At 70.7% G+C, this 115343-nt stretch carries 99 protein-coding genes and 4 pseudogenes (2 of these 103 cut by a window edge); 58 read left to right on the plus strand and 45 right to left on the minus strand.

Features of this window, described 5'->3' with window-relative positions:
• Positions 1-246: the 3' portion of a cytochrome P450 gene (locus WBG99_RS06940; protein WP_338895475.1), read on the plus strand. Its footprint begins 1002 nt before the window's first position; the window shows 246 of its 1248 coding nt (coding positions 1003-1248); its start codon lies off the left edge, out of view; the stop codon is at positions 244-246.
• 47 nt (positions 247-293) lie between these two features.
• Here the strand turns inward: WBG99_RS06940 and WBG99_RS06945 are convergent, their stop codons facing one another.
• From WBG99_RS06945 to WBG99_RS06965, 5 genes and pseudogenes are all read right to left on the minus strand, one after another.
• On the minus strand, positions 294-1604 hold the full coding sequence (locus WBG99_RS06945) for a cytochrome P450 (protein ID WP_338900247.1): 1311 nt from the start codon (positions 1602-1604) through the stop codon (positions 294-296).
• A gap of 38 nt (positions 1605-1642) precedes the next feature.
• Positions 1643-2245: an ATP/GTP-binding protein gene (locus WBG99_RS06950; RefSeq protein WP_338900248.1), complete on the minus strand. Its 603-nt coding sequence runs from the start codon at positions 2243-2245 to the stop codon at positions 1643-1645.
• A 129-nt stretch (positions 2246-2374) separates the two neighbouring features.
• Positions 2375-2617 (minus strand): annotated as a pseudogene (locus WBG99_RS06955) (DUF742 domain-containing protein); the annotation flags it as partial.
• The gene (locus tag WBG99_RS06960) at positions 2614-3027 is read right to left on the minus strand and encodes a roadblock/LC7 domain-containing protein (protein WP_338895476.1); all 414 of its coding nucleotides are present in this window, start codon (positions 3025-3027) and stop codon (positions 2614-2616) included. The pseudogene WBG99_RS06955 and the gene WBG99_RS06960, both read right to left, overlap by 4 nt.
• Positions 3024-4379: an ATP-binding protein gene (locus WBG99_RS06965; protein ID WP_338895477.1), complete on the minus strand. Its 1356-nt coding sequence runs from the start codon at positions 4377-4379 to the stop codon at positions 3024-3026. The genes WBG99_RS06960 and WBG99_RS06965 overlap by 4 nt, the downstream gene beginning before the upstream one ends.
• A gap of 361 nt (positions 4380-4740) precedes the next feature.
• Between WBG99_RS06965 and WBG99_RS06970 the strand changes: the two genes are divergently transcribed.
• From WBG99_RS06970 to WBG99_RS06995, 6 genes are all read left to right on the plus strand, one after another.
• Entirely contained in the window at positions 4741-5697 is a 957-nt protein-coding gene (locus tag WBG99_RS06970) for a helix-turn-helix domain-containing protein (RefSeq protein ID WP_338895478.1), read from the plus strand.
• 619 nt (positions 5698-6316) lie between these two features.
• Positions 6317-8137, plus strand: a complete 1821-nt coding sequence (locus WBG99_RS06975; RefSeq protein WP_338895479.1) for an ATP-binding protein — start codon at positions 6317-6319, stop codon at positions 8135-8137.
• On the plus strand, positions 8124-8561 hold the full coding sequence (locus WBG99_RS06980; protein ID WP_338895480.1) for a roadblock/LC7 domain-containing protein: 438 nt from the start codon (positions 8124-8126) through the stop codon (positions 8559-8561). The genes WBG99_RS06975 and WBG99_RS06980 overlap by 14 nt, the downstream gene beginning before the upstream one ends.
• A 4-nt stretch (positions 8562-8565) precedes the next feature.
• Positions 8566-8934: a DUF742 domain-containing protein gene (locus tag WBG99_RS06985; RefSeq protein WP_338895481.1), complete on the plus strand. Its 369-nt coding sequence runs from the start codon at positions 8566-8568 to the stop codon at positions 8932-8934.
• On the plus strand, positions 8912-9514 hold the full coding sequence (locus tag WBG99_RS06990; protein WP_338895482.1) for an ATP/GTP-binding protein: 603 nt from the start codon (positions 8912-8914) through the stop codon (positions 9512-9514). Before WBG99_RS06985 ends, WBG99_RS06990 begins: the two co-directional genes overlap by 23 nt.
• Positions 9515-9551: 37 nt before the next feature.
• The gene (locus tag WBG99_RS06995; RefSeq protein ID WP_338895483.1) at positions 9552-10136 is read left to right on the plus strand and encodes a GAF domain-containing protein; all 585 of its coding nucleotides are present in this window, start codon (positions 9552-9554) and stop codon (positions 10134-10136) included.
• 144 nt (positions 10137-10280) lie between these two features.
• Here the strand turns inward: WBG99_RS06995 and WBG99_RS07000 are convergent, their stop codons facing one another.
• Positions 10281-11516, minus strand: coding sequence for an acyl-CoA dehydrogenase family protein (locus WBG99_RS07000; RefSeq protein ID WP_338895484.1), 1236 nt, complete (start codon positions 11514-11516; stop codon positions 10281-10283).
• Between the two features lie 783 nt (positions 11517-12299).
• Here WBG99_RS07000 and WBG99_RS07005 point away from each other — a divergent pair.
• From WBG99_RS07005 to WBG99_RS07015, 3 genes are all read left to right on the plus strand, one after another.
• Positions 12300-12569 (plus strand): hypothetical protein, encoded by a 270-nt coding sequence (locus WBG99_RS07005; RefSeq protein WP_338895485.1) that lies wholly within the window; start codon positions 12300-12302, stop codon positions 12567-12569.
• 73 nt (positions 12570-12642) lie between these two features.
• The gene (locus WBG99_RS07010; RefSeq protein ID WP_338895486.1) at positions 12643-13071 is read left to right on the plus strand and encodes a roadblock/LC7 domain-containing protein; all 429 of its coding nucleotides are present in this window, start codon (positions 12643-12645) and stop codon (positions 13069-13071) included.
• A gap of 44 nt (positions 13072-13115) precedes the next feature.
• Positions 13116-13718: an ATP/GTP-binding protein gene (locus WBG99_RS07015; protein ID WP_338895487.1), complete on the plus strand. Its 603-nt coding sequence runs from the start codon at positions 13116-13118 to the stop codon at positions 13716-13718.
• A 97-nt stretch (positions 13719-13815) separates the two neighbouring features.
• On the opposite strand, the gene WBG99_RS07020 is transcribed toward WBG99_RS07015, so the two are convergent.
• A complete protein-coding gene (locus WBG99_RS07020) occupies positions 13816-14283 on the minus strand; it encodes an ATP-binding protein (RefSeq protein ID WP_338895488.1) in 468 nt (155 codons plus the stop codon).
• Positions 14284-14761: 478 nt separating this feature from the next.
• On the opposite strand from WBG99_RS07020, the gene WBG99_RS07025 reads away from it, so the two are divergent.
• From WBG99_RS07025 to WBG99_RS07035, 3 genes are all read left to right on the plus strand, one after another.
• Positions 14762-15637, plus strand: a complete 876-nt coding sequence (locus WBG99_RS07025; RefSeq protein ID WP_338895489.1) for a helix-turn-helix transcriptional regulator — start codon at positions 14762-14764, stop codon at positions 15635-15637.
• 25 nt (positions 15638-15662) lie between these two features.
• Positions 15663-15875 (plus strand): DUF397 domain-containing protein, encoded by a 213-nt coding sequence (locus WBG99_RS07030; protein ID WP_338900249.1) that lies wholly within the window; start codon positions 15663-15665, stop codon positions 15873-15875.
• 137 nt (positions 15876-16012) lie between these two features.
• Entirely contained in the window at positions 16013-16828 is an 816-nt protein-coding gene (locus WBG99_RS07035; RefSeq protein WP_338895490.1) for an SAM-dependent methyltransferase, read from the plus strand.
• A 169-nt stretch (positions 16829-16997) separates the two neighbouring features.
• Here WBG99_RS07035 and WBG99_RS07040 read toward each other — a convergent pair whose 3' ends face one another.
• From WBG99_RS07040 to WBG99_RS07055, 4 genes are all read right to left on the minus strand, one after another.
• A complete protein-coding gene (locus tag WBG99_RS07040) occupies positions 16998-18119 on the minus strand; it encodes a LacI family DNA-binding transcriptional regulator (protein WP_338895491.1) in 1122 nt (373 codons plus the stop codon).
• A 265-nt stretch (positions 18120-18384) separates the two neighbouring features.
• Positions 18385-18585 carry a hypothetical protein gene (locus tag WBG99_RS07045; RefSeq protein ID WP_338895492.1) on the minus strand — a complete coding sequence of 67 codons (201 nt, stop codon included), beginning with the start codon at positions 18583-18585 and terminating at the stop codon, positions 18385-18387.
• A 116-nt stretch (positions 18586-18701) separates the two neighbouring features.
• The gene (locus WBG99_RS07050; protein WP_338895493.1) at positions 18702-20477 is read right to left on the minus strand and encodes a beta-galactosidase family protein; all 1776 of its coding nucleotides are present in this window, start codon (positions 20475-20477) and stop codon (positions 18702-18704) included.
• Between the two features lie 152 nt (positions 20478-20629).
• Positions 20630-21832, minus strand: a complete 1203-nt coding sequence (locus tag WBG99_RS07055) for an MFS transporter (protein WP_338895494.1) — start codon at positions 21830-21832, stop codon at positions 20630-20632.
• Positions 21833-21967: 135 nt separating this feature from the next.
• Here WBG99_RS07055 and WBG99_RS07060 point away from each other — a divergent pair, with 135 nt between their 5' ends.
• Complete coding sequence (locus tag WBG99_RS07060) at positions 21968-22507, plus strand: GNAT family N-acetyltransferase (protein ID WP_338895495.1); 540 nt, start codon at positions 21968-21970, stop codon at positions 22505-22507.
• Positions 22508-22598: 91 nt separating this feature from the next.
• Here the strand turns inward: WBG99_RS07060 and WBG99_RS07065 are convergent, their stop codons facing one another.
• A complete protein-coding gene (locus WBG99_RS07065; RefSeq protein ID WP_338895496.1) occupies positions 22599-23924 on the minus strand; it encodes a hypothetical protein in 1326 nt (441 codons plus the stop codon).
• 221 nt (positions 23925-24145) lie between these two features.
• On the minus strand, positions 24146-25555 hold the full coding sequence (locus WBG99_RS07070) for a monooxygenase (protein WP_338900250.1): 1410 nt from the start codon (positions 25553-25555) through the stop codon (positions 24146-24148).
• Between the two features lie 390 nt (positions 25556-25945).
• Here WBG99_RS07070 and WBG99_RS07075 point away from each other — a divergent pair, with 390 nt between their 5' ends.
• Positions 25946-26476, plus strand: coding sequence for a hypothetical protein (locus WBG99_RS07075; RefSeq protein WP_338895497.1), 531 nt, complete (start codon positions 25946-25948; stop codon positions 26474-26476).
• A gap of 11 nt (positions 26477-26487) precedes the next feature.
• Here WBG99_RS07075 and WBG99_RS07080 read toward each other — a convergent pair whose 3' ends face one another.
• From WBG99_RS07080 to WBG99_RS07105, 6 genes are all read right to left on the minus strand, one after another.
• Positions 26488-27717 (minus strand): MAB_1171c family putative transporter, encoded by a 1230-nt coding sequence (locus tag WBG99_RS07080; RefSeq protein ID WP_338895498.1) that lies wholly within the window; start codon positions 27715-27717, stop codon positions 26488-26490.
• The gene (locus tag WBG99_RS07085) at positions 27714-27923 is read right to left on the minus strand and encodes a hypothetical protein (RefSeq protein WP_338895499.1); all 210 of its coding nucleotides are present in this window, start codon (positions 27921-27923) and stop codon (positions 27714-27716) included. The genes WBG99_RS07080 and WBG99_RS07085 overlap by 4 nt, the downstream gene beginning before the upstream one ends.
• Before the next feature lie 111 nt (positions 27924-28034).
• On the minus strand, positions 28035-28442 hold the full coding sequence (gene msrB, locus WBG99_RS07090) for a peptide-methionine (R)-S-oxide reductase MsrB (protein ID WP_338895500.1): 408 nt from the start codon (positions 28440-28442) through the stop codon (positions 28035-28037).
• 13 nt (positions 28443-28455) lie between these two features.
• The gene (gene murC / locus WBG99_RS07095; RefSeq protein WP_338895501.1) at positions 28456-29841 is read right to left on the minus strand and encodes a UDP-N-acetylmuramate--L-alanine ligase; all 1386 of its coding nucleotides are present in this window, start codon (positions 29839-29841) and stop codon (positions 28456-28458) included.
• 83 nt (positions 29842-29924) lie between these two features.
• Positions 29925-30380, minus strand: coding sequence for an indole-3-glycerol phosphate synthase (locus WBG99_RS07100; RefSeq protein WP_338900251.1), 456 nt, complete (start codon positions 30378-30380; stop codon positions 29925-29927).
• A 121-nt stretch (positions 30381-30501) separates the two neighbouring features.
• Complete coding sequence (locus tag WBG99_RS07105) at positions 30502-31362, minus strand: pyrimidine reductase family protein (protein ID WP_338895502.1); 861 nt, start codon at positions 31360-31362, stop codon at positions 30502-30504.
• Between WBG99_RS07105 and zapE the strand changes: the two genes are divergently transcribed.
• The 8 genes from zapE to WBG99_RS07145 all read left to right on the plus strand — a co-directional run bounded on the left by zapE (position 31361) and on the right by WBG99_RS07145 (position 39237).
• Entirely contained in the window at positions 31361-32506 is a 1146-nt protein-coding gene (gene zapE, locus WBG99_RS07110) for a cell division protein ZapE (RefSeq protein ID WP_338895503.1), read from the plus strand. The two genes, WBG99_RS07105 and zapE, sit on opposite strands and share 2 nt — an antisense overlap.
• Positions 32507-32742: 236 nt before the next feature.
• Positions 32743-33141, plus strand: coding sequence for a hypothetical protein (locus WBG99_RS07115; RefSeq protein ID WP_338895504.1), 399 nt, complete (start codon positions 32743-32745; stop codon positions 33139-33141).
• Positions 33142-33227: 86 nt separating this feature from the next.
• A complete protein-coding gene (locus WBG99_RS07120) occupies positions 33228-33806 on the plus strand; it encodes a carbonic anhydrase (RefSeq protein ID WP_338895505.1) in 579 nt (192 codons plus the stop codon).
• A 20-nt stretch (positions 33807-33826) separates the two neighbouring features.
• Complete coding sequence (locus WBG99_RS07125) at positions 33827-35332, plus strand: SulP family inorganic anion transporter (RefSeq protein ID WP_338895506.1); 1506 nt, start codon at positions 33827-33829, stop codon at positions 35330-35332.
• A gap of 175 nt (positions 35333-35507) precedes the next feature.
• On the plus strand, positions 35508-36314 hold the full coding sequence (locus WBG99_RS07130) for a slipin family protein (protein ID WP_338895507.1): 807 nt from the start codon (positions 35508-35510) through the stop codon (positions 36312-36314).
• Between the two features lie 115 nt (positions 36315-36429).
• Positions 36430-37818, plus strand: coding sequence for an alkaline phosphatase PhoX (locus WBG99_RS07135; protein ID WP_338900252.1), 1389 nt, complete (start codon positions 36430-36432; stop codon positions 37816-37818).
• A gap of 268 nt (positions 37819-38086) precedes the next feature.
• Positions 38087-38977: a polysaccharide deacetylase family protein gene (locus WBG99_RS07140; protein ID WP_338895508.1), complete on the plus strand. Its 891-nt coding sequence runs from the start codon at positions 38087-38089 to the stop codon at positions 38975-38977.
• Positions 38974-39237 (plus strand): hypothetical protein, encoded by a 264-nt coding sequence (locus tag WBG99_RS07145; RefSeq protein WP_338900253.1) that lies wholly within the window; start codon positions 38974-38976, stop codon positions 39235-39237. Before WBG99_RS07140 ends, WBG99_RS07145 begins: the two co-directional genes overlap by 4 nt.
• Here WBG99_RS07145 and WBG99_RS07150 read toward each other — a convergent pair.
• Together WBG99_RS07150 and WBG99_RS07155 are read right to left on the minus strand one after the other, a co-directional pair.
• Positions 39229-39900 carry an ABC transporter gene (locus WBG99_RS07150; RefSeq protein WP_338895509.1) on the minus strand — a complete coding sequence of 224 codons (672 nt, stop codon included), beginning with the start codon at positions 39898-39900 and terminating at the stop codon, positions 39229-39231. The genes WBG99_RS07145 and WBG99_RS07150 overlap by 9 nt on opposite strands.
• Positions 39900-40832, minus strand: coding sequence for an ATP-binding cassette domain-containing protein (locus WBG99_RS07155; protein WP_338895510.1), 933 nt, complete (start codon positions 40830-40832; stop codon positions 39900-39902). Before WBG99_RS07155 ends, WBG99_RS07150 begins: the two co-directional genes overlap by 1 nt.
• 70 nt (positions 40833-40902) lie before the next feature.
• On the opposite strand from WBG99_RS07155, the gene WBG99_RS07160 reads away from it, so the two are divergent.
• From WBG99_RS07160 to WBG99_RS07170, 3 genes are all read left to right on the plus strand, one after another.
• On the plus strand, positions 40903-41673 hold the full coding sequence (locus WBG99_RS07160) for an aminoacyl-tRNA hydrolase (RefSeq protein ID WP_338895511.1): 771 nt from the start codon (positions 40903-40905) through the stop codon (positions 41671-41673).
• Positions 41674-41986: 313 nt separating this feature from the next.
• Entirely contained in the window at positions 41987-43309 is a 1323-nt protein-coding gene (locus WBG99_RS07165; RefSeq protein ID WP_338895512.1) for a DUF692 domain-containing protein, read from the plus strand.
• 129 nt (positions 43310-43438) lie between these two features.
• Complete coding sequence (locus WBG99_RS07170) at positions 43439-45070, plus strand: alpha/beta hydrolase (protein WP_338895513.1); 1632 nt, start codon at positions 43439-43441, stop codon at positions 45068-45070.
• Positions 45071-45092: 22 nt separating this feature from the next.
• Here the strand turns inward: WBG99_RS07170 and hemQ are convergent, their stop codons facing one another.
• Together hemQ and hemG are read right to left on the minus strand one after the other, a co-directional pair.
• Complete coding sequence (gene hemQ, locus WBG99_RS07175; protein WP_338895514.1) at positions 45093-45824, minus strand: hydrogen peroxide-dependent heme synthase; 732 nt, start codon at positions 45822-45824, stop codon at positions 45093-45095.
• Between the two features lie 5 nt (positions 45825-45829).
• Positions 45830-47302 (minus strand): protoporphyrinogen oxidase, encoded by a 1473-nt coding sequence (gene hemG, locus WBG99_RS07180; protein WP_338895515.1) that lies wholly within the window; start codon positions 47300-47302, stop codon positions 45830-45832.
• A 195-nt stretch (positions 47303-47497) separates the two neighbouring features.
• Here hemG and WBG99_RS07185 point away from each other — a divergent pair, with 195 nt between their 5' ends.
• Both WBG99_RS07185 and WBG99_RS07190 read left to right on the plus strand, forming a co-directional pair.
• Positions 47498-48463 carry a DUF4349 domain-containing protein gene (locus tag WBG99_RS07185; RefSeq protein ID WP_338895516.1) on the plus strand — a complete coding sequence of 322 codons (966 nt, stop codon included), beginning with the start codon at positions 47498-47500 and terminating at the stop codon, positions 48461-48463.
• A 103-nt stretch (positions 48464-48566) separates the two neighbouring features.
• On the plus strand, positions 48567-49991 hold the full coding sequence (locus WBG99_RS07190) for an FAD-dependent oxidoreductase (RefSeq protein ID WP_338895517.1): 1425 nt from the start codon (positions 48567-48569) through the stop codon (positions 49989-49991).
• A 94-nt stretch (positions 49992-50085) separates the two neighbouring features.
• On the opposite strand, the gene WBG99_RS07195 is transcribed toward WBG99_RS07190, so the two are convergent.
• Positions 50086-50424, minus strand: a complete 339-nt coding sequence (locus WBG99_RS07195) for a hypothetical protein (RefSeq protein WP_338895518.1) — start codon at positions 50422-50424, stop codon at positions 50086-50088.
• A gap of 734 nt (positions 50425-51158) precedes the next feature.
• Between WBG99_RS07195 and WBG99_RS07200 the strand changes: the two genes are divergently transcribed.
• From WBG99_RS07200 to WBG99_RS07215, 4 genes are all read left to right on the plus strand, one after another.
• The gene (locus WBG99_RS07200; protein ID WP_338895519.1) at positions 51159-51527 is read left to right on the plus strand and encodes a BlaI/MecI/CopY family transcriptional regulator; all 369 of its coding nucleotides are present in this window, start codon (positions 51159-51161) and stop codon (positions 51525-51527) included.
• A complete protein-coding gene (locus WBG99_RS07205; RefSeq protein ID WP_338895520.1) occupies positions 51524-52435 on the plus strand; it encodes a M56 family metallopeptidase in 912 nt (303 codons plus the stop codon). Before WBG99_RS07200 ends, WBG99_RS07205 begins: the two co-directional genes overlap by 4 nt.
• Before the next feature lie 160 nt (positions 52436-52595).
• Entirely contained in the window at positions 52596-53621 is a 1026-nt protein-coding gene (locus tag WBG99_RS07210; RefSeq protein ID WP_338895521.1) for an NlpC/P60 family protein, read from the plus strand.
• 31 nt (positions 53622-53652) lie between these two features.
• Entirely contained in the window at positions 53653-54522 is an 870-nt protein-coding gene (locus tag WBG99_RS07215; RefSeq protein ID WP_338895523.1) for a F510_1955 family glycosylhydrolase, read from the plus strand.
• A gap of 310 nt (positions 54523-54832) precedes the next feature.
• Here WBG99_RS07215 and WBG99_RS07220 read toward each other — a convergent pair whose 3' ends face one another.
• Together WBG99_RS07220 and WBG99_RS07225 are read right to left on the minus strand one after the other, a co-directional pair.
• Positions 54833-56461, minus strand: a complete 1629-nt coding sequence (locus tag WBG99_RS07220; protein ID WP_338895524.1) for a multicopper oxidase family protein — start codon at positions 56459-56461, stop codon at positions 54833-54835.
• Positions 56462-56537: 76 nt separating this feature from the next.
• Positions 56538-56969, minus strand: coding sequence for a DUF6153 family protein (locus WBG99_RS07225; protein ID WP_338895525.1), 432 nt, complete (start codon positions 56967-56969; stop codon positions 56538-56540).
• 903 nt (positions 56970-57872) lie between these two features.
• Here WBG99_RS07225 and WBG99_RS07230 point away from each other — a divergent pair.
• Positions 57873-58166 (plus strand): heavy-metal-associated domain-containing protein, encoded by a 294-nt coding sequence (locus WBG99_RS07230; RefSeq protein WP_338895526.1) that lies wholly within the window; start codon positions 57873-57875, stop codon positions 58164-58166.
• Positions 58167-58279: 113 nt separating this feature from the next.
• On the plus strand, positions 58280-60562 hold the full coding sequence (locus tag WBG99_RS07235; protein ID WP_338895527.1) for a heavy metal translocating P-type ATPase: 2283 nt from the start codon (positions 58280-58282) through the stop codon (positions 60560-60562).
• A 77-nt stretch (positions 60563-60639) separates the two neighbouring features.
• On the opposite strand, the pseudogene WBG99_RS07240 reads toward WBG99_RS07235, so the two are convergent.
• Positions 60640-60756, minus strand: a pseudogene (locus WBG99_RS07240) (transcriptional regulator); the annotation flags it as partial.
• Between the two features lie 259 nt (positions 60757-61015).
• Here WBG99_RS07240 and WBG99_RS07245 point away from each other — a divergent pair.
• Entirely contained in the window at positions 61016-61312 is a 297-nt protein-coding gene (locus tag WBG99_RS07245; RefSeq protein WP_338900254.1) for an NADH-quinone oxidoreductase subunit A, read from the plus strand.
• Between the two features lie 362 nt (positions 61313-61674).
• Here the strand turns inward: WBG99_RS07245 and WBG99_RS07250 are convergent, their stop codons facing one another.
• Complete coding sequence (locus WBG99_RS07250) at positions 61675-61926, minus strand: hypothetical protein (protein WP_338895528.1); 252 nt, start codon at positions 61924-61926, stop codon at positions 61675-61677.
• Between the two features lie 39 nt (positions 61927-61965).
• Here WBG99_RS07250 and WBG99_RS07255 point away from each other — a divergent pair, with 39 nt between their 5' ends.
• Genes WBG99_RS07255 through WBG99_RS07285 form a run of 7 tightly spaced genes read left to right on the plus strand, consistent with a single transcriptional unit; the run spans position 61966 to position 69326 of the window.
• Positions 61966-62739 carry a hypothetical protein gene (locus WBG99_RS07255; protein ID WP_338895529.1) on the plus strand — a complete coding sequence of 258 codons (774 nt, stop codon included), beginning with the start codon at positions 61966-61968 and terminating at the stop codon, positions 62737-62739.
• Positions 62732-63676, plus strand: a complete 945-nt coding sequence (locus tag WBG99_RS07260) for an NADH-quinone oxidoreductase subunit H (protein ID WP_338895530.1) — start codon at positions 62732-62734, stop codon at positions 63674-63676. The genes WBG99_RS07255 and WBG99_RS07260 overlap by 8 nt, the downstream gene beginning before the upstream one ends.
• 32 nt (positions 63677-63708) lie before the next feature.
• Entirely contained in the window at positions 63709-64269 is a 561-nt protein-coding gene (locus WBG99_RS07265) for an NADH-quinone oxidoreductase subunit J (RefSeq protein WP_338895531.1), read from the plus strand.
• On the plus strand, positions 64266-64571 hold the full coding sequence (locus WBG99_RS07270; protein WP_338895532.1) for an NADH-quinone oxidoreductase subunit K: 306 nt from the start codon (positions 64266-64268) through the stop codon (positions 64569-64571). The genes WBG99_RS07265 and WBG99_RS07270 overlap by 4 nt, the downstream gene beginning before the upstream one ends.
• Positions 64568-66415, plus strand: a complete 1848-nt coding sequence (locus tag WBG99_RS07275) for a proton-conducting transporter membrane subunit (RefSeq protein WP_338895533.1) — start codon at positions 64568-64570, stop codon at positions 66413-66415. The genes WBG99_RS07270 and WBG99_RS07275 overlap by 4 nt, the downstream gene beginning before the upstream one ends.
• A gap of 5 nt (positions 66416-66420) precedes the next feature.
• Positions 66421-67926, plus strand: coding sequence for an NADH-quinone oxidoreductase subunit M (locus WBG99_RS07280; RefSeq protein WP_338900255.1), 1506 nt, complete (start codon positions 66421-66423; stop codon positions 67924-67926).
• Entirely contained in the window at positions 67923-69326 is a 1404-nt protein-coding gene (locus WBG99_RS07285) for an NADH-quinone oxidoreductase subunit N (protein ID WP_338895534.1), read from the plus strand. The genes WBG99_RS07280 and WBG99_RS07285 overlap by 4 nt, the downstream gene beginning before the upstream one ends.
• Before the next feature lie 151 nt (positions 69327-69477).
• Here the strand turns inward: WBG99_RS07285 and hemE are convergent, their stop codons facing one another.
• Positions 69478-70545 carry a uroporphyrinogen decarboxylase gene (hemE, locus tag WBG99_RS07290; protein WP_338895535.1) on the minus strand — a complete coding sequence of 356 codons (1068 nt, stop codon included), beginning with the start codon at positions 70543-70545 and terminating at the stop codon, positions 69478-69480.
• A 186-nt stretch (positions 70546-70731) separates the two neighbouring features.
• On the opposite strand from hemE, the gene WBG99_RS07295 reads away from it, so the two are divergent.
• From WBG99_RS07295 to WBG99_RS07305, 3 genes are all read left to right on the plus strand, one after another.
• Entirely contained in the window at positions 70732-71403 is a 672-nt protein-coding gene (locus WBG99_RS07295; RefSeq protein ID WP_338895536.1) for a DUF3000 domain-containing protein, read from the plus strand.
• Between the two features lie 341 nt (positions 71404-71744).
• On the plus strand, positions 71745-72404 hold the full coding sequence (locus tag WBG99_RS07300) for a response regulator transcription factor (protein ID WP_338895537.1): 660 nt from the start codon (positions 71745-71747) through the stop codon (positions 72402-72404).
• Between the two features lie 176 nt (positions 72405-72580).
• A complete protein-coding gene (locus WBG99_RS07305) occupies positions 72581-73891 on the plus strand; it encodes an HRDC domain-containing protein (RefSeq protein WP_338895538.1) in 1311 nt (436 codons plus the stop codon).
• 102 nt (positions 73892-73993) lie between these two features.
• Here the strand turns inward: WBG99_RS07305 and WBG99_RS07310 are convergent, their stop codons facing one another.
• The 3 genes from WBG99_RS07310 to WBG99_RS07320 are packed head-to-tail and all read right to left on the minus strand — an operon-like array spanning position 73994 to position 77135.
• Positions 73994-74851, minus strand: coding sequence for a carbohydrate ABC transporter permease (locus tag WBG99_RS07310; RefSeq protein ID WP_338895539.1), 858 nt, complete (start codon positions 74849-74851; stop codon positions 73994-73996).
• A complete protein-coding gene (locus WBG99_RS07315; protein WP_338895540.1) occupies positions 74848-75819 on the minus strand; it encodes a sugar ABC transporter permease in 972 nt (323 codons plus the stop codon). Before WBG99_RS07315 ends, WBG99_RS07310 begins: the two co-directional genes overlap by 4 nt.
• The gene (locus WBG99_RS07320) at positions 75819-77135 is read right to left on the minus strand and encodes an extracellular solute-binding protein (RefSeq protein WP_338895541.1); all 1317 of its coding nucleotides are present in this window, start codon (positions 77133-77135) and stop codon (positions 75819-75821) included. The genes WBG99_RS07315 and WBG99_RS07320 overlap by 1 nt, the downstream gene beginning before the upstream one ends.
• 162 nt (positions 77136-77297) lie before the next feature.
• On the opposite strand from WBG99_RS07320, the gene WBG99_RS07325 reads away from it, so the two are divergent.
• The 5 genes from WBG99_RS07325 to WBG99_RS07345 all read left to right on the plus strand — a co-directional run bounded on the left by WBG99_RS07325 (position 77298) and on the right by WBG99_RS07345 (position 85178).
• Positions 77298-79676 (plus strand): glycoside hydrolase family 2 protein, encoded by a 2379-nt coding sequence (locus WBG99_RS07325; protein WP_338895542.1) that lies wholly within the window; start codon positions 77298-77300, stop codon positions 79674-79676.
• Entirely contained in the window at positions 79673-80704 is a 1032-nt protein-coding gene (locus WBG99_RS07330) for a LacI family DNA-binding transcriptional regulator (RefSeq protein ID WP_338895543.1), read from the plus strand. The genes WBG99_RS07325 and WBG99_RS07330 overlap by 4 nt, the downstream gene beginning before the upstream one ends.
• 225 nt (positions 80705-80929) lie before the next feature.
• On the plus strand, positions 80930-82180 hold the full coding sequence (locus WBG99_RS07335; RefSeq protein ID WP_338895544.1) for an acetyl-CoA C-acyltransferase: 1251 nt from the start codon (positions 80930-80932) through the stop codon (positions 82178-82180).
• On the plus strand, positions 82177-84306 hold the full coding sequence (locus WBG99_RS07340; protein WP_338895545.1) for a 3-hydroxyacyl-CoA dehydrogenase NAD-binding domain-containing protein: 2130 nt from the start codon (positions 82177-82179) through the stop codon (positions 84304-84306). Before WBG99_RS07335 ends, WBG99_RS07340 begins: the two co-directional genes overlap by 4 nt.
• Positions 84307-84803: 497 nt before the next feature.
• Positions 84804-85178, plus strand: coding sequence for an NTP pyrophosphohydrolase (locus WBG99_RS07345; RefSeq protein WP_338895546.1), 375 nt, complete (start codon positions 84804-84806; stop codon positions 85176-85178).
• A gap of 268 nt (positions 85179-85446) precedes the next feature.
• On the opposite strand, the gene dxs is transcribed toward WBG99_RS07345, so the two are convergent.
• The 10 genes and pseudogenes from dxs to acnA all read right to left on the minus strand — a co-directional run bounded on the left by dxs (position 85447) and on the right by acnA (position 101121).
• Entirely contained in the window at positions 85447-87366 is a 1920-nt protein-coding gene (gene dxs, locus WBG99_RS07350) for a 1-deoxy-D-xylulose-5-phosphate synthase (RefSeq protein ID WP_338895547.1), read from the minus strand.
• Between the two features lie 319 nt (positions 87367-87685).
• Positions 87686-89041, minus strand: coding sequence for a sugar ABC transporter permease (locus WBG99_RS07355; protein WP_338895548.1), 1356 nt, complete (start codon positions 89039-89041; stop codon positions 87686-87688).
• Positions 89038-89829: an ATP-binding cassette domain-containing protein gene (locus tag WBG99_RS07360; RefSeq protein ID WP_338895549.1), complete on the minus strand. Its 792-nt coding sequence runs from the start codon at positions 89827-89829 to the stop codon at positions 89038-89040. Before WBG99_RS07360 ends, WBG99_RS07355 begins: the two co-directional genes overlap by 4 nt.
• Before the next feature lie 208 nt (positions 89830-90037).
• The gene (locus WBG99_RS07365) at positions 90038-91126 is read right to left on the minus strand and encodes a substrate-binding domain-containing protein (RefSeq protein ID WP_338900256.1); all 1089 of its coding nucleotides are present in this window, start codon (positions 91124-91126) and stop codon (positions 90038-90040) included.
• A gap of 136 nt (positions 91127-91262) precedes the next feature.
• Positions 91263-92462: an ROK family transcriptional regulator gene (locus WBG99_RS07370; RefSeq protein WP_338895550.1), complete on the minus strand. Its 1200-nt coding sequence runs from the start codon at positions 92460-92462 to the stop codon at positions 91263-91265.
• Positions 92463-92645: 183 nt separating this feature from the next.
• Positions 92646-93572, minus strand: a complete 927-nt coding sequence (locus WBG99_RS07375; RefSeq protein ID WP_338895551.1) for a carbohydrate ABC transporter permease — start codon at positions 93570-93572, stop codon at positions 92646-92648.
• Between the two features lie 4 nt (positions 93573-93576).
• Positions 93577-94503 carry a sugar ABC transporter permease gene (locus WBG99_RS07380; RefSeq protein ID WP_338895552.1) on the minus strand — a complete coding sequence of 309 codons (927 nt, stop codon included), beginning with the start codon at positions 94501-94503 and terminating at the stop codon, positions 93577-93579.
• An 85-nt stretch (positions 94504-94588) separates the two neighbouring features.
• On the minus strand, positions 94589-96070 hold the full coding sequence (gene ngcE, locus WBG99_RS07385) for an N-acetylglucosamine/diacetylchitobiose ABC transporter substrate-binding protein (RefSeq protein ID WP_338895553.1): 1482 nt from the start codon (positions 96068-96070) through the stop codon (positions 94589-94591).
• Between the two features lie 800 nt (positions 96071-96870).
• Entirely contained in the window at positions 96871-97920 is a 1050-nt protein-coding gene (locus tag WBG99_RS07390) for a lytic polysaccharide monooxygenase (protein ID WP_338895555.1), read from the minus strand.
• 484 nt (positions 97921-98404) lie between these two features.
• Positions 98405-101121 (minus strand): annotated as a pseudogene (gene acnA, locus WBG99_RS07395) (aconitate hydratase AcnA).
• 901 nt (positions 101122-102022) lie between these two features.
• On the opposite strand from acnA, the gene WBG99_RS07400 reads away from it, so the two are divergent.
• From WBG99_RS07400 to WBG99_RS07410, 3 genes are all read left to right on the plus strand, one after another.
• Positions 102023-102220, plus strand: a complete 198-nt coding sequence (locus WBG99_RS07400) for a DUF4236 domain-containing protein (RefSeq protein WP_338895556.1) — start codon at positions 102023-102025, stop codon at positions 102218-102220.
• Positions 102221-102343: 123 nt separating this feature from the next.
• A complete protein-coding gene (locus WBG99_RS07405; RefSeq protein ID WP_338895557.1) occupies positions 102344-103873 on the plus strand; it encodes a UDP-N-acetylglucosamine 1-carboxyvinyltransferase in 1530 nt (509 codons plus the stop codon).
• A gap of 615 nt (positions 103874-104488) precedes the next feature.
• Positions 104489-105445 carry a TAXI family TRAP transporter solute-binding subunit gene (locus tag WBG99_RS07410; RefSeq protein ID WP_338895558.1) on the plus strand — a complete coding sequence of 319 codons (957 nt, stop codon included), beginning with the start codon at positions 104489-104491 and terminating at the stop codon, positions 105443-105445.
• 29 nt (positions 105446-105474) lie between these two features.
• Here WBG99_RS07410 and WBG99_RS07415 read toward each other — a convergent pair whose 3' ends face one another.
• Positions 105475-106974 (minus strand): HAMP domain-containing sensor histidine kinase, encoded by a 1500-nt coding sequence (locus tag WBG99_RS07415; protein ID WP_338895559.1) that lies wholly within the window; start codon positions 106972-106974, stop codon positions 105475-105477.
• 198 nt (positions 106975-107172) lie between these two features.
• A pseudogene (locus WBG99_RS07420) lies at positions 107173-107829 on the minus strand (response regulator transcription factor); the annotation flags it as partial.
• Positions 107830-108047: 218 nt separating this feature from the next.
• Between WBG99_RS07420 and WBG99_RS07425 the strand changes: the two are divergent.
• From WBG99_RS07425 to WBG99_RS07445, 5 genes are all read left to right on the plus strand, one after another.
• Positions 108048-110162, plus strand: coding sequence for a TRAP transporter fused permease subunit (locus tag WBG99_RS07425; RefSeq protein WP_338895560.1), 2115 nt, complete (start codon positions 108048-108050; stop codon positions 110160-110162).
• A complete protein-coding gene (locus WBG99_RS07430; RefSeq protein WP_338895561.1) occupies positions 110159-110530 on the plus strand; it encodes a TAXI family TRAP transporter solute-binding subunit in 372 nt (123 codons plus the stop codon). The genes WBG99_RS07425 and WBG99_RS07430 overlap by 4 nt, the downstream gene beginning before the upstream one ends.
• Positions 110518-111159, plus strand: a complete 642-nt coding sequence (locus tag WBG99_RS07435; protein WP_338895562.1) for a TAXI family TRAP transporter solute-binding subunit — start codon at positions 110518-110520, stop codon at positions 111157-111159. The genes WBG99_RS07430 and WBG99_RS07435 overlap by 13 nt, the downstream gene beginning before the upstream one ends.
• A gap of 105 nt (positions 111160-111264) precedes the next feature.
• The gene (locus tag WBG99_RS07440) at positions 111265-112404 is read left to right on the plus strand and encodes a DUF475 domain-containing protein (protein WP_338895563.1); all 1140 of its coding nucleotides are present in this window, start codon (positions 111265-111267) and stop codon (positions 112402-112404) included.
• Positions 112405-112574: 170 nt separating this feature from the next.
• Positions 112575-114458 (plus strand): long-chain fatty acid--CoA ligase, encoded by a 1884-nt coding sequence (locus tag WBG99_RS07445; RefSeq protein ID WP_338895564.1) that lies wholly within the window; start codon positions 112575-112577, stop codon positions 114456-114458.
• Between the two features lie 541 nt (positions 114459-114999).
• On the opposite strand, the gene WBG99_RS07450 is transcribed toward WBG99_RS07445, so the two are convergent.
• Positions 115000-115343, minus strand: partial view of a DM13 domain-containing protein gene (locus WBG99_RS07450; protein WP_338895565.1) — the 3' portion only. The gene runs 271 nt beyond the window's last position; 344 of the gene's 615 nt are visible here — the last part of the coding sequence; the start codon falls outside the window, past its right edge; it ends in the stop codon at positions 115000-115002.

Here is a 115343-nt window from a genome sequence, read left to right on the forward strand (position 1 = left end):
GAGCGGCACGGGAAGGACGCCGACCGGTTCGACGTCACCCGTGCCGACAAGGAGCACCTCGCCTTCGGGCACGGGGTCCACTTCTGCCTGGGCGCCCCGCTCGGCCGCATGGAGGCCCGCATCGCGCTCCCGGCGCTCTTCGACCGGTTCCCCTCGCTGCGGCCGGCCGCCACGGGCGAGGAGTTGGGGTACGTGGAGTCGTTCATCTCCAACGGCCACCGCCGCCTCCCCGTCCGCGACGCCTGACGGACACCCCGCGTCCGCGCGCCCGCCGGGCGTTTTCGACGGGGCGGCTACCCGCCGCGCCACCAGGCCGGCAACCGGGCCCAGCCGCTCTTCGGGCGGGTGGGCTCCGCCGGCACCCGGGCCCCGGAACCACGGCCGTGCGGCCTGTCCGGGCGGCCCGCGGGAGACGCGGGCGCCCGGACCGCCGTGCCGACCACGGGCGCCGGCGGGAACGTCACCGGCAGCGCGGCGAGCGCCCGGTGGAAGGGCCCCGGACGCCACTCCAGCGCCTCCGCCGGCACGGCGAGTTCGACGTCCGGCAGCCGGTCGAGGAGCTTCTCCACGGCCACCGACGCGATGAGCCGCGCCTCGCTCTGCGCGGGACAGCCGTGCGGGCCGGCGCTCCATGCCAAGTGGGCCCTGTTGCCCACGCGCTGATCGCTCGTCAGGGCCGGGTCGGTGTTGGCGGCGGCCAGCGAGATGACGAGCGGGTCGCCGGCCTTCAGGAGCACACCCTCGTACAGCACGTCCCGCTTCGGGTAGTGCACGGCGTAGTTGGCCATCGGCGGGTCGGTCCACAGCACCTCGTCGAGGGCGTCCTCGACGGGCAGGCTGCCGCCGGACAGGTCACCCGCGAAGCGGTCGTCGCACAGCAGCAGGCGCAGAGCGCCTGCGATGAGGTTCTGCTGCGGCTCGGTGCCCGCGCCCATGAGGACGACGAGCGTGTGGATCATCTCCTCGTCCGTGAGCCGCGCCGGATGCAGGGTGAGCCACGACGTCACATCGGCCGCGGGCTGCTTCCGCTTCAGCGCGACCAGCTGCAAGAGCGTGCTGGTGAGCAGTTCGTTGGCCCGCTCGGCGTCCACCCCGTCGAAGATGCCGGACATGCCCTCGACCAGCCTCAGCCCGAGCTCGGCCGGGCAGCCGAAGAGGTGGTTGAAGACGAGCAGGGGCAGCACCTGGGCGTACTCGCCGAGGAGGTCCCCCTTGCCGGTGGGCGCGAGCCGGTCGATGAGGGTGTCGGCGCTGCGCTCGACATAGCCGCGCAGGGTGCTGGGCTCGACCCGGGCCAGGCTGTCGGTGATGGCGCCGCGCAGCCGCCGGTGCTCCTCGCCGTCGGAGAACAGCGCGTTGGGCCGGTACATCATCATCGGCACGACGGGACTGTCCGGGGGGACCGTGCCGTCGTTCAGGTCGTTCCAGCGGCGCGCGTCCTTGGCGAACGTCTCGGTGCTGCGCAGCACGTGCAGGGCGGCCTCGTACGAGGTGACGAGGGTGGCCCGCACGCCGGGCGCCAGCTCCACGGGTGTGGTCGGGCCGCTCGCGCGCGCCCGACGGTAGAACTCGGCCGGGTCGGCGGCGAACTCCGGCCCGTACATGGGCCGGTGGGCCGGGCAGCCCGGCGGCGGTACCGCACTCACGCGGGCTCCGGTTCGGTCTCGCGGCTCAGCAGGTACTCGACGAGGGAGATCAGCGCCCGGGTGGAGGACTCCGGGTCGCGGGCGTCGCAGCGCACCAGCGGCGTCTCGTCCAGCAGGTCGAGGGCCTCGCGCACCTCGTCCAGGCCGTGCACGGGGGCGCCGTCGAAGTCGTTGACGGCGACGGCGTACGGCAGCTCCAGCTCCTCCAGGACGCCCATGACGTCGAAGGAGTGGGACAGGCGCCGCGTGTCGGCGAGGACCAGCGCGCCGAGGGCGCCGCGGGTCATGTCCTGCCAGAGCCTGGTGAAGCGCTGCTGTCCGGGGGCACCGAACAGGTACAGCACCAGGGAGTCGTTGAGGGTGAGCCGGCCGAAGTCCATGGCGACCGTGGTGGTGGTCTTGTCGCGGGTGCCGGCGAGGTCGTCGACCAGCGCGCCGGCCTGCGTCATGACCTCCTCGGTGCGCAGCGGCCGGATCTCGGAGAGCGTGCCGACATAGGTGGTCTTGCCGACCGCGAAGTGGCCGACGACGAGCAGCTTGACCGCCGTCTTCACGGTCGGCCGCAGGTAGACGTCGTCAGAGGCGGGCGCGGAGCCCATCGAGGACCTCCTGGAGGATTCTGGCGTCGAACGGCCGGACGGCCGACTGGAGTCCCCCGCGTGAGTCCGTTCGAACGTGGGGGACGGTGCGCGGGTGACGATGTGGCCGCTGTCCATGAGGTCGGCGACCAGCACCTTGGTCACGCTGACCGGCAGCCGCAGATGGCCGGCGACCTCGGCGAGGGAGAGCGCGCCGGGCCGGCAGAGCTCCATCACGCGGCGCGTCTCCGGGTTCAGGCCGGTCAGCGGCAGGTCGGTGGTGGCGATCAGCAGCGTGACCAGGTCCAGGGTGTTGCGGGTGGGGTGGGCCCGGCCGCCGGTGACGACGTACGACCGCACCAGGCGCCCCTCGGGCCTGCGGCGGGGTGTCATGTCCTGCTGCCCGTGTCCAGCCGCGCGGGGCTGGAGAGCTCCTTGCCGAGCCGGTCGACGAGCTTGTGCATGCGGTACGTCACCGCCTCCATGTCGACCTCGTCGCCGGTGGACACCGCGAGATGGGCGCCCTCGCCGGCCGCTACCAGGAAGACGAAGCCGTGCCCGAACTCGATCAGGGTCTGCCGCCACGGGCTGTCCTCCGAGCCGCAGAACTCGGCGGTGCTGCGGCTGATCGACTGCAGTCCGGAGAGCCCGGCCGCGAGGCGCTCGGCGTCGTCGCGGTCGATGCCGGCGGAGTGGGCGCGGAGCATGCCGTCGGCGGAGAGCAGGATGGCGTGCCGCGCCTCGGGCACCTTCAGCACGTCGTCGAGCATCCAGCCCAGCTCGTTGGTCGTGGGCTCGATCATGCGTGGGGGGTCCCTTCGTTGTTGTGGGGGGTGGGCCCTGTGGGGTCGGCGGCGGGGTCGGGGACGTACTCGTCCTCGTCGAGGATGCGTCCGGCCGCCCGGCCGAAGCGGGTGCCGCGGGCGAAGGCGCCCATGATGCGGGCGTTCTCCTCGGGCGAGCGGCCGGGGGCCTCCTCGGTCCGCGCGGGCTCCGGCTCGGGGGCGGTCGTCCGCCTGGGGGTGCGCCGGCGGCGCTTGGGCAGCCCGCCCCCGGTGGTGCTCGCGGGTGTGTCCTCGGCGGTGGCCGGGCGGTGCGGGGCGGAGTCGGTGTCCGGTACGGGTGTCGGGTCGGTCTGTGGCTCCGGGACGGCGGGCTCCGGGTGGGTGAGCACCGCGGTGGGCAGGAACGCGACCGCGCGGACGCCGCCGTACGGCGAGCGGGTGTCGACGGAGACGGTGAACCCGTAGCGGCGGGCGAGCAACCCGATGACGGCGAAGCCGAACTGGGGCGGGTCGTCGAGGCGGGTGACGTCCACCTCGCTGCGTCCACTGAGCAGATGGGTGGCGCGGTGCACGGCCTGGCCGTCCATGCCGACGCCGGCGTCGTCGATGACGACGCAGGCGCCGTTGTGCACGGACTGGACGTTGACCTCGACCGTGGTGTTGGGCTGCGAGTGCCGGGCGGCGTTGTCGAGCAGTTCGGCGACCGCGAGGACGACGGGCTCGACGGCACGGCTCACCACCGCGATGTCGACCTGGCCGTGGACGCGGATGCGGCGGTAGTCGCGGATGCGCGAGGTGGCGCCCCGGACGACCTCGACGAGCGGGGAGGTGGCGCGCTGCCGGCCCGGCCAGGAGCCGCACAGGACGGCGATGGCCTGGGCGCGGCGGCCGAACTGGGCGTTGGTGTGGTCGACTTCGAGAAGGTCGCGCAGCACGTCGGGGTCGTCGTGCCGGTCCTGCATCTCGGCGATGGACACCTGCTGTTCGTTGGCGAGGGCCTGGATCGAGCGCATCGACGCCTTGAGGGCGGCCTTGGCGGACTGGTCGGCGCGGGCCTGCGCGTGCTCGACGGCGCCGGTGAAGCGGGCCAGCACTTCGCCGAGGCCCTTGCCGAACTCCGTGTCGGCGATCCGTCCGTCGAGCGGGCCGACGCAGGGGACGCCCTGGCCTGGGTGGTCCGCGAGGGCCGGCAGCCGAACCGTGACCAGATGGCGCAGCTCCTCCTCCCGGACCCGCACGTCGTCGGCCAGAGCGGCGTTGCGCCGGCGCTGCCGCCTGGTGATCCCGTGCTGGCGCAGCAGGAGTACGGCGGTGACGCACAAGGCCGCTGCCAGGACCCAGATCACCGCCTGCGGTATCGGTTCGGTCATGAAGTCCACAAGTCCTTACGTCCTCAAGTCCCCAGGCGTCCGCGGGTCCAGGACGTCGGGCGTGAGTTGACGGAGCGCCCGACGCTAGCGGTGCGACCGCTCGGGTGCTTTCCGTGACGCGCAGGGAAGTTGCCACAGGGCGCACGAGTGGCGCAAGGGGCGCGAGGCGGACACACGGTTTCCCCTGCATATTCGACCACCGGCCGGGAGGCGTGGCAACCGCTTGCCACGCTAGGGTGCCCTCCGGGTGTGACCGGATGGTAACTATCTTAGTTCGAAAAGAAGTTGAAGCTTTTTCCGTCCGGGCCCGTAAGAGACCACAAGGACGCCGTCGGAGGCCCGGCACAAGGGAGGAGCAGCGTTGCCCGCGGGAAGCTACAGCGTCGAGGCGCTGACCACCGAGGAGTTGGCGCCGCGCCGGCGCGCCGACTTCTGGACCGAGCAGATCGGCACGTACCAGTCCCGCATGGGCTTCCGGTACGCCCACTCGGACTCCTTCCGCGGCGAGGCCGTCCGGCAGCGCACCGACACGTACCAGTTGGTGAAGTACCTGTCGGACGAGATCGAGTACACGCGCACACCCCGCCAGGTGCGCCAGGACCCGGACGAGGACTACCGGCTGCTGCTGCCGGTGCGCGGCGAGGTCGTGCTGCGCCAGGACGGCGAGGAGGCCCGGCTGACCCCGGGCACCGGCGCACTGGTCACGTTCGCGTCCCCCTTCCAGTGCTTTCAGGGCGACGCCCTCGACGCGTTCATCCTCACCATCCCGGCCCGTGAGGTGGACGGCCGGCTCAACAGCAGGTCACCGATCGCCTGCGGTCTGGACCTTTCCGCAGGCCTCGGCCGGATCGTCGGCTCGATGCTGACCGGCCTGCACGAGGAGCGGGAGCACCTCACCGAGCCGGATTTCAACGCCGTCGCCGACCGTGTCGTCGAGCTGGTCTGCATGCTCACCGTCGGCGACGACCGCCCCGACGCCCCGGGCCAGTTGGGCGAGGTGGAGTCGATGGTCCGCCGCTATGTCCGCGACCACGTGGCCGATCCGAACCTCACGGGTACGACGGTGGCGCGCGCCCTCGGCTGGTCGCTGCGCCAGATCCAGCTCGCGCTGCAGAAGGCCGGGACCACACCCCGCGAGCTGATCCGTGAGGAGCGGCTGCGCCTGGTCCGGGACCGCTTGTTGTGCGCGGAGTGCGAGCACATGACGATCACGGACCTCGCCCACTCCGTCGGCTTCTCCTCCGCGAGCGCCCTCAGCACCACCTTCCGGCGGCGCTACGGAGTCAGCCCACGGGAGATGCGCCAGAACACCCGTTGACTCGACTCCAGGCGGAACCAGCGGAGTTCCCGCAGGTCCGCAGCGCGACGGCACCCGGTGAACAGGCTCTCACACCTCCGCCCTCCCCAGGCTCATTGAAGTCTAAAGCTTGGTCAAAGCATAACCGGAGCCGACCAGGCCGCCCCGCCCCCGCCGAGGTGAGCACCCCCTCCGCGAGCAGGCACACGCGGACTTTCCGACTCCCCGGTGTGAATGTTGCCGGGATTCGTCGTGCCCACTGTGTGTGACCGCGTTTACCCCGCGGCCGACGGTGCACGCGGTAACCCGGGTCGGCGGTGCGCCGGAAAGCGGCCGAGTGGCGCGAAACCTACGGCCGGCGCTTCGCCGGCCCGGACCCGGCCGTGGGCCGCCGTGACAGAACCCGCAGGTGGCCCACCGCTTGGCCGCCCCTCTTTCACACGTGGCACGGCGCCATGACCGAGGTGTGAAGAACTGTTGCGGCACCACGTCGCGAAGAGACGGTACAAAGGCCTCTCAAGCCCTTGCCGCACTGACGGCACTTCAGGTGACAGACCTCCCCTGGGCGTCTAGGACTGCTGGTCAGGTAGTTGACGTTCTTCGCTACTCTGTCGCGTACTGGCTGATCGAGAGGACTCCGATGCCTGAACCCCCACCCTTCGCAACGACCCCGGATCACGGTCGGCCGGACACGACGACTCCCCCTCCTCGCGCCCGGCACGGAAAGTCCGGTACCGCGGATGCCGCGGATGCCTCGGCGGGCCGGCCCCGGCTGACGCGGCTCGCCGTGCTCCCCGCGGCGTTCATGGCCGGAATATCCACCGCCGTCACGGGCACGGTCCTGCGACTGCAGGAAGGTACGGCCGACGCCGCCACCTGGGGTGTGCTGGCCGGCGGCGCGGTCCTCGGCTGCGGCTGCCTGGCCGGGGCCGTGATGGCGGCCAGGTCCCGGGCCAAGGCGGACGCCAAGCGCGCCGAGTCGCTGCGGCGGGCCATCACGACCGGCAACTGGGCGCTCGACGAGGACCTGACCAGGCTCAAGCGGGGCGAGCAGCTGCTCTCACGCGGGTTCGCCTACCAGGCGCCGCGCACCGAAGACCCGTACCAGAAACTGGGGTACGAGGTCACGCAGGCCCAGCACCGGGCCCGCGAGGCGCTCGTCTGGGCGGCGAGTCACTTCCAGGCCACCTCCGACGACAACAGCGACAAGGTCGAGGTCTTCGTCAACCTGGCTCGCCGGCTGCAGTCGCTCGTCCACCGCACCATCCGTGAGCTGGACGATCTGGAGAACCAGGTCGAGGACCCGGACCTGCTCCGGCGCATCTTCGGCATCGACCATCTGGCCACCCGTATCCGGCGGCACGCGGAGAACCTCGCCGTGCTCGGCGGCGCGGTCTCCCGCCGCCAGTGGACCAATCCCGTGACGCTGACCGAGGTGCTGCGGTCCTCGATCGCCGAGGTCGAGCAGTATTCCCGCGTCAAGCTGGTGCCGCCGATCGAGGGCACGCTGCGCGGCCACGCGGTCGCCGACGTCATCCACCTGCTGGCCGAGCTCGTCGAGAACGCCACCATGTTCTCCCACCCGGACACCCAGATCCTGCTGCGCTCCCGGCGGGTGACCGCCGGCATCGCCATCGAGGTCGAGGACCGCGGCCTGGGCATACCGCAGGAGGACCAGGACCGGATCAACACACTGCTCGCCGACCCGGCCCGCATCGACGTCGCCAAGCTGCTCGCGGACGGCCGGATCGGTCTGTTCGTGGTCTCGTCCCTGGCCCGCCGGCACGGCATCGCGGTCGAACTGCGGGGCAACATCTACGGCGGTGTCCAGGCGATCCTGGTGCTGCCGCAGGGGCTGCTGGGCGACGAGGAGGGACAGGCGCCGGTCCAGGCACGGCTGGCCGCGCCCCAGCCGGCGCAGGTGCCCCCGCCCCAGCCCGCACAGGTGCCCCCGCCCCAGCCGGCGCAGGTGCCCGCGCCCCACCGCGCGCAGGGCTCCGTGCCCGCCTGGGAAGCCGCACCACGGTCCGCGCCGCCGGTTCCCCTGCCGTCCCAGGCGCACGCCGGCCATCCGGCGGGCGTACCGCAACGGCCGGCGCCCGCGCCCGCCCCGGTGGCCGCCCGGCACGAGCGGGCGCAGCCGGTCTCGGAGGTCAGGTCCGAGTACCGCCCCTCGGGCTACGAACGTCCCACGGCCGCCCCGCACGGCTCCGGGCCCTCCGGCCGGCCGGTCCTGCCGAAGCGCCGCGCGATGGAGCACCTGGCACCCGAGCTCCGCAACGGGCCCGCCCCCCGTGCCGAGACCACTGAGCAGGACCTGAACTTCAGCCCCGGCCTCCTGGCCGGTATCAATCGAGGCTTCGGTCTCGCCGGCGCGACCTCCGACGCGATCCCCGTCGACGACACGCGCTGGGCCCCGCCCCGAACGCAAGGAGAAGAACCCCACCATGGTGAGCGATAGCCACCCCACCGGGCAGAACATCGACTGGCTGCTGGAAAACCTCAAGAAGACCGTCCCCGGCACCCGGCAGGTGCTGCTGCTCTCCTCCGACGGGCTGAGCAAGGCACATGTGGACCTGGGCGGCGACGACGCCGACCGGCTGTCCGCCATCGCCTCCGGGCTCAACTCCCTGGGCCGCTCCTTCGGCCACGACCGGGTGCTGGGCAACGGCGGCACCGTCCGTCAGGTCATCGTGGAACTGCACAACGGCATCCTCATCGTGGCCTCGGCCGGCCATGGCGCCGTGCTGGCGGTCACCGCGGACGCGTCGACGCACACCGAGACGCTCGGCTACGAGATGGGCATGCTGATCCGGGCCGTGCAGCCGTTCCTCGCCACACCGGCCCGCCGCCCGACCACCGCACCGTCCAGCGCGGGGATGTGACGCGATGACGGACGAGATGTTCCTGGACGAGGAGGCCGGACGCTTAGTCAGGCCGTTCACCGTCAGCAACGGGCGCACTCGGCCCTCGACGCCGTTCGACCTGCTCACCCTGGTGATGGCCACCGGCGTCCAGCCGATCACCGACCTCGGCCCCGACCACGACATGGTGCTCGGCCTGTGCGTCAGGCCGGTGCCGGTGGTCGAGGTGTCCGCCCGGATGAACCTGCCGGTCGCCGTCACCAAAGTCCTGTTGTCCGACCTAGTGCAGCACGAGGCGCTCACCGCACGGGCGCCCCGTGCCGTCGAGGCGGCCTCCGCCGCCAACCGAGAAGTTCTGGAGGCGGTGCTTGATGGCCTACGCGCACGGCTCTGACCCTTTCCCGACCGCCCTGAAGATCCTCGTAGCGGGAGGGTTCGGGGTGGGCAAGACGACCTTCGTGGGGGCGGTCAGCGAGATCGCGCCACTGAGCACCGAGGAAGTCATCACCACGGCCAGTGTCCGTACCGACAGCCTCGACGGGGTGGAGGAGAAGTCCACCACCACCGTGGCCATGGACTTCGGCCGCATCACCCTCGACTCGGACCATGTCCTGTACCTGTTCGGCACACCCGGACAGGAACGGTTCTGGTTCATGTGGGACGAACTGTCCGACGGGGCGCTGGGCGCGGTCGTACTCGCCGACACCCGTCGGCTCGACGCGTGCTTCCCCGCGGTGGACTTCTTCGAGGTGCGCGGAATCCCGTTCGTCGTCGGGGTGAACGAGTTCGACGGGGCGTACCAGTACTCCACCGAAGAGGTCCGCGACGCGATCGGTCTGAAGTCCAACGCGCCGATCGTGTTCTGCGACGCCCGGCACTGCAGCTCCGGTACGGGGGTGCTCGTCGAACTCGTGCAGCATCTGCTCGGCATGACACCCGGTGTGGCGACGCACCAGCCACCCGTGCTCCGCTGACCCCTACTCGACCCGGCCGACCCCGAACGGAGTTCGCATGAACACCCCCTATTCCTCCTATGAACCACCGCTCGACCGTCTGCTGCTGACCCCCGAGGACCCGGGCGGCCCGCAACGCGCCGCCCGGCTCGCACAGCTCGGGCTCGCGAACACCCCCCGGGCCGAGTTCGACGCGTTCGCGCGGCGGCTGGCGCTGGAGCTCGACGCGCCGTACGCGATGGTCAACTTCGTCGACGACAGGCGTCAGTTCTTCGCCGGGCTCTACACGCCCGACGCGGGGCCCGTGAACGTCGCCCAGGGGCACGCGAGCGAGACCTCGATGAGCCGGGAGATGCGCCTGGACCACGGCTTCTGCCCGCACACCGTCAAGCGGACCACGGCGCTGGTGCTCGACGACGTCTGTGACTACCCGCGGTTCGCGGGCAACCCGGTCGTGGACGAGATCGGCATCCGCTCGTACATGGGCGCGCCGTTGATCGACACGCTGGCGGGGATCAACCTCGGCACGATCTGCGTCGTCGACACCGACTCCCGGACGTGGGGACGTCAACGGCTGGAGATCATCAAGCACATGGCGCAGGAGATGTCCGACCAGATCCAGGTCATCGCCGGCGGCAACTGAGTCCGACCGGGTGCCCTTCGCCGGTCCGGTGGGTCGAGGGGAAGCGGGCGGCCGGGCACCCGGCTCACGAAAGCCGCGGACACGACGTCGTGTCCGCGGTTCCCTGCTTCACCGGCCCCGCCCGGCGGACGAGACCGGCGAGCCCTAGACCAGCTCGCCGACCGGGCTCAGCTCCGTCTCCCGCGACTCGAACCGCGGGCTACGGACCAGGTCGGCGAGACGTTCGGACCACTGGCCCTTGTTCTCGCCGAGGGCGAACTCACCGAGTCTGAGGCCCTGGATCTCGGAGGTGCCGGCGGGTGCGTAGATGTGGAGGGCGTCGCGCAGATAGCGCTCCACCGGGCGGTCGGTGAACAGGCCGCAGGCCGCGTGCATCTTCATGGATGCCTGGGCCGACTCGATGGACGACTCGACGTTGAAGAGCTTGGCGGTCATGAGCTCCACGTCGCAGGGCCGGCCCTGGTCCAGCAGATGCGCCGCGAGGTAGGCGCTCTGCCGTGCGAGGGTGAGGCGCTGCAGCATCCGCCCCAGCTCGATCTTGACGTTGGGCAGGTGCCCCAACGACTTTCCGTAGCGCTGCACTTCGCCGCAGTACCGGGCGGTCTCCTCGAACACCGCCTGGTGGATGCCCAGGGACACCGCCGTCAGGTTGGGGCGGCCGTAGAGCACCGAGGAGGAGTAGGCGACGGCCAGGCCCTCGCCCTCCTCGCCGAGCCGGTTGGCGGCCGGCACCCGGCAGTCGTCGAAGATGAGCTCCCCGAAGCTGAAGCCGTGCAGGCCCATGGAGGGCACCTGCTCGGCGAGGGAGAAGCCGGGACGGTCGGACTCGACGAGGAAGGCCGTCATGCCCTTGGAGCCCGGACCGGTGCGGACGACGACGCCGTGCACGTCTCCCACATGGCTGTTGCCGACGAAGACCTTGCGGCCGTTGAGGATGTAGTCGTCGCCGTCCCGCACGGCGCTGCTCTCCATGCCGGCTACGTGGCCCCCCGACCCCGGCTCGGTGACCGCGATGGTCGGCAGCACCTGCCCCCCGGCGATCCTCGGCAGCCAGGTCCGTTTCTGGCTCTCGTCGCCGAAGTGGATGATCTTGGCGACGCCGAGCTGGGAGGCCTGGACCATCGCCCCCATCGCGCCGCTGACACGGGACAGTTCCTCGATGATGACCGTCTTGGCGAGATGCCCCGCGCCCATGCCGCCGTAGACCGGGTCGATCGTCGCGCCGATCCAGCCCTGCTCGGCGATCAGTCGGGAGAGACCTACCAGAGCGGTACGGGAGGCTTCCATCTCGGGTATCAGTGGCCTTACCACACGCTCGGCGAACTCGCGTACACGCTGCCGCAGATCCTCGTGATGTTGAGTTGTGAAGACGTGTTCCACGCCAAGCCCTTCTCGCGTTTCCCCGCGCCCGGCAAGACGCGGTGGCTGTCCGTCAGGCTGTGGTTCCAAAGGGGGGACCTGGCCGACGTGCAACATGGTCTACAAATCAACCTCTCAGGCCAAGATCGTTTAGTAGGTTTGGCCGAAATATGGGCTGTTGAAGTATGAGCATGAATGTGAGACGAGAGTGCAACCGCGTCCACATTTTGATACTTTCCAAGCCGAACTTGCACAGTTGCCCTGACCTGGGCGCAGGCAACCACCAGCCTGACCACCAGGCACCCACGGCCCAGAACGTCTCTTCTCGACGCCGTGTGCCGCCAGATACCAAACTGACGCACCGTCCGCTCATGTTTGAGTGGTTCGAGACAGATTTCAAGCCACGCCCAAACGTGCCGGACCTGGCCGGAGAACGACGATCCCCGCGCATAGCGGTATCGACAAGTCCCCTTTTGGCAAGCGCCCCGCAAGCACTCGCTCCGCAGCGCCGCCACGGCGATCCGCCGGACGGGCCCCGAGTCCGCGCACCCGCTTGCGCGACGCTCCTCAAGAGCCGCCGCCCGACGGTGAGTTGCGGCCCGACGGGTGCTGACGACGGGGGTCGGGGCCTGATAGCGTTCCGTCCCGGCCGCTGACATCCTCCGACGGCGTGTCACGTCGGAGCAGGGGGATGCCGAGCGACCCGCAGCACCCCCCATCGCCATCGGATGTTCGCTGTCGTACGAGGAATCAGATGCCAGGCACCCACGGCGCCCGCACGCGGGATACGACACGGTGGCCCCGATGAGCGGTGAGACGTCCCGCTCCGAGGCCGGCTCCCAGCCTCCCCTCCCCCAGGGCCTGCCCCGGCGGCCCCGGGGCGCGCCGCCCGCGCCGGGGCCCCGCGCGGAACCGGCCCGGGTTCCCGTGGAGGACGACGACGCGGCGGACACGCTCTGCCCGGACGCCCTCGCCCGCGTCATGGTGGCGATCCGGCGGGGCTCGACGCGCGCCCGGCTCACCGGACCGGACGACACCGGCGGCCGGCGGACACCACACCCCGGCCCCGGCTGACGGGCGCGTCCCCCGGCGCCCGACCACCCGGCGCCGCCCCTGGTGCCGACCGACCGTGAGGAACACGCAGGACATGACAGAGCAGGTACGACCCGGTCCCCGGCTGGACTGGCTGCTGGACGGACTCGTGGAACGGATACCCGAGATCCGCTGTGCCATCGTGCTGTCCGGGGACGGCCTCCTCGTCGGCAAGTCGAAGGACATCCGCTTCGACGACGCGGAGCACCTGTCCGCGGTCGGCTCGGGAATGCACAGCCTGGCCAGGGGCGTGGCCCGGCACTTCCACGGCGGCGAGGTCCAGCAGACGGTCATCCAGATGGAGCGGGCGTTCCTCTTCGTCACCGCCGCCGGCCGGGGCGCGCGGCTGGCCGCGATCGCCGCGGAGGAGGTGGACGTCGGGATAATGGCGTTCGAGATGGGCACGCTGGTCAAACAGGTCGGCAAGTACCTGAGCGCGGCGCCCCGTACGGAAACCCCGTCCGGTTACGTGCAGGACGCGTGAGCCTCGCCGACGGCCGGGCCCGGAACTCGTCGAAAGGGTGATGGATGGTGTCCGTCAGCTCCGGACCGGTCGTACCCACCGCTCTGAAGATCCTCATCGCGGGTGGCTTCGGCGTCGGCAAGACCACCTTGGTGGGCTCGGTGAGCGAGGTGACCCCGCTGGCGACCGAGGAGCACCTCACCGCGGCGGGCCGGGGTGTGGACGACCTCAGGGGGGTCGGGAAGAAGGTCGCGACCACCGTCGCCCTGGACTTCGGCCGCATCACCATCTCGCCCGAGCTGGTGCTCTATCTCTTCGGTACGCCGGGCCAGGACCGCTTCTGGTTCATGTGGGACGACCTCTCCAGCGGCGCCCTCGGGGCCGTGGTCCTCGCCGACACCCGGCGGCTGGAGAGCTCCTTCGCCGCGGTGGACTTCTTCGAGTCCCGCGGTATCCCGTTCGCGGTCGGCGTCAACTGCTTCGACGGCCGCCGTGAGGTCGACGCCGAGCAGGTGCGCCAGGCGCTCGCCCTGGCGCCCACCGTGCCGGTCGTTCTCTGCGACGTACGCGAACGTCAGTCCAGCAAGGAGGTCCTGCTGGCGGTGCTCGGTGCGGCCCGCCGGAGGATGGAGGCCCGGCTGGTGGCCGCGGGCCTCCGGCCGGGCTGAGCGTCAGGGCCGCGATGAGGCTGACCCGGCGGGGAGTTCGGCACGGCCGGTGAAGTCGGGACGGGTCCGGCCCGGTCGCGATCCGTGCGACCGGGGCCTACGTCCAGGACGGGTCGGTCAGGTCGGGTGCGGGGGCGGGCCGGTGGCCCGGTGGGGCCGTCGGAGGGGCGGGTTCGGCGGATTCCCGGCCCTCCGACGGCAGTTCTGCCCAGACGACGCGACCGGACCGTTGTGGGGTGTCCCGGACCCCCCAGCCGCTGCTGAGCAGGCCGACCAGCATGAGCCCTCGCCCGTTCTGGTCGTCGGGGCCCGGACGACGCCGGGCGGGCTGCGCGTGGCCGCTGTTCTGGTCCTCGACCTCGATCCGGAGCCGACCGCCGGTGATGTGCAGCCGGCACACGATCCACTCGCTGTCCGTGTGCGTGAGCGCGTTGGTGACGAGCTCGGACGTGATCAGCAGGACGTCCTCGCGGGTCCCCGCGGGCACCCGCCACTCGTCGAGCAGTTCGCGCATGGTCCGGCGCGCCTCGCCCGCCGAGGCGGGCATCGCCGGAAGCCCGAACACCCCCGCTCTGTGGGGTTCGTAGGCCTCTGCTCCAAGGGGTGGGTACATGACCGGGGCCAACCTGTCCGTGGACCGGGGGAGGGTGGGCGAAGCCATCGCCGTATGCCTTTCGTGGGCTATTCGCACCGGAGAGGTGCCGGTGCCAGGACCGCCTCGCCATCTCCGCGAGTCTGCCGCGACTTACGCAGAGCGGCGCTGAGTTGCGGCCACATCTCCCCCAACCTGGCCGCGCGACACCGGCGTTCGCCGAAGCCGTGACGGTACGTCCACTGTGGCATCCGCGAACAACACCTCGCAACCAGCAAGTTGAAATTTGCATTTTGTGGGTCGCATGCCGCCCCCGTTCGAGCCAAGATCGTGTCAGACTGCGCTCTCGAAGCGACTCGCACAACAACACGCATCCATCGAGGGAAAGCGCGCAATACCCGACAAGGCAGTTGACAGGACCTCTGTGCTCGGTGTGAGGGGAGGGGTGGGCGTGACCGCGGAGACCGACTGGGGTGGAGCCCCCTCCGTGCTGCGCATGATCCTCGGCAGACAGCTGGAGGAGCTGCGCACCCGTGCCGGGCTGACCTTCGAGCAGGCGGGCGAGGCGATCGGGGTGAGCCACTCCACGATCCGCCGCATGGAGGCCGCCAAGGTCGCCCGGCTCCGCCTCGCGGACGTCGAGAAACTGCTCCAGGTCTACGGCGTCCGGGACCAGCAGGAGATCGAGACCTTCCTGAAGTCGGTCCGCGAGGCCAACAAGCGTGGCTGGTGGCACACCTACCGCGACGTGCTGCCCGACTGGTTCGCCGCCTATCTCAGTCTGGAGCAGGCGGCGCTGCAGATCCGCGCGTACGAGGCACAGTTCGTGCACGGCCTGCTCCAGACGGAGGAGTACGCGCGCGCCCTGCTCGGCGCGGGCAATCCGCACGCGGCGACCGAGGCCACCGAGCGGCGGGTGGCGCTGCGGATGCGGCGTCAGGAACTCCTCACCCGTGAGCAACCGCCGCGGCTGTGGGTGGTGATGGACGAGACGGTGCTCAGATGGCCGGTCGGCGGGCCGGACGTGATGCGCGCGCAGATCGACCATCTGATCGAGCTGAACCGGCTGCCGCATGTGACGGTCCAGCTCATGCCGTTCCGCACCGGCCCGCATCCGGCGATGCGGGCCGGTGCGTTCCACCTCTTCCGGTTCAGGGCACCCGAGTTGCCGGACATCGTCTACCTCAGCGGTCTGGTGGGCGCCGTGTATCTCGACAAGGGGGACGACGTCGTCGTCTACCGCGAGGCCCTGGACCGGCTGGGCGCGCAGTCGGCGCCCGCCCGCAAGACCGAGGTCCTCCTCGGTGCGATACGCAAGGAGCTGTGACGTGCACCACCTCATACGCAACGGCATGAAGGCCCGTGACCTCGGCACCCAGGACTGGCACCGGCCGTGGAGCGACGACGCGGGCGGTGCCTGCGTGGAGGTGAAGAGGCTCGCCGACGGCCGCGTCGCCGTGCGCCAGTCGACCGATCCCGACGGCCCGGCACTGCTCTTCACCCCCCGGGAGATGACCAGTTTCCTGGACGGCGTGAAGGCGGGCGAGGCCGACTTCCTGCTCTGAACAGGAACAGGCTGAACTCCCTTGCTTCCACGCCTCATTGACGCACAACCTGTTCGAATCCCGGGTGCCCGATCGGTGAACCGGGAGCTCTGCCCGACCGTGCACCTGGACGACACGACTTGATGGGAGGGGCGGCGTTGCCCGACAACGGATGGCCGGCCGACCGGATCGACACCGAGCACGCGCATTCCGCGCGTATCTACGACTACATCCTCGGTGGCAAGGACTACTACCCGGCCGACAAGGAGGCCGGGGACGCGATGGCGCACGAGTGGCCGGCCCTGCCGGTCCACATGCGCGCCAACCGCGACTGGATGAACCGCGCGGTGCGCTGGCTCGCCGAGAAGGCCGGCATGCGCCAGTTCCTCGACATCGGAACCGGTATCCCCACCTCACCCAACCTCCACGAGATCGCCCAGTCGGTGGCCCCCGAGTCCCGGGTCGTCTACGTGGACAACGACCCGATCGTCCTCACCCTGTCCCAGGGACTACTGGCCAGCACCCCCGAGGGCCGGACCGCGTACATCGAGGCCGACTTCCAGGACCCGGAGACCGTCCTCGGCTCCCCCGAGTTCCTGGAGACCCTCGATCTGAGCAAGCCGGTCGCGCTCACCGTGATCGCGATCGTGCACTTCGTCCTCGACGAGGACGACGCGGTCGGAATCGTCCGTCGTCTCCTCGAACCACTCCCCTCCGGCAGCTACCTGGCGATGACCATCGGCACCGCCGAGTTCGCCCCTGAGGAAGTGGGCCGCGTCGCCCGCGAGTACGCGGCGCGTGACATGCCGATGCGGCTGCGCACCGTCGACGAGGCCCACGAGTTCTTCGACGGTCTCGAACTCGTCGAGCCCGGCATCGTCCAGGTCCACAAGTGGAACCCGGACGGCACGGGCGAGCAGAACATCCGCGACGAGGACATCGCGATGTACGGGGCGATCGCCCGGAAGCCCTGACGGGAGCGGCTTGCCTCCCGGCCCGGCGTCTTGCGACCGCTCGGTGCCGGGTCACAGGGGGCGTTGGGGGCGCGGGGACCCGCGCGACCAGCCACGACACCGCCGCAGACGCCCGACGTCGATGCCCGGCGCCCGGCGCCCGGTCACAGCACCCCCAGCGGCGAACGGACTAGCGTGCCGGCCCCGTGCTGTCACGGACGATGAGTTCCACCGGGATGATCGATTCCCTCTCCGGGGAGTCGGCCGGGTCCGCCGGGTCGTCCAGCTGGGTCAGCAGCATGCGCAGCGACCGCGTGCCGATCTCGGAGAAGTCGGTACGTACGGTCGTCAGCGGGGGCAGCAGATGGGCAGCCTCCGGGATGTCGTCGTAGCCTACGACGCTCACGTCGGCCGGGACCCGGCGGCCGGCCTCGTGCAGGGCGCGCAGCAGGCCGAGCGCCATCTGGTCGTTGGAGACGAACACGGCGGTGACGTCCGGGCCGCCCGCCAGCCGCCGACCCAGCTCGTAGCCGGAGTCGGCGCTCCAGTCCCCGACGAGGGGGTCGTGGACGCGTGCGCCGGCCTCGTTCAGAGTCCGCCGCCAGCTCTCGGCGCGTCGGTCGGCGGACGTCCAGCCGCTCGGTCCCGCGATGTGCCAGACGGTGGAGTGGCCGAGGCCCAGCAGGTGCTCGGTCGCCAGCCGTGCGCCGGCCGTGAAGTCGGAGGAGACCACGGGGGTGCCGTCGCCGAGGCCGTTGTCCATCATCACCAGCGGGGTGTCCGGACGGGCCTGCGCGAGCGCGGTGGCCACCGGGCGCTGCGGGGCGATCGCGATGATCCCGTCCGCGCCCTCGGCCGACAGCCGGTCCACCGCCTGGACGACGGTGTCCCGGTCCGCCGTGTCGAGCGCGATGGAGCTCACCAGGTAGCCGGCTTCCTGGGCCGCCGTGTTGATCGCGGTCAGGGTGGAGGCGGGACCGTAGCGCGCCGCGTCGAACGAGATCACGCCGAGCATCCGGGTCCGGCCGCTGGCCAGCGAACGCGCGCTGCGACTCGGGCGGTAGCCGAGCGTCCGCATCGCCTCCCGCACGGCCTCCCGGGTCTCCGCCCGGACCGCCGGGTTGTCGTTGAGGACACGGGAGACGGTCTGCTTGGAGACACCTGCGAGGCGGGCGACGTCGTCCATCACCGGGCGGGAGCCCGCGAAGTTCCGCCGGCTGCGGCTGCCGGGGGTGCGGGGGCCGCCGGTTCCGCCCCTGCCTGCCGCGCCGGGCCCTTCGGCCGCGGCGCCGTCCGTGACACTTCGGGGCATTGCGGCTGCCTTCTTCTTCGACGGGGCTCGGCCTGGGGCCAACAGGATAGGGCGGGGCACCCGAGAGCCCGGGAGGCCGGGGTTGTGGGGGCGGGTGCCGGTGCGGCGGCCAAGGCCCCGTCCGACGCGTCCTGCGGCATCACCCCGGCCGGCCACCGGTGCCCGCTCGTGCGTGGGCGGTACGGCGAACGACGGATCCGGGGCCGAGCCGTGGACGCGTACCTCGTCCGCGTGGGCGTCGAGGACCACCCGCCGCCGGACAGGATCAGCCGCCCAGTACCCCAGGCACGCCCCGGTGGACGGTACGGGCCGTCGCCGCGTCGAGGACGAGGAGACCCGTCCGGCCGCCTGCGCCTGTGCCTGTGCCGACCCCGACCGGCGCGTGGGTGCCGGGGTACAGCTCCGTCGCCGGGACGCGGTCGCCGGCCGTCGTGACCTCGCCCGAAGACGCCGCGCGGGTCGTCAACTTGTGGGCGTCCAGGGCGAGGTCGGGTGTGCCGCACCGGCGCGTCCCCGAAGGGAGAGGACCCCGCCGCGGCGGTCCGGCGGGCCCCGGGGGGCGGGCGTGGTGCCGCGGCGACATCAGGGCTTCACCGGCCCCAGGTCGGGCGTGTCCGTGAACTCCGCGCGGGGGCTGGTGGTGGCGTTGAGTTCCAGCAGGACCAGTTCGTTGGCGCCGGGGCGCAGGACGGGGGCCGGGACGTACAGGGTGCGCTGTGGGCCCCGGTTCCAGTAGCGGCCGAGGTGGAAGCCGTTGATCCAGGCCTGGCCCTTGGTCCAGCCCGGGAGCGAGAGGAAGGTGTCGGCGGGGGTGCCGACGTCGAAGGTGCCGTGGTGGAAGGCGGGGACGGTGACCGGGGTCGCCTCGGCGGGGGCGAAGGGGACCGTGGACACGTCGGCCAGGGGCAGGCGGTGGGTGTCCCAGCCGAGCAGGGCGGTGCCGTTGAAGGTGACCGGGCCGAGCAGGCCCTTGGCGGCGCCGATACGCGGGCCGTAGTTGACGCCGCCCATGTTCTCGACCAGCACGTCGAGCGTGGCGCCGGGGCGGGGGACGCGCAGGGGCAGGGTCTCGTCGTGGCGTTCGCGTTCCAGTACGCCGACGGGTGCGCCGTCCACGAAGACCTGTGCGCGGTCGCCGACCCCGCCGGTGAAGTGGAGCAGTCCGTCGCCCGCCTCGGGGAGAGTGGCGCGGTAGAGCGCATAGCCCGAGCGTTGCCCCAACTCCTCCATGGTGACTGGGTGCTCGGTGCGCTCCAGCGGAGCATCGAGGCCGGTCGCGTACGGCAGCAGGGGTGCCCGGTGGTCCAACTCAACTGTGATGCCGGAGAGTTTGGGCGCGGAAGCCGGGGCCGGCTCCGCCGGGACGGGCTCGTGGCGGGCGATCACCTCACGGAAGGCGTGGTACTTGGGGCCGGGGTCGCCGGACTCGGTGAGGGCGGCGTCGTAGTCGTAGGAGGTGACGATCGGCGCGTAGCACTGGTCGTGGTTGGCGCCGTTGGTGAAGCCGAAGTTGGTGCCCCCGTGGAACATGTAGATGTTGACGGAGGCACCGGCGGCCAGCAGCCTGTCGAGGTCGGCGGCGGCACTCTCCGCGTCCCGTACGTGGTGCTCCTCGCCCCAGTGGTCGAACCAGCCGATCCAGAACTCGGAGCACATCAGGGGCCCTTCGGGCTGGTGGGCCCGCAGCGCCTTCAGGGATTCCCCGATTCTGCCGCCGAAGGTGGCGGTGGACAGAACGCCGGGCAGGCTGCCGGCGGCGAGGTGGTGGCCGGAGTTCGCCTGGTCGCAGGTGAAGAGCAGTTCCTCGACGCCGCGTGACCGCAGCGACTGGTGGACGTGCTTGAGATACGCGGTGTCGTCGCCGTACGCCCCGTACTCGTTCTCCACCTGGACGGCGATGACCGGCCCGTCGTTCGCGGCCATGTACGGCAGCAGCGGGGGCAGCAGGATGTCGAGGTAGCGGTCGAGGGCGTCCGTGAAGCGCGGGTCGCTGGAGCGCAGCCGGATGTCGTGGTCCGAGGTGAGCCAGGAGGGCAGGCCGCCGCCGTCCCACTCGGCGCAGATGTACGGGCCGGGGCGCAGCAGCACGTGCAGGCCCTCGGTGCGGGCCAGGCGCAGATAGCGGGGCAGGTCGAGCAGGCCGTCGAGGACGAGTTCGCTGTCGGGGTCGGGCTGGTGGAGGTTCCAGGGGACGTAGGTCTCCACGGTGTTCAGGCCCATCAGCCGGGCCTTGCGCAGCCGGTCGGCCCACAGGTCGGGGTGGATGCGGAAGTAGTGCATCGCGCCGGAGATGATCCGGAACGGCTCACCGTGGAGGAGGAAACCGTCGGACGACGTGGTCAGAGCGGGTGTACGCAAGGCTGTTTCCCTTCGGCTCGGGCGTACGGGGGGGCGACGAGGGGTGATGGGGGGCGGGTTCGGACGTACGGGTGACAGGGGCCGGTGGCGCGGCAGGGTCACGAGGGCGGGGAGTTGGAGCGGGGCGAGCGGGGGGACGGGGTCAACCGGGTTCATCGGGCCGACCGGGTGGCGCGGATCAGCCACAGCGTGGCCAGCAGGCACAGGCCCGAGACCGCGCAGAGCAGCAGGGGCACCGCGCGGACACCGGACCACTCGATGGCCTTGCCGAGCGCCGGGCCGGCCGCCACTCCCCCGATCATGGAGGCGGCGATGACGAGCGCTCCGGCCCGGCGTGCCCGGGGTGCGGCGGCGTTCAGCCAGGGCAGGCCGGTGGGGAAGATCGGCGCGATGAACAGGCCGACCCCGGCGTAGGCGTACGGGGCGAGCCAGGGGATGACGGCGAGCAGCAGGCAGACCGTCATGCCGGCGCAGGAGACGGTGATGATCGTCTGGGGGGAGTGGCGCAGGGCGAGCGGGGCGACGAGGAAGCGGCCGACGGTCATCATCAGCCAGTAGACGGAGGTGGCGGTCGCGGCGGCCCCGGCGCCGTAGCCGACCGTCTCCAGGTGGGTGGGCTCCCAGCCCCCGACGCCGGCCTCGATGCCGACGTGCAGGACGTAGAGGGTGACGAACACGGCCAGCACCGAGCCCAGGCTCCGGCCGAGGGCCGGGCCGCCCGCCTCCCCGCCGGACACGGCGACGGCCGGCTGGGGCGCCCGGTCACGTACGCCCCGCAGGCACAACAGCAGGGGCAGGTTGGCGGCGGCGAAGGCGAGGAAGACCGCCGGGTAGTGCTCGGCGCCGACAGCGGCGATCAGGGCGGGGCCGAGGATCGCACCGATGCCGAAGTGGGCGTTGAGGATGTTCAGCATCGCGGTCGAGCGGTGGCCGAAGCCGATGGCGAAGAGCTGGTTGAGGCCGTAGTCGATGCCGCCGAAGCCGAGTCCGGCAAGCAGTGCTGCGGCGAGGCCGGTCGGCCAGTTCGGGGCGAGCGCGAAGCCCGCCGCGCCGAGGGCCATCAGCAGGTACGAGGTGCCGAGGATCCGCCGGTTGCCCATCCGCCCGTAGAACCGGTCGAAGAGCAGCACCCCGGCGACCCCGCCGACGAAGTGGGCGCTCAGCCCCAGTCCGGCGGCCGACGGCGACAGGTCGAACGCGTCGCGGAAGGCGGGGATGGCGGGGCCGTAGAGCGCCTGGAGCGCACCGATGAGTACGAAGCCGGCACAGGACGCGACCGCGGCCGGGGGGCTGAACACCCTTGCCGGCAGGGGTTGGGCGGGCTTCACCTCTGGTGCGATCGGTGTGTCGGGCACGCGGGATTCCGCCTCCTCCTGACTGCGACCCCCGAAGTGTTACCGGTAACATTCTTGCCGTCAAGACGGCGAGGGAACGGTCGCCGCCGGGAAAGCGGCTGGTGACGGATCCCGGGGCTGTGCTTCGATGCCGCGATGAAGAGCGAGAGCGTGTCCGGTCACGATGTGGCCCAGAGCGTCCGCTACCGGACCGGTCGTGACCTCGGGGACTGTGTCCGGATGCTCGCGGAGGTCCATGAGGGCGACGGTTATCCGATGAACTGGCCCGTCCGGCCCGACGCGTGGCTGACGCCACCCTCGATGGTCGCCGCCTGGGTGGTGGAACTCGACGGCCGGATCGCCGGCCACATCGGCCTCTCCCGGAGCGACGCGCAAGACGCCGCCCCCGGGTTGTGGAGCGCCCGCGCGGGGGTGGGCGTCGACGAGACCGCCGTGATCAGCCGGCTGTTCGTCGCCCCTTCGGCCCGCGGCAAAAGGCTCGGTGCGCTCCTCATGGCGCAGGCCGTCGCCGAGGCGCGGGGGCGTGGCCTGCATCCGGTGCTGGACGTGGTGGCGGCCGGCACCTCGGCGGCGGCGCTGTACGAGCGGCTCGGCTGGCAGCTGCTGGCCACGGTCGAACAGCAGTGGGGCCCGGACCAGAGGGTGAGCGTCCGGTGCTACGCGGCGGCGACCTGATCACGCCGCCCCGCCGACGGGGCGACGGGTCGGCATCGGCGAGGGCGGGCGCGCCCGGGGGCGGGTGCCGGGCGCGCCCGCCGGAGCGGGGTCAGCAGACGTTCTGGGCGCTGTTGACCAGGCGGTTGTTGCGGAATGTGGTGTTCTCGCCGCAGGGGCTTTCCCGGATGGACGAGTTCGTGACCGTCAGGTTCTGGACGGTGATGTCACGGTTGTTGGCGAACTCCGAGCGGGCCGCGAGCCGGATCTCACCGCCGCCGGAGACCGTGCCGCTCTGGGCGGCGAGGTTCACGTTGTAGCAGTTCTCGATCAGGATCGCGTTGTTGCCGGTGTTGGTGAGGTTGATCCGGTCGATGACCGCGCCACCGCTCTCCGAGACACAGAAGACACCGCGTCCGCCGCCGCGCGCGATCACCTCGCCGACCCGGATGTTGGTCGGGTACGAACTGCCCACCCGGCCGTTGCGGTTGGCCATGCGGAAGGCGGCGTAGCCGGTGCCGGCGCCCGCGCCGTCCGCGTCGACCTTGGTGACCCTGGCGTTGATCGTCTGGTTGAGGAGCAGACCGGACTCGCCGACGTTGCGGGCGGTCACGGTGCCCACGGTAAGGCCGTCGACGCCGTACGTCTCGACCGCGTGGCTGCTCGCGCCCGACACGTACACGTTGTCGATCCTGACGTTCCGTGTCCACTGACTGGTGTTACCCCGGTTGTCGATCCGCACGCCCAGGCCGCGCGAGAGGCGCATGTCGAGCTGGCCGAGGACGACGTTCTGGACGTTGCGCAGGAAGATCCCGTACAGCGGGGTGCCGGTGAGGTTGAGGTGCTGGACCTCGATGTCCCGGGTGCCGCGCGAGTAGACCGGCGCCTGGTCGCCGGAGCCCGAGCCGGTGACGTTGATGGTGCCGCACACGTCGAGCACGGTGTAGCTGGGCAGTGAGACCCGGGAGCCGGCGCTGATGGACCCCGAGCCGCGCACGACGACCCGCTCCTTCGACGTCCGGCCGGACGTCAGGCTGTTGACGGCGGCCTGGATCGCCGCGCGCATGTCGGTACCGGTGTACGTCACCCTGCCGCCCCGGCGGGCCGTCCAGGTACTGCCGTTGAGCACGGCCTCCGCCTGGTACGAGCCCTCACCGCAGGCCGCCGCGATCCCTGCCGGGGCGGCGAGCGGCGCGGCGACCGGGGCCGCGTCCAGTTCCGGGGCCGGGTTCGCGGGGCCGGTCAGCGCGGCGGCGCCCGTGAGCAGGGCGGTGGTGCAGGCCGCGGTGACGAGGGCTCGGGTGCGAAGCGCTGTGCGGGTCGCGCCGGCGGTGCCGACGGCGGGCTCAACCGCGCGGGCGGCGGCTGTCACTGACGTCGCGTCAGCTGTACGTGTCGTCGTGGAGTCGGTGCGGTGGGCTGCGGCTCTGCGTCCCATCTCGGCTTCTCCTGTGGGGGGATCGGCTCGCCTGCCGTCCGTCCGCACTTCGCCGCGCCCTCCTTCGTCGAACCCGATTCGACCCAGTCGTGCACGAGCGCGGAGGCCGAGGGGCTGATGACCTGGAGTGGCGCGGCTTCGCACGGCACCGGGCCGTACGGCGGTGATGGCAGGCGATTCATGTGGCGGGCCGCGAGTGTGGCAAGCGCTTTCCACCGCCGTCAAGAGTCCGGAGCGCCGTACTCGGATCCCTCACTTCCCTCACGCGTCATCGGAGGCTCGGCGGGCGTTTCCCTGGCGGGCCCGAAGAGGACGGCCCGCGCCACGGGCGGGGCGAACAGGGCACCGAGCGGCTCCTTGAGGGAGACGACGGAGCGGAAGGCGCGGCCCACGACGGGGTCGCCCGGGGTGCGCTCCTGGACCCGGCGCAGATACCAGCCGACGAGGCGGTCCACGGGCCGCGCGGCGACCGCGTCGCCGACCGCCCCCGGCATCTTCTTGTCCGACCCGGCCGAGATGTCCCACGCCTGCCGCGACGCCGCGAACAGCGCCCGCTGCACGCGGTGGGTGGTGGGCGTACGGCGCGGATCAGTCAGCGCGTCACGCAGGGCCACGGCACTCATCGCGGCGACAGCCATGCCCTGCCCGTAGACCGGGTTGAACGTGCACAGGGCATCGCCGGTCGCCAGGAACCCGGCGGGGCGGCGGCCGGGCAGATCGTAGCGGCGCCGTACGTTCGCGGTCCGCCGGAAGCCGGAGACCGGCGACAGCGGCTCGGCCTCGCGCATCCAGCGGTACACCACCGGGTGCGGCAGCCGCTTGGCATACGCCTCGAACTCGTCCTCGTCCGTGGGTGGTTCGTCGCCGCGCAGGCCGGAGAGGGTGGCCAGATGGGTGCCGTCCTCCAGGGGCAGGACGACGACGCCGTACGGCTGCGCGGGGTTGGGGACGACATAGAGGCCGAGCGCGTCGGCCGACGGTTCGCTGCCGAGGGTTCCGGTCGTGTCACGGTAGACGCGGGAGGCGTACGCGAGCCCCGTGTCGATGATCTCCTCGTGCGGGGGTTCGGCGCCGATGGCGGCCAGCCACCGCGGGGCCTTCGTGCCACGTCCGGAGGCGTCGACGACCAGGTCGGCGGCCAACTCCCGCCGCTCGCCCCGGTGCCCGTCGCCGCGCTCGCACAGCAGCACGCCCCGCACCCGCGCGGCGTCCCCGAGCAGACCGACCGTGTCCGTCCCCTCGATCAGGGAGATCGACGGGTGGGCGAGAACCCGACGCCGTACCAACCGCTCCGTCTGCGCCCGTGATCCGGTGTGTATGTGGGTCGACGCCGGCACCCGCCGGAACCAGCGGTCGGCCTGCCACTGCACCATGTCCGCCGGCATCCCGACCCGCGGGGCACCCGCGGCCCTCAACTCGGCCATGAACCCGGGCAGCAGCTCGTCCAGGGCGAGTTGACCGCCTTCCAGCAGTACGTGCGGATGCCGGCTCTGCGGCACTCCCGGCCGGCCCGCCGCCCCCTCCCCGTCCCCCTTCACGAGGCGGTCACGCTCCACGATCGTGACCCGCTCGACATGCCCGGCGAGCACCTGCGCCGCGAGCAGCCCCGCGAGACTGCCGCCGACCACCACCGCGTGCCGCCCGGGCGGGCGATCCGGGCGAGTCGAGCCGTGCGGGTTCCAAGAGCCCGTTCCCCACGCAGAGTCCACCGGTGCCCGCTCCTCACGTCAGGTGCATGTTCGAGGAACACCAGTATGTGCGCCATCCGGTCAAGTCCTTGTCCGTGAACAGCGAGCCACGCGTCCGTGGCATGTCGGCGACCGAGCCACGGTCGTCATGAGACGCGCCGTCGGTATCCCGCCCGGGAAACCCTGATCGTCTGTTGCGATCGGGCAGGTGTATGTACGGTGAAGGCTTCCGTCGAGAGCAGGGGGACACATGCGGCGTACCGCGGTCGTCATCGGTGCGAGCATGGCCGGCATGCTCGCCGCCGCGGCCCTGGCCCGGCCGACGAAGTGATCGTGCTGGAGCGCGACGAGCTCGTGGACGAGCCCCGACCGCGCAAAGGCCTCCCACAGGGCCGGCACGCCCACATCCTCCTGCCCAGCGGACGCGACGCCATCGAGGAGCTCGTGCCCGGGGGCGGGGTGCGCAAGCGGCTGCTGGCCGCCGGTGCCCAGGAGCGCGGTCTCACCTCGGGGCTGGTGACACTGGGCCCCCAGGGCTGGTACCGGCGCTCACGCCATCACGACACCCATCCCCTGCTCATCGGCAGCCGCGACCTGATGGACTGGACCGTACGCGACGCCGTCCTCGCGAACACCACCCGCGTCAAGGTCCGGCGGGCCTCGGCCACGGGGCCGCTGGGCACGGCCGAGCGGGTCACCGGCGTCCGGGTCACCGCCGACGAGGGGGACGCCGAGGAGAGTCTGCGCGCGGAGCTGGTCGTCGACGCGAGCGGTCGCGGCACCCGCGTCGGGCACTGGCTGGCCGCACTCGGCATCACCGGCATCCGCGAGGACGTTCTCGACGCCGGCGACCGGAGTCGTTGACCTCGCCCCCCTCACCACACCTGTCGGCTCCTGGCGCGTTCGGCGCGGACCGCGCACTCGACGACGGTGGCCCGTACGGCCCGGGACATCCGGATCAGGGACGGCTGGCCGGTGTCCAGGATCTGTCCGCCGACCACGGGACCCGCGTATCCGCCGGCGATGTCGGCGATGGCTTCGAGGGTGACGCTGTCCAGGACGGCCGGGCCGAGGCCCCCGGCGCGGTCGTGGGTGCCGGCCAGCGCGGCGACGGCCACCATGGCCGCGTCACCGATGGCCTCGGCCTCGCCGACGCTGGAGCCGAGGGAGAGCGCCTGGTCGTAGGCGCGCTCACGGACCACCTCGTCGAAGTGGACGGACACCTCCCTCAGTCCGTCACGGATGGCGGTCGTACGGTGGGTCAGGCAGAGCTCGACGTCGCCGAGGGAACGCCAGGACAGCACGGCGTTCCGCTTGTTCCCGGAGCCGACGAGCCGGAAGAGCGGGCCGAGCCGGAGGAACGCGACGAGGCTGTCGACACGCGGCCCGAGCAGCGGCAGGACATAGCCGGCCGAGGTGAGGACGGCGCCGACGGTGACCAGCATCGGGGCCAGCCGGGTGCTCAGTGGGTCCCACTGGTGTCCGCTCCAGCGGCCGACGACGGCGATCATCTTGACGACGCCGTACGTGCTGGTGCACAGCCATCCGAGGGCGAGCACGGCCAGAGCCCGCCGCGTCCACCCGTGGATCCGCGGGGTCCAGCGCCAGCACAGGGCCGTGGTGGTGCAGGCCGCCGCCAGGTGGGCCACGAGATAGAGGACGATCATCTCGCGGATGAACGGCGTGGTGGCGTAGTAGGTGTCGAAGTCCGTGCGTCGCTCGACGGAGGCGTCACCGGCGACGAAGAGCGCCGTCTGCACAACGATGACCAGGGCGTACGCGATCAGCCAGGTGCGGGAGATCCGTCGCAGCCGGGCCGGGTTGTCGGCGCCGCGCCAGTGGACGACCAGGACGAGGGAGGCGGCGGAGAAGGCGTTCACGGCCCCGTAGATGAGGCACGCGGCGGCGTTGGGCACGCCGACGGCGCGGTTGATGAAACCGACGGTGGGCGGGGCGCCGAGGGCGAAGCAGCAGCCGGCGAGGAAGATCACCGCGCAGAGGGCCCGTTTGAGCGGGTCCCGCCAGTCGCGCCACAGGCCGGGCAACCGTGCGGCGAAGCCGGTCCACAGGAGCGTGGCCGCCAGGAAGTAGATCAGCCCGTTCACGTCAGGCCCACGGCCCCCTGCCCGGGGAACGGCACGCTCGTCCCGGCGGTCTCCGGGAGGTCAGGGCACCGGGGGACGCCGCGCACCGCGTACGTGAGGTCGCCGCCGACCCCCATCGGCCGGCCGCGCAGATCCGTCCGGGCGGGGCCGGTGACCGGCTGGGCACCCGGCCTCTGCGTCTTCCGCTCGATCTGCCCCGTCAACATCCTTCACACAGTAGTCACGTCGTCAACCCCGGCGACGGGCGTACGGGCGGCGCCGGATGAGGGGCGTCCGCGGTGACGGTCGCACGGGTGCCCGCGGTGACCGGCCAGGGGTCAGCCCTCGTCGGCGGTCAGCGTCAACGAGATGCTGTTGATGCAGTACCGCTGGTCGGTCGGGGTCGGATACCCCTCCCCCTCGAAGACGTGCCCGAGGTGCGACCCGCACCGGGCACACCGCACCTCGGTGCGCACCATGCCGTGCGACCGGTCGACGAGCAGTTCCACCGCGTCGTTGTCCTTCGGGTCGTAGAAGGACGGCCAGCCGCAGTGCGACGCGAACTTCGTGTCGGAGGTGAAGAGTTCACCGCCGCAGGCGCGACAGGAGTAGACACCCTTGGTCTTGGTGTCGGTGTACTCACCGGTGAAGGCGGGCTCGGTGCCTGCCTGCCTCAGCACGGCGTACTCGGCCGGGGTCAGCTCCGCGCGCCACTGCTCGTCCGGCTTCTCGACGTCGTACGACATGAGCGTCAGCCCCTCAGCTCGAAAGACGGTCCAGGATCCACGGGCCCAGGTCGGTCACGTCACCCGCGCCCATGGTGAGAACGAGGTCACCCGGCTTCGCCATTCCCGCGATCACGGCGGGGGCCTCCGCCTTGTCGTGCAGGCCCGTGACGTCCGCGCCCGCCTCCCGCGCCGCGTCGATGATCAGCTCGCTGGTCACACCCGGGACCGGGTCCTCGCGGGCCGGGTAGATGTCGAGGACGACCGACGCGTCCGCCAGCGCCAGGCAGTGGCCCATCTCCGTGCCCAGCTCCTGGGTGCGGGAGAACAGGTGGGGCTGGAAGAGCACCAGGATCCGGGCGTCACCGGCGGCGGCCCGCATCGCCTCCAGGTCCGCCGTCATCTCGGTCGGGTGGTGCGCGTAGGAGTCGATGACCTGCACCCCGGCCGCCTCGCCCTTCAGCTGCAGCCGCCGCTTCACCCCGGTGTACGCCGCCAGCGCGGGCGCCAGCCGGTCCGCCGGCACCCCGAGCGCGACGCCGGCCGCCAGCGCGGCCACGGCGTTGTGCGCGTAGTGCCGTCCGGGCACGGACACGGCGAAGGTGATCTCCTGCCCGTCCAGCAGGACCGTGACCTCGCTCTTCAGCCCCTGGGGCACGACCGACAGCACCCGCACGTCGGCGTCCTCGCGCTCGCCGTACGTCACCACGCGGACCCCCGACAGTCTGGAGGTCAGCTCCCGCGCGCCCTCGTGATCGGCGGAGATCACCAGCGTGCCGCCGGGCACGATCTTCTCCGCGAACGTCTCGAAGGACTCGTAGATCTCCTCCATGGACGCGTAGTTGGCGTGGTGGTCCAGCTCCACGTTGAGGACGATCGCGACCTCGGGGGCATACGTGTGGAAGCTGCGGTCGCTCTCGTCCGCCTCGGCGACGAAGATCTCCCCGTCCCCGTGCACCGCGTTCGACCCGGGCACATCGAGATCGCCCCCGATGGCGTACGACGGCTTCAGCCCCAGCTCCGCCAGCGACACGGCCAGCATGGAGGTGGTCGTCGTCTTGCCGTGCGTACCGGCCACCGCGACGGGCCGCAACCCGTCCATCAGCCGGGCGAGCGCGTCCGACCGGTGGACGGCGGGGATCCCCAGTTCGGCGGCGCGGGCCAGTTCGGGGTTGTCGGCCCGGATGGCCGACGACACGACCACACACGTCGCATCGTCCGCGAGGTGCTCACCGGCATGCCCGATGTGCACGGTCGCCCCCAGGGCCCGCAACGCCTCGGCCGTCTCCGACTCCCTGGCGTCACTGCCCGCCACCTTCGCCCCGCGCTGGGCGAGGATCTTCGCGATCCCCGACATCCCGGCCCCGCCGATCCCGATGAAGTGCGGTCGCTCCATGGCGAGAGGAAGGCCGGGTGCCATGCGTGTTCTCCAGTACTGGTACGGCGAAGGTTCAGGGCAACCCTATGCCCATCGCGGCCGCCATGGAGCGGCGGTCACCTCTCTCACGCCCGGCTGTGCGAGAACAACTTCAACACCGGCACCCCCACCTTGTGCCGAGCCCGCGAGGCCCAGTCCCGGTGGAAGAACTCCTCCACGTAGTGGGGGTCGGTCAGCACCAGCACCTCATCGGCACCGACCTCCTCCACCAGCGACTTGAGCGCGTCCAGCGGATGGTCCTCGATCAGCCGCCCCTCCGCCGTGCTCCCGGCCCCGCGCAGCGCCCGCAACGAGACCTCCAGCGCCCGATCCCCGGCGTCCAGCGCCTGCTCGCCCTCCGGTGTCTCCCCCTCCCGCGCCGCCTCGTCCAGCTCGCCGAGGGCGAGGTCGTCGATGGCCCGCAGCAACCGGTCGGCCTGATTGCCGCGCGGCTGGAGCAGCACATGGAAGGAGGCCGGCTCGTCGCCGTGCAGGGTCGTGACGAACTCCACGTCCGCGGACGTCAGGGCCTTCTCGATCATCAATACGCTCGTGAACGACACCACAGGCGCCCTTCTCCTCGGAGGACCCCACGGGCCCTCACTCCTCAGGGTTCTAGTGTGCCCGTCGAAAGCTGAACGGAACGGAAGATTCCGACCGCTTTCACGTACGACGGTAACGACCGAACAGGAACCCGGCCTCCTCCAGCAGCGACGCCAGTTCGAAGCGCTTGGGCACCGGCACCGACGGGCCCCCGGCGATCCGCTGCGCGTCCCCCGCCGTGAGCATCGGGGAGACGGTCAGACACAGCTCGTCGAGGACGTCGGCGGCGACGAGCTGACCGAGGATGCGCGGACCGCCCTCGGTGAGCAGCCGGGTCAGCCCCCGGTCGGCGAGGGCCCGCACGGCCCGCGCGGGGTCGACGCCCATGCCGTCCCCGGCGATGACCACCCGCACGCCCGCCTTCTCTGCGGTGGCGACCCGGTCGGGGGCCGCGGCGGCACCGGTGAGCAGCAGCGTGGGCGTCAGCGGGGAGGTGAACAGGGGCAGGGAGAAGTCCAGGTCCAGGCTGGCGCTCACCACGGCGACGGCGGAGGCGGGGGTCTGTCCGGCCGCCCGGCGGGCCTCCGCGAACGCCTCCCGCACGCGCGCCGGACGGTACCCCTCCCGGCGTACCGTCTCCGCGCCGACGATCACCACGTCCGCAAGCCCTCGCAGCGTGCCGAAGATCCGCATGTCGGCGTCGCTGGAGATCGGCTGCGAGCGACCGCCGTGCTGGGCGGCCCCGTCGAGCGTGGAGACCATGTTCGCCCGCAGCCAGGGCTCACGCCCGCCCGGAGGCGGCTCGGGATACGCGTACGCCGACGCCAGCTCGTCGAGACTCCACTCGCGATCGGCGAGATCCGCCCGCCCGGCCGCCCCCTCCGCTCCACCCGATGGCCGAACCCCGGTCACCTGCGCACCACCGGTCGCTTCCGGCGTGCGGGCCGCTGTCTCTTCGGTCACAGGGAACAGACGTCGCATGCCGTGCAGTGTGGCACGGCCCTTAGACTCGGTAACCGTGTCGTCGTCCTCAGCCGCCGTGTCCGGGATCGGTCCGCCATCCCAAGCTGCCCCCCTGTCCCTGTGCACCCGCGAGCCGCACGTGCCCGCGGACCGGCTCGTCGCCGAGATGGTGCCGCCGCCCCGTTTCGACTCGGTCCGCTTCGACACGTACATCCCGGACCCGGACCAGCCCAGCCAGACGGAGGCGGTCCGCGTCCTGAGCGGCTTCGCGGCGGGTCTTGGCGGGGCGCACGCGACGGGCGCCGGCAAGCGCGGCTTCCTCGGCTTCGGAAGGGCGAGACCCCCCAAGGTCCCCGCGGGCCCGCGCGGCGTCTACCTGGACGGCGGATACGGCGTCGGCAAGACCCATCTGCTCGCCTCCCTGTGGCACGCGACACCGGCCGAGCCCGCGCTCAAGGCCTTCGGCACCTTCGTGGAGCTGACGAATCTGGTCGGCGCGCTCGGCTTCCAGAAGACGGTCCAGACCCTCTCCGGGCACCGCCTGCTGTGCATCGACGAGTTCGAACTGGACGATCCGGGGGACACCGTCCTCGTGTCGACCCTGCTCGGCAAGCTCGTGGACGCGGGTGTGGCGTTGGCCGCCACCTCGAACACACTGCCGGGCAAGCTCGGCGAGGGCCGGTTCGCGGCGGCCGATTTCCTACGGGAGATCCAGGGCCTGTCCGCCCATTTCCGCGCCCTGCGCATCGACGGCGAGGACTACCGCCACCGAGGTCTGCCCGAGGCCCCGGCGCCGTACGCCGACGAAGAGGTCACCAAGGCGGCGTACGCCACCGAGGGCGCCTCGCTCGACGACTTCCCCCACCTGCTGGACCATCTGGCGCGTGTCCACCCCAGCCGGTACGGCGCCCTCACGGACGACCTGAAAGCCGTGTGCCTGACGGATGTGCGGCCGGTCCCGGACCAGTCCACGGCCCTGCGGCTCGTCGTGCTCGCCGACCGGCTGTACGACCGCGAGGTGCCCGTGCTCGCGTCGGGGCTGCCCTTCGACCGGCTGTTCAGCGAGGAGATGCTGAAGGGCGGTTACCGCAAGAAGTACTTCCGCGCCATCTCCCGCCTCACCGCGCTCGCCCGTGACGCGAAGCCCCTCGTGGAGCACTGACCCCACCGGCATCAGCCGTACGCTCTCCCAGTCGACACCCCTCCGGGTCAAGGGCTGTTTTCAGCCAATCCGACCCCGCTTTTCAGGCTCTCTTCAGCTCGCAACGTTAAGTTAACCCTGCAAACAACTTTGCAGGGTTAACGTGTTTCTTGACCAGCGATTGACCATTGGTTGACCAAGTCGAGCAACTCCCGGCGCACGAGGGACACCGCGAACCGCCAGTAAGGGGGCTTCTGTTGCGAGGTAAGACGACCCGGACCGTCCTTTCGGCACTGACCGCCGTCCTGTTCGCCCTCCAGCTCTTCGCTCCCACGGCATCCTTCGCAGCCGCGCACACACCTGGTCACGTCAAGGCCAAAGCTGAGCCCGGAAACACACTCAAGGCCAAGCCGGTGCGTGACAAGGCGGTCACCTACCGCACGTGCGCACCCTCGCAGGACCCGACCGGTCCTCACCGCACGCACGACCGGCATCGCGCCATCACCCACACCGTTCCCGGGGCGCCCGCGCGTCCGTCGCTGGGGGAGAACCCGCCGGCCGCGAGCGAACCGGAACGGTCCTCGACCCGGCACCACCGGGCGTCGAGATCTCCCGCGGCCCACACCCCGGCCGCTCTCCAGGTCTTCCGCTGCTGAGCCGCGGAGCCTGTCCCCCCACACACAACACTCTGTCGTGCAAGCCCGACGCGCCGCCGTGGCGCGCCAGGAGGAGTCACCACATCATGCAGCCCCTCATCGACAACGCCCGTACGTTCGGACAGCGCCCTGAGGAGTTCGCCAGGCTGGCCGAAGGCCAGTCCCCCGAGGTCCTGTTCATCACCTGCTCCGACTCGCGGGTCGTCCCCGCCCTGATCACGGGCGCCCGCCCCGGCGAGCTCTTCGAGCTGCGCACCGCCGGCAACATCGTGCCCCCGTACACGTCCGACCGCCCCACCGGTGAGACCGCCACCATCGAGTACGCCGTGGAGGTCCTCGGTGTCACCGACATCGTGGTCTGCGGACACTCGCACTGCGGCGCCGTGGGCGCGCTGGTGCGCGGCGACGACCTCGACGCCGTACCCGCCGTACGCGACTGGCTGACCAACGCCACACCCCGCCCCGAAGGGCCGGTCGAGGATCCGACCGTCGCGGACGGGGTCCAGAACCACGTCCTCAGCCAGCTGCTGCGGCTGCGCTCCTACCCCTGCGTGGAGAAGCGCCTCGCGGACGGCCGGCTGCGGCTGCGCGGCTGGTACTACGAGGTCCACACCGGTTCCGTGCGCGAACACCGTGCGGACAGCGACAAGTTCGAGACTCTGTGAGCGGCGGCCAGGTGTCCGGCATGACGTCCAAGGCCTCCCTCACGTCCAGGTTCCCTCATCTGCGGCAGGACTTCGGCGCCTCGCTCGTCGTGTTCCTGGTCGCTCTCCCGCTGTGCGTGGGCGTCGCCGTCGCCTCCGGGGTCCCGGCCGAGCTCGGCCTGGTCACCGGCATCGTGGGCGGCCTCGTCGCCGGTCTGATGCGCGGCAGCAGCCTGCAGGTCTCCGGCCCGGCGGCCGGTATGACCGTGCTGGTCTTCGAGGCGGTACGCCAGTTCGGCCTCCCCGCCCTCGGGGTGATCGTGCTCGCCGCGGGCCTGCTCCAGCTCGCCATGGGCGCACTGAGGCTGGGCCGCTGGTTCCGCGCCATATCCGTCTCCGTCGTCGAGGGCATGCTCGCCGGCATCGGCCTAGTGATCATCGCGGGCCAGCTCTACGCGGCGGCCGGCCTGAAGGCCCCCACCTCCGGCCTCGACAAGATCGCGGGCCTGCCCGGCGCCTTCGTCGACGCCCTGGGCAGCACCGCCTCGCTCGCCTCCCTCACGGTCGGCGCGGGCACCATCGCCGTGACGGTGCTGTGGAAGCGTCTGCCGAAGCGGGCCCAGGTGGTGCCCGGCGCGCTCGCCGCGGTCGTCCTGGCCACCGTCGCCACCCTGACCCTCAGCCTGCCGGTGGCCAACGTCGAGGTGAGGGGCCTGCTGGACGTCATCCAGCCTCCCGGCCTCGACGCCTTCGGGCAGCTGGCGGACGTGGCGATCATCGGCACGATCCTCGCCTTCACCCTCATCGCCTCCGCCGAGAGCCTGTTCAGCGCGGCGGCCGTGGACCGGATGCACGACGGGCCGCGCACCGAGTACGACAAGGAGCTGATGGCCCAGGGCGCCGGCAACACGGTGTGCGGGCTGCTGGGCGCGCTGCCGATGACCGCGGTGATCGTGCGCAGTTCCGCCAACGTGCAGGCCGGCGCGAAGACGAAGGCGTCCCGTGTCCTGCACGGCGTCTGGCTCCTGCTCTTCGTGGCCCTGCTGCCGGGCGCCCTCGCCCTGATCCCGCTCCCCGCGCTGGCCGGCATCCTCGTCCACGCGGGCTGGAAGCTGATCCCGTTGCGCGAGATCGTCTCGCTGTGGCGGTCGCACCGGGGCGAGGCGCTGATCCTGGTCACCACGGCCGTGGCGATCGTCGCGGTGAACATGTTCGAAGGCGTACTGATCGGTCTGGCCCTCTCCGTGGCCAAGACCGCCTGGGAGGCCTCGCACATCAAGCTGGAGGTCATAGACAAGGGCGCCGGCCCCGTCCAGGCCTATCTCTCCGGCAACGCGACCTTCCTGCGCCTGCCCAAAATACTGGACGACCTCGAATCCCTCCCCCAGGACCGCCCGGTGGAACTCCACCTCACCGGCCTCCACCACCTCGACCACGCCTGCCGCACCGCCCTCGAGAACTGGGCGGAACGTCACAGCTCGACCGGCACGGAACCGGTACGCATGACGGTTCCGGAACCGGAGAAGGTGACGTCAGGAACCCCCTGACCCTGCCTTGAGACCCCGGCGCCCCGGTCCCCGGACCGGGGCGCCATCGCGTCCCTGACCGCCCGCGCGGCGGCGGCCAACAGCCCGTCCCTCCCCTGACGGCAGTCGACCGAGCCCCCACCCCGGCATATCGTGGTATTTCCGGGCGAAACAAGACGGCTCGAAGGTGATCGTCATGGTCCAGGAGCTCCTCGTCGCGGCCACAGCAGCCGCCTCCACCGCCCTCGTGTACGTCGCGGCCGCGGCCCGAGTCGTCAAGCAGTACGAACGCGGCGTGGTCTTCCGCCTCGGCCGCCTGCGAGGCCGGCCCCGATCCCCCGGCTTCACCATGGTCGTCCCCGGCATCGACCACCTGCGCAAGGTGAACATGCAGATCGTCACGATGCCCGTACCCGCCCAGGAGGGCATCACCCGCGACAACGTCACCGTGCGCGTCGACGCGGTCGTCTACTTCAAGGTCGTGGACGCGGCGAGCGCGCTCATCACCGTGGAGGACTACAAGTTCGCGGTCTCCCAGATGGCCCAGACCTCCCTCCGTTCGATCATCGGCAAGAGCGACCTCGACGACCTCCTCTCCAACCGCGAGAAGCTGAACCAGGGCCTGGAGCTGATGATCGACAGCCCAGCCGTCGGCTGGGGCGTCCAGGTCGACCGCGTAGAGATCAAGGACGTGTCCCTCCCGGAGACCATGAAGCGCTCCATGGCCCGCCAGGCCGAGGCCGACCGCGAACGCCGCGCCCGCGTCATCAACGCGGACGCCGAGCTGCAGGCCTCCAGAAAACTGGCCGAGGCGGCGAAGGAAATGGCCGACACCCCCTCCGCCCTCCAACTCCGCCTGCTCCAGACGGTGGTGGCCGTAGCCGCCGAGAAGAACTCCACGCTCGTACTCCCCTTCCCGGTGGAACTGCTCAGATTCCTGGAACGAGCCCAGGCAGGCCCACCCCCGGACACCCCGCCCCTCCCGCCCCCTCCGACCGAGTGACACGGGAACGACTCCTTCCCACCTCCTACGCGCGTGGTTCACGCGGTCGTGACCGCGTGATACACACAGGCGGGTCACATCCTGTCCGCCAGCAGGAAGGCTGTCCCCCGTGTCAGTGACCCGCCGCCAGGCCCTGGCCCGCTCCGGCGCCCTGGGCGCAGGCATCGCGTTCACCGGAGCCCTGTCCGAACTCTTCGCGGGCACCGCCGCCGCACAGAGCGGCCTCGGCCACTCCGGTTACGGTCCGCTGATCCCCGACCCGAACGGCCTGCTCGACCTGCCGAAAGGTTTCCGCTACCGAGTCCTGTCCCGCGAGGGCGACCCTCTGCGTTCCGGTGAGGGCCGGGTCCCCAGCAACCACGACGGCATGTCCGCCTTCCCCGGCAGACACGGCCGCGTCCACCTCGTCCGCAACCACGAGAACCGCCACAACGGCCGCATCCCGGTCCCCACCGTCGAGGGGCTCACCTACGACCCGATGGGCAAGGGCGGCTGCACGTCCCTGACTCTCGACGCCCACGGCGAGGTCCGTTCCGAACGGGTCGCCATCGCCGGCACCGCCGTCAACTGCGCGGGCGGCCCCACCCCTTGGGGCACGTGGCTGACCTGCGAGGAGACCGAGGACAAGGCCGGCACCAACGGCTACACCAAGGACCACGGCTTCGTCTTCGAGGTGGACGCGGCGAACCCGCACCGCTCCGGAGCCGTACCGCTGACGGCGATGGGCCGTTTCCAGCACGAGGCGATCGCCGTGGACCCGCGCCGAGGCGTCGTCTACGAAACGGAGGACGCCTTCGAGCATCCCTTCGGCCTCTTCTACCGTTTCCTCCCCGACAGGCCGAAAGGCCGCCTCGGTTCACTGCGTGCGGGCGGCCGGCTCCAGGCGCTGCGCGTCCCCGGCGTACCCGACCTGTCCTCCATCCAGGAGACCGGCGCCTGTTTCGAGCGGATCGAATGGGTCGACGTCCCCGACCCCCTCGCCTCCCGGACTCCCATCCGCCACCAGGACTTCGGCCCCCAGGGCATCACCCACGCCCAGAAACTGGAAGGCTGTTACTGGGGCGGCCGGTGCGCCTACTTCGTCTCCTCCTTCGCCCGCGGCGCGGAGGGCTCCGCCGCCGACCACTACGGCCAGATCTGGCGCTACGACCCCGACCACCACGCCCTCACCCTTGTCATCGCCTTCGGCCCCGACACCGACACCCAGCTCCCCGGCGAGTCCCCCGACAACATCTGCCTCGCCCCCAGCGGCGGCCTCATGGTCTGCGAGGACGGCAACGGCACCCAATACGTCTACGGCGTCACCCGCCATGGCCACGTCTACGCCATGGCCCGCAACGCCCAGGCGATCACGTCAGCCGCTGTGGCGGGCGGCACCTCCACCGCCCCGGAACAGGGCGAGTTCGCCGGTGTCACCTTCTCCCCCGACGGTGACACGATGTACCTCAACTGCTACACCCCGGGTACGACCTTCGCGGTGACGGGGCCGTGGCGTCGTACCTGACCTGACCAGCGCGGGGGCCGCCCGAAGACGGCCCCTTTCATGCTCCCCGCGTACATTTCCCCGCTGATGCCGCCGGCCTGAACGCGCGTGGACGGCCCATCGCCGTACACGCGCGTTCGACGGACAGGGCGAGAGACCGGTGGGCGCCGCCCCTGCGGTACGACGCGCATGCGGCCTCATCGCCCAGACGGGTGAGTTTGCGCCGGACTCCCGGAAACCCGGTAGCGGAACCGACAATCCGCAGATCCCACCCCTTTACGTTCATCCGGTGATCACTCCTGTACGAAGAATCACCGTGCTCTCCGCTCTCTGCGCACTCGGCGCCGCCCTCACCGCCTGTGGCGCGCCGCACGCCTCGACCCGCATCGTTACCGCCACCGCCACCGCCGACCCCTCGGCGGTCTCCTCGTCCCGTCCCCCCACACTCGCCCCGGGCCCGGCCGGGCTGACGCCCGTGTTCGAGCACGGCCCCCGTACGCGCGTCGACAAGACGGTCGCGCTCACCTTCGACGCGGACATGACCGCGGATCAGGGCGACAGGGCCGCCGCGGGTGAACGGTTCGACAACCCGGAGCTGATCGCCGCACTGCGGCAGTTGAAGGTTCCGGCGACGGTGTTCATGACAGGCCGATGGGTCGAGGAGTATCCGATCCAGGCGCGGTCGATCGGGCGGGACCCCCTGTTCGAGGTCGCGAACCATTCGTACAGCCATCACGCCTTCACCGCGGACTGCTACGGCCTGCCCACGATGGCACCGGGGCGCATGCGCGCGGATCTGGAGCGGGCCTACCGGGTGTTCCGGGAGGCGGGGGTGGCGAATCCGATGCCTTACTTCCGGTTCCCCGGTGGCTGCTACGACCGACGCGCGCTGCGAAGCCTCACCGCGTCCGGGGTGACGGCGGTGCAGTGGGACGTGGTGAGCGGGGACGCGTTCGCGACGGACGCGGACGCGGTGGTGCGGGAGGTGCTGGAGGGGGTGCGGCCGGGATCCGTCGTGGTCATGCACTGCACGCGGAGTGCCGCGCCGGTCACCGAGAGGGCCGTACGGAAGATCGTGCCGGCGCTCCGGGAGCGCGGGTACCGGTTCGTGAAGGTGTCGGAGCTGGTCGGTACGACAACGGCAACGGCAACGGCAACGGCAACGGCAACGGCTCACTGAAGCCCTCCTCCGCACGGTCGCTCTACGCTGGACGTACGAGCGACTACCGCGGCACCGAACCGACGACCGGGCGACCGGCCGAGGTTCGGGCCTGCGCTCAGGCCTCCGCTCGGGTGGCGCAGACCACGGCCGACGGCCCGCCCTTCGCCGACTGCGTGCTGTGCCAGAGACCCACCGAGTACCCGGAGTCCTACAAGGGGATCACCCTGTGTCCGGTGTGCGAGTGGCGGGAGGCCGAGCGGGCCGCCTGCTCAGGCTGAGCGTCGGGTCGTCAGGGCACAGGCCACGGCGGTGGCGACCGCCGCGAGGAGCCCGGCTGCGGCCAGGGGCAGGACGGGTACCGGGATGGTCCCGTGCCGCGAGCCGTCGACCAGGGCGGTGACCGCCGCCCGCGCCGGGGAGCCGGCCACCACCAGGGCCAGCAGCGCGCCGAGGAGCAGGGCGGGGACGGCCCGGCCCCGCGAGCGCAGCAGAGGCCAGTTCGTGAGCGCGCCGACGGCCGTGCCGAGGAGGGCGCATGCGAGGGCGGCCAGCAGTCCGGCGCCGCCCGCCGGGATCGCCTCCACGCGTGTCTGGTGGTCCGTGCTCGTGGGGGCACTGATGATCGTGACGACGACCGTGGCCACCGTCCCGAGGAGCGCCGCCGCCGAGAGCGCGACCAGGACGCAGGCCAGGTGCGCCCGGCCCGGACCGGCCGCCGCGCCCGCACAACTGCGGGCCGCCGGGGGCTCGTTGGTGGCACAGATCCGCATCAGCCACGCGGCCACGGGCAGCAGCGCGGCGGCCGTGTAGCCGAGCGAGTCGAGCACCGGCTGCCCGTTCTGCACGCCGATGCCGAGGAACGCCGCGTACAGGATGACGGGCGCCAGCCATCTCTGGGAGCGGACGAGGAGGGCGGCCTGGTAGCGGAGGAGGGCGGTCATCAGGAGCTTTCCACTTCCGGTTCGGCCAGGGCCGCGGATGCGGGTGAGTCGGCCGGCTCGGGCGCCGGACCCACGCTCACGACGTGCCAGGGCGGACGAGCCCCCAGCAACGCCCTGAGCAGCGTGTCCGACCGAGTCTCCGGGATGGTGAATCGGTGTTCACCGGAGCCGGTTTCCTCGTGGGTCGTCACCCATTTCCTTATCTCGTCCGGGACTTGGGGACCTGGCCGCCCCTGCCCCTCGACGACGACGGACACGGCCGCCGAAGCGTCGTCGCCCGCCTCCGCCCGCGGAGTCCCCCTCGCCTCACGGAGGTCGAGCGCTCCCTCGATCACCGCGTACGTCGCGTCCGGCACTCCTGTCAGCCGGCGCTGGTCATGGTCGACGAACACGACCGCGGCCCCGGCTGTCGTACGCTCGGCAACCACGCGCTCCAACTCCTCCCGGGCGTCGGCGTCCAGGCCGGTCCAGGCCTCGTCGAGGACGAGCAACTCGGGGTCGGCGAGCAGGGCCTGGGCCACGGCGACCTTCTGGCTGCTGCCCTTGGAGAGTTCCGCCATCGGCGTGCGGGCGTGCTCGGCGGCCCCGAAGCGCTCCAGCCACTCGTCGGCGGCGCGGGCGGCGGCCGGGCGGTCCAGGCCGTGCACCGCGCCGAGGTGGGTGAGGTACCCGGCGGCCGTGAAGGGCAGCGCGGCGGGGAAGCGTTCGGGGACGTACGCCGTGCGCGGGCGCCCCGTCGCCCGCCCCTCCGTGGGCGCGTCGATCCCGGCGAGGACGCGGAGCAGCGTCGACTTGCCGGTGCCGTTCGCGCCCTCCACCCGGATCAGCGCGCCGGGAGCGATCTCCAGGTCGACGCCGCGCAGGACCCAGGGACCGCGGACCCCGTAACGGCGGCCGACACCCTCCAGCCTCAGCAGTAACTCACGTTCCATGCCCCCATCCTCGTACAGGTGCGCGACTACAGGTGGCGGGAACGGGTCTTCCGCCTGGCAGACTGGGCGGGTGACCACCAGCGACCCGACCCCTGCTGCCACCTCTGCCTCGGTCTCCCGCTCGGCCCCGGCCCCCACCCCCACACGGGACAACCCCTTCCGCCACGCGCGGACCTCGCGCGACGAGGCGCCGCAGTTCGTGCTGCCCCTGGTCGCCCGCGTCGAGCGGGCCGCTCCCCCGGCGCGTACGGACGCGCTGGAGACGGCCGCGCGGGCGGTGCTGGTGCTGCTGAGCGACGTACGGACGCTGGGGGACGGCGAGTGGGCCGAGGCGGTGCGGAGCTGGCAGGACGCGCGGATCCGGAAGGTGGTGCGGCGGGCGCGCGGCGCGGAGTGGCGGCGGGCCGCGTCCCTGCCGGGGATCACGGTGTCGGGCAAGTCGGCCGAGGTGCGCGTCTTTCCGCCCGTCCCGCTCGACGGCTGGCCCAAGGACCTGGCCCGTCTCCAGGTCTCCGGCACGGACCTGGAGGATCCGGAGCCGCCGGCCGGCCCCGACCCCGCCGCCCCGGTGCTGTGGCTGAACCCCGAGGTGGGGATGTCGGCCGGCAAGGCGATGGCGCAGGCGGGCCACGCCGCCCAGCTCGCCTGGTGGGACCTTTCCGGCACGGCCCGCGCGGCCTGGCGCGACGCGGGCTTCCCGCTCGCCGTGCGCACTGCCGCCCCCGACCGATGGCAGGCCCTCACCAGCGCCGGCCTGCCTCTCGTCCGCGACGCGGGCTTCACGGAAGTCGCCCCGGGCTCCAGCACGGTGGTCGCGGACCATCGGGTCCTGCGCGGCTGAGCCGGGCCCTCCCGGCCCGCACGAGGCTCGTTCCCGGCCCCGCGCGAAGCTCTTCGCACGACCTTTCTGGCGCGTCCCGACGGGACCGGCGCGAACCGCGGGCGTGGCAGCCGGAGGGACGCGGTCGGAAGCCCGCCGTGGGCTCGGCCGGCAGGCCGGAGGAAGCTCAAATGTTGCTCTGAAGGTTCCCTCCCCGGGGTTCGGCCCCGGCCGCCGGGGCCATGACCTGGTCACGCCGGAACACGGGTCCGCCGCAAGGAGACGCACACCCGGTCCTGGTGAAGCCGTGACCGAAGTGACCGAGGAGGGGACGATGGAGCAGATCACACAGTTGGGGACGGGGATCGGCTGGCGGCCGGAGATCGCCGACGCCGTCGAGCGCATGGCCGGGCCGGCCGGCGGTGTCGACTGGGTGGAGGTGGTCGCCGAGAACGTCTGTCCGGACCACATCCCCCAGTCGCTGCTGCGCCTGCGCGAGCGCGGCGTCACGGTCGTACCGCACGGCGTCTCCCTCGGCCTCGGCGGCGCCGACCGCCCCGACGAGCAGCGGCTGCGGAACCTGGCCGGGCGCGCGGAGGCCCTGGGCGCGCCCCTCGTCACGGAGCACATCGCGTTCGTACGGGCCGGGGGTGCCCTCACCGCGTCGCCGCAGTGGGAGGCCGGCCATCTGCTGCCGGTGCCCCGTACCCGGGACGCGCTGGACGTGCTCTGCGAGAACGTCCGCATCGCCCAGGACTCGCTGCCCGTGCCGCTGGCCCTGGAGAACATCGCGGCCCTCATCGACTGGCCGGGCGAGGAGATGACGGAGGGGCAGTTCCTGTACGACCTCGTCGACCGCACCGGGGTGCGGCTCCTCATCGACGTGGCGAACCTCCACACCAACCACGTCAACCGGGGCGAGGACCCGGCGAAGGCGCTCGACGAGCTGCCGGTCGAGGCCATCGCGTACGTCCATGTAGCGGGCGGGTTCGAGCGTGACGGCGTCTGGCACGACAGCCACGCACACCCCGTGCCCCCACAGGTCCTCGACGTCCTCGCGGACCTCGCCTCCCGGGTGACCCCGCCGGGGGTCCTCCTGGAACGCGACGAGAACTTCCCCGGGCCTGACGAACTGGAGCGGGAGCTGGGCGCGATCCGGGGGGTGCTGGAGAAGGCCGAGGTGCGCGGGCGCGAGGAGCGGGCGCCGTCCGCCGGGCGAGACTGCGTCGAGGAGGCCGAGCCCGCCGCCCGGCAGCGGCTCGGGCTCGTGCAGGTCTCGCTGCTGTCCGCGCTGGTCGCGGGGACGCCGGTGCCGGAGGGGTTCGACCGGGTGCGGCTGGGCGTCCAGGCGCGGGCCCTCGCGGCCAAGCGGGCGGACCTCGTGGCGAAGGTCGCGCCGGAACTCCGGGACATCCTCGGCACGTCGTACCGGCCCACCTTCGTCGCGTACGCGCAGGGCCACCCGATGGCCGACGGCTACCGGCGTGACGCCCTCTCCTTCGCCGAGCACGTGCTGCTCACGGGCGCGCCCGAGGACACGGACGCCCAGCGCGAGCTGCGCCGGTGGTGGCTGGAGCGCTCGGGTCCGGCCCCGCTCTCGCAGAGCCCGACGGCCCGGCTGGCCCGCGCGACCCGCCGGGTGCTGCTACGACGCTGAGCCGGGGCGTTCATCCCAAGGTGGGCCGCCCCTCGAAAGCAGCGGCGACACAGACGACCGGTGGTTTATTTCTACCTCTTTCAAAGCACATATCCCTTTTGTCGCTGTCGTGCTGCGGAGGGATTCTCGATGCGAGCTGCCGTTCTCCACGGGACCGTCGGGGCGGTGGTGCTGAGCGCCCTCACCGTGCCGCCGGCCGGAGGTGTCACGAGTGCCAGTCGGGCGGCGGGGGAGGTCGCCGTCGCGGCGCAGCGGGCCGCGGACGAGGGCATCCGGTTCGGGAGGTGTCCGGCGGTGGAGGGGCTGCCGGACGGGGTGCGGTGCGGAACGGTCAAGGTGCCGCTCGACTACGCCCGGCCCGACGGCGAGCAGATCTCGCTGACCGTCAGCCGTGTCAAGGCCGGCGGGAAGGACGCCAAGGGCGAGAAGGTCGCCCGGCAGGGGGCGCTCGTCTTCAACCCCGGTGGGCCCGGGGCATCCGGGATGTTCTTTCCGCTCATCGGCTACCTCCCGGAGTGGAAGCGGATCGCTGCCGCGTACGACCTCGTGGGGTACGCCCCGCGCGGGGTCGGGCGGTCGGCGCCGCTGTCCTGTCAGGACCCCGGGCGGCTGCACCGGGGGCCCTCACCCGCGCCGACTCACCCTACGGAGGCGTACAAGAGGGAGCGGATCTCGCGGGCGAAGGCGTACGCGCGCGGGTGTGCGCAGCGGAGCGGGAGCGCGCTGCGGCACTACCACTCCCTCAACAACGCCCGCGACCTGGACGTCCTGCGGGCCGCGCTCGGCGAGCGGCGGCTGACGTTCATGGGGACGTCGTACGGGACGTACTTCGGGGCGCTGTACGCGACGCTGTTCCCTTCGCGTGTTCGCCGAATGGTCTTCGACTCGGCGGTGGACCCGGACCCCGACCAGATCTGGTACCAGAACAATCTCGACCAGTCGGCGGCCTTCGAGGAGCGCTGGGCGGACTTCCGGGCCTGGGTGGCCAAGCACCACGGGGTGTACGGGCTGGGCGACACCCCGGAGCAGGTGCTGCGGAGCTACGAGCGGGCGGCGGCCCGGCTGGCCGTCCGTCCCGCCGGCGGCGAGGTGGGGCCGGGGCAGTTGCGGAGCGCGTTGCTGCAGGCCGCGTACTACGACGACTACTGGCCGCAGCGCGCGCTGGCCCTCTCCGCGTATCTGAAGGGCGACCCGAAGCCGCTGGTCCAGATCGCGGGCCCGTACCCGGAGGCGGCCGTCGAGCAGGAGAACGCGAACGCCGTCCACACGGCCGTCGAGTGCAACGACGGGCCCTGGCCGACGCGGTGGCGGGTCTGGGACCGCGACAACACGCGGCTCGCGCGTACCGCGCCCTTCGGGACGTGGGACAACGTGTGGACGAATCTGCCGTGCGCGTACTGGGGCGGGCCGCGTCAGCGGCCCGTCGATGTGCGGACCGGGCCCGGTGAGCTGCCGCCCACGCTGATCCTCGCGGCCGAGCGGGATGCGGTCACGCCCTATGACGGGGCGATCGAACTGCACCGGCGGCTCTGGGGGTCGGTGCTGGTGACCGAGCGGGACTCCGGGAACCACGGGATCGGCGGGGGGCCCAACAAGTGCGTCAACGGGTATCTGGAGGCGTACCTGTTGGAGGGCCGCCTCCCGGTGCGGCGCGCGGCGTGCGCACCGCACCCGGAGCCGAGCGCTCGGCGCGGCGGGGGCGTCGAAGAGCTGCGGTCGTCAGTGGCCGGTCAGACCCGCGCGGCCAAGCCGTACCTGTGACGCCCCGCGACGCGCACGGAGCTCATGCCAGCCCTGCCACCAGTTCCGCGACCGACTTGCGGCGGCCCGTGTAGAACGGGACCTCCTCGCGGACGTGCATGCGGGCCTCGGAGGCGCGCAGGTGGCGCATGAGGTCGACGATGCGGTACAGCTCGTCGGCCTCGAACGCCAGGATCCACTCGTAGTCCCCGAGGGAGAACGAGGCGACCGTGTTGGCGCGGACGTCCGGGAAGCCGCGGGCCATCTTGCCGTGGTCGGCGAGCATGCGGCGGCGGTCCTCGTCGGGCAGCAGATACCAGTCGTAGGAGCGCACGAAGGGGTAGACGCTGACGTAGTCACGGGGCGTCTCGTCGGCGAGGAACGCCGGGATGTGCGAGCGGTTGAACTCGGCGGGGCGGTGCAGCGCCATGTTCGACCACACGGGCGTCAGGGCGCGGCCCAGCTTCGTGCGGCGGAAGAGGTTGTACGCATCCTGGAGCTGGTCGCTGGTCTCCGCGTGCCACCAGATCATGACGTCGGCGTCTGCGCGCAGCCCCGACACGTCGTACGTGCCGCGGATGGTCACGTCCTCCGCGGCGAGCTGGTCGAACAGCTCCTGGACCTCCTCGGCGTGACCGGCCCGGTCCTCCGGCAGCACGTCCTTCAGCTGGAAGACGGACCACAGCGTGTAGCGGATGACCTCGTTGAGGTCCTTGGCCAGCTTGCCCTTGTTGGGGATGCGGCCGGGCTCGGTGGTGGGGGCGTCGTCGCTCATGGTTGTTATTCTCCCGCTCCGCCGTGGAGGCCTTGCACCGGGTTGGCGGTGAGCTCCCGCGCAGCCCGCAGGGCACCGTGGATCCGGTCGACCGCGGCGGCGGCGCTCGCGACGCAGGCCGGGATGCCCACGCCGTCGTAGGCGGCGCCGCAGACCGCGAGGCCGGGCAGCTTGCCGATGTGCTCGCGGACACGGGCCACGCGCGCGTGGTGGCCGACCGGGTACTGGGGCAGGCCGTCGTCCCAGCGGGTGACGCGGGTCGCCACCGGGGTCGCGGACAGGCCGGTGGCCTCGCGCAGGTCGTGGCGGGAGACGTCCACGAGGTGGGCGTCGTCGTGGTCCAGGATCGCCGTCTCGCCGTACCGGCCGACGGAGGTGCGCAGGATGAGCAGGTCCGGGTTCTCGTCCGCGAGCCAGCCCCACTTCTGGGAGGCGAAGGTGGACGCCTTGATCGTGCGGCCGTCGACCGGCGGCACCAGGAAGCCGCTGCCCTCGGGGAGGGTGAGGCCCGCGCGGCGGTAGGCGAGGGTGACGAGCGCCATGGAGGCGTACTCCACGGCACCCAGCTCGGCGGCGGCCTCCGGGGCCTCGGCGCGCAGCAGGGCGGCGGCGATCGGAGCGGGCACGGCCACGACGACGGCGTCGGCGCCCAGGACGCGGTCCTCAGCGCTCCCGGTGCTCCCGGTGCTGACACGCCACCCGCCGGGGGCCTCGCGGCGCAGCTCCGTGACGGGCGTGCCGGTGCGGATCTCGGCGCCGCGTGCCCGCACCGACTCGGCGACCGCCGACGGCAGTCGGCCCACTCCACCCTCGATGCCCATGAAGACCGGCCCGGTCTGCCGGGCGGTCGCGGCGCGCTCCTGGATGCCCCGAACAGCCTCGGTGAGGGAGGTGTGGGTCCGGGCGGCCTCGAAGAGCTGCGGGACGGCCGAGCGCATCGAGATGCGGTACGCGTCGCCCGCGTAGACGCCGCCGAGCAGCGGCTCCACCAGGCGGTCGACGACCTCGCGGCCGAGGCGGGCCGCCACGTACTCCCCCACCGCCACGTCGTCACCGACCTCGGTGCGCGGCAGGTCGGCGTCCCGCTCGATCCGGGCGAGCCCCTCGTCGGACAGGATCCCGGAGAGAGCGGACGCGGTGCCGGGGACGCCCATGACGTGGCCCTTGGGCATGGGCCGCAGGGCGCCCCTGGTCCAGAGGGAGGCCGTGGCGGTGGCGGGCGGCTGGAGCCGGTCGGCGAGACCGACCTCACGCGCCAGGGCGAGGGCCTCTGGGCGGCGCGCCAGCATCGACTCGGCGCCGAGGTCGACCCGCGCGCCCGCGATCTCGCCGGGCAGCAGCTTGCCGCCGACCCGGTCCGAGGCCTCCAGGACGGTCACTCTCGCGCCCCGGTCCAGCAGTCCGTGCGCGGCTGCCAGCCCCGCGATTCCGGCCCCGATGACGACGACGTGCCCGGCGTCCGTGCGTGATCCGCTCATGGTTCCACCCTCTCAGATGTCACTGACAGTCATGTCGTCGGTTCCGTCGTCACCACGGCCGCCCATGTGGCCGTGCCGAGTCCGGACCGTGACCCCTTCGGGACCGTGACCGTCCAACGTTCCGGCCCGCCCCGGCGTCGAAGGACCGTCAGCAAGGCAAGCAAGCCCGTCACGACCCTCGGGGGGTACGCCGCAATGGCAGAGACACACGTACGACGTTCCCGGCGGCCCGCGGGGCCGGCCCTGGCCGCCCTGTTCCTCGCCGCCACACTGGCGCTCGCCGGGTGCGGCACCGGCGACGATGCCTCGGACGGCGGGGCCGGCGACAGCAGGGCCGACACCACGGCCCGGCAGGAGGGCGCGCTGGACAGCGGCAGCAGCGGCGACGAGAGCAAGAGCGGGGCCGCCGACGCCCCGCCGGACCTCCTCACGAACCAGATCATCCGCACCGCCTCACTGACCGTGCGGGTCAAGGACGTACCGGAGGCCCTGGACGAGGCCCGTACCACCGTCGAGAACGCGGGCGGGTTCGTCGGGAACGAATCCACGACCCGGGACGGCGAGGACCGCGAACGCACCCGCGTCGTCCTGCGCGTGCCCACCGCGAAGTACGAGGAGGTCCTCGACGAACTGGAGGGCACCGGCAAGCTGATCGAGCGGGAGACCGAGGTCGAGGACGTCACGGACCAGGTCGTCGACGTGAAGAGCCGCGTCAGGACGCAGCAGGCGAGTGTGGCGCGGATCCGCGAGCTGATGGACCGGGCGACCAAGCTCGGCGACGTGGTCACCCTGGAGGGCGAGCTGAGCGGCCGTCAGGCCGACCTGGAGGCACTGCTCGCCCAGCGGAAGTCCCTGAAGGACCGCACCAGCCTCGCCACCATCACGCTGTCCCTGTCCGAGACCGCGGTGAAGAAGGCCGGCAAGGACGACGACCCCGGCTTCGTGGACGCGCTGGCGGGCGGCTGGAACGCCTTCGTCGCCGTGTTCCGCTGGCTGGGCATGGCCCTCGCCGCGATCCTCCCCTTCGCCCTCGCCACGGCCCTCGTCCTGCTCGTGTGGTTCCGCTTCGCCCGCTCCCGCCGCCCCGCCCCGGCCACGACCACGGCGGGCACCGCCGGTTCACTCCCGTCCGCCGCACCGGACGAGGACGACCAGGACTGACCGGCCGAGTCGGCGCGACCGGCCGAACCGGCGAAACCGACCGGCCGAACCGGTGGCAGCCGAGAGGCAGCACCGAAATGCGGGACCGCCGTAGCGTGTTCCCATGAACATGAGCCGCACTGAAGAACGTTCGAGGGAACGCCTGGTGGTCGTCGGAGGCGACGCGGCGGGCATGTCCGCCGCGTCGCAGGCGCGCCGGCTGCGGGGACCCGACGAGCTGGAGATCGTGGCGTTCGAGCGGGGCCACTTCACCTCCTACTCCGCGTGCGGCATCCCCTACTGGGTGGGCGGCGACGTCCCCGACCGTGACCGGCTCATCGCCCGCTCGCCCGAGGAGCACCGCACCCGCGACATCGATCTGCGGATGCGTACGGAGGTCGTGGAGATCGACGTCGGGAGCGCACGCGTGCGCGCGCGGGACGTCGATTCCGGTGCCGAGTCCTGGACCTCGTACGACAAGCTCGTCATCGCGACCGGTGCCCGCCCGATCCGCCCCGATCTGCCCGGCGTCGACGCGCCCGGGGTGCACGGGGTGCAGACCCTGGACGACGGCCAGGCCCTCCTCGACACCCTGGCCGCCACCGAGGGCCGGATCGGTTCCGCGCCTCGGGTGCGCGCGGTGGTCGTCGGCGCGGGCTACATCGGCGTGGAGATGGCCGAGGCGCTCGTCAACCGGGGGTACGAGGTCACGGTCGTCAACCGCGGCAAGGAGCCCATGTCCACGCTCGACCCGGACATGGGCCGCCTGGTGCACAAGGCCATGGAGGGCATGGGCATCACCATGGTCGACGACTCGGAGGTCACCGCCCTGCGCACCGGTGCCGACGGCCGGGTCCGCGCGGTCGCCACCGAGGACGCCGAGTACCCGGCGGACGTGGTGGTCCTGGGCATCGGCGTACGCCCCGAGACGACGCTCGCCAGGGCGGCGGGACTGCCGCTGGGCGAGCACGGCGGCCTGCTGACCGACCTCTCCCTGCGTGTCCGCGGCCATGACGACATCTGGGCGGGCGGCGACTGCGTCGAGGTCCTCGACCTGGTCTCCGGCCGCGAACGCCACATCCCGCTCGGCACCCACGCCAACAAGCACGGCCAGATCATCGGCGCCAACGTCGGCGGCGGCTACGGCACCTTCCCCGGCGTCGTCGGCACCGCCGTCAGCAAGGTCTGCGACCTGGAGATCGCCCGCACCGGCCTCCGCGAGAAGGACGCCGACCGCGCCGGCCTCCGGTACGTCACCGTCATCATCGAGTCCACCAGCCGCGCCGGCTATTACCCCGGTGCCGCCCCCATGACGGTGAAGATGCTCGCCGAGCGCCGCACAGGCCGCCTCCTAGGCGTCCAGATCGTCGGCCGGGAGGGTGCGGGCAAGCGGGTGGACATCGCGGCGGTGGCCCTGACGGCAGGCATGACGGTGGAGCAGATGACGGCTTTGGACCTCGGCTACGCCCCACCCTTCTCGCCGGTGTGGGACCCGGTTCTGGTGGCGGCGAGGAAGGCGGTGGCGGCGGTGAGGTCGGGCGCCTCATAACGGGGGCCGTCGGCCAAGGGGCGCGGGGAACCGCGCGACCAGCCACCACGATCCCGCAGCCGGCAACGCACAGCACCCCTGCGGCGAGACCCCACTAAACAGCCGACGTACCGTTTATCCGATCAATAGCCTGCCGAGCCTGCTCGGTCGGCGGCCGAGCAGGCAACGAGGACACCGAAGCCGAGGACGTCACCGCGGCCGACGCCGCCGGAGGCGCCGTCGCAGGCTTCGCATGCGCCGCGGCCGGCCGCGCCGACCGCAACCGGTGGCTGACCGCCTCGTCCAGCGTCACCGGCCGCTGCATCCGCGCCGCCAGCCGCCCGGCCTCCTGGCCGAGCGCGGCGACGTCTTCCCAGGGCAGCCGCACCACCAGCGAGATCTCGGCCTCACCATCGGGGGTGGCGTGCATCGGAGGAGTGACTCGGTCGTTCATCGCGTGTTCCTCACGTAGATCCGCGGTTGAGGAGTCATACGCATCAGCCGCCGCTCACGTTCACCGGGCGTGGGCGCCGACGCCCGCCCACTGATTCCGGCCCCTTCGGGAGGCGGAGCAAGCACCGCCGATACTTCCTCGCTGTCCCGCCCCGGGACGGACCGATGACCACAAGTCACCCATGTGAGCCACCTACCTGACGGCTGGTCACAAAAGTGAAAGTCGAGAGGGAGTTGGCGCATGTGAGTTGCTGTGTCGTCCGTCAGCGAGGGCGCACGGTGGAACCCGAGGGGACGACTGCGGGAAGACGGCCTTCCCGAGGCGGAGGTCGTGGCAGCGGTCGGGAGCTCGGACGGGGTCGAGGTTCTCACTGTCGAAGGCCCATGCGGGCAGAGGGACTTCACTCGACGCTGTGGCCAAACGAGCGGGCGGCTCCGGCACATTGTGTTGATCACCAAGGCGCGTCAGCAGCACGAACAACCCTCGCAGGGAGAAGGCGTGACGCGGCTTTGGGCCGAGTCCAGAAGTCCCAGGAAGGGGCGACCGGTTCGGAACGCGCCGACCTAGTGCCGCGGTGTGCCTGGCGGGCGCGGAACCGGGCGCCTCGTCGCCGCTCTCGGAACGCAAGAGCAACCAAAGCGACCGGGCGGGGTGAGCATCCGCCGCCCAGAGGACCGAGGGCCCAGCCGCCTACTATGGGCCTGCGTATTCAGTGGCGAAAGGGAGTCAGGGCCATGCGACGGCTGGGGGATCTCGAAGCGGAGATCATGGACCGCTTCTGGACGTGGAACCGTCCGGCCACGGTGCGTGAGGTCGTCAACGACATCAACAGGACCCGGCCCCTCGCGTATACGACGGTGATGACCGTCACCAACATCCTGTACAACAAGGGCTGGTTGCTGCGGGGCAAGCAGGGCCGCGCCTGGCTGTACTCCCCCGTACGCAGCCGCGAGGCGTACGCAGCCGCGCTCATGGAGGACGGCTTGGGTGAGAGCAAGGACCGTCCGGCCGCACTGGTCCACTTCGTCGAGAACATGACCGAGGAAGAGCAAGCCGCCCTGCGCAGGGCCCTGCGGAGCGCCGGACGACAGGCGAAGCCATGAACTCGGCCCCGGTCCTGGTCGGCTACACGGCGGTGGTGGGCTTCGTCGCCCCGCCTTTGCTGCTGCGCGCCGGCTGGCCGCACCGGGCGCCCGCCCTGGCGGTGGCGGTCTGGCACGCACTGGCGGTGTCCTTCTCGATCGGGGTCGCACTCTCCGCGTACAACCTGGCGATGCCGACCGAGCATCTGCACGCGGGACTGGTGGGGCTGCTGCACTCCTGCGGGCTCGATTTGGGATCAGGCCGACCCGACCCCGACACGGTGGGCCGACTGGCCGTCGGCGTGCCCGCCGCCATCGCGATCGCCCTGGCGGCGACCTTCGTCTTCCACGTGACGCGGGCCTGCCGGGCACGCACGGAGCACCGGGCGACCCTTGATCTGGTGGGCCGCCACTCGGCAGGACTGAGCGCCACCGTCCTGCCGTACGAGATCCCCGCCGCCTACTGCCTGCCCGGCCGCCATCCCCGGATCGTGATCAGTGACGCGGCAGTGCGCGAGCTGACCTCGGAGCAACTCGGCGCCGTTCTGGAACACGAGCAGGCCCACATCACGCTCCGCCACCACCTCGTCCTGGCCGCCGCGGAGGCCTTCCGCTCGGTGTTCCGAGGGCTCCCCCTGGCACGTCACGCCCGAGAGCAGACGGCACTGCTGCTGGAGATGGTCGCGGACGACCGTGCCCTGCGCAGCCACTCCCACGAGGTGTTGGCCACCGCCATGTACGAGATGGCCGCGGCCCGCGCACCCAAGGGCACGCTCGCCGCGGGCGGCCACACCGTCCTCATCCGCTTGAAGCGGGTCCTCGGTCCCCGCAAGGCGCCGCACCCCGCGCTGTGGGGCTCCGTGGCCGCCGCGGCCGTGGCTGCTCCGCTGCTGCCACTGCTCCTCACCTGCCCTCCTTGGCTCGGCTGACCGGTTTCTGTGAGACGGAAGTGGCTGGAGCTCGCTTGCGGTACGAACTACGAAGCTACTAAGTTCTAACGCGCCTGACCGGTCGGCGCCCTGGGCGCCGGTACGACGGACGCCGGCCCGTCGCCCTGGTACACAGACCGCGCAGAGGAGTCGCACCACGATGGCAACGCACCGTCGGCCGAAGCCGCCCAGCCGTGCCCGGATCGCCACCCTCGGCATGGCCGCCGGTGCCGTCAGCCTCCTGCCGACGCAGAGCCAGGCGGCCCCCAAACCGACGGTGGACGAGGTCCGCAAGCAGGTCGAGAAGCTCTACGAGGAGGCCGAGGCTCCCACCGAGGAGTACAACGCCATCAGCGAGAAGCAGGAGGAACTGCAGCGCGAGGTGGACGGCGTACGGGACCGCCTGGCCCTCAAGCAGCAGCAAGTCAACGAGCTGCGGGAGAAGATGGGCCCGCTGGCGGCCGAGCAGTACCGCAACGGTGGCATCGACCCTAGCGTGCAGCTCTTCCTGTCCGGCGACCCCGACGACTACCTCGACCGGGCCCAGATGCTCGACCGTACGAGCGGACGGCAAGCCGAGGCCCTACGGGCCATGCAAGGCAAGCAGCGAGAACTCACCCAGGAACGCGAGGCCGCCCAGACGCGTCTGAAGACTCTGGAGGAGACCCGCGCCAAGGCCGGCGAGAAGAAGAGCGAGGTCCAGGACAAGCTCGCCGAGGCCCGCAAGCTCCTTAACAGCCTGACGGCCGCCCAGCGCGCCGAGATGGAAGCCGACCAAGAGCGCGACGACGCCTCCGCAGGCGCCAGCGACTCCCCCGCCACGTACAACGGCCCGGCCAGCGGACGCGCCAAGGCCGCACTCGACTTCGCGTACGCGCAGCTCGGCAAGCCCTACGAGTGGGGCTCCACCGGACCGAACTCCTTCGACTGCTCGGGCCTGACCGGCGCGTCCTGGCGGGCGGCGGGCGTCTCACTGCCGCGTACCGTCAAGCAGCAGTACGACGCCGGCCGCAAGGTGGCCAGGTCCGACCTCCAGCCCGGCGACATCGTCTACTGGTACAACGACAACCAGCACAACGGCATGTACGTCGGCAACGGCAAGGCCATCCACGCCCCGCGCACCGGCAAGAACATCGAGATCGTCCCGCTGGACTCCATGCCGTTCTTCGCCGCGAGCAGGCCCTGAGCACAACCTCTGTACCACCCGAGGAACTTCCGTGACCGCACACCCCGCCATCCGTCCCCCGCTCGCCGTCGTGGGCGCGTCCGTCGCCGCTCTGGTCCTCGCCGCCTGCGGAGGCGGCTCTTCGGACACGGGGGAGGCAGCGAGTACATCGCAGTCTTCGGAGGCCCTTTCCCATGTGCACGGCCTGGGCGTCGACCCCGCTGACGGACGCGTGTACGTCGCCACCCACAACGGCCTCTACACCGTTGCCAAGGGACAGAAGCCGAAACTCGTCGGCGACAGCAGGGACGACTTCATGGGCTTCACCGTGACCGGCGAGAAGACCTTCATCGCCAGCGGACACGGCGCCCAGGGCAGCGACCGCCCCGGCAACGTCGGCCTGATCGAGACCAAGGACGCGGGCCGCACCTGGACGTCTCGGTCGCTGTCGGGGGAGGCCGACTTCCACTCCCTGGACTCGGCCAAGGGCACCGTCTATGGATACGACGGCGGACGAATCCGGGTCAGCGACGATCTGAAGACCTGGGACGACCGGGCGAAGCTGGAGGCCCTCGACCTCGCGGTGAGCCCCGCCGGGGACAAACTGCTGGCCACCACGGCGGAGGGTGTTGCCACCAGCACCGACGGCGGCCGTACCTTCGGCAAGGGTGCCGGGCCGGTGCAGGCGTTTGTGTCCTGGTCCGCGGGGAAGTCCCTCTTCGGCATCGGCACGTCCGGGAAGCTGAGCAGCAGCGCGGACGGCGGCAGGTCGTGGAAGGAGCTGACGACCGTGCCCGGCGGGCAGCCCCAGGCACTTACCGCGGTGAACGCCGACCACATCCTCGCGGCGACGATGACGGGCGTGTACGAATCGCGTGACGGCGGCAAGACCTTCTCCGAGCTGGCGCCGCTCGCTTCTTGACCCGGCTTCGCAAGCGCGGGGTCATCCGTCCGAGCCGGGGCTCGGCTCGGACGCCCCGTACGCACCGGTGGCGCTGCCAGAGGAGGATACGGACGGGCGCAGCACCGGGAAGGAGTCCTCCGCCCCACCTCCGCCGCGTCCTCCCCGGCACCGGAATCCGGTGTGACCACCGAGGCCGAGTCCGGTCACGCGGAGGACGGCCACGGCCACTGACCGCCTGAGGGCGGTCAGGCCGCGCTGCCGTACCGGTCGTTCCCGGTACGGCAGCGGCGGCCCCGCCCCGTGGGCCCTGGCCGGAGTCAGTGGAGCGTCATGCCTTGTAGGCCACGTTCGCCATCATCCCGGCCTCGCCGTGGTAAGCGTTGTGGCAGTGCAGCATCCACTGGCCAGGGTTGTCGGCGTCGAAGAAGACGGACAGCTTCTTCTTGGGCAGCACGATCGAGGTGTCCTTGCGCGGGCCGGCCACTCCGAGCTGGTACGTGTGGCCGTGCAGGTGCATCGGGTGCCACATGTCGGTGTCGTTGACGAATTCGAGCCGTACGCGCTGTCCCTCCTCGATGAGGATCGGGTTCGCCTGCGGGTCGTTCATGTCGAACGGCGTGCCGTTGATGGCCCAGTTGTACTTGTCCATGCCGCCGGTCAGCTTGATCTGGTGCGTGACGTCGGTCCTGGCGGACGTCAGGCGGACACCGTCGGCCGCCCGCAGCTGCGCCGCCGTCATGATCATGCCGTCGAGTTCCTTCGGGCGGACGGTCGCCTTCGGCGCACTCCCCGAACCCGTACGCACCACGGCCAGGCCGTTCGCGTTCTTCCCCTCGGCCAGGGCGACGAGCGGGAAGACCCCGTCTCCCAGGGTGACGAGGACGTCGTAACGCTCCCCCATGCCGACCAGCAGGGCGTCCACCTCCTGGTGCTCGACCGGGAAGCCGTCGGTGTGAGTGATGGTCAGCTTGTGGCCGCCGAGGGCCACCCGGTACGCGGTGTCCCCGCCCGCGTTGATGATGCGCAGCCGCACCTTCTTACCGGGCTTGCCGGTGTACACGTCCGGGTCGGCCGGCACCCGGCCGTTGATCAGGTGGTACGGGTATTTCACGTCGCCGGCGTCGCCGCCGAGCAGGTCGCTCTCGGCGCCCATGAGCATGAACTTCATCGACATGCCGCCGGACGAGGAGGGGGAGGCCGAGGGGGACTCGGAGTCCCCCATGTCCATCCCGCCCATGTCCCCCATGTCGTGGCCCTCCATGCCGCTGGAGCTGGGGCTGCTGCTCTCCCCCATGCCGTGGCCCCCCATACCGCCCATGCCCTGCCTGAGCTCTGCGAAGACCTCGTCGGGGGTACCGGTGACGCCGTCGACCCAGTCGTCGAGGAGGACGACCCACTCGTCGTCGTAGGCGAGGGTCTCCTTGGGATCCTCGACGATCAGCGGGGCGTACAGGCCTCGGTCGAGCTGGACGCCGACGTGCGGATGGAAGAAGTAGGTGCCAGGGGCGTCGGCGACGAACTGGTACGTGAAGGTGGAGCCGGCCCGGACGGCGGTCTGGGTGGCGGGCGGCACACCGTCCATGTCGTTGCGCAGCGCTAGGCCGTGCCAGTGGACCGACGTGGCCGTCTTGTTCGGGAGCTGGTTGGACAGTTCGGCGACCAGGGTGTCACCGGCCGAGAGCCGGACCTCCCTTCCGGGGATACGTTGGTCGAAGGCCCAGGTCCTGGGCATGACGCCGCCACCCAGATCGATCATGGCCGGCGCGGCCGTCAGGGTGAGCTTCTGCTGCCGTCCGGTGCTGGGACGCTTCTTCTCGGCGGCGGCGACCGCCGAGCCGGACGGGTCGATCAGAGCGTTGCCGCTGGAGCCGGAACTGCCGCTGCAGGCAGCGAGCGCACCGGCACCGGCGGCCCCCAACCCGGCGAGTAGGACGGAGCGACGGTTGATGCTGTTCATGGGGTTGTGTCCTCTGGCTCAAAACTGCCGATGTGGTCACGGAGGGGACGGGCATTCGCGCACCGTCCGGCGCGGCCTATATGCGCAGTTGGGAGAGGACGGAGAGGTCGGGCGGGGCTCGGCCGACCGTGGCGGCGGGTGCGTGCCCGGCGAGGGCCTGACGCAGGTTCGCCAGCGGGTCGTACGCGACCTTGGCGGGTACGGCGAGCTGCACGGAAGCGACGTTCCACGTCGCGCAATGCTGCGTCCCGGGCGAGGAACATCCGCCGTTGCCGTCGGCGCTGTGCGAGGAGTGGTCCAAGACCGCCGGTGCCGGCTCATCCGGCATCGTGTGTGCGGCATGGGCCGTGCTGGGCATGGCGGCATGGGCTGCACTCGGCATCGGCGAGACACCCACGCCAGACGTCTCGTGGTGAACGAGCACGGCCAGCACGACGGACAGGGTGAGGAACACACCGTACGCCCAGCGGCCGGTTACGCCACCGCCCCGAGCTGACCGAATCTCCATGTACTCCACCTGCGCCGTGCCTACCGGACCGGCATTCTACCCCCAGGGGGTACCCGGACGACCGGCCGGCCGAACGACGTGGCCGTGGACGGTGCCGACACTTGCGTACCGCTTCCTGTCGCACCGTCCACGGCCACGCGCACCGGCTCGGATCTACGAAAGTCGTTAGTACTTCCGGGAAGATTCTGACACACACGATGCCCTGGCGCGAGGGCTGGCCGTCACGGCCAGCCGGCGCGGCGACGCCGGACGACCGCGCCACTCCAGCCGCCCATGGACGCGCCAGGCCAGTACGACGGCGATCACTCCGATCGCCATGGCGGCGAGCCATGCGTGTACCCGGGTGTCGAGCGCTCCCGAATCGCCCACCCCCGGCGGGTCAGCCGGACAGCGGAAAAGAAGAAGCAGCCAGACCCCGGTGAACCCGGCGCCCGCCGGCGTCAGCCACCGCCGCCAGAGCGCACGGGATCCGGCGATCCAGGACGGCGCACGCGACGGCGAAGAGGACCCGAGCGTCGGACACCAACCCGTCGCCCTCCTGAACGGTGGGGCGCGTGCACCCCACGAGGAGGCCCCGTGAGCGCTTCGGCGGCCCCCGAGGCGCCCGGCCACAGGGCTGGCCGTTCACCCACTTGGGACACCCCCCGGTCACAGTGGTGGGACCACCCCGGATCTCACCGGCTCCCTGCCCATCGTCGCCTCGACGTGCAATTGTTCGCCGCACGTCACGGAACTCACCAATCGCGTTAGCGGTAGACGGCCACACCGACCAGATCGCGTGGGCGGAGCCACACTGGAAATTATACCCCTAGGGGGTATAGTATCGACGTCTGCGCGAGAGGACAACGGAACCACGCCCCTCCCGCAGGACGACTCACGCATCCACACCCCGAGGAAGTAGCCATGACCACTGAGACGAACTCCAGCTCCGGCTCTTGCTGCGGATCCTGCGGCTCCGGTGACACGGTCGACGTCCAGGGCGTCGGCGTCACCACCACCTACAAGGTGACCGGCATGACATGCGGCCACTGCGAGGGCGCGGTCTCCCAGGAGATCTCCGCGCTCGCCGGCGTCACCGCGGTCAAGGCCGTCGCCGACACCGGCGAGGTGACCGTCACCTCCGCCGCCCCGCTCGACGAGGAGGCCGTCCGCGCCGCCGTCGACGAGGCCGGCTACGAGCTCGTCGGCCGCGCCTGACGCTCCCTTCGGGGCCACCCACGGCCCCGGGCAGCGAATTCCTCCCGTGCCTGGACGTACCGCTCCGCTGATACGGACGCCGTACGTCCCGGCCTCCCCCTGGAGATACGCCCATGACCAGCACGGCTCCCGAGAAGACACTCACCGGCACGGCGCCCGCGCCCGCCGCCGAGGTCGAGCTCTCCATCGGCGGAATGACCTGCGCCTCGTGCGCGGCCCGCATCGAGAAGAAGCTCAACCGCATGGACGGCGTCACCGCGACCGTCAACTACGCCACCGAGAAGGCGAAGGTCTCGTTCCCGGCGGGCGTGGAGGTCACCGACCTCATCGCCACCGTCGAGAAGACCGGTTACACCGCCGAGGAGCCGCCCCCGCCCGCCTCCGCCCTCACCGAAGAGCGCGAGGGTGAGACCGCTCCGGCGACGGACAGCGAGCTGCTGCCCCTGCGGCAGCGCCTGTACATCTCGCTGGTACTCACCGTGCCCGTCGTCCTCATGGCGATGGTTCCGGCTCTGCAGTTCGACAACTGGCAGTGGCTGTCGCTGACCCTGGCGGCTCCCGTCGTCGTCTGGGGGGCCTTCCCCTTCCACCGGGCGGCCTGGACGAACGCCAGGCACGGTGCCGCGACCATGGACACGCTGGTGTCGATCGGCACACTCGCCGCGCTCGGCTGGTCGGTGTGGGCGCTGTTCTGGGGACACGCCGGAATGCCGGGCATGCGCCACGGTTTCGAGTTCACAGTCTCCCGCGGGGACGGCTCCTCCTCCATCTACCTGGAGGCCGCGGCCGGAGTGACCACGTTCATCCTCGCGGGCCGCTACCTGGAGGCGAAGTCCAAGCGCAGGGCGGGTGCTGCGCTGCGAGCACTCATGGAGCTGGGCGCCAAGGACGTCGCGGTCCTGCGCGAAGGCCGGGAAGTACGCGTCCCTCTCGCCCAGTTGGCCGTCGGCGACCGCTTCGTCGTACGGCCCGGGGAGAAGATCGCCACCGACGGCACCGTCGTCGAGGGGGCGTCGGCGGTGGACGCCTCCATGCTGACCGGCGAGTCGGTGCCGGTGGACGTGACCGTCGGGGACGTCGTCACCGGCGCGACCGTGAACGCGGGCGGCCGGCTCGTCGTCGAGGCGACCCGCATCGGCACGGACACCCAGCTCGCGCGGATGGCGAAGCTGGTCGAGGACGCGCAGAACGGCAAGGCCGAGGTACAGCGCCTCGCCGACCGGATCTCCGGGACCTTCGTACCGGTGGTCATCTTCATCGCGGTCGCCACGTCCGGGATCTGGCTCGGCGCCACCGGCGACACCGTGGCCGCCTTCACCGCGGCCATCGCCGTCCTGATCATCGCCTGCCCCTGCGCCCTGGGACTGGCCACGCCGACCGCCCTGATGGTCGGAACCGGCCGCGGCGCCCAGCTCGGCATCCTCATCAAGGGCCCCGAAATCCTGGAGTCCACCCGCCGCGTCGACACCGTCGTCCTCGACAAGACCGGAACGGTGACCACGGGCCGGATGACCCTCCAGGACGTCTTCACCACACCGGGCGTGGACGAGACCGAACTGCTGCGGCTGGCGGGCTCGTTGGAGCACGCCTCGGAGCACCCCATCGCCCGGGCGATCGCGGCCGGGGCGGCCGAGCGGACCGGAACCCTTCCCCTACCGGAGAACTTCGAGAACGTCGCCGGCCTCGGCGTCCACGGCGTCGTCGACGGGCACGCTGTCCTCGTCGGCCGCGAGAAGCTCCTCAAGGAGTGGGGCGTCGAGCTGCCCCGGGAGCTGGCGGAGGCCAGGGCCGCCGCGGAGGCCGAAGGCCGTACGGCGGTCGCCGTCGCCTGGGACGGCGAGGCGCGCGGTGTCCTCACCGTCGCCGACGCGGTCAAGGAGACCAGCGCCGAGGCGGTGGCCGAGCTGCGCAGGCTGGGCCTGACGCCCGTCCTGCTGACCGGCGACAACCAACTCGTCGCCGAGTCCGTGGCCAAGGCCGTCGGCATCGACGAGGTGATCGCCGAAGTGCTGCCCGAGGACAAGGTCGACGTGGTCAAGCGGCTGCGGAGCGAGGGCCGTACGGTCGCGATGGTCGGCGACGGCGTCAACGACGCCGCCGCCCTCGCCACCGCCGACCTGGGCCTGGCCATGGGCACCGGCACGGACGCGGCCATCGAGGCGGGCGACCTCACCCTCGTACGCGGTGACCTGCGGGTGGCCGCCGACGCCATCCGGCTCTCCCGCAGGACCCTGACCACCATCAAGGGCAACCTGTTCTGGGCCTTCGGCTACAACGTCGCGGCCCTGCCGCTCGCCGCCTTCGGCATGCTCAACCCGATGATCGCGGGCGCCGCGATGGCGTTCTCGTCGGTGTTCGTGGTGACCAACAGCCTGCGGCTGCGGTCCTTCAAGTAGGCACGTGGACGATGCCCACCGAGGCACGCGGCCTTCCGGCCGCGCGCCTCGCTGTGCGGAATCCGCTCGGGCCGGACTCAGGCACGCAAGAGCCGGGCGATGGCCTGCGCAGGCTCGGCGACCTTGTCCTGGGCTTCGTCTCCTCCGGCATCGATGGCATCGTGCACGCAGTGCCCCAGGTGGTCCTCCAGCAGCGCTGAGAAGGCGAGAGCGCGAGCGGCGGCTGGGGCAGGCGGTTCAGCGGCCTGGGAGTACTCCGGGGTGGCGCTGCGTCTTCCACTTGACCGGCTGCGCTCCGGCGGTCCCGGTGTCGTACGCACCCAGCCGCACGGCGGACTGACATGCTGCCTGGCGTGGTAACCGTGTGACGGCGAGCGTCGGGAAGGGGCCCACGTGCGGACATCGGACTGGCAGCCGGTGCTGGCCCTCCTCGTGCTGGTCGCAGGGGCCGTCGTGCTGCTCCATGCGCTGGCCATCGCGGTGAGGGCGGTCCGTGAACCGCTGCGCACCGGGCCGTTCAGCGGAGGGCTCGAACCGGAAGAGCATCCACTCTCGCGCTTCCACGTCCGGTGGTATCCGGTCACGATGGTCTTCCTCGCCTTCGACATGGAGATGCTGTTCATGTATCCGTGGACGAAGGTCGTCTCGGCCGTGGGCACGACCGCGGTCGTCGAGATGTTCCTCTTCCTGGGCATCCTGCTGGCGGGCGTCGCGTACGCCTGGCGAGAGGGGGCCTTCCGGTGGAGCTGAGGCGCAGGATCACGCGAACAGCGATGGCCCGGCCGGGGGTTCTGTTGGCCGTGTGTCCCGGTGCCACGCGAGAACGGCTCACTGCCGAGGCCGAGTTGGCGCGGCGCGGGTGGCGTTGCGTGGCCGTGCCCGCGGAGGCGGATCTGCTGGTGGTCGTGGGCGGTCTCGACACCGAGGAGGGCGACTGGATCGCGAATCTGTGGCGTGCCGTCCCGGCCCCCAAGTCCTGGGTACGGCTCACCAACGGCGAGCAGGTCGCCGAGAACCTCGATCGTGGGCTCGCCGAAGTCCGGCGCGGGGAAACCGCAGGTCCGGTCGGAGCCCCGGACGGGGGTCACGGAGAGGGGCCGCCCGCCAGAAAATCAACGGCGGCCCAGAGCGGCAGGCACCATCACCAACCGCCTCACGGAGACTCGCAACACGGCGACCACGGTGGTCACGACAACCCGGCCGGTCACGACGACCAGGGTGGGCAGGAGACCCAGGGTTCGGGCGACGAGCACGGCAGTCACCACGAACACGGTGAAGACGCTCAGCACGCCGAGCACGAAGATCACCACGGCGGACACGGCGGACACGGCGGACACGAGATGGACGGCGGGCATCACGGTCACGCCGGGCACGACATGGGCGGCGTCGTGGACGGGTTGCCCATGGCCGATCGCGCCGAGGACAGGGACGGGCTGCGGCTCGACCGGCTGCACGTGCCGCTGGGCCCGGCCCTCCTCGACTGGCCCGCCGGGCTGGTGCTGCGCCTGTCCCTGCAGGGTGACGTCGTCCAGCAGGCCGACGTCGAGGCGACGGCACCCACATCGCCGTATCCGCCCTTCTGGAACGAACCGTGGCTCCAGGCACGCGTGGGCGAGCGGGTCTCCCGGGGTGATGCCGCCCGGAGGCTGTGTGCGGCGCATCTGGACAGCCTGGGCAGGTTCTTCGCCGTGACGGGGTGGGCCGACCTGGCCGCCCGCGCCCGACACGTACGTGACCGAGCCCTGGCCGGGGCCAGTACTGCTGAACTCTCCGGCCTCGTACGTCCGTTGGCCCGGAGGGCCGCGAGGTCCCGCACGCTGCGCCGGCTGACCGCCGGACTGGGTTCGCTGCCCGCCGGGCACGCGCATCACCTGGGAGTCACAGGACCTGCCCTGGCCGCCGACGGGGACGCGCACAGCCGGATGCTCGTGTGGCTCGACGCGGTCGGGCGCAGTGCGGCCGCCTGCGACGACAGCGACGTTCTCGACGGGGCCGAAGCAGTCGGCCCTCGCGGGCGGCTCGACGGGCCCGTGCCTCCGTCCCAGGCCATGCTGAATGCCCTGCCCGGCCTGCTGGAGGGCACCGAGTTCGCCTGCGCGCGCATCATCGTCGCGAGTCTGGACCCGGACCTCGACGAGCTCGCGCGCCTTCCGGTGCCGGGGGTCGCCCATGGCTGAACGTGCTCCGTTGTGGGCGATCTTCGTCCTGCCCGCTCTTCTGCTCGCGGTCGCGCTGGTGACGGCCGGGTTCGACGCCGTACTCGCGGCCGGCGCGCGGAACGGGCGCCTGGGCTCCCCGCGTGAGGCAGCCGCCCGCGCGACGGAGCCAGGCCGGGAGGTGCTGCGCCAACTCGTCCAACAGCCGCGGCGGACCCGGGCCTCCGACGTGCCGCTGGCCCGGGTCGGAGCGGCTCTCCTTCCCGTCGCCGCCGTCCTCGCTGCCGTCGTACTGCCACTCGGCTTCCGCTCGGTGAGCGACCTTCCGGAGGGAATCGTCTGGTTCAACGCGATGGAGGCGCTGGCCTGGGCGGCTGTCTGGCTGGCGGGCTGGGGCCCGAACTCGACGCTCTCGCTCATCGGCGGGTACCGGTTCCTGGCCCAGGGGCTGGCGTACGAGCTGCCGCACATGCTCGCGATCACCACGGCCGCGCTCGGGGCGGAGTCGTTGCGGGTGGGCGACGTCGTCGACGCCCAGGCCGGGGTGTGGTTCGCGGTGTGGATGCCGGCGGCCTTCGGGATCTATCTGCTCAGCGCGATGGCGATGGCGTTCTGGGGGCCGTTCGACCAGCCCGCCGGACACGACGTGGCGGGTGGGGCGGCCTCCGAGCTGTCCGGTGCGGACCGGGTGCTCTTCCTCGGCGGCCGGTGGCTGCTGCTGGTCGTGGCGGCGGCGTTCAGCGTGCCGCTCTTCATGGGCGGCGGGCACGGCCCGTTGCTGCCCGGCTGGGCATGGACCGTACTCAAGACGGCGGCCGTACTGGCCTTCCTGGTCTGGGCCCGGCGACGGGTGCCGACCCTGCGCATGGACCGGTACCTGGAGCTGGCCTGGGTCGTGCTGACCCCGCTGGCCATCGCGCAGGCACTGGTCGTGGCCGTGGTGGTGCTGAACCGGTGAAGCCGATGACGAGAGCGAGGTGTCGGACGTAAATGGATGTCGCGACCTTCTGTGTGCTGGCCGTCCTCGCGGTCGTCAGCGGCGCGATGGTGTTCCGCTTCGACTCCATGGCCCGTGCGACCTTCTCCCTGCTGACCTCGCTGCTGTGCGTGGGCGGCCTCGTCGTGCTGCTCGGCCTCGCCTACTTGGGCATCGTCATCGTGCTGATGATGACGATCGAGATGGCCATCATGGCGGTCTTCATGGTGATGTACATGATGAATCCGGCCGGGCTCATGCCGATGACGATGACGCACAACAAGAAGGGCGCGGCCGTCGTCTGCTGCCTTCTCTTCCTGCTCCTGGCGGCCGGGATCCTGCTCGCGCCCTGGCCCGCCCGTCGAGGGAAGGCGCCCGCCGACCCGACCATGGAACTCGGCATGTCCCTCATGGGGCCGCAGATGCTGACCATGATGACGCTGGGCATGGCCCTGTTCGCGACGATTGTCGCCACGGTGGTGCTGGCCACCCGGCGGGGACGGTACGACCGTCTCGGCGACGATCTGCGGGCGCGGCACGCGGACGATCCCGTACGAGGCGGTGTCGGCCGGTGAGTCTGGAACCGTTCCTGCTGCTGGCCGCCGCGCTGTTCTGCGTCGGGCTGTTCGGGGCGCTCACCCAGCAGTCGATCGTGATGCTGATGATGGGCCTCGAACTCATGCTGGGCGGAGTCATCCTGGGTGCCGCGACCGCCTGGCACTACATCGCTCCGGCGGCGGCCGAGGGCCAGGCCCTGATCGTCCTCGCGGTCACGGCGATGGCCCTGGAGATGGCGATGGGGTTCGCTGTGGTCACCGCCCTGTTCCGGTCGCGGGAGGTCGACATGACCGACATGGCGGCGGAGTTGAAGGAGTGAGCGCCCTGCTGGGGGCGCTGGTCGCGCTGCCGCTCGGGGCGGGGGCGGTACTGCTCCTGGTGGGGCGGCGGGCCGACCGTGCGGCACCGGGTGTGGCCCTCGCCGTGGCAGGCGCCGCTCTGGGCCTCGCGATCGCCACGGCCTTTCGGCACCCGGCCGTACGGGCGCCGTTCCTCGACGGACTTCCCGTGCGACTCGCGGTGGACGGCCTGTCCGGACTCATGACTGTCACGGTCACCGGGGTCACGCTGGCCGTACTTCTCTTCAGCGCGGCCGAGTTCAGCACGAGCGAGGCCCGGGCCCGCTTCTTCGGGCTGATGCTGCTGTTCGCCGGAAGTATGCTCGTCACGGTCACGGCCGCGAACCTCCCGGTCCTGCTGATGGGCTGGGAAGTCATGGGCGCCACCTCATGGGCGCTGATCGGATATTGGTGGCGGGATCCGGAGCGTACGAGCGCGGCCGACACCGCGTTCCTCACCACGCGTACCGCCGATCTGGGTCTCTATCTGGCGGCGGGGGCCGCGCTCGCGAGCGGCCGGGACACGACGCTCTCGCTCGACGGACTGGCGCGCGCCGACGACCCGTGGCTCTCCTTCATCACCGCGGGCCTCATCGTTTCCGCCTTCGGCAAGTCCGCCCAACTGCCCTTCAGCTTCTGGCTGTCGAAGGCCATGCAGGGCCCGAGCCCCGTCTCGGCGCTGCTGCACTCGGCGACCATGGTCGCCGCCGGGGCGTATCTGCTGCTGCGGACCGGACCGCTGCTGAACGCCTCCGGCTGGGGCGACGACGTGGTCGCGTGGACGGGCGCCGCCACCGCGCTCTTCCTCGGGCTCGTCGCGGTAGCGCAAACCGACCTCAAGCAACTGCTCGCCGCATCGACCTGTGCCCAGATCGGCTTCATGGTGCTCGCCGCCGGGACCGGCGCGGCATCGGGTGGCACGCTGCAGCTCATCGCCCACGCCTCGGCGAAGAGCCTGCTCTTCCTGGCCGCCGGGGCCTGGCTGACCGCACTGGGCACCCAGCGGCTCCCCGAACTGCTCGGCGCCGCACGCCACAACCGGACAGTCGGTGTGGCCTTCACCGTCGGCGCGCTCTCCCTGGCCGGGATTCCGCCGCTGTCGCTGTGGGCCGCCAAGGACGTCCTGCTCGCGGGCACGCTGGAGAGCAGCCCCTGGTTGTACGCCGTCGCGTTGGCCGCTGCCCTGCTGTCGGCGGTCTACAGCGCCAAGGCCCTGTGGTTCGTGTGGCGACCTGCCGTCCCGCGACCCGACGCGCACCGTGTCCCGGTCGGTGCCGTCGTGCCCCTGGTCTCGCTGGCCCTGGCTTGCCTGGCGCTGACGCCGGTGGCCTTTCCTCCGCTGCGTGACAGTGTCGGGCGTGTCCTGGCGCAGGCCGGTCAACCTGAACCGCAGGCATGGGAGTCCGTGCTCTCCGGTGCCCTTGCACTACTGGCGGTCGTGGTCACCTGGATCTGGTACACGCGCCCGTCGGCCCGGTCCCCATGGGCGAAGACGGTCCTCGCGAATTGGCTGCTCTTCGAGCGTGCCGCCCAAGTCGTCCTGGTCGCTCCCGTGATGCGGCTGGCGCGCTTGGCCGCGGCGTTCGACAACCGGGTCCTGGACCGTGCCGTCGACGGCACGGCCGCGGGCTCCGTGCGGTTCGCCCGCTGGACGGACGGCGTCGTGGAGCGGGCGGTGGACGGCACGGTGACGGCGGTCGCCGACGGCACCCGTGCGCTCGGCCGCTGGGCCCGCCGCCCGCAGACCGGGCAGCTGCACCAGTACCTCGCCCAGGCCGTCGCGGCCTTCACCGTCCTCGCCGTCGTGCTCGTCCTCGTGAGGTGACCCGCTTGCTGTCCGCCCTCGTCTTCGCACCCACGGCCGTCGCGCTGCTGCTGTTCGCCTTGCCCCGCCGTACGACACCGCGGGTCTTCCGCGCCGTGTGGGTCGTCACGTCCGCGCTGGAACTCGCCCTGGTCATCGCGGTGTGGGCCGGGTACGAGGCCGAAGGGGGGATGCAGTACGAGCAGCGCGCCCGGTGGATTCCGAGCGCCGGGGTCGGCTATCACGTCGGTGCCGACGGGCTGTCGCTGCCGCTGCTCGCCCTCACCTGCCTGCTGTTCCTGGCCTGCGCGTTGTACTCACTGCGCGAAGGTCGCCGTATCCGCGAGTTCGCCGCGCTCTTCCTCTTCCTGCAGACCACCTGCCTTGGTCTGTTCGCCGCCCTGGACCTGATCCTCTTCTTCGTGTTCTTCGACCTGTCCATCGTCGCGATGTACTTCGTCATCGCCGGATGGGGCCACCAGCAGGCTGCGCGCGCCGCGCTGAAGTTCTTCCTGTACACCTTCCTCGGTTCGCTCGCCCTGCTGCTCGGCTTCATCGGCCTGTACCTCGCCGCGTCTCCGCACACCTTCGACATGGTCGAGCTGACGGAGCAGAACCCGCTGGCCGGCCGCTCCGTCCACGGCGCCCTGGTGCTGCTGGCCGTGGTCGTCGGCCTGGCGGTGAAGACCCCGACGGTGCCGTTCCACACCTGGCTGCCACCGGCCCACGTCGAGGCGCCCGCCGCCGGATCCGCGATCCTGGCCGGCGTCCTGCTGAAGATGGGCACATACGGCTTCGTCCGCATCGCCATGCCGATGCTCCCCGAGGCCTGGCGCCGCTACGCCCTCGTCCTGGTCGTCGTCGGCGTCCTCTCCGTCCTTCACGGAGCCCTGGTCGCCCTCGCACAGACCGACTTCAAACGGATGGTCGCCTACACCTCCGTCAACCACATGGGTTACGTCGTCCTGGCCGTCGGCGCCGGCGCCGCGGCAGCGGACAGCTCCGAACAGGCCCGCTCCCTCGCGGTCACCGGGGCGGTGACGCAGATGGTCAGCCACGGCCTGCTCACCGGCGCGCTGTTCCTGCTGGCCGGGGTGCTGTACGAGCGCGGGCGGACGTACGACATGGGCTCGTACTCCGGAGTCGCCGGCGCGGCGCCCGCGTTCGCCGCCATGACCGGCGTCGCGGCCTTCGCCTCTCTCGGGCTGCCGGGATTCTCCGGCTTCATCGCCGAGTTCCAGATCTTCACCGGAAGCCTCGGGCCACAGCCTCTGGCCACGACACTCGCCGTGCTCGGCATCCTCCTCACCGCCGGGCTGTTCCTGCGCGCGCTGCGGCAGGTCTTCACCGGCCCGCTGCGTCTTCCCGAGGCACCGGGCACGCCCCGCGCGTTCCCGGACATCCGCGCACACGAGAGCCTCGCTGTCGTACCGCTCCTCGTCCTGGCCCTCGTCCTCGGCGTGGCGCCCCGCTTCCTGCTGGACGTCATCGAGCCCGCGTCCCGGTCCGTCCTGGAACTGCTCGCCCGATGACCGAGATGAACGAGAATCCACTCGACCTCCTCCCCGAGGTACTGCTCGCCGCGTCCGCCGTACTCGGGCTGCTGCTCGGCTCCTGGCTGCCGCGCGTCCGACAGTGGATCGTGGGTCTGCTGGCGGCCGTCGCGTGCGTGGCGGGGATCGTCGCCGCCTCGGTGGCCGCCGGGAAGCCGACCGTCACCGCCTTCGGCGAGGCCTTCGCCGTCGACCCGGTCACGAGCACGTCCCGGATCGTGGTCCTCGGCGGCACGCTCCTCGTCCTCGGCGTCTCCTTCCACCCTCTGCAAGGGGACCCGAGGGAGACGGAGTTCTACGTACTGCTGCAGCTGGCGGCCCTCGGCGCGCTCATGATGGCGGGCACGCAGGACCTGCTGCTGCTCGCCGCCGGGTACCTGCTGGCGAGCATCCCCGCCTACACCCTCGCCGGCTTCCGCAAGGACGGGCCGGGCACCGAGGCGGCACTCAAGTACTACGTGGTCGGCGCCCTGTCGGGTGTACTGATACTGACCGGCATCACCATCCTGTACGCGACGGGACGCGGCACCGGGTACCCGATGCTCGGGGAAGCGTTCCGCGACGCGCCCCAGGCGCTGATCGCCACCGGCACGACGGGGCTTCTGGCAGGCGTACTGTTCAAGGCCGGAGGCGTACCCGCGCACTTCTGGGTCCCCGACGCCGTGCAGGGCAGCAGCCCGCCGGTCGCGGCGCTCCTCACCACCATCCCGAAGATCGGCGCACTCGCCGCGCTCTTCCGCCTGGGCGACGTCGTCTTCGCCGACAGCCCCCTGCCCTGGCCCGCGCTCGTCGCCGTACTCTCCGCCGCCTCCATGACCCTCGGCAATCTCGGCGCGTTCTTCCAGCAGGACGTCAAGCGACTGCTTGCCTACTCGACGATCAGCCAGGTCGGCTACCTCCTCATGCCGGTGGCCGTCGCCGGACGCGCGGACCTCGCGCAACAAGCGCTGCTGTACTACCTCGCGGCGTACACGGTGACCAACCTCGGCGCCTTCGCCGTGGTCTGCGCCCTCCCCCGCGCCCTCACACCGGACGACTACCGAGGTCTGGCCAAGGAGCGTCCGCTGCTCGCCGCGAGCCTCGTCATCTGCCTACTGGGACTCGTCGGCACCCCGCCCACCTCGGTGTTCCTCGGCAAACTCGAAGCGTTCAGCGCCGCCTTCGAAGGCGGTTACGCCTGGCTCGCCGCCCTGGCCGCCGCCAACACCGTGGCGTCCCTCTTCTACTACCTGCGCTGGATCGTGCCCGCGGTCTCCCGAAGCGGATCCTCACCGCCTCCCGAGGGCGACCGCACGGCACGTGTGACGGCATACACCGCCACGGCGGTCTCGCTCGCTCTCGGAATCGCCGGCGGACCGGTCCTGGGCGCGCTGGCCTGACCGGCCATCACTGTTCGGGGTTCGTACGTCACGAGGTGTTACCGAGAGGAGTTCAATGGCGTACGCATGTCGACAACGGGTCGGCTCAGCACAGTCGCATGCCTTTCAGGCGGACACGGCCGGGCTGGTGAGCCCCGGGGCGCTCGCGGCACTAGCGCGCGGTCTGCGTGTGCACGTACTCCACGAGCCGGGTCAGGGCGTCGGGGTCGGTGCTGGGCATGACGCCGTGGCCGAGGTTGAAGATGTGGCCCTCCAGGCCGGCGGCCGTGTCGAGCACCTCGCGGGTCTTGGTCTCGACGGCCTCGGTGCCGGCGAAGAGGACCGTCGGGTCGAGGTTGCCCTGGAGCGCCTTGCCGGGGCCGACGCGGCGGGCAGCCTCGTCGAGCGGGACGCGCCAGTCGACGCCGACGACGTCCGCGCCGGCCTCGCCCATGAGGCCCAGCAGCTCGCCGGTGCCGACGCCGAAGTGGATGCGCGGGACGCCGTAGGACTCGACGGCCCGGAAGACCTTCGCCGAGGCGGGGAGGACCGAACGGCGGTAGTCGGTAGGGGCGAGCGCGCCGGCCCAGGAGTCGAAGAGCTGGACGGCCGAGGCACCCGCCTCGATCTGGACCTTGAGGAACGCGGCCGTGATCCCGGCGAGGCGGTCGAGCAGGTCGCTCCACAGCTCGGGGTCGCCGTACATCATCGCCTTGGCGTTCTCGTACGTTCGGGACGGGCCGCCCTCGACGAGATAGCTGGCGAGGGTGAAGGGCGCGCCGGCGAAGCCGATGAGGGGGGTTCCGCCGAGCTCGGCGGTGAGGAGTCTGATCGCCTCGGTGACGTAGGAGACGTCCTCGGCGGTCAGGTCGCGCAGCTGGACGAGGTCGGCGCGGCTGCGGATCGGCTTCTCGACGACCGGGCCGACGCCGGGCTTGATGTCGAGGTCGATCCCGATGGCCTTGAGCGGGACCACGATGTCACTGAAGTAGATCGCCGCGTCCACGTGGTGCCGGCGGATCGGCTGGAGGGTGATCTCCGTGACCAGCTCGGGCCGCATGCAGGACTCCAGCATCGGGATGCCCTCGCGCACCTTCAGGTACTCGGGCAGCGAGCGCCCGGCCTGCCGCATGAACCACACCGGTGTGTGCGGCACGGGCTCGCGCCTGCACGCCTTCAGGAAGGCGGAGTTGTACGTGGCGGTCGGCTGGTGGCCCGAGGGGCTGGCGTTGGCACTCACGAAGCAAAGTCTCGCACGACCGCTTGACAGGGACGGTCCGGGCTGCGGACAACCCGCAAGCGATCATTTCCGGCCATCGCCGCCGGTGGCCGACGCCGCCTCCGTTCGCTGAGTGCGATGCGACAGTGACCCAGGGCACGGGTGTCTTGCCCTGCGCCGAGGCCCAGTTCCCCTTAATGTTCCGGCATGGCTGCGGCTCAGGGACGACTGTCGGACGGCGCTGGCGGGACGGGCGACGCGAAGGAGGGGGAGCGCGATGCGATGGAGACGGCACCGTTGCCGTTCCGCTCCGCCGTCGAAGCGCTGCGGACCTCACGGCCGCGGCCGGAGATCGAGATCGAACCGACCCGGCCGCCCCAGCGGCTGGCGCCGTACGCGTACGCCCTGGAGGCCGCGGTCGTCGAGGGCGACGAGGATCTGGCCGACGGGCGGCTCGTGCTGCTGCACGAGCCGGCGGGACACGACGCCTGGCAGGGCACCTTCCGGCTGGTGACCCTGGTCCGCGCGGAGTTGGAGCCCGAGATGGCGGCGGATCCGCTGCTGCCGGACGTGTGCTGGTCGTGGCTGACCGGTGCGCTGCAGTCCCGGGGGCTGCCGTACGGCGAGCCGAGTGGCACGGTGACGCGGGCGAGCTCCCACTACTTCGGCGGGCTGTCCACGCGGCCGGCCGCGTCCCAGATCGAGATCCGGGCGTCCTGGACCCCGCTTGAGGCCCTGGGCGGTGTTCCCGACACGGCCTCGCATCTCGCTTCCTGGTGCGACCTGCTCGCCCAGATCGCGGGGCTGCCGCCGGCGGTCGACCCGGAGGACGCGGCTGTGGTGACGCTGCCGCAGCGGCGGGGGCCGCAGTCCCGCTGAACCTTCGCAGAACAGAGGACCGTGCGCCGTGGGGCGTGCGGTCCTTTTCGTGCCTCCGTCACGCGGTCTCTTTCCGCGCCTCTCGCCACGCCGAACAAAACCATCACTTTGTCGATACGGCCACTTTCGGCCGCGTATTGACGTGAAGCGACACCGTTCGATCTTCGAATGATCGAAGACGTGTCCGAATTGCACGGATTGTTACTCACCAAATCGTGATCATTCTCTAAAGGAGCATGGGTTTGGTGCCGAAGACCCCTGTGACCTTGAAAGTACGGTTCGTCCCGGCTTAAACCCCACGAGCCCAGCGAGCCGCCCCCGTCCCGCACCCAGGAGGCCTGGTGTCCGTTCTCCTCGAGCAGCCCGCAAGCCTGGTCGCCTACCGTCCGAACAAACCGACGGCGATGGTGGTCGTGGCCGATCCGCGCGTCCGGTCCACGGTCACCCGCCACTTGTGGGCCCTCGGTGTCCGCGATGTCATCGAGGCCTCGTCCATCGCCGAAGCCCGCCCCCGCGTCGGCAACCCCCGTGACATCTGCGTCGCGGAGGTCCACCTGCCGGACGGTTCCGGCCTGACCCTCCTCTCCGAGACCCGCGCGGCGGGCTGGCCCAACGGCCTCGCCCTCTCCGCCGCCGACGACATCGGCGCCGTACGCAACGCCCTCGCGGGCGGTGTGAAGGGATACGTCGTCACGGGCACCCGCACCAACATCGGACTGCCCGCCCGCCCGGGAACCGCGCCTCTCGGCTCCGCCGCCCGTATGCACCGCCGCCCCCCGGGTGCCCCGAGCCACCCGGGCGGCTACCGGGAACTGTCGGGCCGCGAGGTCGAGGTGCTGCGCCTGGTCGCGGAGGGGCAGTCGAACAAGGCGATCGGCGTCTCGATGGGCCTGTCCGCGCTCACGGTCAAGAGCCACCTGGCCCGGATCGCACGCAAGCTCGGCACCGGCGACCGCGCCGGGATGGTGGCGGTGGCGCTGCGCACCGGGATCATCCACTGACGCCGAGGGTGCCGAGGCAGGAAGGGGCCGGGATCGTTCTCCGATATCCGTACTCTCCCGGTTCGCCGGGAACATTCACTGACACGTGTGACACGTGACTGGTTTACGACCCTGGAAGGCCCGTAGACGGAACGTTCCGTCTACGGGCCATGTCCATACACAGATACCCTTGACAGGTGACCGACGCCCAAGAGACCGCAGCAGACAGCACCCTGCGCACCACCGGAGGCGCCCCTCCGGACGACGGCGGATCTTCTGAAGCGGGGGCGCCGATCCCTTTGCTGGTGCCCCGAGACGGCATTCCGCCCGTGATCGCCGACGAGTCCTCGCTCGCCGCGGTGATCTCCGCGTTCGCCGCCGGCTCCGGCCCCGTCGCCGTGGACGCCGAACGGGCGTCCGGCTACCGCTACGGCCAGCGGGCCTATCTGGTGCAGCTGCGCCGCGAGGGCTCGGGCACCGCGCTGATCGACCCCATCGCCTGCCCCGACCTCTCCGGCCTCGGCGAGGCGCTCTCCGGAGTGGAGTGGGTGCTCCACGCCGCCACCCAGGACCTGCCCTGCCTGCGCGAGATAGACATGGTCCCGACGCGGCTCTTCGACACCGAGCTGGCCGGACGGCTCGCCGGGTTCCCCCGGGTCGGTCTCGGCGCGATGGTCGAGACCGTCCTCGGCTACGTCCTCGAGAAGGGCCACTCCGCGGTCGACTGGTCGACCCGGCCGCTCCCCGACCCCTGGCTGCGGTACGCGGCGCTCGACGTGGAACTCCTGGTGGACCTGCGGGACGCCCTGGAGAAGGAGCTGGACCGGCAGGGCAAGCTCGAATGGGCCCGCCAGGAGTTCGACGCGATCGCCGCCGCGCCGCCCGCCGAGCCGCGCAAGGATCCGTGGCGTCGTACGTCCGGGATGCACAAGGTGCGGCGCCGACGGCAGATGGCGGTCGTACGGGAACTGTGGGAGGCGCGGGACCGCATCGCGCGGCGGCGGGACGTGTCGCCGGGGAAGGTGCTGGGCGACGCGGCGATCGTGGAGGCCGCCCTTGCGCTGCCGGGCACCGCGCACGCCCTCGCCGCGCTGAACGGATTCGGGCATCGGACGGGGCGGCGGCAGCTCGAGCAGTGGCAGGCCGCCGTGGACCGGGCCAAGGCGCTGCCGGATTCGGCGCTGCCGGCGCACGGGCAGCCCGTGACCGGGCCGCCGCCGCCGAAGGCCTGGGCCGACAAGGACCCGGCGGCGGCCGCTCGGCTGTCCGCTGCTCGGGCCGGGGTGTCCGCGCTGGCCGAACAGCTCACCATGCCCCAGGAGAATCTGATCACTCCGGATACGGTTCGGCGGCTCTGCTGGGAACCGCCGAAGTCGTTGGACGCGGAGGCTGTGAGCGCGGCGCTTGCGGGGTACGGGGCGCGGGCCTGGCAGGTTGAGCTGGTTACGCCGGTGCTGGTGGGGGCGTTGTCCGCTACGGCGAAGGCGAAGGGGGCCCAGTCGCCCTAGGGCCGTCTGGGCGCCGGCGGGTGCGGGTTCGCCGTGGTTGCTCGCGCGGTTCCCCGCGCCCCTGAGAGGCGGCGGTGCCCCCGCCCGGCTGATGAGTCGCCCTTACTTCGTGGCTCCTCTCGTGAAGCCGTTGTAGATGAATCTCTGGAGCGCCAGGAAGACGATCAGGGTCGGCAGGATCACCAGGACGGCTCCTGCCGAGATCGTTTCCCAGTGGGCGCCGAAGGGGCCCTTGAAGCGGAAGAGGGACGTGGAGATCACGCCGAGGTCGTCGGAGGGCATGTAGAGGAAGGGGATGTAGAAGTCGTTGTAGACGGTGATCCCCTTGACGATGACGACGGTGGCGACCGCGGGTTTCAGGAGCGGGAAGATGATCTTTCGGTAGATCGTGAAGGCGTTGGCGCCGTCCAGGCGGGCGGACTCGTCGAGGGAGATCGGGATCGATCTCACGAACTGCAGGAAGATGTAGATCGAGACGATGTCGGTGCCCGTGTAGAGGGCGATCGGGGCCCAGAGGGTGTCGAACATGCCGAAGCTGTCGACGATCTGGAAGGTCGCGACCTGGGTGGTGACGCCGGGGACGAGGGTGGCGACGAGGAAGAGGGCGACGACCAGTTTCCGGAAGCGGAAGGTGAAGCGGTCGATCGCGTAGGCCGCCATCGAGCCGATGAGGACCGTTCCTGTGATGGCGAAGGCGAGGATGAAGGCCGTGTTGCCGAAGGCGGCGAGCATCTCGCCGTCGCGGAACGCCGTCGCGTAGTTCGCGAGGTTCAGCGGGTTGTCCGGCAGGGTGAGGGCGCCGCTGTCGTCCGCCATCTGCTCCTCGGTCTTGAGCGAGGTCAGCAGGACCACGAGGAGGGGCAGGAGAACCACGACCGACGCGCCGACCAGTGACAGATAGGTGAGGGTGCGGGCGACCCGCCTGCGGATTACAGGGGTCGGGATCGTCAGTGTCGTCATACGAGGTCCGCCCTGTCGTCGGGGACCAGTCGGCGCTGCAGCCACGTCACCGCCAGGATGATCAGCAGGAGGACGACCGCGGCGGCCGACGCGAGGCCCGTCTTGTTGAACTGGAAGGCGAGCTTGACTGTCTGGATCACGAAGGTCTCGGTGCCGGTGGCGCCGCCGGTCATGATGTAGGGGATCTCGAAGACCGACAGGGACCCGGAGATCGAGAGGATCACGCTCAGGCTCAGGACCGGGCGGATGCCGGGCGCGATGATGTACCGGAACTGGTGCCAGCGGTTGGCGCCGTCGAGTTCGGCGGCCTCGTACAGCTCCCCCGGGATCGACTGGATCGCCCCGAGGAAGAGCACGAAGTTCAGGCCCGTGTAGCGCCAGACGGAGACGCCGGAGAGGGAGATGTTCGCGGACGTCGAGGTGCCGAGCCAGGCGCGGTCGGACTCGTGGCCGAGGAGGGCGAGGAGCGAGTCGAGGGTGCCGCCGTCCTGGAAGAAGTAGAGGAAGACGAAGCCGATCGCGACGCCGTTGATCAGGTACGGGAAGAAGAGGACGCCCTTGAAGAGGTTCCGGAAGCGGAGGTCGAAGCTGAGGATCGTCGCGAAGTAGAGGGCGACGCCGATCTGCAGCGCCGAGGCGGCCAGGTAGTAGCCGCTGACGAAGAAGACCTGGAACAGCTCGGGGCGGGTGAAGATCTCGATGTAGTTGTCGGGGCCGGTGTAGCGCAGTTCGGGGCTGACGCCGTCCCAGTCGGTGAAGCTGTACGCCAGCATGTTGGCGACCGGGGCGTAGGTGAAGGCGATCAGGAGGGCCAGCGGGGCGGCCAGGAAGAGCCAGGGGGTGAGCTTTCGCCACAGGCGCACCTTGCGGGGCGCCCGCCGGGGCATGGGGGGCGGGGGCGCGGCCACCGGGGGCCGCGCCGCCTTCTCTGTCGCGTGCGAGGGGTCGGTCGTACGCGTGCGGGGCATCAGGATCCCACGGTCTTCGCCGCCTCGGTCCAGCGCTTGCCGAGGTCGGCGAGGAAGTCGTCGAGGTCGCCGTCCTCGGCGCCGCGGGCGAGGTCGACCAGGTCCTGGCGGTAGGCGGGGCCGTGGATGCCGACCTCGGAGGCGCTGTCGATCTCCTTGACGAGTCCGCCCTTGGCGTCGTCCAGCTCGATGAGCTTCACCCCGGCCTCCTCGTACGGCTTCAGGGCCTCCGGGAGAGGGGCGTCCTTGAGGACCGACGGCAGCAGGTTGTCGTCCGCGTAGCCGGACTCGGTGGAGAACCAGTCGATCCAGGCGCGGGCCGCCTCCTTGTGCTTGGAGTTGATGTTCACGGCCTGGTTGTAGTCGGGGCTGAGGACCGCGCAGAATGTGCCGTCGACCTGGGCGGGGAACGGCATGAAGCCGATGTCGTCGGGGTCGGTGCCGGCCTTCTCGGCGGCCTGCCGGAACTGGAGTACCGCCCACGAGCCTAGCCAGGCGGTGGCGATCTCGCCCTTCGCCAGCCGGGGCTTGGAGCCCTCCCAGTTGGTGGTCGTCGGGTCCTTCTCGATGAGGCCCTGATGCACGATGTCGTGGAGGAGGGTGTCACCCACGCGCAGGTCGGCGCCCTCCGCCCACGGGTCGCCCTCGGTGAGCGCCGTGGTGGCCCCGGTGTCGCAGCTGACCGAGCCGTTGACGTACGTCCAGGACGTGAGCGGCCACTGGGCCGCGAAATTGGTGTAGTAAGGCACCGCGTCCGTCCGGGACTTGATGGCCTTCAGAGCGGTGAGGAACTCGTCCGGAGTGGTGGGCCAGTCGGTGACACCGGCTTCGGCCCAGACCTTCTTGTTGTAGACGAAGCCGGGGGTGCCGCCGTTCGTGGTCTGCCCGTAGACCTTGCCGTCGACCGCCGTGAAGTCGGTGAAGCGGTACTTCTCGCTCAGCTCCTTCTCGGTGCCCAGCGAGGCGAAGAACTTGGGGTAGTCGTTCTTCTTGATGACGGCCGGGATCATCAGGACGTCGCCGTAGTTCTCCGTGTTCATACGGATCTTGACCTCGGCCTCGTAGTCCGTGAGGGCCTCGAACTCGACCTTGACCTTGGGATAGGTCCTGTTGAAGGCGTCCGCGTACTTCTTCATCGTGCCGTCCTGCACGATGTCGGTGCGGTGGGTGAGGACCTTGATGGTTCCGGAGACCTTTGACGGGTCGTCAGGAGCCTTGGCGTCGGCGCCTTCCGAGCTGCCCCCGCTGCCGGTGCAGCCCGAGACGAGGAGGGCCGCTGCGACCAGTGTTCCGGCGAGTGTCCTTCGGTGGCTCATGTGCACCAGCTCCGTTTCGGGACGGACGAGCACGAGTGGGATGGCTGGTTCGGCACTCTGGCAGCCGTTCACTGAACCGGTAAAGTCCCTATTTCGCCAAGGATGTCGAAACATTTCGCGGTACTGTCGAGGAACCGAACTGGACCGGTTTAGGGAGTGCGCATGCTGGACGCCACACCGCTCACCGAGGGCTGGATCCTGCGGCACGAGGGGAGCGGGCTGCCCGCCGCGGTGCCCGGGTGCGTGCACACCGACCTGCTGGCGGCGGGGCTGATCCCGGACCCCTTCCTCGGGCGGAACGAGACCGAGGTGGCGTGGGTGGGGCGCCGGGGGTGGACGTACGAGGTCGAGCTGCCGGCCGTCGGGGCGGCCGACGGGCACGACCAGACCGACCTGGTCTTCGACGGGCTCGACACGGCCGCCGAGATCCGGCTCGACGGACGGCTCCTCGGCTCCGTACGGAACATGCACCGCTCGTACCGCTTCGACGTCACCGGGATGAGCGGGCGGCTCTCGGTGCGGTTCGCCTCCGCGTACGCCGAGGCGAAGGCGGTGCGCGAGCGGCTCGGCGACCGGCCGAACGCGTATCCCGAACCCTTCCAGTACATCCGCAAGATGGCCTGCTCCTTCGGCTGGGACTGGGGGCCGAGGCTCGTGACCGCCGGGATCTGGCGGCCCGTTCGGCTGGAGCGCTGGTCCACGGCTCGTATCGCCCGGGTACGGCCGCTGGTGACGGTCGACGGCACGACCGGGCACGTTGAGCTGCTCGTCGACGTGGAGCGGGCGGCCGTCGAGGCGGGGCTGCGGCTGGAGGCCCGGGTGGGCGGCGTCAGCGCGGTCGCGGTGGTCGAGGGCACGAGCGGGTCCGTGCGGCTGGAGGTGCCGGGCGCGGACCTGTGGTGGCCTCGCGGATATGGCGAACAGCCTTTGTATGACGTGGAGTTGACGCTGTCCGGCGACGGCGGGGCGCTTGATGTGTGGCGGCGGCGGATCGGGTTCCGGACCGTGGAGCTGGACCGGAGCGCCGATGAGCACGGCACCGGCTTCACCCTCGTCGTCAACGGCGAGCGGCTGTTCGCCCGTGGGGTCAACTGGATCCCGGACGACGTGTTCCCGTCCCGGATCACTCGCGAGCGCTATCGCGCGCGGCTCACGCAGGCGGCCGAGGCCGGTGTCGACCTGGTACGGGTCTGGGGCGGCGGCATCTACGAGAGCGGGGACTTCTACGACGCCTGCGACGAGTTGGGGCTGCTGGTCTGGCAGGACTTCCCGTTCGCGTGCGCGGCCTACCCGGAGGAGCAGCCGCTGCGGGGCGAGGTGGAGGCCGAGGCGCGGGAGAACGTCGTACGGCTGATGCCGCATCCCTCGCTTGTGCTGTGGAACGGCAACAACGAGAACCTGTGGGGGTTCAAGGACTGGGGCTGGGAGGAGCGGCTCGCCGGGCAGTCGTGGGGCGAGGGGTACTACCTGGGCGTACTGCCGCGTGTCGTCGCGGAGTCGGACCCGACGCGGCCGTACACGGCGGGCAGTCCCTGGTCGGGGTCGTGGGAGCGTCATCCGAACGACCCGGCGCACGGCACGCACCACTCCTGGGATGTGTGGAACCGGGAGGACTACGCGCGGTACCGGGCGAACGTGCCGCGTTTCGTCGCCGAGTTCGGGTGGCAGGCGCCGCCCGGGTACGCGACGCTGCGGCGCGCGCTGCCGGACGAGGAGCTCTCTGCCGACTCGCCCGGGATGCTGCACCACCAGAAGGCGGAGGACGGGAACGGGAAGCTGGAGCGGGGGCTGGCCCGTCATTTCACCGTGCCGAAGGACGACTTCGACCGTTGGCACTACCTGATGCAGGTCAACCAGGCCCGAGCCGTGGCCACCGGGATCGAGCACTGGCGGTCGCGGTGGCCCGTGTGCGCGGGCACGATCGTGTGGCAGCTCAACGACTGCTGGCCGGTGACGTCCTGGGCGGCGCTCGCATGGGACGGCCTGCCCAAGCCGCTGTACCACGAACTGCGGCGGGTGTACGCGGACCGGTTGCTGACGCTTCAGGCGCGGGGCGGAGGGCTGGTGTCGGCCGTGGTGAACCAGGCCCGCGAAGCATGGTCGACCGCGCTGCGGCTGCGGCGCATGACGGTCGCGGGTGCGGTGGTGAACGAGGCCCGCACGGAGGTCACGGCCGTCGCGCGCACGGTGGCCGAGGTGCGGGTGCCGGCCGGGCTGGAGCCGGTGGGACCGCGGGAGTTCCTGGTCGCCGACGCGGACGGGGTGCGCGCCCTGCACTTCCCCGTTCCGGACCGCGACATCCCGTACGTCCGACCGGAGTTCGACGTCGAGGTCGCACCGGGTGCCGTGACCGTGACAGCCCACACCCTGGTGCGGGACCTGCTGCTGCAGGCAGACCGGCTGGATCAGGCGGCGCGGGCGGACACCGGGCTGGTCACGCTGCTCCCCGGTGAGCGTGTCACCATCGGTGTACGTGGGTGGGAGACGCCCGACGCGGATGCCGCCCGCAAGGCGCTGTACTGCGTGGAGCCCGCGCGATGACCGTACCTCGGGTGACGATCAAGGACGTCGCCGCGCGCGCCGGGGTGTCCAAGGGGGCGGTGTCGCTCGCGTTCAACCAGAAGCGGGGGCTGTCCGACGCCACTCGGGACCGGATCTTCGCGGCGGCGCGGGAGCTGGGGTGGGCGCCGAACCTGGCGGCGCGGTCGCTGTCGAGTCAGCGGGTGGACGTCGTCGGGCTGGCGATCTGCCGGCCCGCGAAGCTGCTGGGTCTTGAGCCGTTCTACATGGAGTTCGTCTCCGGGGTGGAGAGCGTGCTGACCGAACGGTCCTGCTCGCTGCTGCTGCGGCTGGTGCGGAACCTGGAGGAAGAGGTGGGGCTGCAGGACGCGTGGTGGCGGGGGCGGCAGGTCAGTGGGTCGATCCTCGTCGATTTCCGCGCGGACGATCCGAGAGTGGCCGCGGCGGGGCGGCTGGGGATGCCGGTGGTGGCCGTCGGGCACCCGTCGCTGACCGGGGGGCTCACGTCCGTGTGGACGGACGACGCGACGGCGGTGACGGAGGCCGTGCGGTACTTGGCGGCGCTCGGGCATCGGCGGATCGCGCGGGTGGGGGGTGCGGCGGCTCTGGGGCACACGGCGATTCGTGCGGCGGCGTTCGACGAGGCGGCACGGGTGCTGCGGCTGGCCGGGGCGTGGCAGGTCGCCACCGACTTCTCGGGGGAGGCGGGGGGCCGGGCCACGCGGTCGCTCTTGACCGGTATGGGGGACGACCGCCCCACGGCGATCGTCTACGACAACGACATCATGGCGGTGGCGGGTCTGTCGGTGGCCGCCGAGCTGGGGCTGCGGGCGCCTGAGGACGTGTCGTTGCTGGCTTGGGACGACTCCCAGCTCTGTCGGCTCACCCGGCCGACGCTCTCCGCGATGAGTCATGACGTGCACGGGTTCGGGGCGGATGTGGCCCGGACCCTGTTCGGGGTGATCGCCGGGGAGAAGGGGGTCGGCAGGTCGCATCCGGTGGCCACGCCGGTGCTGGTGCCTCGGGGCTCCACAGCGCCCGCCCCGTGAGCGCCGTACGGGCCCGCGGGTGAGCACCGTACGCGGCTGCGGTCGCTTTCGGACTGGTCGCGCGGTCCCCCGCGTCCCTGGAGGGGTGCAATCGGGTGTGACCTTCGCCGCTCCGTCTCCCAGGGGTGTGCAGTGCTGTTACCCGCAAGTAGCATGGGTCTGAGCGCGCGCTCAGCGCTTGCGTGCCGCAGCAGTGCAGATCCCGCACCCTGGAGGAGAGCCATCGTGCCTCGTACCGTCAGGGACGTCGTCTTCGTCGACGGCGTCCGCACCCCGTTCGGCAAGGCGGGCCCGAAGGGCATCTACCACGAGACCCGCGCCGACGACCTCGTCGTGAAGGCGATCCGGGAGCTGCTGCGCCGCAACCCCGGTCTGGAGCCGCAGAAGATCGACGAGGTCGCCGTCGCCGCGACCACGCAGATCGGCGACCAGGGCCTGACCATCGGCCGTACGGCCGGCATCCTCGCCGGTCTGCCGCAGTCCGTGCCGGGCTACTCCATCGACCGGATGTGCGCGGGCGCCCTGACCGCCGTCACCTCGGTCGCCGGTTCCGTCGCCTTCGGCGCGTACGACGTGGCCATCGCCGGTGGTGTCGAGCACATGGGGCGCCACCCGATGGGCGAGGGCGTGGACCCGAACCCCCGGTTCGTCAGCGAGAAGCTGGTCGACGAGTCCGCCCTGTTCATGGGCATGACCGCCGAGAACCTGCACGACCGGTACCCGACGATCACCAAGCGGCGCGCCGACGAGTACGCCGTGCGCTCGCAGGAGAAGGCCGCCAAGGCGTACGCCGACGGCAAGATCCAGCAGGACCTGGTGCCGATCTCGGTGCGCCGCACCACTGTGCCCGACAGCGGCTCCGCCGCGGGCGAAGCCGGTGAGACGGGCTGGGGCCTGGTCACCGCCGACGAGCCGATGCGGCCGGGGACGACCCTGGAGAACCTGTCGGGCCTGAAGACCCCCTTCCGCGTCCACGGGCGGGTCACCGCCGGTAACGCGGCCGGTCTGAACGACGGCGCCACCGCGTCGATCATCGCGAGCGAGGACTTCGCCCGCGAGAACAACCTGCCGGTCAAGATGCGCCTCGTCGCGTACTCCTTCGCGGGTGTCGAGCCGGAGGTCATGGGCTACGGCCCGATCCCGGCGACGGAGAAGGCGCTCGCCCAGGCGGGGCTGTCCATCGACGACATCGGCCTGTTCGAGATCAACGAGGCCTTCGCCGTCCAGGTCCTGGCCTTCCTGGAGCACTACGGCATCGCCGACGACGACGCGCGCGTCAACCAGTACGGCGGCGCCATCGCGTTCGGTCACCCGCTGGCCTCGTCCGGCGTCCGGCTGATGACGCAGCTGGCCCGCCAGTTCGAGGAGCAGCCGCAGGTCCGCTACGGCCTGACCACCATGTGCGTCGGCTTCGGCATGGGCGCGACGGTCATCTGGGAGAACCCGCACTTCGAGTCCGCCGGAGGCAGCAAGTGAGCACCACCGCTGAGCTTTTGAAGGGTGCGGCCGAGCTGTTCCCCGACGAGGTCGTGACGTCCGCGCACGTACGCCACCTCGACCTGCCGTACGGCGCCGGGCGCTTCGCGCTCATCACGCTGGACAACGGCTTCGACCACACCAAGCCGACCACCTTCGGCCCGGCGTCGCTGGCGAACCTGAACACCGCCCTCGACCAGGTCGAGAAGGAGGCCGTGGCCGGCGAGATCGTCGGCGTCGGTGTCACCGGCAAGCCGTTCATCTTCGCCGTCGGCGCCGACCTCAAGGGCGTGGAGCTGCTGAAGGAGCACGAGCACGCGCTCGCCATCGGCAGGGGCGGCCACGAGGTCTTCAAGCGCCTGGCGGCCCTTGCCGTCCCGACCTTCGCGTACTACAACGGTGCCGCGATGGGCGGCGGCGTCGAGGTCGGCCTGCACTGCTCCTACCGGACCGTGTCGAAGGCGCTGCCCGCCTTCTCGCTCCCCGAGGTCTTCCTCGGGCTGATCCCCGGCTGGGGCGGCTGCGCGCTGCTGCCGAACCTGATCGGCGCCGACAAGGCCGTCACGGTCATCGTCGAGAACTCGCTCAACCAGAACAAGCAGCTCAAGGGTCAGCAGGTCTTCGACCTCGGTATCGCGGACGCGATCTTCGAGGGCGCGGACTTCCTGGAGCAGTCGCTGATCTGGACGGCGAACGTCCTCAAGGGCGACGTCCAGGTCGAGCGTCCCGTCATCGACCGCGGTGAGGCCTGGGACCAGGCCGTCGCCAGGGGCCGGTTCATCGCGGACGGCAAGGTGCACGGGGCGGCCCCGGCCGCGTACCGCGCGCTGGACGTCATCGAGGCCGCGAAGAACGGCGACCTCCAGCAGGGCTACGACGCCGAGGACGTCGCCCTCGCCGACCTGATCATGGGTGGCGAGCTGCGCGCCGGTATCTACGCCTTCAACCTGGTGCAGAAGCGCGGCAAGCGCCCGGCGGGCGCCCCGGACAAGTCGCTGGCGCGTCCGGTCACCAAGGTCGGTGTCGTCGGCGCCGGTCTGATGGCCTCCCAGCTCGCGCTGCTGTTCCTGCGCCGCCTGGAGGTTCCGGTCGTGCTGACCGACATCGACCAGGAGCGCGTCGACAAGGGTGTGGGCTACGTCCACGCCGAGATCGACAAGCTGCTGCTCAAGGGCCGGATCAACCAGGACAAGGCCAACCGTCTCAAGGCACTGGTCACCGGTGTCCTGGACAAGGCCGAGGGCTTCGCGGACGCGGACTTCATCATCGAGGCCGTGTTCGAGGAGATCGGCGTCAAGCAGCAGGTGTTCGCGGAGGTCGAGGCGGTCGCCCCCGCGCACGCGATCCTCGCCACCAACACCTCCTCGCTGTCGGTGACCGAGATGGCGTCGAAGCTGAAGAACCCCGAGCGGGTCGTGGGCTTCCACTTCTTCAACCCGGTCGCCGTCCTGCCGCTCCTGGAGATCGTCCGGGGCGAGGCGACGGACGACGCCTCGCTCGCCACGGCCTTCGGCGTCGCCAAGAAGCTGAAGAAGACCGCGGTGCTGGTGAAGGACGCCCCGGCGTTCGTCGTGAACCGCATCCTCACCCGCTTCATGGGCGAGATCCAGAACGTCATCGACGAGGGCACACCGGTCGAGGTCGCCGAGAAGGCCGTCGAGCCGCTGGGTCTGCCGATGTCGCCGCTGGTGCTCCTGGAGCTGGTCGGCCCCGCCATCGGTCTGCACGTCTCGGAGACCCTCAACCGGGCCTTCCCGGACCGCTTTACCGTCTCCGCGAACCTCGCCGCCGTCGTCAAGGCCGGCAAGCGCGGCTTCTACGTCTATGACTCCGGCAAGCCGGAGCTGGACCCGGAGGTCGCCGCGCTCCTCAAGCAGGGCGATGTCGTCCTGTCCGAGGAGCAGGTACGGGCGCGTGTGCTGGGCGCCGTCGCCCAGGAGATCGGGCTCATGCTCGACGAGGGTGTCGTCGCCGAGGCGCAGGACATCGACCTCTGCCTGATCACCGGCGCCGGATGGCCCTTCCACCTGGGCGGCATCACGCCGTACCTGGACCGTGAGGGCGTCAGCGAGCGCGTGAACGGCAAGAAGTTCCTGGAGGCCGGGGTGGCTTCGGTCCCCGCGTAACCACCGGACACGGTCGAGGGCCCCCGCCGCGGCGGGGGCCCTCTTCTCATGCGCTCGGCGTCCCCTTCGGCCGCGGGGAGCCGGGCCTTCGGTTCTGCGTTCTCCGCCTCCAGCAGCGCGATGCCCTTACGGGCTAAGGGGTCCTTGCACCATGAGCGCCCGATGAGGTCGCGTGGTCTGGTCCCGTGCGTCGCAAGGCACCGGAGAGCCCTCGATGGGGCCCCTCCCGCGCGAGCGAAGTCGAGCGTGGGGAAGGAGCTACCAGGGCTTTCGGCGACGCGGCGAGGTGTGGTGCCAGGCCGCGCGACCCGGTCGCTCACAGTGCAAGGACCCCTAAGGGCCTGCAGAGGAACAACATGCGGGCGAGTAGCGCACTGGTCTGCGAAGTCAAGTTCAGGACCAGTAAGTTAATTCTCTGCAAGTCCTAAGTGACGTGACCCTGCCCTTCCATGACGCTCGGCGCCGCTCGGGGCGGCCGGTCGTGCGACCCTGTCCCCATGGACGCCCCCCTGCTCGTGATCGTCGACGCCGCCAACGTCATCGGCTCCGTCCCCGACGGCTGGTGGCGCGACCGGCGCGGCGCGGCGGAACGCCTGCGCGACCGGCTCGCCCGGGACGGCGTCCCCGGCCGCGACAAGCCCGTCGAACTCGTCATGGTCGTCGAGGGCGCCGCCCGCGGTGTCGAACCGGTGCCCGGCGTACGGGTCGACGCGGCCCCCCGCAGCGGCGACGACCGCGTCGTGGAGCTGGTCGCCGAGGAGGGCCGTGACCGCCCCTGCCTCGTCGTCACCGCGGACCGCGAACTACGGCGCAGAGTCGGGGAGTTGGGTGCCGAGGTGACCGGGCCCCGGTCGGTGCGCGGGGAGTCGTGAGCGGCCGTACGCCAGCCGTGACGGGGGCACCGCCCGGCAGGGCGTGAGGTGCCGGGCCCGGCACGCGCCGGAAACCGGCAGCCGAGCCGTCCGCCGGAGAGCCGGTCACGGGGCGTCGTGGCCCGGCGCCTTGTGATGCGCCGGTTCCGATCATGACACCGACGCCCAAGACCGTCAGGGTGTGCTGCTCACAGGCACACCTCCGAATGGGCCGGTCCCGCCACCGCGGAGGACGGCGGGACCGGCCCGAGCAGCCCGACCGGGCACGTCAGTCGCGCGCGGGCTCCGCCTCGGCGGGAGAGCCGTCGAGACGGCCGTCGAGCTTGGAGACCAGCCCGGTGACCTGGCGGGCGATGTCGGGCGCGGTGAGGCCGATCTCCGCGAGTACCTCGGCGCGGGAGGCGTGGTCGAGGAAGCGCGGCGGGATGCCGAAGTCACGCAGCGGGATGTCGACGCCCGCGTCGCGCAGGGCCTGGGCGACGGCCGAGCCGACGCCGCCGACGCGGGAGTTGTCCTCGACGGTGACGACCACACGGTGCCGGTCGGCGAGCGGCGCCATGTGCTCGTCGACCGGCTTCACCCAGCGCGGGTCGACGACGGTCGTGGTGATCCCCTGCTTGTCGAGCAGGCCGGCGATCTCCAGGCACATCGGCGCGAGGGCGCCCACGGAGACGAGGAGCACGTCAGGCGTGTCGGTGTCCGGCTCGCGCAGCACGTCCATGCCGCCGACGCGGCGCACGGCCGGCACGGCGGGGCCGACGGCGCCCTTGGAGAAGCGGACCACGGTCGGCGCGTCCGTCACCGCGACGGCCTCGCGCAGTTGGGCGCGCACCTGGTCGGCGTCGCGCGGCGCGGCGAGCCGCAGCCCCGGCACGACCTGGAGGATCGACATGTCCCACATGCCGTTGTGCGAGGCCCCGTCGGTGCCGGTGACACCGGCCCGGTCGAGCACGAAGGTCACCCCGCACCGGTGCAGGGCCACGTCCATCAGCACCTGGTCGAAGGCGCGGTTGAGGAAGGTGGCGTACACCGCGAAGACGGGGTGCAGCCCGCCCGTGGCGAGGCCGGCCGCGGAGACCGCGCCGTGCTGCTCGGCGATGCCGACGTCGTACACCCGCTCGGGGAAGGCCTTGGCGAACTTGTCGAGCCCGACCGGCTGGAGCATCGCGGCCGTGATGGCGACGACGTCCTCGCGCTCCTTGCCGAGCTTGACCATCTCCTCGCCGAAGACGGAGGTCCAGTCGGCGCCGGAGGAGGCGATCGGCAGGCCCGTGTCCGGGTGGATCTTGCCGACGGCGTGGAAGCGGTCCGCCTCGTCCTGGAGGGCGGGCTGGTAGCCGCGGCCCTTCTCGGTCAGGCAGTGCACGATGACCGGCCCGCCGAACCGCTTGGCGCGGGACAGCGCGGACTCCAGGGCCTCGATGTCGTGTCCGTCGATCGGCCCGACGTACTTGAGTCCCAGGTCCTCGAACATGCCCTGAGGGGCGATGAAGTCCTTCAGTCCCTTCTTGGCGCCGTGCAGCGTCTCGTAGAGCGGCCTGCCCACGACGGGCGTCCGCTCCAGCAGGTCCTTGCCCCGGGCGAGGAACCGCTCGTACCCGTCCGTCGTGCGCAGGGTGGCCAGGTGGTTGGCGAGCCCGCCGATGGTCGGCGCGTACGACCGCTCGTTGTCGTTGACGACGATGACCAGCGGCCGGTCCTTGGCGTCCGCGATGTTGTTCAGCGCCTCCCAGGCCATACCGCCGGTGAGCGCGCCGTCGCCGATGACCGCGACCACGTGGTCGTCGCGTTTCAGCACCTGGTTGGCCTTCGCGAGGCCGTCGGCCCAGCCGAGCACCGTGGAGGCGTGGCTGTTCTCGATGACGTCGTGCTCGGACTCGGCCTGCGAGGGGTAGCCGGAGAGGCCGCCCTTCATCTTCAGCCTGGAGAAGTCCTGACGGCCGGTGAGCAGCTTGTGGACGTAGGACTGGTGCCCCGTGTCCCACAGCACCTTGTCCTTCGGCGAGTCGAAGACCCGGTGCAGCGCGATGGTGAGCTCGACCACGCCGAGGTTCGGGCCGAGGTGGCCGCCGGTCTTTGACACCGCCTCCACGAGGAAGGTCCGGATCTCCTCCGCCAGCTGGTCCAGCTGCTCCAGGCTGAGCCGGTCCAGATCGCGCGGTCCCCTGATGCGGGTCAGCAGCGGCACCCGTGCCTCCTTGCAGTTGCGTTCGAGCGTTGCCGGGCTCGTCGAAGTCTAATCTTCCGCGTCACCCACCCACCGCCGGGCGGGTGGGTCCTGCGTCACGCGAACGGCCGTAGACCATCCTGCGCAGACGCACCCGTACGAAACGTCCGACCACGAAGAGAAGTGCCCGGCGTCAGGATTGACGCCGGGCACTTGTTCGACGAGGGACGCCTGGCTCGCGCCTTCAGGAGCGCGGGGCCGCTCCCTCCGCGACTCTGCCGCGTGAACGCGGCCGGCCACATCGGACCGGCGCCCGCAGCGCGAACCGCACCCGACGGCGCTACGCGCGGCCGGCCGCCTTCTGGCTCTTACGGGAGACGGAGTCGATGACGACGGCACCCAGCAGAACCGCACCCGTGATCATGTACTGGATCGACGTGTTCATGTTCAGCAGGTCGAGACCGGTCTGGATCGACTGGATCACCAACATACCCAGCAGCGCCGACCACACCGATCCGCGCCCGCCGAAGAGGCTGGTGCCACCGATGACCGCCGCCGCGATCGCGAGCATCAGCGTGTTGCCGCCACCGGCGTTGAGTGTCGCACTGGCCGTCTGCCCCGCGAAGAGCATGCCGCCGATCGCCGCGAACATGCCGGCGAGGGCGAACACGGTGATGCGGATCATCGGCACGTTGATACCGGCACGCCTCGCCGCCTCGATGCCACCGCCGACCGCGAAGACCTTGCGGCCGTACGGCGTGCGCCGCAGCACGAAGTCGACGATGACGAGGCAGGCGAGGAAGACGACCAGCGCGTTGGAGACACCCTGCGCGTTGTTCAGCACGGCCGCGGCCGCGAACGACGCCACCGCGAGCGCGCCCACGCGCAGCAGGATCTCGCTGGTGGGCCGGTGCGGCACCCCGGCGGCCCGGCGGCGCCGCTGCTCGCCGAAGGAGCCCACGGCCATGGACGCGACGCCGAGACCGGCCAGGATGTAGGCGCCGATGATGGCCTGGTCCATGAAGAAGGAGTTCTGGCCGAACAGCTGGATCGGTCCGTCCCCGGACGGGATGTTGATCGTGCCGCTGTCACCGAGCAGCCACAGCATCATGCCGTTCCAGCCGAGGAAGCCGGCCAGGGTGACGACGAACGCCGGTACGCCGATCTTCGCGAAGAACCAGCCGTGCAGGGCGCCGACGCCGAGGCCGGTGACGATCGTCAGGACCAGCGCCAGCCAGGCGTTCATGCCGTGGGTGACCACGAAGACGGCGAAGACCGTGGACGCGAGGCCGCTGACCGAGCCGACGGACAGGTCGATCTCACCGAGCAGCAGTACGAACACCAGGCCGATGGCGAGCATGCCGGTGGCCGAGAGGAAGTAGCTGATGTTCGAGAGGTTGGCGGCGCTGAGGAAACGGTCGTTCTGCAGCTGGAAGATCGTCCAGATGACGATCAGACCGATGACGACCGGCATCGAGCCCAGCTCGCCGCCCTTGACCTTGCGCTTGAACTCGGTGAGGTAGCCCTTGAGGCCCTCCTCACGGACCAGCAGCCGGGGGTCGACGACGCTGACCGGGGCGGCCGTGGGGTCGTCGGCGGGAGCGACCGTGGTCTGCCCCTCCGCCATGCCCTCGCCCTTGCCGGTCTTCGCGGCCTCGGCGGATTCGCCCTTCACGGTTTTGGACGTGTCGCTCACTTTGCCGCCTCCGTGGTGCGACGCCCCGCACGACGGGTCACGGCGTTGTCCGTGGCGCCCGTGATGGCGGCGATGATCTCTTCGTGGCTGGTGTCCTTCACCGAGAAGGAGCCGTTGTTCTTGCCCAGGCGCAGCACGGCGACGGTGTCCGCGACCGCCTTCACATCGGCCATGTTGTGGCTGATGAGGATGACGCCGAGGTCGCGTTCGCGCAGCCGCTCGACCAGGTCGAGGACCTGCGCGGTCTGCTCGACGCCGAGGGCGGCGGTGGGTTCGTCGAGGATGACGACCTTGGGGTCGCCGATCAGGGCGCGGGCGATGGCCACGACCTGACGCTGGCCACCGGAGAGGCTGGCGATCGGGATGCGCACGCTCGGGATGCGGATGGAGAGCGTGGACAGCAGTTCCCGGGCGTTCTTCTCCATCGACACCTCGTCGATGACGCCCCTGCGGAGCAGCTCGCGACCGAGGTACAGGTTGCCGACCACATCGAGGTTGTCGCACAGGGCGAGGTCCTGGTAGACCGTCGCGACGCCGAGTCCCTGGGCGTCGTGCGGCTTGTTGATGCTGACCGGGTCGCCCTGCCACTCGATGACGCCCTCATCGATGGGGTGCACCCCCGCGATCGTCTTGACCAGGGTCGACTTCCCGGCGCCGTTGTCGCCGACCAGGGCGACCACTTCTCCGGCGTGGACCTCCAGTTCGACCTCGGTGAGTGCCTGGACCGCACCGAATCGCTTGGAGACTCCGCGCAACGCCAGCACGGGCGTAGCGGACACGTGAACCATCTCCTTCGCCGCCTGACCGGCGGGATGCCGCGCTTGGGATCAGGCGCGGAGGAATGTGCGTGACGCACAGGGCTTACAAGGTAGACATGCGCAGATCCGCCGCGCTCGGCAGCGGTTCCGTCCGACGCCCGCCCCGGAAGCGGGGTCTGAAAGCGGGGCGGGCGTCGGCGGGTTCTACGGGACCGCGAAGCGGTCGCGCCTCGAAGGACTACTCGACGAGGCCGGCCTCCTTGCACGCCTTGGCGTACTCCGTGGTGCAGATGTCGGCGACGGTGTACAGCTTGTCCTTGATCACCGTGTCCTGGATGTTGTCCTTGGTGACCGAGACCGGCGTCAGCAGCTGCGAGGGCACCTTGTCACCGGAGCCGCTGGTCAGCGTCTGGTTGGCGAGGTCCTTGATGTCCTCGCCCTCCAGCAGGTTGACCGCGAGCTGGGCGGCGGCGTCCGCCTCCGGCTTGAAGGCCTTGTAGACGGTGCTGGACTGCGTGCCCGCGACGATGCGCTGGATGCCCGCGAGCTCGGCGTCCTGACCGGTCAGCGGGATACCGCTGATGCCGGCGCCCTTGAGGGTGGTGGCGACACCACCGGCCATGCCGTCGTTGGCGGCGTAGACGCCCGCGATGTTCTTGGCGCCGATCTGGGTGATGGCGGCGGACATCTTCTGGCTGGCGACGGTGTCCTTCCACAGACCGGACTGCTCGTAGGCGATGTCGACCTTGCCGTCGAGGGCCTTGTGGGCGCCTTCCTTGAACTGTGCGGCGTTCGGGTCGGCGTCGTCACCGTTGATCATGACGACCTTCGACTTGGGGGTCGCCTTGTCGCCGAGCGCGGTGAGCAGGGCCTCGCCCTGGAGCTCACCGACCTTGACGTTGTCGAAGGAGACGTACGCGGAGACCGGCCCCTGGGCCAGACGGTCGTAGGCGATGACCTTGATGCCCTTGTCGACCGCGGACTGGATGGAGGACTTGATGGCGGCGGAGTCCTGGGCGCTGACCACGATCACCTTGACACCCTTGGTGATCATGCTGCTGACCTGCTGGGCCTGCTTGGCCGCGTCACCCGCCGCGTTCGCGTACTCGACGGTGCAGTCGGAGCAGAGCTCCTCGACCTTGGCCTCGAAGAAGGGGCGGTCGAACTTCGCGTAGCGCTCGGTCACGCTGTCCGGGAGCAGCAGGCCGATGGTCTTGCTGTCCGAGCCGCTGCCGTTGTCGGAGTCGTTGTCGTCGCCGGCCTTGCCGCAGGCGGCCACGGAGAGCGCGAGCGAAACCGCGGTGGCGCCGATCACGACTCTACGCATCGTTGCGTTCATGTGGGTTGTGCCTCCCTGACACGGGCCGCAGCACTGCGGCCGAGGTGGCTGGAAGTCAACTCGGCCACACGTGCGACGTCAAGAAGTAAATCCTTAACGGGTTGGCAACGGCGTATTTCGTTCTCTAAGTGAAGGCAGGGGTCGCGGAGGTCAGGGTCCCGTCCAGAAGGGTTGAATCACCCATCTCGCCGAGGGCCAGGGCGAGCGCCCCGAGCACCTCGGCGCGACCGCCAAGTGCCCCTGGCAACACTGAGAGTTGACGTGCGGCACTCGGGATCGCGTACCGGCCGACCGACTCCCTTATGGGTCCGAGCACCAGCTCTCCGGCCTCGGCGAGATCGCCACCGAGGACCACGCGGCTCGGGTTCAACAGATTGCAGAGATTGGCGACTCCACTTCCGATGTGGCGGCCGACGTCGGCGATCACCCGACGACAGCCCGGGTCCCCGTCCCTCGCCAACCGTACGACACCTTCCATGGTCAGACCGGTGCCGTGGCTGGACTGGAGGAGCGGCAGCACATAGCGCGCGGCGGCGAAGGTCTCCAGGCAGCCCCGGTTGCCGCAACGGCAGACAGGGCCGGATTCATCAAGAGTAATATGCCCGATTTCTCCCGCCGTGCCACCCGGGCCCCGGTAGATCTTGCCATCGATCACCAGTCCGGCGCCCACGCCGCTGGACACCTTGATGTACGCGAGGTCCCGCACCCCCCGCCCGCTGCCCCAGACCAGCTCACCGAGGGCGCCGAGGTTGGCGTCGTTGTCCACGTGCACCGGTACGCCGAGGCGGTGGCGCATCTCGGCGGCGGGCTTGGTTCCGGTCCAGCCCGGCAGAATGGCGGTGGAGCCGAGCGTCCCCGACTCCACGTCGATCGGGCCGGGCACACCGAGGCCCACGCCGGCGATCTTCGCGCGATCCACGCCGGTGGCCTCGATCAACCGGGTGACCAGCTGTTCCGCCCGGTCGAAGCCCTGAGTGGAGGAGGCGTCCACGTCCAGCGGCTCGGACTCCTCGGCGAGCACCTGGTGGGCGAGATTCCCGATCGCGACGCGCAAATGCGTGTGCCCGAAGTCGACGCCGATCACGATGCCGGCGTCCCCGCTCAGGGAGACCGCGCGGGCCCGGCGACCACCCGCCGAGGTGGGCGTGACCTCGACGGTTCCGCCCTCCTTCAGCTCGCGCACGATATTGGAGACCGTGGCGGCGGACAGACCGGTCGTCCTGGCGATCTCCGCCTGCGTGAGCGACCCGGCGAGGCGCACCGCCCGGACTACGCGCTCGAGATTTGCTCGGTGCAGCGACGACTGCGACCCCGGAGTCTCCACGACGACCTCCTGCGCGCGAGGCCGCGTCGGCGAGACCCCGTCTATGTCCAACTAGTGAACTCTAAGCTGAGCTGTTCGGGTTGCCTCCCGTCAAGAGGTTGAACCGTTTCGGCGCATGCGGGCATGGCGGGCGTACCGCTCCCGCAGGATCCGTGCGGCACGCTCACAGCCGGTTCCGCAGCGTCACTTCAGGGCGCCCGCCGTCAGCCCCTGCACCACCTGCCGCTGGAACACGATGTACGCGGCCAGCACCGGCAGCATCGCCATCACCAGACCCGCGAAGAGGCCGGACCAGTCACCCTTGTAGCCCTGGCTGACGGCCAGTTGAACCAGTCCCTGGGTCAGCACCCGCTTCTCCGGGTCGGTGTTGAGGACCGTGGGCAGCATGTACTGGTTCCACTGGCCGAGGAAGTTGAAGATGCCGACGCTGATCAGGCCGGGCTTGGCCATGGGCACCATGATCTGGAAGAACGTCCTCGTGTGTGAGGCGCCGTCCACGAAGGCCGCCTCCGCCACCGACGTCGGCAGTGTGCGGAAGAACGCCGTCAGGAAGAACACCGTGAAGGGCAGCGAGTACGCGATGTAGACCAGGATCAGGCCGTGGATCGTGTTCAGCAGGCCCATGTTGTTCACGACGTAGAACAACGGCACCAGCGCCAGCATGATCGGGAAGCTCATGCCGCCGATGAACAGGTAGTAGATGAAGCGGTTGCCCGGGAAGTCGAAGCGGGCCAGCACATACGCCGCCATCGAACCGAGCACCAGCGTGCCGATGAGCGAGCCTCCCACCACCAGGACGGTGTTGAGGAAGTAGTCGCTCATGTCGGCCTCGGTCCACGCCCGCGACCAATTGTCGAAGTGCAGCTTGTCCGGCAGCGACCAGGGCGAGGCGAAGATGGAACGGTCGTCCTTGAAGGACGTCATCACCGCCCACACCAACGGCATCACGACCATGATCGCCCAGATGATCAGAATCCCGTGCGAGAAGACGTTGAGGGTGACTCCCTCCTTCTTCTGCTCCTTCCGGCGCGGCCCGGCCGGGCCGTCGGGCCTGGCGACGCGCGCACCGGACTCGGCCGGTACCGGGGCGGGGGTCTCGGTCGTCTTCATGAACTCAGTACTCCAGCCGCTCGCGCCGGCCCAGTCGCATCACGACTGCGGCGAAGGCCAGCGTGACGACGAGCAGGGCGACGCCGATCGTGGTGGCGTAGGCGGCCTGCCCGTCACGGAACGCCTTCTGGTACACGTACAGGACCATGACGGTGGTCGAGTAGTCCGGGCCGCCGGGACCGGTCGTCATGATCTGTACGACCGCGAACGACTCGGCGCCGAGGGCGAGGATGCCCATGTAGACCCAGCCGGACTGCACCGTGTCCCACAGCAGGGGCAGGGTGACCCGGAAGAACGTGATGGCCCGGCCGGCCCCGTCGAGCAGCGCGGCCTCGTACAGGTCCGCGGGGATGGAGGCCATACCGGCAGAGAAGAGGACCACGAAGAAGCCGACCGTGGACCAGACGAGGACCGCCATCACGGCCCACAGGGCGAGGCTCGGGTCGCCCAGCCACAGCGGCTGGACTGCGTCCAGCCCGATGCCGCGCAGGATCGAGTTGATCGCGCCGCTGTCCGGGTTGTACGCGAAGGCGAACAACAGCGCCACGATCGCGATCGAGAGCACCTGCGGGAAGAAATAGACGATCTTGTAGAAGGACGAGCCGCGGACTCCGGTGACCACCGGCCCGCCCCTGCGGTGACGTCCGCCCACATTGATCATGAAGGCGAAGAACAGCGCCAGACTGATCGTCACCAGCGGCAGCACCAACGCGAACAGCAGACTGTGCTGCAGCGACTTCCAGAAGATGGCGTCGTCGAGCATCCGTTCGTAATTGGCGAAGCCGACCGTCCCGAATTCGGGGCTCAGACCGGTCCAGTCCGTGAACGAGTAATAGAAGGACTGGATGAACGGCCAGATGACGAACAGCGTGTAAAGCCCGAGGGGCACTGCCAGGAACCCCACGATGAACGGGTACTTGCCGTGCTGCATTACCACCGACCCCGATCTGCGCGCGGCCCCGGCCCCCAGGGCCCGCACGGCCGCAGCACACCGGACAGGCCCTGGTGACGATTTCTCACTGGTGCTTGTAGTGCTTGATCGACGAGTCCTCGGCAGCCGCGTCGGCGAAGCCCTGGATCTTCTTGATGGCCTCGGCCGGGGTGAGCCGGCCGGCCATCATCTCGCCGAGGCCCGCCACACCGATCTGCTCCTTCTGCAACTGCACGTACCAGTCCTGGATGCGCGGGTTCACCACGTTGTCGCCGGCCTTGTCCAGGGCCGCGACACCGGACCCGAGGCCGGGGGTGAGGCTGATGCCGTCGGTGCCGCCGTTGTACGCGGTCAGCGACTTGACCTTGCCGGTGAAGTTCTTGGAGGACGCCTCGCCGAGCATGATGCGCAACTGCTCCATCCCGCCCGTGCCGTTCTTCGCCTTGGCCGGGACGATGAAGGGTTCGCCGCCGGAGGCCCAGATGGTGCCGAAGGGCATCTTGTCCGAGCCGTCGATACCGGTGGGCGCGGAGACGGCGAGGCCGAAGTCCGCAGGGATGACGTTCGCCGACTCGTTCTCCACCCAGGAGCCGTTCGGGATGAACAGCGCCTTGCCCTGGGCCCAGGCGGTCTGCGACTGGATGTGGTCCAGTCCCGGGGTGCCCTTGAGGACGTAGCCCTTCCGATAGAGCTCGTAGTAGGCCTCGAAGCAGGCCTTGACCGCCGGGTGCTTCCAGGCGTTCGGCTCCAGGTTGTCGATCGAGTCGAGCACCTCCCGGCCGCCCACCTTGGCGATCATCGGGTAGAGCGAGAAGGGGATGTAGTACGGGTACTTGCCCGCGTACGTCCAGCCCGCCATCCCCCTCTTCTTGGCCTTCTCACAGACCGCGAGCATCTGGTCCCAGGTCTCGGGATACCGCTCGTCGAGCGAGTCAAGGGCCTTCCGCGAGTACCAGACGCCGTACACCGTGTAGGCGTAGTACATGATCCAGACCGGGTCGCCGTCGAACTGGCCCATCTCCACGATGCCGGGCCGCAGCGTGTCGCGGACCTTCTTGTCCGGGTCGTCGTAGGAGGGCGCGTCCAGCAGCGGGGTGAGGTCGGTGAGCTGGTCCTTGCCGACCAGGACGCCCATGTCCATCTGCTCGGCGCCGGAGTTGTCGATCAGGTCCGGCGGCGTGCCCTGGTTGAAGCGGGGCTGGAGAGTGGACTGGATCTTCTGGGTGGCGGAGAACTTCACGCTCGCCCTGGGGAAGTTCTTCTCGTAGACCTTGACGGCGTCCTCTGCGTACTCCTTGCCGAAGCCGCCGTCGAACAGAACGAACTCCAGCTGCGCGCTGCCGTTGACGCCGAGCGGGTTCTTCGCCGTCTTCTCGCCCGCCTCCGCCTTCTCCTCGTCACCGCTGCCACCGCTGCTGGCACAAGCGGACAGGAAGCTCGTCGTCGGTACGGAGATCAGGCCCAGCGCGGCGGCGCGCTTGATCAGATCACGGCGGCCGACGCCTTCGGGGCCGGTGCTGCCGACGCCTTCGGGGCCGGTGTTGTTCTCAGCGGTCGTGGATCCCATGCTCAAGTCCTCGCCTTCTCCAGGACTCAGGCGGTGAACCGGATCCTCCCGGCACCGCGGTCGGTTCAAGCTGGGGTCATGCGTGAGGATTCAACAGGGGCAGAACGGCGGTCGGCGCGCGGACACGTCCGCGACCACCGGTAATTCCCCCCGGGTAGCGCCTGTCCACGGTTGCGCGACCACTATGCGGACGCCGACAGGTATAGTCCACTTCCCACCAGGGGAGCAAGATCGAATGCAAGGTTGACCATGGGTCTTTTCCGAGTTGAGACCTCGCGGAAATGCGGGCGCCCGCGCGCCGCCCGGCCAGAAACCCTCCGCCATTACACCCGGATGGCTCATTCAGCACGCTTGACATCGCCCATTATTTGAACCACCACGAATCCTGGCGACGCGGTCGACAACGTTGTCCCGTGTCGGCCATTCCTTGAGACGGAAGGCGAGCAGCTTGGTGCCGGGCTCGCCGTCGACGAGGTTCAGGTGGTCGGCAGGTTGTCCGCGTTACTGGTGGCCCGCGTGCAGTCGTACAGCCGACTCGGTGAGCCCGCGCCGGGCACCGGCGTCCAGCAGTCGCCCAGTGGGCTTGTTCCACTCGATGATCATCCGTCGGTGGGGTGCTCGGCCCACTCCACAACGTCGTCTTGTCGATGGATGCCTTCAGAGCCTGTCGGGTGACCTCCCTCCGCGCCCGGTTCTCCCGTACCAGTTGCGGACCGGGTGCGGACCGCGGGCCGGGTGGGCACACACACGCGCCCATCCGGCCCGCCCCGAGCGCGGAACCTGTCCGACGGATCGGGTCCTCAGCCCACCCGGCAGGGCAGTGCCGTGGCGGGGTCACCTCCCGACCCCTGCACCACATAGCCGAACGTGGCGGTTTCGCCGGGATCCAACGCCCCGTTCCAGTCGGCGTTGTGCACCATCACGTCCTGTCCGGTGTAGGTCGCGCTGCCGCTCCAGAGGCTGTCGACCTTCTGGCCGGACGGCAGCGTCCAGTTGACCATCCAGCCGAGCATCGGCACGTCGCCGGTGTTGGTGACGACGACCTCGGCCTGGTAGCCACCGTTCCAACTGCCCGTCGTACGACGGGTCGCGGAGCACTCGCCCGGTACCGGCTCGGAGGGGTTGCCGGGCTCCTTGATACCGGTGACCTCGCCGTTGCCGCCGTCGAAGACGACGTCGGAGCAGGAGTAGAAGGTCTCCTGGCTGTCGGAGCGCTGCCAGACCGTGTAGATGATGTGGCGGCCCGACTTGTCCGCCGGAAGCTGGCCCCGCCAGGAGTAGTTGGCCTCGACCGTACCCGGGCTGCCGTTCAGCGGCGGGTGGTCGACGCTCAGGAAGGGCTGCGCCTCCATGTCGTTCCAGGTGAGCGTCTTCGTCGGGTCGAAGCCGTCCTTGGTGATGTAGACGTAGAACCAACCCGGGTGCGCCGCCCATGCGTTGTAGGAGAAGTCGACGGTCGCGCCGGAGGTGAGATGGGTCAACGGCCAGTCGGCGCTGGGGGTGTTGAACCCGGTGAAGTTGGTGTTGCCGCCGCTGCACAGCTCGCCGTCCGGGACGAAGCCGCGGGTGCGGCCGACGCCGTCCGAGCGGAGCACCGAGAACCAGTTGTAGAACGGGGTCGTCCCGCTCACCTGCTGCGCGGAGCGACAGGCCGGGTTGACGGGCTTGATCTCGCCGGTGTCGGTCAGCCCGTCCTGCCAGCACAGGAACGTGCGGCTACCGGGCTTCATCGGAGTGCCGTGCGCCTCCGCTTTGCCGCTGCCGGCCGTGACCACCAGGCCGAGCGCCGGGATCGTGGTCACGAGAGCGAGCAGCACGAGCAGAAGCGCTCTGTGGCGCCGAGGCAACATTAATCGCAAGTTTGTCACACGCATGACAAGAACTCCTTGTGTGCATGGCCGTGGGGAACGTGCGCGTGCTCCTGTGCGTGTGCGGATGTGGTGCGGGGTGAGAGCGGGTCCCGCGCGGCGGGTTCCGGTCCACCGCCCTTTATGGGAGCGCTCCCACCCCCACCTTCTTCGGAAGCTAGCGCGGAGCGGGGAGGTTGTAAACGGCTGCCGCGCATCGAGGGAAGGGCTTGGCCCTTGTGCCGGGTCGCCCACGGCACAACCCGGTCACCCGGGGCAACGAACGTGTCGCCCAGGGCCCCGAACGCGTCACAGCGGTCACCGCAGGGACCTGGAGGCCGTGGAGGCCGTAGAGGCCGGGCAGCGTCATATCGTTGTCGGACAGCGTTCGTCGTTCGTCGTCGGCGACGGGCACGCGGTCCCGGACACGGCGAAGGGCCGCACCCCCGTCACGGGGATACGGCCCTCGGCTGCCTTGCCGTACTGCTTAGTTGCGGATCAGGTTGCGCAGCACGTACTGCATGATGCCGCCGTTGCGGTAGTAGTCGGCCTCACCGGGGGTGTCGATGCGGACGACCGCGTCGAACTCGACACCGGTGTCGGTGGTGACCTTGACCGTGCGCGGGGTGGTCCCGTTGTTCAGCTCCTCCACGCCGGTGAAGGAGAAGGTCTCCTCGCCGGTCAGGCCGAGCGAGGCCGCCGAGGCGCCCTCCGGGAACTGGAGCGGGAGGACACCCATGCCGATGAGGTTCGAGCGGTGGATGCGCTCGTACGACTCGGCGATGACGGCCTTGACGCCGAGGAGGGCCGTGCCCTTGGCCGCCCAGTCACGGGACGAACCGGAGCCGTACTCCTTGCCGGCCAGGATGACCAGCGGGACACCCTGTTCGATGTAGTTGCGGGAGGCGTCGTAGATGAAGGAGACCGGTCCGCCGTCCTGCGTGAAGTCGCGGGTGTAGCCCCCCTCCGTGCCCGGCGCGATCTGGTTGCGCAGGCGGATGTTGGCGAACGTACCGCGGATCATGACCTCGTGGTTGCCTCGGCGGGAACCGTACGAGTTGAAGTCACGGCGCTCCACACCGTGCTCGGTGAGGTACTTGCCCGCCGGGGTGTCGGCCTTGATCGCGCCGGCCGGGGAGATGTGGTCGGTGGTGACCGAGTCGCCGAGCTTGGCCAGCACGCGGGCGCCGGCGATGTCCGAGACCGGGGTGGTCTCCATCGTCATGCCCTCGAAGTACGGGGGCTTGCGGACGTACGTCGACTCCGCGTCCCACTCGAACGTGTTGCCGGTCGGGATCGGCAGCGCCTGCCACTGGGCGTCGCCCGCGAAGACGTCCTGGTAGGACTTGTTGAACATGTCCTCGCCGATGGCGTTCGCCACGACGTCGTTGACCTCGGCCTCGGAGGGCCAGATGTCGGACAGGTGGACCGGCTTGCCGTCCTGGTCGATGCCGAGCGCGTCCTTGGTGATGTCCACCTTCATGGAGCCCGCGAGGGCGTACGCGACGACCAGCGGCGGGGAGGCCAGGTAGTTCATCTTGACGTCGGGGTTGATCCGGCCCTCGAAGTTGCGGTTGCCGGAGAGGACCGAGGTGACCGCGAGGTCGTGGTCGTTGACGGCCTTGGAGACCTCGTCCGGCAGCGGGCCGGAGTTGCCGATGCAGGTGGTGCAGCCGTAGCCGACGAGGTTGAAGCCGACCTTGTCGAGGTACGGGGTCAGGCCCGCCTTGTCGAAGTAGTCGGTGACGACCTTGGAGCCCGGGGCGAGGGTGGTCTTGACCCACGGCTTGCGGGTCAGGCCCTTCTCGACCGCCTTCTTGGCCACCAGGGCGGCGGCGACCATGACATACGGGTTGGAGGTGTTGGTGCAGGAGGTGATGGCCGCGACCGTCACCGCGCCGTGGTCGATCTCGTACGTCGAGCCGTCGGGAGCGGTCACGGTGACCGGGTTCGACGGGGCACCGTTCGGGGCGACGGCCGGGGCGTCGGAGGCCGGGAAGGACTCCTTGCCGGCCTCGTCCACGGAGTCGACGTAGTTGCGGACGTCCGTCTTGAACTGATCGGCCGCGTTCGCGAGGACGATGCGGTCCTGCGGGCGCTTCGGACCGGCGATCGACGGGACGACCGTGGCGAGGTCGAGTTCCAGCTTCTCGGAGAAGTCGGGTTCGGCGGCCGGGTCGAGCCAGAGGCCCTGCTCCTTGGCGTACGCCTCGACGAGCGCGACCTGCTGCTCCGAACGGCCGGTCAGCTTCAGGTACTTGAGCGTCTCACCGTCGATCGGGAAGATCGCGGCGGTGGAGCCGAACTCCGGCGACATGTTGCCGATGGTGGCGCGGTTGGCGAGGGAGGTGGCGGCGACGCCCTCGCCGTAGAACTCGACGAACTTGCCGACCACGCCGTGCTTGCGGAGCATCTCGGTGATGGTCAGCACGAGGTCGGTGGCGGTCGTGCCGGGGGTGAGCTCACCCGTCAGCTTGAAGCCGACGACGCGCGGGATGAGCATGGAGACCGGCTGGCCGAGCATCGCGGCCTCGGCCTCGATGCCGCCGACGCCCCAGCCGAGCACACCGAGGCCGTTGACCATGGTGGTGTGGGAGTCGGTGCCGACCAGGGTGTCGGGGTACGCCTGCCCGCCTCGGACCATGACGGTGCGGGCCAGGTGCTCGATGTTCACCTGGTGGACGATGCCGGTGCCGGGGGGACGACCTTGAACTCGTCGAACGCGGTCTGGCCCCAGCGCAGGAACTGGTAGCGCTCTCGGTTGCGGCCGTACTCCAGCTCGACGTTCTGCGCGAAGGCCTCGTTCGTGCCGAACTTGTCGGCGATGACGGAGTGGTCGATGACCAGCTCGGCCGGGGCGAGCGGGTTGATCTTGGCCGGGTCGCCGCCCAGCTCCTTCACGGCCTCACGCATGGTGGCGAGGTCCACGACACAGGGCACACCCGTGAAGTCCTGCATGATCACGCGGGCCGGCGTGAACTGGATCTCCTCGCTGGGCTGGGCCTGCGAGTCCCAGCCGCCGAGGGCACGGATGTGGTCGGCGGTGATGTTCGCGCCGTCCTCCGTGCGGAGCAGGTTCTCCAGCAGGACCTTGAGGCTGTAGGGCAGGCGAGCCGAGCCCTCCACCTTGTCCAGCCGGAAGATCTCGTACGACTCGTCGCCCACCTGCAGCGTGCTGCGGGCGTCGAAGCTGTTCGCCGACACGACAGTCTCCTTCATTCCATGTGCGCGTACCACCGCATCCTGCCGCCACGCCGTCTTGGCCGATCCGCTAAGGTAAGGCTAAGTTAGGCACCCCTTACCGGGGTGGCGGCTCGCAGTGCGCCTCGGCAGATATCTCGATGTCGAGATAACTCTAGTACATGAGCGCGGACCGGTCATGCCCAGGGCCGGTTGTCCGCTGTCATCCAATCGAGTCGTTTACTCAGCGAACCCAGCCGTTTGGCCGTCTGCCTCAGTGAACCCAGCCGTGCGGGTGATCGCGCTGGGGGTACCGGGTGGCTGTGTCCCGTCGCATCGAGCCCCGGCTTGCAACGGTCTCCGCACTGGGCTTGCGACGGGAAGGCCGGGGCAGGTTTGAGTGGACTGCCCCGCTTTGGGGTGACTCTTGCCTCACCACGGGGGCCTGTCTCAATCCAGCGGACATCGTCCTGTGTGGACGATGAGGGGAAGCCGCTGAGCGGTGGGGACGAGGCCGCCCGAATGCGCGCCGTGGAGCGCGACGGCCGCCGGGCGTCGCGCGGGGCGTCCAGCACATGGCCGCGCTCTGCCCTGCCCGCACCCTTCGCCCTGCCCGCATTCTTCGTCCTGCCCGCACCCTTCGCCCTGCGCGCACCCTTCGACGACGGCCTCGACGGCCGAGGAGGGGAGCGCCGATTCGCCGTCTCCGTCAGGTTCCCGGCGCAGTTGCGGGAACGCGCGCCAAGCCCGTCTCGCGACCGACCGTCCTGATGGACCCGCCCGAGGAGGAGCAGACGTCCACACCAAGGGTGGTGAGGGTGCGTCAGGGGCACCGGGACTCCGCCCCGGCGGCGGGCCGTCGACGCCCGTGGCCGCATGCGAACCGGCGAGAGGGGTACCCGCCGCGCATCGGAAGGAGGCACACATGCCGCTCACGTTCCGCAAGAGCTTCCGCATCCTGCCGGGTGTGCGACTGAACATCAACAAGCGTTCCTGGTCCGTCACCACCGGCGGCCGCAACGGCCCGCGACGCACGCGCAGCAGCACGGGGCGCCGTACGACCTCGATGGATCTGCCCGGGCCCTTCGGCTGGCGCCGTACGCGCAGCGCCAGGCGCCACTGAACTTCCGTTGGGGTTCTTCGGGGCCATCATTCATGTGACGGTCCGCCGCCTGAACGGACCCCCGAAGAACCCCAACGGACTCCCCGAGAGGCGCCATCTCATATCTGAGATAACCTCGCCCTCATGGCAGACGACTACCTCGTACGCATCGGCAAGCTCATCCGTGACGCACGGCAGCACCGTGGCTGGACGCAGTCGCAGTTGGCGGAGGCACTCGGCACGAGTCAGAGCGCGGTGAATCGTATCGAGCGCGGCAATCAAAACATCAGCCTTGAGATGATCGCTCGAATCGGTGAAGCCCTGGACAGCGAGATCGTCTCACTGGGGTACGCGGGTCCGATGCATCTGCGGGTGGTCGGCGGGCGTCGGCTGTCCGGCGCGATCGACGTGAAGACCAGCAAGAACGCGTGTGTCGCGCTGCTGTGCGCCTCCTTGTTGAACAAGGGGCGCACGGTGCTGCGCCGGGTGGCCCGGATCGAGGAGGTGTACCGCCTTCTGGAGGTGCTCGGCTCCATCGGTGTGCGCACCCGGTGGATCAACGGTGGTGTCGACCTGGAGATCGTGCCGCCGGCCGAGCTGGAGCTGGCCGCGATCGACGCGGAGGCGGCCCGCCGTACGCGGTCCATCATCATGTTCCTCGGCCCGTTGCTGCACCGTATGGAGCACTTCAAGCTGCCGTACGCGGGCGGTTGCGACCTCGGTACGCGGACGATCGAGCCGCACATGATCGCGCTGCGCCGGTTCGGTCTCGACATCACGGCCACCGAGGGGCTGTACCACGCCGAGGTCGACCGGTCCGTCGCCCCCGGCCGCCCGATCGTGCTGACCGAGCGCGGCGACACCGTCACCGAGAACGCCCTGCTCGCCGCCGCGCGCCACGACGGTGTGACCGTCATCCGCAACGCCTCGTCCAACTACATGGTCCAGGACCTGTGTTTCTTCCTGGAAGCGCTCGGCGTACGGGTGGAGGGCATCGGCACCACCACGCTGACCGTGCACGGGGTGCCGCACATCGACGTGGACGTCGACTACTCGCCCTCCGAGGACCCGGTCGAGGCGATGAGCCTGCTCGCCGCCGCGGTGGTCACGGAGTCCGAACTGACCGTGCGCCGGGTGCCCATCGAGTTCCTGGAGATCGAGCTGGCGGTCCTGGAGGAGATGGGCCTCGACCACGACCGTTCACCGGAGTACTTCGCCGACAACGGCCGTACGCGCCTGGTGGACCTCACCGCCCGGCCCTCCAAGCTCCAGGCACCGATCGACAAGATCCACCCCATGCCGTTCCCCGGCCTGAACATCGACAACGTCCCCTTCTTCGCGGCCATCGCCGCCGCCGCCCAGGGGCAGACCCTCATCCACGACTGGGTCTACGACAACCGAGCGATCTACCTGACCGACCTCAACCGCCTCGGCGGACGGCTGCAGCTGCTCGACCCGCACCGCGTCCTCGTCGAGGGCCCCACCCGCTGGCGCGCCGCCGAGATGATGTGCCCACCCGCCCTCCGCCCCGCCGTCGTCGTCCTCCTCGCGATGATGGCCGCCGACGGCACGTCCGTCCTGCGGAACGTCTACGTCATCAACCGCGGCTACGAGGACCTCGCGGAGCGCCTGAACACAGTGGGGGCGCAGATCGAGATCTTTCGGGATATCTGAACGACGGAGGCCACCGCCGTCGCACTCTGTCTGACCAGCACTGATGCGGGTCTGCCCCCTGGGGGCTGCCAGACGCGGTTCCGCCCGGGGCACTCGCTGCCGGGGCGCCCGGATCGCTGCGCGGTCCCCTTCGCCCGGTGCGGTGACCGGTGCGGTGACCGGGGCCTGGGCCTGGAGGGAGCCTCGCGCATGCGGCATGCCGCATGCCGCATCCCGAGAGGACCCGCAGAAGTACCCAATCCGGTACGCGAGTCCGGTTTCACCCGGAGCACGGGCAGCCGGTCGCCCAGGATCCGGGCGGCCACGTGCGGACGCCCGCCTCTCGGGCGAACGGCCCGGGCTCGCGCGGGGGTGCGACCGCCGACCACCGCGCCGGCTGACCGCAGCCCCTGACGGGGGCCCAGGGGTGGGCGCCGCCCGTGGACGTCCCGCGCGCCGCGCCGCTTCCGGTCCTCGGGCCGCTCACCGTCGCCGGCCCCCGGTGGCGCCACCCACCGCCCCGGTCACGGCCGCCGTCCGCGCGGGCGGCTAGGCTGATCGAGTCGGCCCGTCGGACCGCGCCGCACGACAGGGGCCGGACGACCGTGCGCGGCTCGGAGCGTCGAGGGAGGCCCCATGCGGTTGGGACGCGTGCTCGCCGCCGCCCTCGCCGGGGCGCTGCTGCTCGCGGGGTGCGGTGGAAGCGACGCTCCGCCCCGCCCGTCCGGAGAGATCAAGGTGGCCACCGGCAACCGGGGCGGTGTCTACGCGGACTACGGGGCCGGCTATGCCGGCCTCGTCGAGCGCCGGCTGCCCGACGCCTCGGCACGGGTCCTGCACACCGGGGGCAGCGTGGACAACCTGCGCCGGGTGGACGCCGGCCAGGCGCAGGTCGGCTTCACCCTCGCCGATTCCGCCGCCGACGCCGTCGCCGGGAGCCCGCCCTTCTCCCGGAAACTGCCCGTGGTGGCGCTCGCCGCGCTCTACGACAACTACGTACAGCTGGTGGTCCGCGCGGGCAGCCCGGTGCGCAGTGCGAAAGCGCTGCGCGGGCTGCGGGTCTCCGTCGGGTCCGAGGGCTCCGGCACGGCGCTGATCGCCGAGCGCGTCCTGAAGGTCGCCGGGCTCTCCCCCGACGGTGACCTGACCGCGCTGCGGCTGGATGTGCGCGAGTCGGCGACGGCTCTGGCCGAAGGGCGGATCGACGCCTTCTTCTGGAGCGGCGGCCTGCCGACCGGAGCGATCACCGAGCTCCGCCGGACCACCACGATCCGCCTCGTCGACCTGGGCGACGTGGTCGGGCAGCTCACCCGGTCCTACGGCGAGCTCTACACCGAGACCACCGTGCCCGCCGTCGTCTACGGGGCGCAGAGCGCGGTGACCACGGTGAGCGTGCCCAACTTCCTGGTGGTGCGACGGGACATGCCCGACTCGGAGGCGTACTGGCTGACCCGGCTGCTGTACGAGGGGCAGTCACGGCTCATCCGGGCCCATCCGGAGGCCCGCCGCCTCGACCGGCGCACGGCGATCGCCACCCATCCGCTGGAGCTGCACCCCGGCGCCGCCCGGTGGTACCGCGAGTCGCATCCCTGACCGCTCACAGGGCCCCTCGCCGACTCCCCTCACACCGGCTCGCCGGGGAGTGCGGGAGCGGCGGGCAGCCGTACCGTGGCGGAGAGTCCGTGTGGCCGCGCGGCTGCCAGGAGCAGCTCGCCGCCGCCCGCCTCCACCACCATGCGGGTGAGCGCGAGTCCGAGCCCCGTGCCACGGACGTTCTGGTGGCGTGGGCTGCGCCAGAACCTCCCTCCCGCCTGGGACAGTTCCTCCTCGGTCAGGCCGGGACCGGCATCCCGTACCGTCACATCGACCGTCTCCACCGCTTCCCCGGCAGGGTCCGCCACACGCCCCGCGACGTTGGCGCCCTGGCCGTCGCCGTCGTCGACGGCCGCTCCTCCCTGGTCCGCGTCGGCATCGGCGCCGACAGGGGTGCGGTGGACCGAGACGTCGACCGGTGCGCCGGCGCCGAACTTGAGCGCGTTGTCGAGCAGGGTGTCGAGTGCGTGGTCGAGGCAGTCGGGCAGGGACAACGCGCTCACCCCGTCGGGGATCCGCGTGGTGAGCGGGACGCCCGCGCCGGCGAAGGCCGCTCGCCAGGCATCGACCCGGTGTCTCACCACCGCGGAGACGTCGACCGGTGCGCGTTCCGCCTCGGACGCCTCCGCCCTGGCCAGCCGCAGCAGCCCGTCGAGCATCTCGCCGAACCGGTCGGCCTCCTCCACGGCGAAGTGCAGTTCGTTCAGACCGCGCGGGTCGTTCACGAACTCCTCCAGGTTCTCCACCCGCAGCCGCAGCGCGGTCAGCGGATTACGCAGCTGGTGGGAGGCCTGTGCCACGAACGCCCGCTGCTGCTCCTGGGAGGCGTGCATGCTGTCCGCCATCACGTTGAAGGCGTTGGCGAGGCGGCGCAGTTCGGGGGCGCCCACCCGCTCCGACACCCGGGTCTTCAGGCGCCCGAGGGCGACCTCATGGGTGGCCCGGTCCAGGTCGTGAACAGGGCGGAGCACCCAGCGGACCACCGGCGCCGCGACCGCGATCACCACCAGGACGAGTGCCGCGAGGCTGCCCAGGATCACCAGCGCCAGATGGTCGGCCACCTCGGAACGCGCCCGGTCCGTGGGAGAGACGATCAGCACGGCGCCCAGCACACGGCCGTCGCGCCGGACCGGCTCACCCAGCACGAAGGGCCGGTCGTCCCACGGCCACCACACGCCGGGCTGCTCGGGAGGCCGGTCGGCGAGGGCGAGCAGCAGCGCCGCTCGCACCTGCGGATCCGCCAGGTCGACGGGGCGTGAGGCGACCACCGTCTCGCTGTCGGCGTCGACCACCGCGACGCGTGAGTCGTAGAGGTGCGCGTAGCGGTCGGCGGCGGCCTCCAGCCGGCCGGTCCGTCCCGACTCCAGGGCGGTGGCGGCCATGTCCGCGAACCAGGCGCCGTCCTCGACCCGCCCGATGAACGAGGTCTGGACCGTACGCTCAGCGGTGGCCCGCACCAGGGGCAGGCTGAGCGCGACGATCAGACCCGCGACCAGGGCGAAGACGATGACGAGAAGTCGGCGGCGCATCCGGCGCCCTCACCCGCCGGCCGCCGACCGACCGCCGCCGGCCGTCGGACCGCCCGCCCCTCCCGGGCCACCGGCGCCCCCCGGACCACCGGCCGCCCCAGAACCACCAGTCACCTCGGGACTACCGGCGGCACCAGAACCACCGGCGGTCGCCCCAGAGCCACCAGTCACCTCCGGACCACCAGCGCCCCCCGGACCGGCGGAGAGCCGGTACCCGAAACCGCGCACGGTCTGCACCAGGCTCCCCGCCCGCCCCAACTTGCCGCGCAGGGTGGCCACATGGACGTCGAGGGTGCGTGACATACCGTCGTACGTCGTCTGCCACACCTCCACCACGATCCGGTCACGGGGCACGGCGGCGCCGCCCGCGCGGGCCAGCAGCGCGAGAATCTCGAACTCCTTGCGGGTCAGGGAGATGCTCCGACCGTCCACGGTGACCGCGCGCCGGCCGAGGTCGACCTCCACGCCGTCGACGGCGACGAGCCGGTCCTCATGGCCGCGCTGGCTCACGCTGCGCCGGAGCACCGCCTCGATACGGGCCAGCAGCTCCGCGGTGCCGAAGGGTTTCACCACGTAGTCGTCGGCGCCGCTGCGCAGCCCTCGCACACGGTCGGGCTCGTCCCCCCTCGCGGTCACCGCGATCACCGGGACCCCACCACGGGCGCGCAGTTCCCGGCAGACCTCGATGCCGTCCCGGTCGGGCAGACCCAGATCGAGCAGCACGAGATCGGCGGCGGGCGCGGCCAGGGCGTCGGCCGCGTTGGCGGCACGCCGCACCTCGTACCCATGGCGTCGCAGGGCGCCGGTGAGTGCGTCGGCGACCCGGTTGTCATCCTCGACGAGAAGTATCCGCACGGGGTCTCCCGGTTGGTGGAATCCGGCGGCCCCGGGGGCCCGTCGGCAGGGATGCCGAGGGAACACAGAGGTCACAGCCGTTGCGACGAGCGTAGAAGTGACCGCCGTCACTGAACCCTAAACCTACGTTAAGTCCTCGGGCGTTCCCTGTTGCCCGCTTGTGAACGGCTGCCACGGTCTGGGGCAACAAGAACCGCCTAGTCCCAGGAGATGCCGCGATGAGCATGGCAACGGTGCCGTCCGAGCCGAGGCAACGGTCAGCCGAGGATCTCGTGGCCGAGTTCGAGCAGGAGCGGCCGGCCCGCAGACTCTCCCCCGGGGTGTCGGCGGCCGTGTCCGTGGTGTGCGCCGGCCTGTCGGTGTTCGTGCTCCACGCGGTCTTCTTCCCGGTGGCGAAGGGCACCCAGTTCTACCTGACGATCTTCCTCGCGGGGACCCTCCCGCTGATCTTCCTGACCCACCGGGGGACGGTGCGGGTACCGGCACTGCTGCTGCCCTGGCGGCGCGGTGACCGCACCGGGGCCGCCGGCGGGGCGCCGGCGAAGGCGGCCGTCCGCCACGACAACCCGGCGTGGTTCGACTGGCTGCTCGCCACGGCGGCGCTCGCCGTGTGCCTGTACCCGCTGCTGGAGTTCGACGCCTTCATCGAGCGGCGCCAGCTGCCGACCTCGCTGGACACGGTGGTCGGCATCGCCATGATCGTGCTGGTCCTGGAGGCGTGCCGGCGCACCACCGGCTGGGTCCTGCCGGCCTTCTGCGCGAGCTTCCTGGTGTACGCGTACTACGGGGGGCTGCTGCCGTACACGTGGTCGCTGGCGCACGGCGGCTTCGACATCGACGCGATCGCGGCCCACTACTTCATGGGCACCGACGGCGTCTACGGCGTGCCGCTGAACGTGGCCGGCACCTACATCGTGCTGTTCACCATCTTCGGCGCCGTCCTCGACATCTCCGGTGCGGGCAAGTTCTTCATCGACCTGTCGTTCGCGGCCTTCCGCGGCTCCCGCAGTGCCCCCGGCCGCACGGTGACCGCCGCCGGCTTCCTCCTCGGCACGGTCTCCGGTTCCGGCACCGCGACCGCTGTCAGCCTGGGCTCGGTCGCCTGGCCCGTCCTGCGCCGGGCCGGCTACAGCAAGGAGCAGGGCGGCGGAGTGCTCGCCGCCGCCGGGATCGGCGCGATCCTCTCCCCGCCGACGCTGGGCGCCGCCGCGTTCATCATCGCCGAGTACCTGAGGGAGAGTTACCTCACCGTCCTGCTGTACGCGCTGGTGCCCACGCTGCTGTACTACCTGGGCATCCTCCTCGCGGTGGAGATCGACGCCCGCAAGCACCACACGCGGCCCGTGATGGACGACGAGCCCACCTCGGCACTGCGTCTGCTCGGCCGGTTCGGCTACCACTTCCTCTCCCTCTTCATGATCGTCGGCTTCATGGCGATGGGGCTGCCCCCGTTCAAGGCGGTGGTCTACGCGACGGCCCTGCAGTTCCTGCTGTCGTTCCTCGACCCGACGCACCGGATGGCGCCGCGACGGCTGTACCAGGCCCTCGCCGAGGGAAGCAAGTCGGTGCTGCCCGTCGTCGCCACGTGCGCCGCCGCGGGCATGATCGTCGCCGTCGTCACCCAGACCGGCCTCGGCCTGAACCTCGCCTCGGTAATCGTCGACGCGGCCGGGGCGCTCGGTGACAACCCGACCGTGACGCTCGTCCTGACCGTGCTCTTCGCGGCGGTGGCGGTGTCCCTCCTCGGGCTCGCGGTCCCGGTCACCGCCTCGTTCATCATCGCCGCGGTGATCATCGCGCCCGCTCTGCTCTCGCTGGGGGTCGCCACCCACGAGGCGTACATGTTCATCTTCTACTACGCCGTGCTCTCCGAGGTGAGCCCGCCGACGGCCATGGCGGCTGCCGCCTCGGCCGCCATCACCGGGGGCAACCCGATGCGCACGATGGTGGCGACCTGGAAGTACTCGCTGCCCGCGTTCCTGGTGCCGTTCGCCTTCGTGCTCACCGACAACGGCGCTCATCTGCTCGGCACGGGCGGCCTGTGGGGGGTCCTGTGGACCACCGCGCTCTCCGCTCTCGCCGTGGCCGCGCTGGCCGCGGCCACCGGAGGCCGGCTCCTCGGCCCGGCGGGCCCGGTGGAACGGATCCTGTGCGCAGCCGCCGCCCTGTGCCTCCTCTACCTCGAACCCGTAGCGATCACCACGGGCTTCGCGTCCCTCGCGCTCGCCCTCGGCGTGCACCTCGTGCGCCGCGGGCAGCCCGCCCTCTCGGTTCCCACCGCCGGTGGGAACCACGCAGCGGACACCGTCACGGAAGGACAACTCCCCTCATGAAGCACCACAAGCGCACCCTGCGCCTCGCCGCCGCCGCTCTCGCCGTGGGTCTCCTCACCACCGCCTGCGGCGGCGGGAAGCAGACGGAGAACACGGCCGCCGACACCAGCGGAAAGGGAGGCCGGCTCACCATCGCTACCGGGCCCACCACCGGCGTCTACTACCAGATCGGCGGCGGACTCGCGAAGCTGATCTCCGACAACCTCGACGGCTACCGGGCCACCGCCACCACCACCGGCGCGTCCGTGCAGAACATCCAGGGCCTCGGGGCAGGCACCTACGACCTCGCCTTCTCCCTGTTGGACACCGCCGGCGACGCCGTGCAGGGCAAGGAGTCGTTCTCCTCCCCCAGGACGTGGAGGCACTGACCCGGCTGTACCCGAACTACACCCAGGTACTGGTCCGGTCCGACGCGGGCATCGACTCCCTGGAGGACATGAAGGGCAAGCGCGTGTCCACCGGGGCCCCCGGTTCCGGCACGGAAGTGATCGCGAACCGGCTGCTGGAGGCCGCCGGGCTGGACCCGGCCAAGGACGTCTCGGCCGACCGTCTCGGCCTCCCGGAGACCGTGGACGCCCTGAAGGACGGCACGATCGACGCGCTGTTCTGGTCGGGCGGACTGCCCAGCGGCGGCATCACGGACCTCACCACCAGCCTCAGGAAAGAGGTCCGCTTCCTGGACGTTACACCGCAGCTGCCCGCTCTGATCGAGGAGTACGGCGATGTCTACCAGACGGGCTCCATCCCCAAGTCCGTATACAACCAGCCCCAGGACGTGCCCACGATCGTGGTACCGAACGTGCTGCTGGTGAAGAAGGGCTTCGACCCTGATCTCGCCGCCGAGATCGTCAACCTCGTCTACGAGAAGAAGAGCGATCTGGAGAGGGTGAACGCGGCCGCGGCGGAGATCGAACTCGACTTCGCCGGACTCGTCACCCCCGTCCCGCTGAACCCGGGTGCGGAGAAGGCGCTCAAGGCCCTGGACCAGAACTCCTGAGCCGTGCGCTGCGGACGTGGCCGGTCCGGTTCCTCCGAACAGGACCGGCCTTCCTCCGCGCGCCCGCTGCCGCCCTCCACATCCACTCCGACTGCTTGGGAAAAAATGATCTTGAGGACATTCGGCTGGTCGTTCGCCGTCACGGCGGCCGGCCTCGCCTTCGCCGCGTGGCAGTGGGGATGGGAGGCGTTCGGGATCGTACTGATCCTCTCGGTCCTGGAGATCTCGCTGTCCTTCGACAACGCGGTCGTCAACGCCGGAATCCTGAAGAAGATGAACGCCTTCTGGCAGAAGATCTTCCTCACCATCGGGATCATGGTCGCGGTGTTCGGCATGCGGCTGGTCTTCCCGGTCCTGATCGTCGCCATCAGCGCGAAGGTCGGTCCCGTCGAGGCCGTCGCGCTCGCCATCGACGACCCCGGCCGGTACGAGGACCTGGTCACCGACGCCCACCCGGCCATCGCGGCCTTCGGCGGTATGTTCCTGCTGATGATCTTCCTCGACTTCGTCTTCGAGGACCGTGACACCAAGTGGCTCGCATGGCTGGAGCGCCCGCTGGCCAAGCTCGGCAGGATCGACATGCTGTCGGTGTGCGTCGCACTCATCGTTCTGTCGGTGACCGCCATGACCTTCGCCACCCACGCGCATGTCAGCACGGGCCACGCGGACAAGGCGGCCACGGTCCTGCTCTCCGGCGTCGCCGGGCTGATCACCTACCTGGTCGTGGGCGGCCTGTCCGGATACTTCGAGGACAAGCTCGAAGAAGAGGAGGGGCACGAGCACGAGGAGGAGAAGGCGGGAGCCGGGGGCAAGCCGGTCTCGGCGGTCGGTCTCGCCGGCAAGGCCGCGTTCTTCCTCTTCCTGTACCTGGAGGTCCTGGACGCGTCCTTCTCCTTCGACGGTGTGATCGGCGCCTTCGCCGTCACCAACCACATCTTCTGGATGGCGCTCGGCCTCGGCATCGGCGCCATGTACGTCCGCTCCCTGACGGTCTACCTGGTCCGCCAGGGCACCCTGGACGAGTACGTCTACCTGGAGCACGGCGCCCACTACGCCATCGGTGCCCTCGCCGCGATCCTGCTGGTCACCATCCGGCACGAGGTCGATGAGATCATCACCGGCCTGGTCGGAGTGGTCCTGATCGCGGCCTCCTTCCTGTCCTCCGTACGCCGCAACAAGGCGCTCGCGGCCGGAGGAGGGCGGCCCACCGCGGACGAGAGGACAGCGGTCTCGTCCGGGGTGTGATCAGCCGACGCCCCCGGAGCCCATCGACCCCGTCCGGGGGTTCCCGTCCCGAGGCCGACCGGCGCCCCTCCCTTACGCGCAGGCAGATTTGCCTCTACTCTCACTCTGCTTGCGAGTTACCAGTCAGTCAACAAAACTTTGGATGGGCGCACCCGGGCCCGGAGGTCGATGTGAGTTCCGCGCAGTCCCTTCTTGAGAGCCGCCCCGTTTCCGTGGCTCACCTCTTCCTCTCAAGAGTCCAGGCCACACCCGACCGGGAGGCCTACCGCTACCCCGTGCCGACCGGTGACGGCGCTTCCGGCACCGAGCAGTGGCACTCACTGACCTGGGCGCAGACAGCCGAGCGGGTCAAGCTGATCGCGGCCGGCCTTCTCGCGCTCGGGGTGCGGCCCGAGGAGAGGGTGGCGATCTCCTCCTCCACCCGTGTGGAGTGGATCCTGGCCGACATGGGCGTCATGTGCGCGGGCGCCGCCGCCACCGCCGTCTACCCCAGTACCAACGGCGAGGAGACGGCGTACATCCTCGCGGACTCCGGCAGCCGGGCGATCTTCGTCGAGGACGCCGCCCAGCTGGCCAAGGTGGTCGCCCATGCCGACCGCCTGCCCGGACTCGACCACGCGATCCTCTTCGACCCCCGAGCCGACGCGGCTGCCGTGGAGGGGCTGGAGGTGCTCTCCCTTGCCGAGCTGGAGAAACGCGGCACCGGGTACCTGGAGGAGCACCCTGACGCGGTCGAGGCAGCGGTCGACGCCATCGACCGGGAGCAGCTCGCGACCCTCATCTACACCTCCGGCACGACCGGCAGTCCGAAGGGCGTGCGCCTGGTCCACGACTGCTGGTCGTACCAGGGCGTCGCCCAGGAGGTCAGCGGGCTGCTGCGCCCCGACGACGTGCAGTTCCTCTGGCTGCCGCTGTCCCACGTCTTCGGCAAGGCGCTCATCTCCGGCCAGGTCAGGACCGGGCATGTGATGGCCGTGGACGGGCGTGTCGACCACATCATCACCAACCTGCCCGCCGTCCGTCCCACGGTGATGGCGTCCGCGCCGAGGATCTTCGAGAAGGTCTACAACGGCATCGCGAGCAGGGCGAGGGCCGAGGGCGGCGCCAAGTACAAGATCTTCCTCTGGGCGGCGCAGGTCGCCCGCGACTACGCCAGAGCGCGAGAGAACACCGTGGCGGCCGGGAGCCGCGGGGTCCCCCTGTGGCTCTCCGTCCAACACGCCGTCGCCGACCGGCTGGTGTACGGCAAGATCCGTGCCGCGTTCGGAGGCAATCTGCGCGGCAGCGTCTCGGGCAGCGCCGCGCTCGCCCCCGACATCGGCTACTTCTTCTCCGGCGCGGGCGTGCCCGTCCTCGAAGGCTACGGTCTGACCGAGACCAGCGCCGCCTGCACCGTCAACCCCGCCGACGACCTTCGCGTCGGCACCGTCGGCAAGCCCCTGCCCGGGACCGAGATCCGCATCGCGGAGGACGGCGAGATCCTTCTCAGAGGCCCCGGAGTCATGCGCGGGTACCACAACCTTCCGGAGAAGACCGGCGAGGTACTGGAGAGCGACGGCTGGTTCCACACCGGCGACATCGGCGAGGTCGACAGGGACGGCTTCGTCCGGATCACCGACCGCAAGAAGGATCTGTTCAAGACCTCGGGCGGCAAGTACGTGGCTCCCACGGAGATCGAGGGACGCTTCAAGGCCGTCTGTCCCTTCGTCAGCAACGTCCTGGTCATCGGCAACGGCCGCAACTACTGCACCGCCCTGATCGCCCTCGACGAGACCGTCATCATGCCGTGGGCGGCCTCCCACGGCCTCGGCGACCGCAGCTACGCGGAGGTCGTCTCCTCACCGCAGGTTCACGAGTTGATCGACGGCTTCGTCCAGCGCGTCAACGGCGACCTGCAACGGTGGCAGACGATCAAGAAGTTCTCCCTGCTGCCGCGTGACCTCGACGTGGAGCACGGTGAGCTCACCCCGAGCCTCAAGGTCAAGCGGCCTGTCGTGGAGCGCGAGTACGCCGAGTCCATCGAGGCCATGTACGAGGGGTCCCGCGAGGCGTGACTCCCCTGTCCGGTACGGCACTTCCCGAAGCCGTACCGGACAGGCGCCGGCCTGGGCGGCCACAGCCCACCGGGTCGCCGGACGGTGCGAGCGTTCCTGCGCGAACCGCCCGCTCCGCGCTTCACCCTCCGCCTCGGCGTCCTGTCCGCAGGGGGCTCTGCCCCTTCAGGTCAGGTGTGCCTTGAACTCGCCTGGCGTCGCTTCCCTCGGACTTGGCATCCCCGGAAGCCGGTGCACAGGGCAGATCGCGCACACGGACCCACGTGCCCACTCCGAACAGCGTCCGGCCGGCTCCAGAGCCAGCTCGTCCACGGCGCCGCCCGGCTCGGCAGGACGACGTTCCGAAGCATCGCCGTACTCACCGATGGCACGGAGGCGAGCGCGTCGAGAGTCCCCGTGGTGATGAGGTGCGGAGGGGTGCGCGTCGAGGTAACTGCCCGGGATCGTCTTGAATTCCATGGTCGCGGTGGACGGACGCGAGAGCAGCACCTCGGCGCCCAGGTACTCGCTCAGCGCGTCGTGCACACCGGCTGCCGCGTCGTCAGGCGTTGGCGAGTTCGGCGGCGCCGAAGGAGACGTCGAAGCGGTCGCACCAGATGCTCAGGCTGCTGTATTCCGACGGATTCACGTCAGCGGGGAGGGCGTAGTTCTGGCTTCCCTTGTTGCCCTTGAGCTTGCCGAGGCTGACGTATTTGCCGTCGTCGAAGACGTGCCAGCCGGCCTGCCCCTGCTTCACGGGCGCGTCGGTCAGCCAGACGCGCAGGTCCGGGCCGTTGCTGGTGTCGAGGTTCTCCAGCCGGACGATGTGGGAGCCGTCGGCCAGTTGGACGAGCTTCACCGTGCCCGACGTCGCGTGCTCGTGGCTGATCAGCTCACCACTCGCCA

Origin of the sequence: Streptomyces sp. TG1A-60 (assembly GCF_037201975.1) — a bacterium.
GTDB lineage: Bacteria > Actinomycetota > Actinomycetes > Streptomycetales > Streptomycetaceae > Streptomyces.

Bases quoted from the DNA above. Each gene is read 5' to 3' on its own strand.
- WBG99_RS06945 (WP_338900247.1), bottom strand. From the start codon at position 1,604: ATGTACGGGCCGGAGTTCGCCGCCGACCCGGCCGAGTTCTACCGTCGG.
- WBG99_RS06950 (WP_338900248.1), bottom strand. From the start codon at position 2,245: ATGGGCTCCGCGCCCGCCTCTGACGACGTCTACCTGCGGCCGACCGTG.
- WBG99_RS06960 (WP_338895476.1), bottom strand. From the start codon at position 3,027: ATGATCGAGCCCACGACCAACGAGCTGGGCTGGATGCTCGACGACGTG.
- WBG99_RS06965 (WP_338895477.1), bottom strand. From the start codon at position 4,379: ATGACCGAACCGATACCGCAGGCGGTGATCTGGGTCCTGGCAGCGGCC.
- WBG99_RS06975 (WP_338895479.1), top strand. From the start codon at position 6,317: ATGCCTGAACCCCCACCCTTCGCAACGACCCCGGATCACGGTCGGCCG.
- WBG99_RS06980 (WP_338895480.1), top strand. From the start codon at position 8,124: ATGGTGAGCGATAGCCACCCCACCGGGCAGAACATCGACTGGCTGCTG.
- WBG99_RS06985 (WP_338895481.1), top strand. From the start codon at position 8,566: ATGACGGACGAGATGTTCCTGGACGAGGAGGCCGGACGCTTAGTCAGG.
- WBG99_RS06990 (WP_338895482.1), top strand. From the start codon at position 8,912: ATGGCCTACGCGCACGGCTCTGACCCTTTCCCGACCGCCCTGAAGATC.
- WBG99_RS06995 (WP_338895483.1), top strand. From the start codon at position 9,552: ATGAACACCCCCTATTCCTCCTATGAACCACCGCTCGACCGTCTGCTG.
- WBG99_RS07005 (WP_338895485.1), top strand. From the start codon at position 12,300: ATGAGCGGTGAGACGTCCCGCTCCGAGGCCGGCTCCCAGCCTCCCCTC.
- WBG99_RS07010 (WP_338895486.1), top strand. From the start codon at position 12,643: ATGACAGAGCAGGTACGACCCGGTCCCCGGCTGGACTGGCTGCTGGAC.
- WBG99_RS07015 (WP_338895487.1), top strand. From the start codon at position 13,116: ATGGTGTCCGTCAGCTCCGGACCGGTCGTACCCACCGCTCTGAAGATC.
- WBG99_RS07030 (WP_338900249.1), top strand. From the start codon at position 15,663: ATGAAGGCCCGTGACCTCGGCACCCAGGACTGGCACCGGCCGTGGAGC.
- WBG99_RS07040 (WP_338895491.1), bottom strand. From the start codon at position 18,119: ATGCCCCGAAGTGTCACGGACGGCGCCGCGGCCGAAGGGCCCGGCGCG.
- WBG99_RS07060 (WP_338895495.1), top strand. From the start codon at position 21,968: ATGAAGAGCGAGAGCGTGTCCGGTCACGATGTGGCCCAGAGCGTCCGC.
- WBG99_RS07065 (WP_338895496.1), bottom strand. From the start codon at position 23,924: ATGGGACGCAGAGCCGCAGCCCACCGCACCGACTCCACGACGACACGT.
- WBG99_RS07085 (WP_338895499.1), bottom strand. From the start codon at position 27,923: ATGTTGACGGGGCAGATCGAGCGGAAGACGCAGAGGCCGGGTGCCCAG.
- msrB (WP_338895500.1), bottom strand. From the start codon at position 28,442: ATGTCGTACGACGTCGAGAAGCCGGACGAGCAGTGGCGCGCGGAGCTG.
- murC (WP_338895501.1), bottom strand. From the start codon at position 29,841: ATGGCACCCGGCCTTCCTCTCGCCATGGAGCGACCGCACTTCATCGGG.
- WBG99_RS07100 (WP_338900251.1), bottom strand. From the start codon at position 30,380: ATGATCGAGAAGGCCCTGACGTCCGCGGACGTGGAGTTCGTCACGACC.
- zapE (WP_338895503.1), top strand. From the start codon at position 31,361: ATGCCGTGCAGTGTGGCACGGCCCTTAGACTCGGTAACCGTGTCGTCG.
- WBG99_RS07105 (WP_338895502.1), bottom strand. From the start codon at position 31,362: ATGCGACGTCTGTTCCCTGTGACCGAAGAGACAGCGGCCCGCACGCCG.
- WBG99_RS07120 (WP_338895505.1), top strand. From the start codon at position 33,228: ATGCAGCCCCTCATCGACAACGCCCGTACGTTCGGACAGCGCCCTGAG.
- WBG99_RS07125 (WP_338895506.1), top strand. From the start codon at position 33,827: ATGACGTCCAAGGCCTCCCTCACGTCCAGGTTCCCTCATCTGCGGCAG.
- WBG99_RS07130 (WP_338895507.1), top strand. From the start codon at position 35,508: ATGGTCCAGGAGCTCCTCGTCGCGGCCACAGCAGCCGCCTCCACCGCC.
- WBG99_RS07150 (WP_338895509.1), bottom strand. From the start codon at position 39,900: ATGACCGCCCTCCTCCGCTACCAGGCCGCCCTCCTCGTCCGCTCCCAG.
- WBG99_RS07155 (WP_338895510.1), bottom strand. From the start codon at position 40,832: ATGGAACGTGAGTTACTGCTGAGGCTGGAGGGTGTCGGCCGCCGTTAC.
- WBG99_RS07165 (WP_338895512.1), top strand. From the start codon at position 41,987: ATGGAGCAGATCACACAGTTGGGGACGGGGATCGGCTGGCGGCCGGAG.
- WBG99_RS07170 (WP_338895513.1), top strand. From the start codon at position 43,439: ATGCGAGCTGCCGTTCTCCACGGGACCGTCGGGGCGGTGGTGCTGAGC.
- hemQ (WP_338895514.1), bottom strand. From the start codon at position 45,824: ATGAGCGACGACGCCCCCACCACCGAGCCCGGCCGCATCCCCAACAAG.
- hemG (WP_338895515.1), bottom strand. From the start codon at position 47,302: ATGAGCGGATCACGCACGGACGCCGGGCACGTCGTCGTCATCGGGGCC.
- WBG99_RS07185 (WP_338895516.1), top strand. From the start codon at position 47,498: ATGGCAGAGACACACGTACGACGTTCCCGGCGGCCCGCGGGGCCGGCC.
- WBG99_RS07190 (WP_338895517.1), top strand. From the start codon at position 48,567: ATGAACATGAGCCGCACTGAAGAACGTTCGAGGGAACGCCTGGTGGTC.
- WBG99_RS07195 (WP_338895518.1), bottom strand. From the start codon at position 50,424: ATGAACGACCGAGTCACTCCTCCGATGCACGCCACCCCCGATGGTGAG.
- WBG99_RS07200 (WP_338895519.1), top strand. From the start codon at position 51,159: ATGCGACGGCTGGGGGATCTCGAAGCGGAGATCATGGACCGCTTCTGG.
- WBG99_RS07205 (WP_338895520.1), top strand. From the start codon at position 51,524: ATGAACTCGGCCCCGGTCCTGGTCGGCTACACGGCGGTGGTGGGCTTC.
- WBG99_RS07210 (WP_338895521.1), top strand. From the start codon at position 52,596: ATGGCAACGCACCGTCGGCCGAAGCCGCCCAGCCGTGCCCGGATCGCC.
- WBG99_RS07220 (WP_338895524.1), bottom strand. From the start codon at position 56,461: ATGAACAGCATCAACCGTCGCTCCGTCCTACTCGCCGGGTTGGGGGCC.
- WBG99_RS07225 (WP_338895525.1), bottom strand. From the start codon at position 56,969: ATGGAGATTCGGTCAGCTCGGGGCGGTGGCGTAACCGGCCGCTGGGCG.
- WBG99_RS07230 (WP_338895526.1), top strand. From the start codon at position 57,873: ATGACCACTGAGACGAACTCCAGCTCCGGCTCTTGCTGCGGATCCTGC.
- WBG99_RS07235 (WP_338895527.1), top strand. From the start codon at position 58,280: ATGACCAGCACGGCTCCCGAGAAGACACTCACCGGCACGGCGCCCGCG.
- WBG99_RS07255 (WP_338895529.1), top strand. From the start codon at position 61,966: ATGGCCGATCGCGCCGAGGACAGGGACGGGCTGCGGCTCGACCGGCTG.
- WBG99_RS07260 (WP_338895530.1), top strand. From the start codon at position 62,732: ATGGCTGAACGTGCTCCGTTGTGGGCGATCTTCGTCCTGCCCGCTCTT.
- WBG99_RS07265 (WP_338895531.1), top strand. From the start codon at position 63,709: ATGGATGTCGCGACCTTCTGTGTGCTGGCCGTCCTCGCGGTCGTCAGC.
- WBG99_RS07285 (WP_338895534.1), top strand. From the start codon at position 67,923: ATGACCGAGATGAACGAGAATCCACTCGACCTCCTCCCCGAGGTACTG.
- WBG99_RS07295 (WP_338895536.1), top strand. From the start codon at position 70,732: ATGGCTGCGGCTCAGGGACGACTGTCGGACGGCGCTGGCGGGACGGGC.
- WBG99_RS07310 (WP_338895539.1), bottom strand. From the start codon at position 74,851: ATGACGACACTGACGATCCCGACCCCTGTAATCCGCAGGCGGGTCGCC.
- WBG99_RS07315 (WP_338895540.1), bottom strand. From the start codon at position 75,819: ATGCCCCGCACGCGTACGACCGACCCCTCGCACGCGACAGAGAAGGCG.
- WBG99_RS07320 (WP_338895541.1), bottom strand. From the start codon at position 77,135: ATGAGCCACCGAAGGACACTCGCCGGAACACTGGTCGCAGCGGCCCTC.
- WBG99_RS07325 (WP_338895542.1), top strand. From the start codon at position 77,298: ATGCTGGACGCCACACCGCTCACCGAGGGCTGGATCCTGCGGCACGAG.
- WBG99_RS07330 (WP_338895543.1), top strand. From the start codon at position 79,673: ATGACCGTACCTCGGGTGACGATCAAGGACGTCGCCGCGCGCGCCGGG.
- WBG99_RS07345 (WP_338895546.1), top strand. From the start codon at position 84,804: ATGGACGCCCCCCTGCTCGTGATCGTCGACGCCGCCAACGTCATCGGC.
- WBG99_RS07360 (WP_338895549.1), bottom strand. From the start codon at position 89,829: ATGGTTCACGTGTCCGCTACGCCCGTGCTGGCGTTGCGCGGAGTCTCC.
- WBG99_RS07365 (WP_338900256.1), bottom strand. From the start codon at position 91,126: ATGCGTAGAGTCGTGATCGGCGCCACCGCGGTTTCGCTCGCGCTCTCC.
- WBG99_RS07375 (WP_338895551.1), bottom strand. From the start codon at position 93,572: ATGAAGACGACCGAGACCCCCGCCCCGGTACCGGCCGAGTCCGGTGCG.
- WBG99_RS07380 (WP_338895552.1), bottom strand. From the start codon at position 94,503: ATGCAGCACGGCAAGTACCCGTTCATCGTGGGGTTCCTGGCAGTGCCC.
- ngcE (WP_338895553.1), bottom strand. From the start codon at position 96,070: ATGGGATCCACGACCGCTGAGAACAACACCGGCCCCGAAGGCGTCGGC.
- WBG99_RS07390 (WP_338895555.1), bottom strand. From the start codon at position 97,920: ATGTTGCCTCGGCGCCACAGAGCGCTTCTGCTCGTGCTGCTCGCTCTC.
- WBG99_RS07400 (WP_338895556.1), top strand. From the start codon at position 102,023: ATGCCGCTCACGTTCCGCAAGAGCTTCCGCATCCTGCCGGGTGTGCGA.
- WBG99_RS07405 (WP_338895557.1), top strand. From the start codon at position 102,344: ATGGCAGACGACTACCTCGTACGCATCGGCAAGCTCATCCGTGACGCA.
- WBG99_RS07410 (WP_338895558.1), top strand. From the start codon at position 104,489: ATGCGGTTGGGACGCGTGCTCGCCGCCGCCCTCGCCGGGGCGCTGCTG.
- WBG99_RS07415 (WP_338895559.1), bottom strand. From the start codon at position 106,974: ATGCGCCGCCGACTTCTCGTCATCGTCTTCGCCCTGGTCGCGGGTCTG.
- WBG99_RS07425 (WP_338895560.1), top strand. From the start codon at position 108,048: ATGAGCATGGCAACGGTGCCGTCCGAGCCGAGGCAACGGTCAGCCGAG.
- WBG99_RS07430 (WP_338895561.1), top strand. From the start codon at position 110,159: ATGAAGCACCACAAGCGCACCCTGCGCCTCGCCGCCGCCGCTCTCGCC.
- WBG99_RS07440 (WP_338895563.1), top strand. From the start codon at position 111,265: ATGATCTTGAGGACATTCGGCTGGTCGTTCGCCGTCACGGCGGCCGGC.